The organism is Acinetobacter sp. DL27 (assembly GCF_055810995.1).
Map to the genome: position 1 here is coordinate 1211101 of NZ_CM147947.1, position 115343 is coordinate 1326443.

General features: G+C 41.0%; 101 protein-coding genes (2 of these 101 only partly in view). 43 read left to right on the forward strand and 58 right to left on the reverse strand.

Annotated features, from left to right (window positions below):
* The 4 genes from lptB to AC0KVP_RS05875 form a co-directional block, all read left to right on the forward strand.
* Positions 1-243, forward strand: partial view of an LPS export ABC transporter ATP-binding protein gene (lptB, locus tag AC0KVP_RS05860; protein ID WP_004696348.1) — the 3' end only. Its footprint begins 504 nt before the window's first position; the window shows 243 of its 747 coding nt (coding positions 505-747); its start codon lies beyond the left edge, outside the window; it ends in the stop codon at positions 241-243.
* A gap of 262 nt (positions 244-505) precedes the next feature.
* Positions 506-1102, forward strand: a complete 597-nt coding sequence (locus AC0KVP_RS05865; RefSeq protein ID WP_473339600.1) for an IMPACT family protein — start codon at positions 506-508, stop codon at positions 1100-1102.
* Positions 1095-1706, forward strand: coding sequence for an acyltransferase (locus AC0KVP_RS05870; RefSeq protein WP_125273462.1), 612 nt, complete (start codon positions 1095-1097; stop codon positions 1704-1706). Before AC0KVP_RS05865 ends, AC0KVP_RS05870 begins: the two co-directional genes overlap by 8 nt.
* Positions 1707-1834: 128 nt before the next feature.
* Entirely contained in the window at positions 1835-2677 is an 843-nt protein-coding gene (locus AC0KVP_RS05875) for a universal stress protein (RefSeq protein ID WP_004696353.1), read from the forward strand.
* Positions 2678-2818: 141 nt separating this feature from the next.
* Here AC0KVP_RS05875 and AC0KVP_RS05880 read toward each other — a convergent pair whose 3' ends face one another.
* From AC0KVP_RS05880 to AC0KVP_RS05980, 21 genes are all read right to left on the reverse strand, one after another.
* Positions 2819-3484, reverse strand: coding sequence for an O-methyltransferase (locus AC0KVP_RS05880; protein WP_004982107.1), 666 nt, complete (start codon positions 3482-3484; stop codon positions 2819-2821).
* A 131-nt stretch (positions 3485-3615) separates the two neighbouring features.
* Positions 3616-4335, reverse strand: a complete 720-nt coding sequence (locus AC0KVP_RS05885) for a D-Ala-D-Ala carboxypeptidase family metallohydrolase (RefSeq protein ID WP_004982106.1) — start codon at positions 4333-4335, stop codon at positions 3616-3618.
* Positions 4336-4467: 132 nt separating this feature from the next.
* Positions 4468-4791 (reverse strand): ferredoxin FdxA, encoded by a 324-nt coding sequence (gene fdxA / locus AC0KVP_RS05890; RefSeq protein WP_004696359.1) that lies wholly within the window; start codon positions 4789-4791, stop codon positions 4468-4470.
* Positions 4792-4999: 208 nt separating this feature from the next.
* Entirely contained in the window at positions 5000-7633 is a 2634-nt protein-coding gene (gene mutS, locus AC0KVP_RS05895; protein WP_473339604.1) for a DNA mismatch repair protein MutS, read from the reverse strand.
* Between the two features lie 251 nt (positions 7634-7884).
* Positions 7885-9891: an esterase/lipase family protein gene (locus AC0KVP_RS05900; RefSeq protein ID WP_473339606.1), complete on the reverse strand. Its 2007-nt coding sequence runs from the start codon at positions 9889-9891 to the stop codon at positions 7885-7887.
* A gap of 132 nt (positions 9892-10023) precedes the next feature.
* The gene (locus AC0KVP_RS05905; protein WP_178895846.1) at positions 10024-10926 is read right to left on the reverse strand and encodes an ABUW_2363 family tetratricopeptide repeat lipoprotein; all 903 of its coding nucleotides are present in this window, start codon (positions 10924-10926) and stop codon (positions 10024-10026) included.
* A gap of 123 nt (positions 10927-11049) precedes the next feature.
* Positions 11050-11859 carry a serine O-acetyltransferase gene (gene cysE / locus AC0KVP_RS05910; protein WP_473339608.1) on the reverse strand — a complete coding sequence of 270 codons (810 nt, stop codon included), beginning with the start codon at positions 11857-11859 and terminating at the stop codon, positions 11050-11052.
* Entirely contained in the window at positions 11852-12700 is an 849-nt protein-coding gene (locus AC0KVP_RS05915; protein WP_473339609.1) for an RNA methyltransferase, read from the reverse strand. The genes cysE and AC0KVP_RS05915 overlap by 8 nt, the downstream gene beginning before the upstream one ends.
* A 33-nt stretch (positions 12701-12733) precedes the next feature.
* On the reverse strand, positions 12734-16303 hold the full coding sequence (gene dnaE / locus AC0KVP_RS05920; protein WP_473339612.1) for a DNA polymerase III subunit alpha: 3570 nt from the start codon (positions 16301-16303) through the stop codon (positions 12734-12736).
* A gap of 183 nt (positions 16304-16486) precedes the next feature.
* On the reverse strand, positions 16487-17116 hold the full coding sequence (locus tag AC0KVP_RS05925; RefSeq protein ID WP_473339614.1) for a hypothetical protein: 630 nt from the start codon (positions 17114-17116) through the stop codon (positions 16487-16489).
* A gap of 85 nt (positions 17117-17201) precedes the next feature.
* On the reverse strand, positions 17202-17897 hold the full coding sequence (locus AC0KVP_RS05930; protein ID WP_004696373.1) for a methionine ABC transporter permease: 696 nt from the start codon (positions 17895-17897) through the stop codon (positions 17202-17204).
* Positions 17894-18919 carry a methionine ABC transporter ATP-binding protein gene (locus tag AC0KVP_RS05935; protein WP_473339617.1) on the reverse strand — a complete coding sequence of 342 codons (1026 nt, stop codon included), beginning with the start codon at positions 18917-18919 and terminating at the stop codon, positions 17894-17896. The genes AC0KVP_RS05930 and AC0KVP_RS05935 overlap by 4 nt, the downstream gene beginning before the upstream one ends.
* A gap of 73 nt (positions 18920-18992) precedes the next feature.
* The gene (locus AC0KVP_RS05940) at positions 18993-19865 is read right to left on the reverse strand and encodes a MetQ/NlpA family ABC transporter substrate-binding protein (RefSeq protein WP_087012428.1); all 873 of its coding nucleotides are present in this window, start codon (positions 19863-19865) and stop codon (positions 18993-18995) included.
* Between the two features lie 581 nt (positions 19866-20446).
* Positions 20447-21730 carry a phosphoribosylamine--glycine ligase gene (purD, locus tag AC0KVP_RS05945; protein ID WP_473339619.1) on the reverse strand — a complete coding sequence of 428 codons (1284 nt, stop codon included), beginning with the start codon at positions 21728-21730 and terminating at the stop codon, positions 20447-20449.
* A gap of 128 nt (positions 21731-21858) precedes the next feature.
* Positions 21859-23433, reverse strand: coding sequence for a bifunctional phosphoribosylaminoimidazolecarboxamide formyltransferase/IMP cyclohydrolase (gene purH, locus AC0KVP_RS05950; RefSeq protein WP_183172828.1), 1575 nt, complete (start codon positions 23431-23433; stop codon positions 21859-21861).
* A gap of 90 nt (positions 23434-23523) precedes the next feature.
* Positions 23524-23793, reverse strand: a complete 270-nt coding sequence (gene fis, locus AC0KVP_RS05955) for a DNA-binding transcriptional regulator Fis (RefSeq protein ID WP_001086304.1) — start codon at positions 23791-23793, stop codon at positions 23524-23526.
* 380 nt (positions 23794-24173) lie between these two features.
* Positions 24174-25073 carry a DUF3426 domain-containing protein gene (locus tag AC0KVP_RS05960; protein ID WP_224468835.1) on the reverse strand — a complete coding sequence of 300 codons (900 nt, stop codon included), beginning with the start codon at positions 25071-25073 and terminating at the stop codon, positions 24174-24176.
* 18 nt (positions 25074-25091) lie between these two features.
* Positions 25092-25994, reverse strand: a complete 903-nt coding sequence (gene prmA, locus AC0KVP_RS05965; protein ID WP_004696394.1) for a 50S ribosomal protein L11 methyltransferase — start codon at positions 25992-25994, stop codon at positions 25092-25094.
* A gap of 114 nt (positions 25995-26108) precedes the next feature.
* Positions 26109-26990 carry a bile acid:sodium symporter family protein gene (locus tag AC0KVP_RS05970; protein ID WP_224468858.1) on the reverse strand — a complete coding sequence of 294 codons (882 nt, stop codon included), beginning with the start codon at positions 26988-26990 and terminating at the stop codon, positions 26109-26111.
* Positions 26991-27034: 44 nt separating this feature from the next.
* The gene (locus tag AC0KVP_RS05975) at positions 27035-27922 is read right to left on the reverse strand and encodes a bile acid:sodium symporter family protein (RefSeq protein ID WP_224468860.1); all 888 of its coding nucleotides are present in this window, start codon (positions 27920-27922) and stop codon (positions 27035-27037) included.
* A gap of 138 nt (positions 27923-28060) precedes the next feature.
* The gene (locus AC0KVP_RS05980; protein ID WP_473339621.1) at positions 28061-28411 is read right to left on the reverse strand and encodes a hypothetical protein; all 351 of its coding nucleotides are present in this window, start codon (positions 28409-28411) and stop codon (positions 28061-28063) included.
* Positions 28412-28664: 253 nt separating this feature from the next.
* Between AC0KVP_RS05980 and mnmG the strand changes: the two genes are divergently transcribed.
* The gene (gene mnmG / locus AC0KVP_RS05985) at positions 28665-30545 is read left to right on the forward strand and encodes a tRNA uridine-5-carboxymethylaminomethyl(34) synthesis enzyme MnmG (protein ID WP_125274430.1); all 1881 of its coding nucleotides are present in this window, start codon (positions 28665-28667) and stop codon (positions 30543-30545) included.
* Positions 30546-30605: 60 nt separating this feature from the next.
* Here the strand turns inward: mnmG and AC0KVP_RS05990 are convergent, their stop codons facing one another.
* Positions 30606-32543: an SIR2 family protein gene (locus AC0KVP_RS05990; protein ID WP_473339623.1), complete on the reverse strand. Its 1938-nt coding sequence runs from the start codon at positions 32541-32543 to the stop codon at positions 30606-30608.
* 492 nt (positions 32544-33035) lie between these two features.
* Entirely contained in the window at positions 33036-34037 is a 1002-nt protein-coding gene (locus AC0KVP_RS05995; protein ID WP_234950383.1) for a helix-turn-helix transcriptional regulator, read from the reverse strand.
* Positions 34038-34276: 239 nt separating this feature from the next.
* Here AC0KVP_RS05995 and AC0KVP_RS06000 point away from each other — a divergent pair, with 239 nt between their 5' ends.
* Genes AC0KVP_RS06000 through AC0KVP_RS06020 form a run of 5 tightly spaced genes read left to right on the forward strand, consistent with a single transcriptional unit; the run spans position 34277 to position 38463 of the window.
* Positions 34277-35827: a circularly permuted type 2 ATP-grasp protein gene (locus tag AC0KVP_RS06000; protein ID WP_473339624.1), complete on the forward strand. Its 1551-nt coding sequence runs from the start codon at positions 34277-34279 to the stop codon at positions 35825-35827.
* 25 nt (positions 35828-35852) lie between these two features.
* On the forward strand, positions 35853-36455 hold the full coding sequence (locus AC0KVP_RS06005; RefSeq protein WP_004982053.1) for an alpha-E domain-containing protein: 603 nt from the start codon (positions 35853-35855) through the stop codon (positions 36453-36455).
* Positions 36452-37231, forward strand: coding sequence for a transglutaminase family protein (locus AC0KVP_RS06010; RefSeq protein ID WP_473339626.1), 780 nt, complete (start codon positions 36452-36454; stop codon positions 37229-37231). The genes AC0KVP_RS06005 and AC0KVP_RS06010 overlap by 4 nt, the downstream gene beginning before the upstream one ends.
* Before the next feature lie 24 nt (positions 37232-37255).
* A complete protein-coding gene (locus tag AC0KVP_RS06015; RefSeq protein WP_004696423.1) occupies positions 37256-37990 on the forward strand; it encodes a proteasome-type protease in 735 nt (244 codons plus the stop codon).
* Positions 37991-38037: 47 nt separating this feature from the next.
* Positions 38038-38463, forward strand: a complete 426-nt coding sequence (locus AC0KVP_RS06020; RefSeq protein ID WP_473339629.1) for a BLUF domain-containing protein — start codon at positions 38038-38040, stop codon at positions 38461-38463.
* Positions 38464-38495: 32 nt separating this feature from the next.
* Here the strand turns inward: AC0KVP_RS06020 and alr are convergent, their stop codons facing one another.
* The 14 genes from alr to ppsA all read right to left on the reverse strand — a co-directional run bounded on the left by alr (position 38496) and on the right by ppsA (position 54238).
* Positions 38496-39566: an alanine racemase gene (gene alr, locus AC0KVP_RS06025; protein ID WP_184119022.1), complete on the reverse strand. Its 1071-nt coding sequence runs from the start codon at positions 39564-39566 to the stop codon at positions 38496-38498.
* A 47-nt stretch (positions 39567-39613) separates the two neighbouring features.
* Positions 39614-41059: a replicative DNA helicase gene (dnaB, locus tag AC0KVP_RS06030; RefSeq protein ID WP_473339632.1), complete on the reverse strand. Its 1446-nt coding sequence runs from the start codon at positions 41057-41059 to the stop codon at positions 39614-39616.
* A 272-nt stretch (positions 41060-41331) separates the two neighbouring features.
* A complete protein-coding gene (gene rplI / locus AC0KVP_RS06035) occupies positions 41332-41778 on the reverse strand; it encodes a 50S ribosomal protein L9 (RefSeq protein ID WP_004696433.1) in 447 nt (148 codons plus the stop codon).
* A 9-nt stretch (positions 41779-41787) separates the two neighbouring features.
* A complete protein-coding gene (gene rpsR / locus AC0KVP_RS06040) occupies positions 41788-42015 on the reverse strand; it encodes a 30S ribosomal protein S18 (protein WP_004278792.1) in 228 nt (75 codons plus the stop codon).
* 11 nt (positions 42016-42026) lie between these two features.
* Positions 42027-42413, reverse strand: coding sequence for a 30S ribosomal protein S6 (gene rpsF, locus AC0KVP_RS06045; RefSeq protein WP_004696436.1), 387 nt, complete (start codon positions 42411-42413; stop codon positions 42027-42029).
* A 144-nt stretch (positions 42414-42557) separates the two neighbouring features.
* Positions 42558-43313, reverse strand: a complete 756-nt coding sequence (locus tag AC0KVP_RS06050) for a DUF3142 domain-containing protein (RefSeq protein WP_473339635.1) — start codon at positions 43311-43313, stop codon at positions 42558-42560.
* Positions 43314-43319: 6 nt separating this feature from the next.
* Positions 43320-45434 carry a PA5441 family protein gene (locus AC0KVP_RS06055; RefSeq protein WP_473339636.1) on the reverse strand — a complete coding sequence of 705 codons (2115 nt, stop codon included), beginning with the start codon at positions 45432-45434 and terminating at the stop codon, positions 43320-43322.
* 107 nt (positions 45435-45541) lie between these two features.
* Positions 45542-46420, reverse strand: coding sequence for a heme o synthase (gene cyoE, locus AC0KVP_RS06060; RefSeq protein ID WP_473339638.1), 879 nt, complete (start codon positions 46418-46420; stop codon positions 45542-45544).
* Positions 46421-46430: 10 nt separating this feature from the next.
* Positions 46431-46760: a cytochrome o ubiquinol oxidase subunit IV gene (locus AC0KVP_RS06065; protein WP_026056475.1), complete on the reverse strand. Its 330-nt coding sequence runs from the start codon at positions 46758-46760 to the stop codon at positions 46431-46433.
* Positions 46757-47377, reverse strand: a complete 621-nt coding sequence (gene cyoC, locus AC0KVP_RS06070) for a cytochrome o ubiquinol oxidase subunit III (protein ID WP_004696446.1) — start codon at positions 47375-47377, stop codon at positions 46757-46759. Before cyoC ends, AC0KVP_RS06065 begins: the two co-directional genes overlap by 4 nt.
* 4 nt (positions 47378-47381) lie before the next feature.
* Positions 47382-49370, reverse strand: coding sequence for a cytochrome o ubiquinol oxidase subunit I (gene cyoB, locus AC0KVP_RS06075; RefSeq protein ID WP_473339640.1), 1989 nt, complete (start codon positions 49368-49370; stop codon positions 47382-47384).
* A gap of 3 nt (positions 49371-49373) precedes the next feature.
* Entirely contained in the window at positions 49374-50447 is a 1074-nt protein-coding gene (gene cyoA / locus AC0KVP_RS06080) for a ubiquinol oxidase subunit II (RefSeq protein WP_004696450.1), read from the reverse strand.
* 301 nt (positions 50448-50748) lie between these two features.
* Positions 50749-51516: an RDD family protein gene (locus tag AC0KVP_RS06085; protein ID WP_473339644.1), complete on the reverse strand. Its 768-nt coding sequence runs from the start codon at positions 51514-51516 to the stop codon at positions 50749-50751.
* 343 nt (positions 51517-51859) lie between these two features.
* On the reverse strand, positions 51860-54238 hold the full coding sequence (gene ppsA, locus AC0KVP_RS06090; RefSeq protein ID WP_004982030.1) for a phosphoenolpyruvate synthase: 2379 nt from the start codon (positions 54236-54238) through the stop codon (positions 51860-51862).
* 156 nt (positions 54239-54394) lie between these two features.
* On the opposite strand from ppsA, the gene ppsR reads away from it, so the two are divergent.
* Together ppsR and AC0KVP_RS06100 are read left to right on the forward strand one after the other, a co-directional pair.
* Positions 54395-55231, forward strand: a complete 837-nt coding sequence (ppsR, locus tag AC0KVP_RS06095) for a posphoenolpyruvate synthetase regulatory kinase/phosphorylase PpsR (RefSeq protein ID WP_005400687.1) — start codon at positions 54395-54397, stop codon at positions 55229-55231.
* Positions 55232-55363: 132 nt separating this feature from the next.
* Positions 55364-56038 carry a hypothetical protein gene (locus AC0KVP_RS06100; RefSeq protein WP_473339647.1) on the forward strand — a complete coding sequence of 225 codons (675 nt, stop codon included), beginning with the start codon at positions 55364-55366 and terminating at the stop codon, positions 56036-56038.
* Positions 56039-56073: 35 nt separating this feature from the next.
* Here the strand turns inward: AC0KVP_RS06100 and AC0KVP_RS06105 are convergent, their stop codons facing one another.
* From AC0KVP_RS06105 to AC0KVP_RS06120, 4 genes are all read right to left on the reverse strand, one after another.
* Entirely contained in the window at positions 56074-56637 is a 564-nt protein-coding gene (locus tag AC0KVP_RS06105; protein ID WP_224468882.1) for an NAD(P)/FAD-dependent oxidoreductase, read from the reverse strand.
* 242 nt (positions 56638-56879) lie between these two features.
* Positions 56880-57881: an LLM class flavin-dependent oxidoreductase gene (locus AC0KVP_RS06110; protein ID WP_058869861.1), complete on the reverse strand. Its 1002-nt coding sequence runs from the start codon at positions 57879-57881 to the stop codon at positions 56880-56882.
* A 287-nt stretch (positions 57882-58168) separates the two neighbouring features.
* Entirely contained in the window at positions 58169-58708 is a 540-nt protein-coding gene (locus AC0KVP_RS06115) for a hypothetical protein (RefSeq protein ID WP_224468884.1), read from the reverse strand.
* 223 nt (positions 58709-58931) lie between these two features.
* Positions 58932-59360 (reverse strand): glycine zipper domain-containing protein, encoded by a 429-nt coding sequence (locus AC0KVP_RS06120; RefSeq protein WP_224468886.1) that lies wholly within the window; start codon positions 59358-59360, stop codon positions 58932-58934.
* Between the two features lie 461 nt (positions 59361-59821).
* Here AC0KVP_RS06120 and prfA point away from each other — a divergent pair, with 461 nt between their 5' ends.
* Entirely contained in the window at positions 59822-60910 is a 1089-nt protein-coding gene (gene prfA, locus AC0KVP_RS06125) for a peptide chain release factor 1 (protein WP_004982013.1), read from the forward strand.
* Positions 60910-61728 (forward strand): peptide chain release factor N(5)-glutamine methyltransferase, encoded by an 819-nt coding sequence (gene prmC, locus AC0KVP_RS06130; protein WP_126037063.1) that lies wholly within the window; start codon positions 60910-60912, stop codon positions 61726-61728. Before prfA ends, prmC begins: the two co-directional genes overlap by 1 nt.
* 56 nt (positions 61729-61784) lie before the next feature.
* Here prmC and AC0KVP_RS06135 read toward each other — a convergent pair whose 3' ends face one another.
* From AC0KVP_RS06135 to AC0KVP_RS06160, 6 genes are all read right to left on the reverse strand, one after another.
* A complete protein-coding gene (locus AC0KVP_RS06135) occupies positions 61785-62606 on the reverse strand; it encodes an ABC transporter permease (RefSeq protein ID WP_473339655.1) in 822 nt (273 codons plus the stop codon).
* Positions 62606-63565: an aliphatic sulfonate ABC transporter substrate-binding protein gene (locus AC0KVP_RS06140; protein ID WP_473339657.1), complete on the reverse strand. Its 960-nt coding sequence runs from the start codon at positions 63563-63565 to the stop codon at positions 62606-62608. The genes AC0KVP_RS06135 and AC0KVP_RS06140 overlap by 1 nt, the downstream gene beginning before the upstream one ends.
* Before the next feature lie 289 nt (positions 63566-63854).
* Positions 63855-64208, reverse strand: a complete 354-nt coding sequence (locus AC0KVP_RS06145) for a hypothetical protein (RefSeq protein WP_029575052.1) — start codon at positions 64206-64208, stop codon at positions 63855-63857.
* 478 nt (positions 64209-64686) lie between these two features.
* A complete protein-coding gene (locus AC0KVP_RS06150) occupies positions 64687-65646 on the reverse strand; it encodes a hypothetical protein (RefSeq protein ID WP_473339660.1) in 960 nt (319 codons plus the stop codon).
* 9 nt (positions 65647-65655) lie between these two features.
* Positions 65656-66978 (reverse strand): sphingomyelin phosphodiesterase, encoded by a 1323-nt coding sequence (locus AC0KVP_RS06155; RefSeq protein ID WP_332476939.1) that lies wholly within the window; start codon positions 66976-66978, stop codon positions 65656-65658.
* A 328-nt stretch (positions 66979-67306) separates the two neighbouring features.
* Positions 67307-68332: an AraC family transcriptional regulator gene (locus AC0KVP_RS06160; RefSeq protein WP_473340436.1), complete on the reverse strand. Its 1026-nt coding sequence runs from the start codon at positions 68330-68332 to the stop codon at positions 67307-67309.
* A gap of 143 nt (positions 68333-68475) precedes the next feature.
* Between AC0KVP_RS06160 and AC0KVP_RS06165 the strand changes: the two genes are divergently transcribed.
* From AC0KVP_RS06165 to AC0KVP_RS06200, 8 genes are all read left to right on the forward strand, one after another.
* Positions 68476-69246, forward strand: coding sequence for a 3-hydroxyacyl-CoA dehydrogenase (locus AC0KVP_RS06165; protein WP_184119011.1), 771 nt, complete (start codon positions 68476-68478; stop codon positions 69244-69246).
* 300 nt (positions 69247-69546) lie between these two features.
* Positions 69547-70683, forward strand: a complete 1137-nt coding sequence (locus AC0KVP_RS06170) for an acyl-CoA dehydrogenase family protein (RefSeq protein ID WP_234955880.1) — start codon at positions 69547-69549, stop codon at positions 70681-70683.
* Between the two features lie 261 nt (positions 70684-70944).
* On the forward strand, positions 70945-72591 hold the full coding sequence (locus AC0KVP_RS06175) for an AMP-binding protein (RefSeq protein ID WP_183175568.1): 1647 nt from the start codon (positions 70945-70947) through the stop codon (positions 72589-72591).
* 564 nt (positions 72592-73155) lie between these two features.
* Positions 73156-73926 carry a HesA/MoeB/ThiF family protein gene (locus AC0KVP_RS06180; RefSeq protein WP_058869850.1) on the forward strand — a complete coding sequence of 257 codons (771 nt, stop codon included), beginning with the start codon at positions 73156-73158 and terminating at the stop codon, positions 73924-73926.
* A gap of 57 nt (positions 73927-73983) precedes the next feature.
* Entirely contained in the window at positions 73984-75282 is a 1299-nt protein-coding gene (locus AC0KVP_RS06185) for an ABC1 kinase family protein (RefSeq protein WP_473339665.1), read from the forward strand.
* 144 nt (positions 75283-75426) lie between these two features.
* Positions 75427-75807, forward strand: coding sequence for a dihydroneopterin aldolase (gene folB / locus AC0KVP_RS06190; RefSeq protein WP_010327015.1), 381 nt, complete (start codon positions 75427-75429; stop codon positions 75805-75807).
* Entirely contained in the window at positions 75764-76207 is a 444-nt protein-coding gene (locus AC0KVP_RS06195) for a 2-amino-4-hydroxy-6-hydroxymethyldihydropteridine diphosphokinase (RefSeq protein WP_058951713.1), read from the forward strand. Before folB ends, AC0KVP_RS06195 begins: the two co-directional genes overlap by 44 nt.
* 169 nt (positions 76208-76376) lie before the next feature.
* A complete protein-coding gene (locus AC0KVP_RS06200) occupies positions 76377-76814 on the forward strand; it encodes a hypothetical protein (protein ID WP_348958405.1) in 438 nt (145 codons plus the stop codon).
* A gap of 68 nt (positions 76815-76882) precedes the next feature.
* Here AC0KVP_RS06200 and coq7 read toward each other — a convergent pair whose 3' ends face one another.
* The gene (gene coq7 / locus AC0KVP_RS06205; RefSeq protein WP_473339670.1) at positions 76883-77518 is read right to left on the reverse strand and encodes a 2-polyprenyl-3-methyl-6-methoxy-1,4-benzoquinone monooxygenase; all 636 of its coding nucleotides are present in this window, start codon (positions 77516-77518) and stop codon (positions 76883-76885) included.
* A 4-nt stretch (positions 77519-77522) separates the two neighbouring features.
* Entirely contained in the window at positions 77523-78842 is a 1320-nt protein-coding gene (locus AC0KVP_RS06210; protein ID WP_473339673.1) for an MFS transporter, read from the reverse strand.
* Positions 78843-79018: 176 nt separating this feature from the next.
* Between AC0KVP_RS06210 and AC0KVP_RS06215 the strand changes: the two genes are divergently transcribed.
* The 11 genes from AC0KVP_RS06215 (at position 79019) to gltS (ending at position 96468) form a co-directional block, all read left to right on the forward strand.
* On the forward strand, positions 79019-81772 hold the full coding sequence (locus AC0KVP_RS06215) for a BamA/TamA family outer membrane protein (RefSeq protein WP_473339675.1): 2754 nt from the start codon (positions 79019-79021) through the stop codon (positions 81770-81772).
* Positions 81773-81797: 25 nt separating this feature from the next.
* Positions 81798-86315, forward strand: coding sequence for a translocation/assembly module TamB domain-containing protein (locus tag AC0KVP_RS06220; protein ID WP_473339678.1), 4518 nt, complete (start codon positions 81798-81800; stop codon positions 86313-86315).
* A 209-nt stretch (positions 86316-86524) separates the two neighbouring features.
* Complete coding sequence (locus AC0KVP_RS06225; RefSeq protein WP_010327009.1) at positions 86525-86728, forward strand: hypothetical protein; 204 nt, start codon at positions 86525-86527, stop codon at positions 86726-86728.
* A 144-nt stretch (positions 86729-86872) separates the two neighbouring features.
* Entirely contained in the window at positions 86873-87307 is a 435-nt protein-coding gene (locus tag AC0KVP_RS06230; RefSeq protein ID WP_473339682.1) for an I78 family peptidase inhibitor, read from the forward strand.
* A gap of 108 nt (positions 87308-87415) precedes the next feature.
* Positions 87416-87775, forward strand: coding sequence for a hypothetical protein (locus tag AC0KVP_RS06235; protein WP_473339684.1), 360 nt, complete (start codon positions 87416-87418; stop codon positions 87773-87775).
* Positions 87776-87896: 121 nt separating this feature from the next.
* Entirely contained in the window at positions 87897-88166 is a 270-nt protein-coding gene (locus AC0KVP_RS06240; protein ID WP_004696516.1) for a hypothetical protein, read from the forward strand.
* A gap of 294 nt (positions 88167-88460) precedes the next feature.
* Positions 88461-91100 carry a bifunctional aconitate hydratase 2/2-methylisocitrate dehydratase gene (locus AC0KVP_RS06245; protein WP_473339688.1) on the forward strand — a complete coding sequence of 880 codons (2640 nt, stop codon included), beginning with the start codon at positions 88461-88463 and terminating at the stop codon, positions 91098-91100.
* A gap of 69 nt (positions 91101-91169) precedes the next feature.
* The gene (locus tag AC0KVP_RS06250) at positions 91170-91355 is read left to right on the forward strand and encodes a hypothetical protein (protein ID WP_473339691.1); all 186 of its coding nucleotides are present in this window, start codon (positions 91170-91172) and stop codon (positions 91353-91355) included.
* Positions 91352-92284: an IS5 family transposase gene (locus tag AC0KVP_RS06255; protein WP_473336427.1), complete on the forward strand. Its 933-nt coding sequence runs from the start codon at positions 91352-91354 to the stop codon at positions 92282-92284. Before AC0KVP_RS06250 ends, AC0KVP_RS06255 begins: the two co-directional genes overlap by 4 nt.
* A gap of 543 nt (positions 92285-92827) precedes the next feature.
* Positions 92828-95041, forward strand: coding sequence for a TonB-dependent siderophore receptor (locus AC0KVP_RS06260; RefSeq protein WP_473339693.1), 2214 nt, complete (start codon positions 92828-92830; stop codon positions 95039-95041).
* Between the two features lie 203 nt (positions 95042-95244).
* Positions 95245-96468: a sodium/glutamate symporter gene (gene gltS / locus AC0KVP_RS06265; RefSeq protein ID WP_473339696.1), complete on the forward strand. Its 1224-nt coding sequence runs from the start codon at positions 95245-95247 to the stop codon at positions 96466-96468.
* Positions 96469-96700: 232 nt separating this feature from the next.
* Here the strand turns inward: gltS and AC0KVP_RS06270 are convergent, their stop codons facing one another.
* From AC0KVP_RS06270 to AC0KVP_RS06280, 3 genes are all read right to left on the reverse strand, one after another.
* Positions 96701-97186, reverse strand: coding sequence for an Lrp/AsnC family transcriptional regulator (locus AC0KVP_RS06270; RefSeq protein ID WP_004696532.1), 486 nt, complete (start codon positions 97184-97186; stop codon positions 96701-96703).
* Between the two features lie 216 nt (positions 97187-97402).
* Positions 97403-98767 (reverse strand): amino acid permease, encoded by a 1365-nt coding sequence (locus tag AC0KVP_RS06275; protein WP_004981955.1) that lies wholly within the window; start codon positions 98765-98767, stop codon positions 97403-97405.
* A gap of 216 nt (positions 98768-98983) precedes the next feature.
* A complete protein-coding gene (locus AC0KVP_RS06280) occupies positions 98984-99841 on the reverse strand; it encodes an alpha/beta hydrolase family protein (RefSeq protein WP_473339698.1) in 858 nt (285 codons plus the stop codon).
* A 123-nt stretch (positions 99842-99964) separates the two neighbouring features.
* Between AC0KVP_RS06280 and AC0KVP_RS06285 the strand changes: the two genes are divergently transcribed.
* The gene (locus AC0KVP_RS06285; protein ID WP_473339700.1) at positions 99965-100423 is read left to right on the forward strand and encodes a hypothetical protein; all 459 of its coding nucleotides are present in this window, start codon (positions 99965-99967) and stop codon (positions 100421-100423) included.
* A gap of 67 nt (positions 100424-100490) precedes the next feature.
* On the opposite strand, the gene AC0KVP_RS06290 is transcribed toward AC0KVP_RS06285, so the two are convergent.
* Both AC0KVP_RS06290 and brnQ read right to left on the reverse strand, forming a co-directional pair.
* Positions 100491-100727 carry a hypothetical protein gene (locus tag AC0KVP_RS06290; protein ID WP_004696541.1) on the reverse strand — a complete coding sequence of 79 codons (237 nt, stop codon included), beginning with the start codon at positions 100725-100727 and terminating at the stop codon, positions 100491-100493.
* 492 nt (positions 100728-101219) lie between these two features.
* Positions 101220-102506 (reverse strand): branched-chain amino acid transport system II carrier protein, encoded by a 1287-nt coding sequence (gene brnQ, locus AC0KVP_RS06295; RefSeq protein WP_004981952.1) that lies wholly within the window; start codon positions 102504-102506, stop codon positions 101220-101222.
* Positions 102507-102856: 350 nt separating this feature from the next.
* Between brnQ and map the strand changes: the two genes are divergently transcribed.
* Positions 102857-103651, forward strand: coding sequence for a type I methionyl aminopeptidase (gene map / locus AC0KVP_RS06300; protein ID WP_473339702.1), 795 nt, complete (start codon positions 102857-102859; stop codon positions 103649-103651).
* Positions 103652-103953: 302 nt separating this feature from the next.
* Here map and AC0KVP_RS06305 read toward each other — a convergent pair whose 3' ends face one another.
* Positions 103954-104862, reverse strand: coding sequence for a LysR family transcriptional regulator (locus tag AC0KVP_RS06305; RefSeq protein ID WP_004981950.1), 909 nt, complete (start codon positions 104860-104862; stop codon positions 103954-103956).
* A gap of 102 nt (positions 104863-104964) precedes the next feature.
* The gene (locus tag AC0KVP_RS06310; protein ID WP_078388764.1) at positions 104965-105405 is read right to left on the reverse strand and encodes a phosphohydrolase; all 441 of its coding nucleotides are present in this window, start codon (positions 105403-105405) and stop codon (positions 104965-104967) included.
* A 62-nt stretch (positions 105406-105467) separates the two neighbouring features.
* Between AC0KVP_RS06310 and AC0KVP_RS06315 the strand changes: the two genes are divergently transcribed.
* Positions 105468-105794, forward strand: a complete 327-nt coding sequence (locus AC0KVP_RS06315) for a hypothetical protein (protein ID WP_004696551.1) — start codon at positions 105468-105470, stop codon at positions 105792-105794.
* Between the two features lie 41 nt (positions 105795-105835).
* Here AC0KVP_RS06315 and glnG read toward each other — a convergent pair whose 3' ends face one another.
* Complete coding sequence (gene glnG / locus AC0KVP_RS06320; RefSeq protein WP_004696552.1) at positions 105836-107317, reverse strand: nitrogen regulation protein NR(I); 1482 nt, start codon at positions 107315-107317, stop codon at positions 105836-105838.
* Complete coding sequence (glnL, locus tag AC0KVP_RS06325; protein WP_004696555.1) at positions 107304-108413, reverse strand: nitrogen regulation protein NR(II); 1110 nt, start codon at positions 108411-108413, stop codon at positions 107304-107306. Before glnL ends, glnG begins: the two co-directional genes overlap by 14 nt.
* A gap of 351 nt (positions 108414-108764) precedes the next feature.
* On the opposite strand from glnL, the gene rimO reads away from it, so the two are divergent.
* The 7 genes from rimO to rseP all read left to right on the forward strand — a co-directional run.
* The gene (gene rimO, locus AC0KVP_RS06330; protein ID WP_436905518.1) at positions 108765-110108 is read left to right on the forward strand and encodes a 30S ribosomal protein S12 methylthiotransferase RimO; all 1344 of its coding nucleotides are present in this window, start codon (positions 108765-108767) and stop codon (positions 110106-110108) included.
* Between the two features lie 43 nt (positions 110109-110151).
* Positions 110152-110880, forward strand: a complete 729-nt coding sequence (pyrH, locus tag AC0KVP_RS06335; protein WP_004696558.1) for a UMP kinase — start codon at positions 110152-110154, stop codon at positions 110878-110880.
* Positions 110881-110959: 79 nt separating this feature from the next.
* Positions 110960-111514 (forward strand): ribosome recycling factor, encoded by a 555-nt coding sequence (gene frr / locus AC0KVP_RS06340; RefSeq protein WP_010326990.1) that lies wholly within the window; start codon positions 110960-110962, stop codon positions 111512-111514.
* 8 nt (positions 111515-111522) lie between these two features.
* Positions 111523-112275 (forward strand): polyprenyl diphosphate synthase, encoded by a 753-nt coding sequence (gene uppS / locus AC0KVP_RS06345; protein ID WP_058869827.1) that lies wholly within the window; start codon positions 111523-111525, stop codon positions 112273-112275.
* Positions 112276-112278: 3 nt separating this feature from the next.
* Entirely contained in the window at positions 112279-113103 is an 825-nt protein-coding gene (locus AC0KVP_RS06350; RefSeq protein WP_004981939.1) for a phosphatidate cytidylyltransferase, read from the forward strand.
* The gene (ispC, locus tag AC0KVP_RS06355; RefSeq protein ID WP_332476763.1) at positions 113104-114300 is read left to right on the forward strand and encodes a 1-deoxy-D-xylulose-5-phosphate reductoisomerase; all 1197 of its coding nucleotides are present in this window, start codon (positions 113104-113106) and stop codon (positions 114298-114300) included.
* Positions 114301-114302: 2 nt separating this feature from the next.
* Positions 114303-115343, forward strand: the 5' portion of a protein-coding gene (gene rseP / locus AC0KVP_RS06360) for an RIP metalloprotease RseP (protein WP_473339708.1). It continues 315 nt past the right edge of the window; the window shows 1041 of its 1356 coding nt (coding positions 1-1041); it begins with the start codon at positions 114303-114305; the stop codon falls past the right edge of the window.

Here is a 115343-nt window from a genome sequence, read left to right on the forward strand (position 1 = left end):
GATGAACCTTTTGCTGGGGTTGACCCAATTTCAGTGGGTGACATTAAAGATATTATTCGTACCCTAAAAGACCGTGGTATTGGCGTTCTTATTACGGACCATAACGTTCGTGAGACTTTGGCGATTTGTGAACGTGCTTATATCGTGAGTGAAGGGGCGGTGATTGCTGAAGGTTCTCCAGATGAAATCTTAGCCAATGAAACCGTACGTCAAGTTTACCTTGGTGATGACTTCACTGTGTAAGCATTTTCTGCGTCAATGAAAATAATTGGCGCAGATTTCCCTCTCATATGTTTAATCCATCGCTTTGCATTGAATTAATAATAGGGCATTCCTTTATATTCAAACTGCGCGCTCTACCATCCTTTTGAAATCGCTTCTTTCAGCATGTTCCACAGTATGCATATCTGTTTATTTTGTATGGGCTTAAAGCGAAAAGCTATTTTCATACGATAGCTGATTGAAAGTACGTTATAATTTTTGTGAAATTTTTAAAAATTACGCTATGCCATTTACCATCTCTAGTTTAGTGAGCTATGAAGAAGACATTAAGAAAAGTCGTTTTCAAGCTTTTGCTGTGCCTGTAGAAAATGAACAAGCCGTTAAAAATTTTCTAGAGCAATATAAAGATATCAGTACTACGCATCAGTGCTGGGCATGGAAAATTGGTCATAATGTTCGTTTTAATGATGACGGTGAACCTTCAGGTACTGCAGGTCGTCCTATTTTAGCGACCATTGAAGGAAATGAACTAACCAATGTTTTGGTTTTGGTCAATCGTTGGTATGGTGGCGTCAAGTTAGGCACAGGCGGACTGGTACGTGCTTATGGTGGAACTGCAGGACAGTGTTTACTGTTGGCTGAAAAAATAGAACTCATTGAAAAGAAAAAAGTGCATTTTGCCTGCCAATTTAATGAATGGGCGATTTTCCAGTACGAGCTGAATAGCCAGCAGATTGAGTTTAATGAGCAATATACTGCGGATGGTGTACTTGTAGAGGCATTATTACAAGTGCATCAGATTGAAGCGCTCAGACTTAAAATACAAGACGTAACCCGTGGGCGTGAAGCGTTAAAAATTATGGATGACCATCATGACTGATCCCTTATTAAAATATCGTGAGCAGCATAAGCATCGCTTAAACTATATGCCCTGGTTGTATTGGTCGCTCAAGCCTAAAAACCGTGTGTGGGCTGAAGCATGGCAGCAAGAATACCAAGCTTATTTAATGGAAATGGAAACCGTTGAAATTGGTCAAAACTGTTTTATTTCTCCATTGGCACACATATTTGCAGAGCCTGGTCGCAAAATTGTCATTGGGGACAACACCTTTATTGCTGCTGATTGTACTTTGCATGGGCCTTTAGAGATTGGCAGTGAAGTCGCGATCAACCATCATTGTATTTTGGATGGTGGTCGTGTGGGGATTAAGTTACATGATCAAGTGCGTATTGCAGCCTATTGTCACTTATATGCCTTTGATCATGGCATGGCACTCAGTGATCCGATTTATCAACAACCTGTACGCTCACAAGGGATAGAAATTGGTCGGGATGTTTGGTTGGGTGCACATGTGGGCGTGAAAGATGGAGTGAAAATTGGCGCACATGCTGTGGTGGGGATGAATAGTATGGTAACCAAAGATATCGCCGAGCAATCGATTGTTGCTGGCAATCCCGCACAGTTTATTCGTTTACGTGATTAAGATATCAAAGAATATTGAACATTTATCAATACTTAATTACATAAAAACCTGCCATCAAAAAAAAAGATATGCTAAGTTTAGAACAACAATGAGACCTTATACCAAATGCGGTGTAATGAGAGGCGATAATGAAACGAGTCATTGCATGTATTGATTCTTCCCCTTGTATCAATGCCCTAGCAGAAGCTGCGGCGTGGATTGCAAAACAGACGGGGCGGGAATTGGTCCTTTTACAAGTTTTGGATTATTATCCTGCAAGTTATCACTTAGGTGAAATTAGCGGGGTAATTGGATTTGAAAGCAATGCAATGTTGCTCAAAGAGCTGGCTGAATTAGAGCAAAAACAAAGTGAACTTGCGCTCAGTTATAGCAATAATTTGCTCGATCATATTTCTAAACTCATTCTCGAAACGCATGGCCTACATACGACACATATTCAAGAAAAGGGTGACTTTCTAGAGCAAAGTTTTAACTTATTGCATGAAGATGACATTGTGGTGATTGGCCGTGTGGGTGAGAAATCGGCTGAACGCAATAAACCATTGGGCAGTAATGTTGAAAACTTTATCCGTGGTGCAAACTGTACCGTCATGACGGTAGGTGATAGCTTTAAGCCACCTACGCGCTTTATCTTTGCCTACGAGTATTCACCGACGTGTGTGAAGATGATGAAACGGATTGCGCAAAGTGATCTACTGCGCCTCTTACAATGCCATTTGGTCTATGTCGGTGACCACCCTGAAATTTTAAGAGAGCCTGAACAATATCTGAAAGATGCAAATTTGGATGTGATTACAGAATATCGTTACGGCGACGTGGCTGAAAATATTCTGGAATACCAAAATGAGCATGGCATACAACTGATTGTGCTCGGTGCGTTCAGCCACAGTAAAATTCATCAGTTCTTCTTGGGCAGTATTGCAACTACCATTTTTAGGAATGCCAAAGTTCCCTTACTGGTGGCACGTTAATTTAGAGTGATTTATCTAAATTGGAACTGTTTTATCCATAGTTATCCGCATTAATTGTGGATAACTATATGGACAGTAAATGTAAGTTTATAATTTATATAAGCTTAAATTAATCGATTGTTTTTTAATCTAAGTTTTAGCTTATTTTACAATGGCTAAGGCAAATCCATCATGTCCTTTGCTACCGACCGTTTGAAGTGCTGTGCACGACAAAATTTTTGGATGGTTTTGCATCGCTTTGAACATATCTCGAATCCCTTCAATACTTGGTTTATGATTTTCAGGATTGATAATATCGCCTGCACGAATTACGTTATCGAGGAAAATCAAAGTACCTGAATGAGATAGGTTCAGGCTTAATTCCAAATACTCTGGGTAGCTTTGTTTATCGGCATCAATGAAAATAAAGTCGAAAGGTTCAATATCTGCAGGCAGTGATTTAAGGATATCTGCTGCGCGTCCACATTTGAGTTCAACGGTTTGTTTGAGCTGAGCTTTGTCGATATTTTCTTGGCCCATCGCGGCATGTGTATCACGCCCTTCAATCGTTAAAATATAACCGTCTTCAGGTAAAGCACGCGCTAACCACATGGTGCTATAGGCAGCAAAAGTTCCGAGCTCCAACACACGTTTACATTGATTCATTTGAATCAGCATTTGTAAAAGCATGCCTTGGTTGGGTGCAACAGCTAAGTGATCTGGAAAACCATGCTTCTCAGTATTTTCTAAAGTTTGCAGTAGAATTGGGTCTTCAGGAATTAAATGTGCATCGATATAGTTATCAATCTCTGTCCACATTTGTTGCATAGCATGTTCACCTTGGTTGCGATGAGGAGCATTTTAAACTTTTATTTTCAGAGTGCAATTTTTCCGACCATATTTGTTGAAATCAATGCTCAAAAAAAGAGGTCATATTGACCTCTTTTAATTTTTAAAAACTAGTAACTACACATCGAAGAATTGCGACTGAGGTCTGGGCCCCATGTACGATATCCTTGGGTATCAATGTGAATCTGACCAGAAGCATATAAACCTAAGCCCATGTTCAAGCTCTGACCATGTTGGGTCCAAAATTGGCATAGACGATATTTTGTATTTTCAATATAAGCATAATCTTCGGGTTGTGGGTTTTCAGACCCAATTCGAAAATCGATGGCAGAATTGAATAAGTGGCGCGACGAGTTTGCACCGCCAGCACATTGGTTTAAAGGCAGATCACGATAAACCGAAGTGACTTCAAAATCGGTCAGTACTTTGGCTGCAACTAAATATTTAAATACTTTTAAGGTCGCAATTTGGTTTTTCCAAAGTTCACGGTTCGGGATCATATATTGTGAACGACCACATTTTTGCCAGTCACGTGCTGTTCTGAGCAGTTCAAAGCTTGGGATGATATTTCCCACACCATTGCGTTCAAGAAAAACTTCATACTCACGTACGCGTGCTAGCGTGTCACCGACAGACATCCAAGCATTGTAGGTATAAGGAATAATTTTAGGTGGAGCAGGGCGGTCAAAACTAATTTTCTCTTGCGGGATAAAAATACGTTTTCCATCAGGAGTTGTGATGGTCTGTCCTTTGTGGGATGAAGTCGTACAGCCAATCATCACCAAGGGGATTATGCTAACCGCAAATAATCCCTTTAAAAATTTCTTCATTATAGAAATCAAATATTTAAAAAATACGCCTATTATTTTAATCCAAATTTGTGAGGAAAAATTGGAAATATTGCAATCAAATGTGTGTTTTAGGTATAAAAAAAGATCAGCTTATGCTGATCTTTTTCTGGCTTACTTTTCTAAGTATTGTAACTTATCTGCTTTACCGTTCCATTCTTCACGGTCAGCAGGTTGGTCACCAATCTGGGTAATGTTTGGCCAAGTTTGTGATAATTCAGCATTTAGTTCAATAAATACTTCTTGACCTTCTGGCAGTTCATCTTCAGAGAAAATTGCATTTGCTGGACATTCAGGTTCACAAAGTGCGCAATCGATACATTCGTCTGGATTGATCACTAGAAAGTTTGGACCTTCATAGAAACAGTCTACTGGACAAACTTCTACGCAGTCTTGATATTTACATTTAATACAATTTTCAGTGACAACAAAGGTCATGGCGAAGGCTACCTAAAAATATGGTTCTAATAACTAATGTGTATTTTAGGCAAAAACAGCACCAACTAACAATTGCTTTTATTGATATTTGTTATATGCACGGCTGTTAAATTTGATAAAAACTGAACATTCTGCTGAAAACTGCTTTTGACAATAAAAAAAGACCGTCATTGCGACGGTCTAGATAGGTTACAAAAATAGAAAACTACTATGAATGTAACTGATCTTTCAATGCATAAAGCTGCTGTAAGGCTTCACGTGGGCTTAAGTTATCGACATCAATGCTCTTAAGTAGTTCAAGTGCGGCAGAAGGCTTCTCGATTTCGACCACACGTTCAATGATTTCAAGTTCAGGCGTTTCTATTACAGCAAATAAATCATTTTGAACGACTTTAGGTTTTTGCAGTTGTTGCTTCTCTAAAATTTTCAGACGATTTTGTGCTTCTTTGATCACACTGGCAGGAATACCCGCCAATTTTGCTACTTGTAAGCCGTGACTTTGGCTCGCTGGCCCATGTTGGACTTTATGTAACAAAATGAGGTTGCCGTTGAGTTCTTTTGCGGTGACATGGTAGTTATCAATAGCAGTTTCTTTGGCCAGTTCAGTCAGTTCAAAGTAGTGTGTGGCAAATAAACATAAGCATTTAATACGTTTGGTTAAGTCGAGTACGCAGGCCCATGCCAAAGATAAGCCATCATAGGTACTGGTGCCACGACCAACTTCATCCATCAGAACCAGTGACTGATTGGTTGCATGATGTAGGATTTGCGAGGTCTCAGTCATTTCCACCATAAAGGTCGATTTGCCTGTAGATAGGTCATCCGCAGAACCAATACGGGTAAAGATTCGGTCAATTGGACCTAATACTGCCGATTGGGCAGGTACATATGAGCCACAATAGGCCAATAGGCTAATTAAAGCCGTTTGACGCATAAAGGTTGATTTACCACCCATGTTAGGGCCAGTAATAATGGCCATGCGGTGGTTGAAATCAAGTGTCGTGTCATTCGGTGTAAATGTAGCCTTATTCAAAGCCTCAACCACTGGATGACGTCCCGCAATAATTTTAACCCCAATTTCTGGACTATACTCAGGACGTGACCAATTGCGTAAGCGAGCCTGATGTGCAAAGTTGGCTAAGAGGTCAATCTGCGCAATAGCGCTGCTCATCATTTGTAAATGACCAATATCGGCGCGCAGTTCATCTAAAAGCATTTCGAACAGCATTTTTTCGCGAGCTAATGCACGAGATTCACTCGAAAGTACCTTGTCTTCAAAGGTTTTTAGCTCAGGCGTGATATAACGCTCAGCATTTTTCAAGGTTTGACGTCGAATGTAGTGATCAGGCGCTTGCTCGGCTTGCGCACGGGTCAGTTCAATGTAATACCCGCTGACACGGTTATAGCCAATTTTTAAGGTCGAAATTCCAGTATTTTGACGTTCTTGAATTTCAAGGTCGATCAAGTACTGTCCTGCATGATCGCGGATTTTACGTAGTTCATCCAGTTCATGATCGAAACCTTCCGCTATCACATTTCCATCTCGTAAAAGCACAGGTGGATGTTCAACGATGGCAGACATTAAACGTTGATGTAAGCCATGGAAATCACCCAATTCCTCATTCAATTGGGTAATGAGTGCGGACTGTTTGCTTTGGATCACGGGTTGAATGGCATGACGTAAATAAGGGACTTGCGCACAGGCTTGACGCAGCTGCACTAAGTCACGTGGACGGGCACTGCCTAAAGCCACACGGCTGAGAACACGTTCAATGTCTCCAATTTCTTTTAATACTAAACGGACTGGCGATTCATGGTAGCCATCCACAAGGCTCTTGGTGGCGTCTAAACGTGCATCGAGCAGCTTGGTATCACGTAAAGGCTGCATTAACGTACGGCTAAGTAAACGTCCACCCATGGCTGTTTGACAGTCATTGATGAGTTGGAATAAGGATGTGCCGTGTTCAAACAGAGGCTCAACCAACTCTAAGTTTCTACGTGTCACAGGATCAAGCGCAATGAAATCACTGCTTTGTTCCAGTTTAATAGACCGAATATGCGGCAAGGCAGTCTTTTGCGTTTCTTTGGCATAATGAATCAGCGATGCTGCTGCTGCTTTGGCAAGCGGCAAATGGTCAATACCGAAACCAGCTAAAGTCGATACAGCAAACTGATCACATAAGGTTTTTTGTGCATTGTTTAAATTAAAGTCGACATTTGGACGGCGTGTCACGGGGCAGTCGAGCAGTTTTTTAATGTGTTCAATGATGTTGGGGTCGACAATATTTTCATCGACCAAAATTTCACTTGGCATGAGGCGAGACAGTTCAATGCCGAGTTGCTCAAGTTGGAACTCTTGTTGCTGTACTTTGAATAACCCCGCACTTAAATCTAACAGTGCAATACCAATTTCATTTTGTTGTACGCAAAGCGCGACAAGGTTTGAACTTTGATGTGCCGTCAGTAAGGCATCGTCAGTCAGCGTACCCGGTGTAATAATCCGGACAACGCCACGTTCAACAGGGGCCTTACCTGTAACTTCACCAATTTGCTCGCAAATAACGACGGTTTCGCCTTTTTTCACCAAGCGAGCAAGGTAGCCTTCAGCTGCATGGTAAGGAACACCTGCCATAGGGATGGGTTGACCATTGGCTTTGCCACGATGGGTCAGGGTAATTCCGAGAAGTTTAGCGGCCTTATGTGCATCTTCAAAAAATAGCTCGTAGAAGTCACCCATACGATAGAACATCAAAGAGTGCGGATGTTGCATTTTGACGCCCATGTACTGTTGCATCATGGGTGTGAGGGTGGACAAATCAGTTATGATTCCCGAATTGCTCATGTAGGTGAAATCCTTAAATCTTTGAAAATGCACAATATAAAAATAGACCGAGCGACACCGCTTACCGTATGTATTTATGTGCTATGAACAGCTATTGTATGAATGGCAATATCTTAGCAAAATTGAAAACGACTAAACAATAAATCATCTATAAAGCGAACAGTTGTTAAACAGCCAAGTGATTATTGCTGTAGGCGTTAGGTGTAAAGCAAAAATAAAAAAGCCTAAACATCTGTTTAGGCTTTTTAAGTTTAAGGCTTATACAGACCGAGTTCAGTCAGGTGCAACCGCAGGATACGACGTAACTCAAGAACGGCTTCAGGCGTTTCTTGAATAGAATGTCCACCTTTAATAATCTTCTCCGACAATGCACCATCCAGATGGGCACTCGTATAAGGCACAACATCGTCTGTAATGATATTGAGGTCATCACTTTTGGTCGCATTCCCCATGATGCTGTGGAATTTCATGCCTTTGTATGGAACGACATTTTTAGTTAATCGAGTAAAGTTAGAGTTTTTGCTGAGATCACTTGGCCCATTTTGAATGAGTCCATTATCGACATCTTTAATGAAGGCTTGTAGGTCAGGGTCACTACTTTGTATAACATCGGTCAGTGCCCCCAAAAACGCACCTGGTAGACGAATGACTTTACGTGCCGCAAGGGTAAACCAGCGGTCAGCAAACTCTGTTCCACGATGTGGGGCTGCTAAGAAAATGGCCCGACTAAAGTTTGGAATCGGTTGAATGTCCAGGCGTGATTTAAACAGAGGATCATTTTTAAATTGTTGCACACGTCGATTGGGTAGCAGTTTCATTGCCGCAGGGGTTAAGTCAGCATCGCTCACTAAAAGCCGTGCAATAATGCCGCCCATACTATGTCCCACTAGCACAGCATCCTTTTTGGCAGGCGCTTTGCTGTCGACCAAATTAAAGCTTTGTTGAATGATTGCATAGATTTGGAAACGACTTTCCAAAATTGGCATATTGGTCGAGTAGAACACTTGCCAGACTTGATAGTGTTCACGTAGCACGGGATCGCCCATGACATCATTCGTCAGACGAACCCATGCCTCGGGACTGCTGGCTAGTCCGTGAACGAGCACCACCACTTTTTTATTTGGATTGTACGGCTCAAGCATGTATAGGTGCGGCATGGTGAGGCGTGCATCACGATCAATTAGTGATAAATACGCGGCTTTACCTAAATTGTTTTGTGCTAACCATAAGCCATAAGGCGCAGAAAAGTTTGCAGCAAGAGGGTAACTTTTGCCTGCAATTTTCGCAGATTCAAACTTATAGGGATCATAAGCTGAGATTTCAAACTCAGGGTTGTTTAAGATTTCATCGATATTGGATGCAGAGCGTGGCTGTGCGGTAATAGTCGCTGCTAAATAACGGGCATTGTGAATGTTAGGATTACGACCATTGGTGTACTGATAATGTAGTGGATCGACAATATATTTGGCTTTTTCTGGTGAGGTATCATTGTGCTCGGGTGGGAGGACAATCAGAAACTCTGAACCAAAACCATCGCGACGTGTGATAGAGCGCAGACCTGAAAAGTTCATATTGTAAGTTGACATCAGTTGTTCAACTTGACGGTTTTTTAAAAGTGGGTAGTTATCATAATTTATGCGGTAAATACTTTGTCCCACTTTGATTTGATTACCGACTTCAGATGGCCCATGGCGTAAGCCATAACTATTTACAAGTTTAGCGATAGCCTGGTTATAAAAGTCACGGAGTTGGACTTGACGGTTATCAAAAATACGGTCTTGGGGGCCACGTTTGGTGTTAAACATGTAGGCATAACTGTAGCGAATGCTTTTATCCAGCATACCGAGTTGTTGATCTAAGCAGCTTTGGTAGTTTTGTTTTTGCAGCGCCTGTTTTTCTTCAGACTGGGTCTTGGCTAAAATACTCACTTTACAGGCTGATGATTTTTCTAAGGAAAGTGCTTTAGCGAGATAAAGTTCGCTGGCAGTAGAGAGGAGCTGTTCATCTTGAATTTGTGGAATTTGTTTGAGTTCGCTGACACATTCTTCAGGTTGCTCTGAACAGATTTTTGCTTCTCGACCCGTCATAGACAGCACGTTTAGACTCGCTTCACTGAGCTTATCCCGCGTTAAAATACTCTCACGCTCATTGGTAATCGTGACGTTCAGTGATTGATTTTTCACACTGACCACTTGGCAACCACTCAAAAGCGAAACGAGAGTGGTCATCATCAAGGTGCTACGGATGTATTTAGGCATAAAAAGCGTCGACTACCGTTTATTCTTTTGAATTTTTTAAATCATACGATAATTCTCGGATTTATCAATTCGCCTAAAATAAAAATAGACCGAAAATTCGGTCTATTTTTAGGTACATCAGAAGTGATGGAATTATTTTGCAGTATTTAGAACTTGCCAAACATTCCAACGACCTTGTTTTTCAATTTCATTAATCAAGCGATCCGCAACTTCAGCTTCTTGTGGATATTTCAGCTTGTAGTTTTTCAAGGTTTGCACCGCATTTTTCTTTTGTTCCATAGCGATGTAGTTATTTGCTGTCGCTAAATAGGCTTCTTGAACACCAGCTTTCATTGCTTTATCGAGGTATGGCATCGCTTCGCGTTGACCACCACCTTCAGACAAGGCAAAACCGAACCAGAAGTTTGCTTCAGGGTCTTCTTTATTAATTTTTAAAATACGCTGTGCATAAGCCAAAGACTTAGTGGTATAGACTGAACCAAGGTCTAAATTACGTGCCATAACGCTGGCTTTGAATGCACGAACCAGTACATCAAATGAAGCATTGTCTTTCGACGCTAACGTATCGAGCTGTTGTGTCACTTCTTTTAGTTTTAACTCAAAACCTTTACGTTCTTGGCGTTCTGTAAAGCGTGGTGGGTAGTGACGTGCTTTGCCTTCAACCAACTGTAAGAAGTCATCAATTTCAGTAATATCGACTTCATTGTCGCCCGCCAGTACGGCAAACTTCAACTGACGGTCTTTGCTGTTTACGGTTGGGATAATCAGTTTATTGGTGTCTAAAACTAGTTTTTTAGATGGGTCGTCAGAGCGAGTCACTTCCATTTTAGTTACGGGTTGAGCCGCTGCTTTTTTTAAGTTAATTTCAAATGGAGGTGGCGCATCATAATTAAATGGATTGAGTGCATAAAATGGTGCAGTTAATTCAGGCTCTGTAAAAACGATGGTATCGCTATTGTTCTTCGTTGGGTTTGAGCTACACGCTGTTAAAAACGAGACAGCAAGAACAGCAACCGCTAAGGGTTTAAGCATCATAAGGTTCATCCATTCATTATTTTAAGAAGTGGTATAAAAGGCATGTTCGTCAGTCTAAAAAAACTCTGATGAACATGCAAGGTTTGCTATAGGCAGGTTTTCAAAAACTAACACTTTTCATGTTTAGTCATTGGATGGTAGGCTTTGAGCTTCACATTCGCGGCGTACATCTTCCAAAATTTTCAATTCTTCAGCACTAAAGGGTTGTTCATTTTGTTGTTGCTTTTTAAAAGTTGGATCAAGCAAAGACAAACGTTGGCATAGGGTGTTCATCCTTTTCTCATTCAGCTGAATGCGGTCAAGTAGAACACGCATACCTTCAAGAATTGGATCAGACTGGTCTTGCGTTGCAGCATAAGGTTGGAAACCAATACTTTCTGCATAATCGCGACGACGTGTTTCTGCTTCATCTTTCGGTTTATCTTTAGAAATAAAGCGTGCAGGGTTACCAACTGCGGTCGTGTCGGCTGGAACAGCTTTGGTGACGACTGCATTTGAGCCGACTTTCGCATTTTTACCGACAGTAAAAGGGCCTAAAATTTTAGCACCAGCACCAACCACCACGCCGTCTTCTAAGGTGGGGTGACGTTTGCCTTTATTCCATGTGGTTCCACCTAAAGTGACACCGTGATATAAGGTCACATCGTCGCCAATTTCAGCGGTTTCACCAATCACGACGCCCATGCCATGGTCAATAAAAAAACGACGGCCAATTTTAGCACCCGGGTGAATTTCAATACCTGTTGCAAATCGGCTAAAAAAAGACAATAAACGTGCTGAGCCTTTACATTCTTTTTTCCATAACTCATGCGCCATACGGTGCATGATCAAGGCGTGAATGCCTGGATATGTGGTCAGAACTTCTAAAGTGTTTCGTGCCGCAGGATCGCGCGCGAATACAGCTTGTATATCTTCTTTGAGCTGTTTAAGCATTAGATTGATCCTCTGTTTGATCCGTATTTGACTTTTTCCATGTGCCGTTGTTTAAAGCTTGTACACGACTAAAAATACCACGAAGTAAATGATATTCCATACGATCTAATTGTATACGTCCAAAAAGACGACGCAAGCGTAAAGGCAGTAATCGAGGATTTTTTGGATCTAAAAATTCAATCTCAGCCAACATTTTTTCAATGTGCGGGTAGAACTGTTCCATTTGCTCATGTGTGACCAAAGGCTCATCCCACTGCATAGACTCTGTATTTGTTACAGGCATGGTTGCAGCTTCATTTTTACCGCTTTCCACAGCAGCAAGAGTTGCCATACGCATTTCATAACAAATCACTTGAATGGCTTGAGCCACATTTAGCACGCCATAGTCTGTATTTACAGGAATGGTGACATGATAGTTAGCCATGGCCAGTTCTTCGTTGGTCAGTCCGCGGTCTTCACGACCAAATACAACAGCAACGTCTTGCTGATCATTCACCACTGCTGAAATTGATTTTTCAGCTGCGGGACGTGCGTCTAGCAAAGGCCAAGGAATGGTACGACTACGCGCACTCGTGCCAAACACTAAATGGCAGTCTTTGATGGCATCGGCAAGAGTTTCAACGATTTCAATCTGCTCAATTAAATCAGTTGCTCCCGCAGCCAAAGCATCGATATCGGGATGTGGATAGGTTTTTGGCGCAACCAAAACCAGTTTTGAGAGTCCCATCGTTTTCATGGCGCGCAGTGCGCTACCAATGTTCGCAGGGAGTGTGGTATTGACCATGACAATACGCACATGGGAGAGATGCGCTGAAACAGCGGCATTGTCAAATTGGCTCATGATTTTTCCAATGAATCTTTAAAATTTAAATAGTTAAGAAAACTGACCGACTTCAGCCTGATATAAGTCCATGGCATCATCCATGCTCATATCCGCAGGTGGCGGTGGTACATCTACAGGTTTGGCTTCTTCATAGCTCACTGCTTTGGCAGCTTTGGATTTCACTTGATATTCCACATGAAGATTTTCTTTACCAAAATAGTCACGGAGTTTAGACAGTAGTTCATCCAGTGGTGCCACTTTCCAATTAATCCCTAAGTGCAATTCAGCCGTGGCATACGGGTAGTCCAACAGCAATTGTAGCGGGATGTGATTACACATATCGACATTACAAAAGGGTGCAAGAATATTTTTTAAATCTTGGCTTAGTGTTTTTGTACTATGCGTTGGGTCGAGACGAATTTGAATACAGTTGGCGCGTTTTTGGCGAATTTCATTTAGGGTAAATGCTTTGGTTAAACGTCCCATTGGGCGGTCAAAGCCTTCACGTTCGTAAATTTCACCTTCAATCACCACCACTTTTTCATTTTGAATGATGTCTTTAAAACGCATAAAGCGTTCATGATTCGCAGAGACTTCAATCCGTGAGGTACCATCATCTAAGGTCACCATCATTCGGTTCGGGAAGTTGGCTACATCAACCACAAGACCAGCAAAAACGGTAGTGACACCGCGACGGGTTGGGGTAAGTTCATTAATTTTGTTTGGAATAAACGCTTTCAACTCAGTGCGATAGACATCGATCGGGTGACCTGTTAAATACAACCCTAGGGTGTCTTTTTCACCTTTGAGACGGACTTCATCTGACCATGGCTTAACAGGTTTGGCAGGTTTACGTTGTACTTCTTCAACCTCCCCAAACAAGTCCATGATGCCTGTTTCACGGTTTGATCGAGCTTGATCCGCCGCTTGTACCGCTTCAGGAAGCTGCGCCATTAGACTTGAACGCTCAATGCCGAGGCAGTCTAAAGCACCTGAGCGAATCAATGCTTCTAAAGTCCGTTTATTTATTTTTTTCAGATCAATACGATGGCAGAAATCAAATAAGTCACGATACGGCCCATCTTGAATACGCGAGTCAATGACCGACTGCATCGCTGCTTCGCCGACGCCTTTAATTGCACCGAGTCCATAAACAATCGTTTTGTCGTCCGAAGCATGGAATTGATAGATGGACATATTAACCGAAGGCGGCAATACCTCTATATCATTGTGTCGACAGTCATCAATCAAGAACACCACGTTATCGGTGTTTTGCATTTCTGATGACATCACCGCTGCTAAGAATTCAGCTGGATAATGCGCTTTGAGCCATGCCGTTTGATAGGCCACTAAGGCATATGCTGCGGCATGTGATTTGTTAAAGCCATAACCTGCGAACTTTTCCATATAGTCAAAGATATGGTTGGCAGTAGCCTCATCAATGTCTTTTTTAGCAGCACCTTCCGTGAAAATTTGGCGCTGTTTGACCATTTCTTCGGGCTTTTTCTTACCCATCGCACGACGCAGTAAGTCCGCACCACCCAAGCTATAGCCTGCACAATACTGTGCCGCCTGCATTACCTGTTCTTGGTAAACCATAATGCCATAAGTCGGTTCAAGTACACCTTCAAGTAGGGGATGGAGATATTCAAACTCGCCACCATGCATACGGTGGATAAAGTCTGGAATCAGGTCCATCGGACCCGGACGGTAAAGGGATACGAAGGCGATAATTTCTTCAAATTTGCTTGGACGTGCTTCCTTGAGCATTTTTTTCATGCCCACGGATTCAAACTGGAATACTGCTGTGGTGTTGGCATTGGCAAAGATGAGGTATGCATCTTTGTCATCAAGCGGAATGAAAGCAATATCTAAAGGCACATCTAGCTGAATGCGCTTATTGATATTCTTCACGGCATCTTCAATGACCGTTAAGTTACGCAGACCCAAGAAGTCGAACTTCACTAGACCAGCAGATTCAACATCGTCTTTATCGTATTGCGCAACACGGCCTGTACCATCTGCGTCACATAAGACGGCAGAAAAGTCGGTAATTTTAGTTGGGGAAATGACCACGCCACCTGCGTGTTTACCTGTGTTACGGGTAATGCCTTCGAGCTTTAATGCCATTTCCCAAATTTCAGCCGCATCGTCATTGTCAGGGTTGGATGGGTTGGTGACAATGTCTTTAAGTTGTGGCTCTGCTTCAATCGACTCTTCGAGACTTAAACCTAAAGGTTTGGTCGGAATCATTTTTGAGATTCTGTCTGCCAAACCATAGGATTTACCCAAGACACGTGCCACGTCACGAATGGCACCTTTGGCTGCCATGGTACCGAAAGTGGCAATTTGTGATACTGCATCGCGTCCGTATGTACGCGCTACATAGTCAATCACACGATCACGACCAGCAATACAGAAATCGACGTCGAAATCGGGCATTGAAACACGTTCTGGGTTTAAGAAGCGTTCGAAAAGTAGTCCGTATGGGAGAGGATCTAGGTCCGTAATTTTTAAGCTGTAGGCAACAAGTGAACCTGCACCTGAACCACGGCCTGGACCAACCGGAACGCCATTACCTTTGGACCATTGGATGAAGTCCATGACAATCAAGAAGTAACCTGGGAAACCCATTTTAAGAATGGTCCCGATTTCATACTCTAAACGATCATCATATTCTTTACGTTTTTCAGGCCAGTATTCATCACGCGTTTCAGGTGGATATAAAAAGTCTAAACGCTCTTCTAAACCTTCTTTGGATAAATGTGCAAAGTAGGTGTCGATGGTATGGCCTTCAGGAATAGGGTAGTCAGGCAGGAAATATTTACCTAATTGCAGCGTGACGTTACAACGTTTGGCAATCTGATAAGTATTTTCAATTGCAGATGGAATGTCTGCAAATAATTCCGCCATTTGTTGGCCAGATTTAAAATATTGCTCTGGAGAGTAATTTTTTGGTCGGCGGTTATCCCCTAATACATAACCATCGGCAATACAGACCCGAGCTTCGTGTGCCTCAAAGTCTATTTCTTTCATGAAGTGCACATCGTTGTGTGCAACTACACCAATATTATATTTTTTAGCCAGTTTTAAGGCTTCATAATTGAAGTCATCTTCGCCTGAACGCTCTGTTCGACATAAAGCCAAATAAACACGATTGCCAAATTTTGCAATCCATTCTTCGAGTAAAGGTTCGGCTTTTTGTGGATTCGATGTACAGAGCATTTTGCCGACATCAGATCGCATGCCAAGTAGTGTAATCAGGTCATGGTTTTGTTCTAAAATCCAGTCTTTTGCAACGCAAGGAATATCAAGCTGTTGACCACGGATAAAACCCTCTGAAACCAGTTCAGTCAGATTACGCCAGCCAACATTACTCATCGCCAATAAAGTCGCGCGATGTTCAGCATCGTTCAAGCGAACTTCTGAACCCATAATCGGTTTGATGCCATTATCTAAGCATTTACCATAAAATTTTACAGCAGCGTGTAAGTTAGATAAGTCAGTAATGGCAAGGGCTGGCATACCTTCTGCCTTAGCAGCTTTGACTAAATCAGGTATACGTACAATTGATTCTGTGATTGAAAATTCTGTATGAATACCAAGATGTACAAAGTGCATAAGTGAGTCCCTGCAAAAACCGCTGAATAGTTTAACATGCTCTGTTGCGATTCTGAGTGCGATTCAAATGAATTGGCAAAATTTAATAGCACACAGTGTTTGGACTGTTTATTTTATTGTCAGTAAGTGCGTCATTGCTAAAAAGGGCAGTCAATGATTGCTCTGTGTCATAGAAAATTGTCTTTAACAGGCAACGGCTTGCTGAAGGGCAAAACTGTGCAAATTTCCATTTTTAAAGCCGAAGTTCAGATAAGCCGTGTAGGGTGGAGAAAAATCCTGAGGCTCTTTTAGAAAGGCTTTGACTTCATTGGGTTGGAGCAGCAAAACTTGGGCTTCACCTGATGCATTCAGTCCTTGTGCACTGTATTTAAAGTCTTGTTTAAACTGCTGCAAAGTATAATTCGGTGTGACCTGAATATTTTGCACGCGTATGTTTTCGCTCATAGCTTGAGTGCTTTTCCATTCAAGCCAAACACGGCCTTTGGTTTGACCGAGTTGTTTGAAATTCGCTTTATCTTGATAAAATTTTTCGGCCTGAATCTTAGGATTATCTTCGTTAAAAATCTCAAACTTTAGGGTTTTGGATTGGCCACTTTTAATACTGTATTCATAGTTGCCTGTACATTCAGCATATAGCTTACTGGTTTTTCCATTTGGAGGGGCGAGCAATTGACTGACTTGATGTGCTGTCACAGATGCATTGAGTTCAACCTGATTCACTTTCACACTGGTGACGTAGTTATAGGGATTTGAAGCTGCATGGCTGAGCATCGGCAAAAGACTTAGACTGATCAATAGAGTTGTTATTTTCATAGTTATAGCTTTTAAAAGTTTTGTTTGCCAGATTATATAAAATTGAGACCTGAAAAAAGCTCCCAATATTGAGAGCTTAATTTTGTTAGCGTAGTTTAGACAGCCAATCGCCAACGGATTGTACAATTTGCACCATGATCAACAGCACAATCACTGTGAGTATCACGACACTAGTGTCAAAACGTTGATAACCATAAGATATAGCAAGGTCACCAATACCGCCTGCACCCACGGCCCCGGCCATCGCGGTTGCACCAATTAAGCTAATCGTGGCTGTGGTTAAGTTTAAAATCAGTGAACTGCGTGCTTCAGGTAAAATAAATTTGAAGATGATTTGTAGCGGAGTTGCACCCATGGCTTGTGCAGATTCGATAATCCCTTCATTCACTTCCAGTAATGAAGTTTCCACCAAACGACCAATGTATGGTCCAACATAAATGGTGAGCGGAACAATCGCAGCCCACGTGCCAATCGATGTACCGACGATGAGTTTGGTTAAAGGTAAAACCGCAATCAGCAAAATAATAAAGGGTAGAGAGCGTAGAGCATTCACAATCGGGTTCAGGCTGTGATAAATCGCTTTATTTGGCAAAATACCATCAGGACGTGTGACCAATAAAATGATGGCCTGAATAAAGCCCCAAATACAGCCGAACAGCATTGCAAAAAACACCATATGAAATGTTTCTTGCAAAGCAGTAATAAACTGGTCAATCGATAAAGAGCTTTTCCAAAAAGGCGCTGTGATTTGAGTTAACCACTGGACAATTAAATCTCTCATGCCTGCTCTCCTGATTGTTCAACAGCCACACCATGTTGTTTTAAAAACTCAACTGCTTCAGCGATCAGACTTTCATCGCCCAAGAGCTGAACAAACATTTGCCCAATCACATTGCCATCAATTTCAATCATGTTGGCAAACAGGATATTGAGACTAATATCAAACCGTTTAATTAAGTTTTGAATTACGGTTTCGTGTGCAGAGTTACCAAGGAACTGTAAGCGGTAAATACTATGATGATGCTTATGTTCGAGGTTATTCAGAAGCTTAATAGGTAACTGTTGATGTAAAATCGTTTGAATAAAATTCTGTGTCGTTGCATGTTGTGGGCGACTAAATAAGTCCACCGTTTTCCCAGTTTCAACCACTTTGCCGAGTTCCATCACGGCCACATGTGAGCAGATGCTTTGTATCACATCCATTTCATGCGTCACCATGACGATGGTAATGCCTTGCTCTTGATTGATTTTTTTGAGCAAGTCTAAAACTGACTTGGTGGTTTGTGGGTCTAGGGCAGAAGTCGCTTCGTCACAAAGTAATATTTTAGGATGGTTGGCAAGCGCACGTGCAATACCGACACGCTGTTTTTGACCACCCGAGAGCTCGTCTGGATAAGCCTCTTTTTTGTGTTTGAGATCAATAAACTCAAGTAGCTCATTCAAACGTTTTTCACGTTCAGCTTTGCTATAACCTAAAAGTTTCATGGGCATTTCAATATTGGCTGCAACGGTTTTGGTTTGCAGTAAGTTGAAATGCTGGAAAATCATGCCAATATTTGCACGTTCTTGACGTAATGCTTTTGCATCTAATGCAGTAAAGTCTTTTTGATTGATAATCACTTGGCCTTGAGTTGGGCGTTCAAGTAAATTGATCAAACGAATGAGGGTACTTTTACCTGCACCACTATAGCCAATAACGCCAAAAATACTGCCTTCTGGAATGTCCAAATTGATTTGGTCCAGTGCAGGAATGGTTTGGCCTTTCAGCTGATAGTGCTTTGAAATGTTTTTAAATTGAATCATATCGTCAAAAACTACACAAAAATGAAAAAACAGGCAAAGAGACTTTGCCTGTTTCGTTGATTTGATTATATTACTATTTAGCTTGAGTAAGGTAGCTTACTGGCTTGTTCACATCAATTTTTGTGCCGCCAAAATGTTCTTGAACATATTTGCCGACTGCAGCGACATGGTAAAGCTCACCGACTTTTTTCAGTACAGGGTCATTTTGACGCGCTTCAGCTACAGCAAGAACGTTTACGTTCATTTTTGTGGTTTGATCGATAGGCTCATAGTAAATCGCATCTTTCAATACGTTTAGACCACCTTCCATTGCAAGGGTATTACCCAAAACAATTGCATCAACTTCGTCTTTCACACGTACAGCCGTTGCCATTTGAATAGGCTTGATGACGAACGCTTTGTTGTTTTCAACGATATCTTTAGATGTGCCTTTCACGAAGTCAAAGTCATTTTTTAACTTCACTAGACCCGCAGATTGTAATAATAACAATGCACGTGATTCGTTCGCACCATCATTTGGAATCGCAATCGTTGCACCATTTTTAAATTCAGCCAGTGTTTTTACTTTGCTTGAATAGATGCCCATTGGCTCTAGATATGTGGTTGAAAGTGGAGCAATCTTCGCTGTGTTCGCTTCGTTGTATGCCACAAGGTAAGCATAAGATTGGAATGCGTTGACATCGACTTCATTGTTTGCAACAGCAGTGTTCATTGCAACATAGTCAGTGAAGTTCTTAATGTCTAACTTTAAGCCAGCTGCTTTAGTTTCTGGCAAAGTTGCAATGTGGCGCCAAATATCAGCATCAGAACCAGTCGATGCGATGGTTACTGTTTGCTCAGCTGCTGCAGTATCCGTTTTAGCCGCATCTGTTGCAGGTGCTTCAGGTTTGCTACAACCCGTTAAAACAACAGATAAACCCAGCGCAATTCCTAGAATTTTTTTCATTTTTTCTTCCCGATTAAGCATCCAAAAGAGGCTTAACTTAGCTGAACAATAGAGAGATCAATTGATTTTAAATCAGGTATTCCTGATTTGATGCATATGACTGTAATGTGAGTTTTGCAAGTGTGCAATTCGATATCAGTCGAATATGTACTTTCTCTTTGGAAAAGATTAACGTTTTCAACTCACTAGAAACATCTCTGCTCAATCGTTAAATTTTGCACATCATATCAACAAAGTAATATTCGATATAGAGCATAAAAGTTCAATACTTATCTGATTTAAAGATTAGTAATTTGCATTTTGTTTGTAATTTTATAATGAAAACAATATATTATTTTTAATTAATCTATTTAAAAATAATAATTTGCATAAATTTTGTGCTTTATAAGATTTTATCTAAACTAAATACAAAAAATAGATATAACGAGTATAAAGTGCAAAAAGTATGTCTCAGAGTACAGGATGAATATAGCTATATCTTTAGAACTTGATTTATATTCATACGGATATATTTAAAAAAATTCGCAGCGGTTTGCAATAAAAAAACCCGCATTTAGCGGGTTTTTACGGTATGAATGTTTTTAAGCATTTTCACGCGCAATAGCACGATAACCAATATCTGTACGATATTGCATACCTGTAAATGTAACTTGACCACAAACTTCTAAAGCATTGACTTGCGCTTCAAGTACGGTATCGCCAAGAGCTGTGACACATAAAACACGACCACCCGCAGTCAAGATGTGACCGTCGGCACTCATTGTAGTGCCCGCATGGAAGATTTTTGTGTTCTCAGGAGATTGACCAAGACCAGAGATTACGTCACCTTGACGAACGGTTTCTGGGTAACCTTCTGCTGCTAGGACAATACCAATTGATTTGCGTTCATCCCATTCAGCTTCTACTGGAAGATTACCTGCAATACCAGCTTCAACCAGATCGACCAATGATGATTTTAAACGCATCATAATCGGCTGAGTTTCAGGGTCACCAAAACGACAGTTGAACTCGATCACTTTTGGTTGACCTTTGTCATCAATCATCAAGCCTGCGTATAAGAAACCTGTATAAACGTGACCGTCTTTTTTCATACCTTCAACGGTAGGACGCATCACTTCATTCATGGTTTTTTCAAATACATCTGCAGTCACCACAGGAGCAGGAGAGTAAGCACCCATACCACCCGTGTTTGGACCTTGGTCGCCTTCAAAAATACGCTTATGGTCTTGAGATGTTGCCATTGGTAAGATGTTGTCGCCATCAATCATACAAATGAAAGACGCTTCTTCACCAGCAAGGAATTCTTCGATCACAACACGAGAACCAGCATCACCAAACTTGTTGCCCGCCAGCATGTCATCAATCGCATCAAAAGCCTCTTGATTGGTCATGGCTACAATTACGCCTTTACCCGCAGCAAGACCGTCGGCCTTGATCACGATTGGTGCGCTATTTTTTTCAACAAATGCTTTCGCTGCATCGACTTCAGTAAATACATCGTAGAACGCGGTAGGAATGTTGTGGCGTTTTAAGAAGTGCTTAGCAAAAGCTTTCGAGCCTTCTAGTTGGGCAGCAAATTGAGTTGGCCCCCAAATTTGAAGCTCTGCCGCGCGGCAAGCATCCACTACACCATTTACCAGTGGTGCTTCTGGACCCACAATAATCAAATCTACTGCATTATTTTTTGCAAAGTCGATAATTGCAGCATTGTCTAAAATGTTGAGTGCAACATTTTCACATTTGTTTTCTGTTGCAGTTCCTGCATTACCTGGTGCAACAAAAACTTTTGCAACTTTTTCATCTTGCGCGATTTTCCATGCCAATGCATGTTCACGACCGCCATTACCCAAAACTAAAATGTTCATCGGTTCATACTCCATGAATCGAAATGACATAAAGTCCTCAGCCTAAGAAGGAGAGGACTTTATGTAAGATTTAGAAATCTGTTTTAAACCACATGTATGACTTTGTCATTACGGTCTGCATCTATCACTTAGTGACGGAAGTGACGCATGCCCGTGAAGACCATCGCAATACCTGCTTCGTCTGCAGCAGCAATGGTTTCTTCGTCACGCATAGAACCACCCGGTTGGATAATACATTTAATGCCTGCTTTCGCTGCATTATCAATACCATCGCGGAATGGGAAAAATGCATCAGACGCCATTACAGCACCTTCAACCACTAAACCTGCATGTTCCGCTTTAATCGCAGCAATACGCGCTGAGTTAACACGGCTCATTTGACCTGCGCCTACACCAATGGTTTGACGACCTTTAGCATAAACAATGGCATTTGATTTCACGTATTTTGCAACTTTCCATGCAAAAATTAAGTCATCAATTTCAGCATCCGTTGGGGCGCGTTTCGTCACGACTTTTAAATCATCTTTAGTGATCATACCTAAGTCTTGGTCTTGAACCAATAAACCACCATTGACGCGTTTATAGTCTAATTGTGGCGCACGCTCATCAAGTGCAGGTAATTCACCACAAACCAGAACACGAACATTTTTCTTCGCGCCAGTGACTTCAAGCACACCTTCAGCAATGCTTGGTGCAATAATCACTTCAACAAACTGACGGTCAACAATTGCTTGTGCAGTTGCAACATCTAATTCACGGTTGAATGCAATGATGCCGCCAAAAGCTGATTCAGGATCTGTTGCATAAGCCAAGTCATATGCCGCTTGAATACCATCTAAAGACACCGCAACGCCACATGGGTTTGCGTGTTTAACGATGACACAAGCAGGTTTTGCAAATGATTTCACACATTCAAGTGCGGCATCTGTATCTGCAATGTTGTTATAAGACAGTTCTTTACCTTGAAGTTGTTTCGCTGTTGAAACAGAAGCTTCAGTTGCTGTGCTTTCTACATAGAATGCTGCTGACTGATGCGGGTTTTCACCATAACGCAAGTCTTGAGCTTTATTTAACTGTGTATTGAACGTACGTGCAAACTTGTCTGCTTGACCTTCTTCTTTGCCTACGCGAGCGCCTAGGTAAGAAGCAATCATGCCATCATACTGTGCTGTATGTTCAAATGCTTTAACTGCTAAGTCAAAACGAGTTTCGTAAGACAAAGCACCATTTGTTTTTAGTTCAGCAACAACAGTGTCATAGTCTGTAGCATTGACCACAATACCGACAGAAGCATGGTTTTTCGCAGCAGCACGCACCATGGTTGGGCCACCGATGTCGATATTTTCAATCGCATCTGCAAGTGAGCAATTTGGTTTAGCGACTGTTGCAGCAAATGGATAAAGGTTCACAACCACAAGATCGATCGCATCGATGTTGTGTTCAGCCATCACAGCTTCGTCTAGACCGCGACGAGCTAAGATACCACCATGAATTTTCGGGTGTAGCGTTTTTACACGACCATCCATCATTTCTGGGAAACCAGTATGCTCTGAAACTTCAACTACAGCGATATTGTTGTCTTTTAACAACTTATATGTACCGCCAGTAGATAAAATTTCTACCCCTAGAGCAACAAGGTTTTGAGCGAACTCAACAATGCCAGTTTTATCGGAAACAGAGATTAAAGCGCGTTTAATGGTCATGATCTTCGTCACAGTTATCAAGAATTAAAACAAAAAGCCAAAAATAGCAGGTAAAAAAAATGCCCGCGGAAGCCGCAAGCATTTTATCATTTATTCACTCATTAAACCGTGAGCTTTTAACTTTTTACGTAAAGTTCCACGGTTAAGTCCTAGAATCTCCGCAGCACGTGTTTGGTTACCGCGGGTATATTCTAAAACTACAGATAGAAGAGGTTTCTCCATTTCTGCCAGCACCATGTCGTAGACCTGAGATGGTTGCTCGCCTTGCAGTTGTGCAAAATAGTGGCGAACTGCGCGATCTACGTGAATACGAAGAGCGACATCAGACTGTGCAGTAAAAATAGGAGATTTGCTATTCATGCGAAGTAATCCGAAAAATCTAAATATCACTTGGGTAAAGTGACATATATAAAGTGGTCTAAAATTAAAATGAACTTCGTTTTAGATCCTAAAACGACTAGTTCTAAAACTGTACATTTAGCATGCCACAATATCGCTAAGTTGGTCGAAATATAAGCGTAACAATAGTTAAATATTTGTTACCGACCTTTTTTAAACAAAAAAATCTGCTCAATACGCGATATTTCGATAACGCGCATTTTTGCTGATGTTCTATTTGTATTAAAAGACTGAGGAGATTGCAGCACTAAGCTTTTGTGGCGCGTATCATACCATTGTCTAAGAAAAAGTGAGCAAGAAAACTGCATTTTTTTTCACTTTTTTTACATTTTTTTTAAATTTTAGGGCTGGACTATTTCTAAACTGTAATGATTGAAGCTTTTACGGCTGACTGGCAGGCTAAATTTGAATTTGAACGGACTATTTTTAGGAATTCGTTTGATTCCAACCAGACTATCAATCAAATATTCATTTGCATGTAGTTGATAGGTTGAATCGACTTCACCATCCACTTTTAAAATGACCTTAAGATCTGGTAGAGGAAGACTGGTGTCATGATAATTGATCAGTTCACCTGAAAATTGAGTTTTCTGTGCATCGAGACGTTTTACTTTTAATTTATTAATGCTGATCAGACTGTAACGTTCTTGTAGGCTGCTACAGTTCAGTACAAGACAAATTTTATTATAGGTTGCGCCTAATGCGGGGCTGTTATTCAGGATATGTGGGTTAAACCATAAGTATTGGAAACACAATAAAGCCAATAAGCTGAAGTTAATCACACCCCAAAGCATATAGTACATTGGGCTTTTTTGCGGTTTCGCTGGATTGTTGTCTGCCAAATTCATGGCAGGATAGTTACCAATCGGGTCGGTACTAAAATAGTTTAAATTGTTTAAATAGGTTTTGAGGTCAATGTTGGAGTGCTCAACTTTCAGGTTGAAAATATCAAGTAAATTTGATGTCGACATTGAAAGCGCAGCAGATTGTGATAAATCAAAATGAATGCTGTCTACACGAGGAGAGGAAAATGCTGAATTTGAAGACATGCTCATGTCATTCTGATTCGCCGATTTTTCCTCACCTGTGTCAAAAGTATGACCCGTGGTTAAATGCGAGAGCGCATTAAAGGTCATCGAACACTTTGGGCAACAAACCATACCTTGCGCAACAGTGAGTTGTGCAACACTTACTTTGTAGATGGTTAGGCATTTAGGGCAAGAGGTTTGTTTGTCGCTCATAGTGTATTAAGAGTTCATTTAAAGGGTGTGGCGTTTACCCGAGATTCGGCACCAGTTTTCATCACGTTTCTCGACCTCTAATATATCAAAAAACTCAGAATAAACACTAGAAACATCAGAAACTTGCTCTTCAATTACACCTGCAAGTGCGAACTCTCCCTCAGATTTGACCAAAGTTGCGAATTCCGGCGCTAACATCATAAGCGGGCCTGCCAAAATATTTGCAACAAAGACATCTGCTTTTTGGTCAGCCAGCTCTAAATTAAACTCATCTGGTAAGCCGACATAAAGGTTCTCAGCCACGCCATTGAGTGCCGCATTTTGTTCAGTGGCTAAAATTGCTTGTGGATCAATATCTGTGGCATAGACTTTTTTTGCACCTAGAAGTAGAGCAGCAACACCTAAAATACCTGAACCACAACCATAGTCGATCACGATTTTATCTTTAACATCAGTTTTACCTAACCACTGCAGGCAAAGAAAAGTAGATGCATGGTTCCCCGTACCAAAAGCTAAGCCTGGATCAAGTTTAATGTTAACGGCATCTGGTTCTGGTGCTTCCATCCATTCAGGAACGATCCAGTATTTGTCAGCAATTTGAATTGGTTCGTAGGCATCCATCCATGTGCGTTCCCATTCTTGGTCTTCAAGAAATTCGCTACGCATCGGTGCATCAGGCATTTGAGTGCGAATAAAAGTTTCTAATGCATTCACATCAATTTCTTCGTCGTCTTCTTGCGCATAGATACCGGTCACAATGACTTTATTCCAAAGTGGCGTTTCACCTGGAAGTGGTTCAAGTAAGTCTTGGTTTTCTGCATCATCTAATGTGACACTGACTGCACCCAAAGATTCTAAAAGGGTTTCAGTAAAATCGACTTGCGCTTGATCAACCGTAATATGAATTTGTAACCACTTCACAGGAATAACCTAATATTTATGTATAAATAAATATTGTAGCGGAACGGGGGGCAGTTCGACAGCATTCCTCGAAATAAAAAAGGATGCCGAAGCATCCTTAGACCTACATCAGTTCTAGGCTTGTTCTGTACTGGTTTGAACCGATGGGGTATAACGGTTGAGTAATGTCCCAAATATGGCAGCAAAAATATACATAAAAATAGAATAGACCGCTGCGGGCATGGCAATGGTAGTACTGGCCATCACGGTGAGTGCAATAGTCATGGCAAGGGTACTGTTATGAATGCCAATTTCAAAGGCACAAGCCCGTGCTTGGGCACTGTTGATCCCCAGTAGTCGCGGTATAAAATAACCAATCATTAAACTACAAATACAGAAAATGACTGTGGCTAAACCGACCTGAGTCAGATACTCCAGAATATGGGCGCGTTCTTTGGCTATTGCGCCAACAATGATTAAGACCAAAAATACAACAGAAAAAATACGTAAGGGTTTATTCAGCTTCTTGGTAAAAGAGGGTGCATAGTGGCGAATCAACATACCAATACAGACAGGGATAAGAATAATTGAGAAAACCTGTAAGATTTTACTAAACTGCATACTGACGTGTTGTCCATCCTGCATAAAGTACTGAATGGCAAAGTTGACAATTAGCGGTAAGGTAAACGCTGCAATAACGGAGTTAATGGCTGTTAATGTAATATTGAGCGCAATATCACCTTTAAACAAATAGCTAAATAAATTTGCAGTACTGCCACCAGGAGAAGCTGCTAATAGCATTAAGCCGACGGCAAGCAGTGGCGGTAAGTTGAGTACTTTGCAAATTACAAAGGCAATCCCAACAAGAAGTACCAACTGACAAAATAAAGCAACCAATACTGCTTTGGGATGTTTGCTGACGCGTGCAAAATCCTTCGGGGTTAACTCTAAGCCCAAACCAATCATGATGATGGCAAGAGCTAGGGGTAACATAATAGTGATAATTCCTGAATCCATAGGTGTATATTCTCCTTAAAATTATATAAATCATGACCGTGAAATTATTCAGCTGCGGTCTCTTTCTTCAAAAATAAACTGTCATTTCTTCGCGAGATTAATAGGCCCAATAACGCAGCAAATACAAACATGAAAATAGAATAAATACCGGCAGGAATGGCCATGGCAGTGTTGCCTAAGACTGACAGGGCAACTGTAATGGCAAGTGCGGTGTTGTGAATGGTGATCTCAAAAGAGCAGGTTAAGGCTTGTTTTTCTGGAATATTGGCCAGATGTGGCACAAAAAAACCAATAAACATGCTACAGAAGCAGAATAAGGCTACGGCTGGCCCAATCTCAAACACATATTCAACAAAATTATGTCGCTCTAAGTACAGTGCGAGAAAAAAGATAAAAAGGAGACAGCTCGCAGACAAAATACGCATTGGGCGGTTTAATTTGTCGGCAAGTTTTGGGAAGTAATAACGTAAAAACATGCCCATACTGACAGGAAGTAGGGTAATAAAAAAAACTTTCATCATTTTCATGGCGGGCATGTCAACGGGTTGTGATGTTTGTAGAAAGTACATCAGTGAAAAATTAATAATAAAAGGGAGAGTTAGTGTTGAAATGATGGAGTTCGTGGCTGTAAGAGTAATGTTGAGCGCAACATCACCTTTAAATAAATAGGTCAAGAGGTTTGACGTTGGTCCACCTGGTGAGGCTGCAACGAGCATCAAACCAATCGCGAAAATAGGCGCTAAACTTAAAAACTGGCAAATGAGGAAAGCAATGCCCACCAGTAGAACCAACTGTGAAAATAACGCGATGAAAATGACTTTAGGGTGCAGTGTGAGGCGATAAAAATCGGCTGGGCGTAGGTGTAAACCAAGACCCATCATCATTAATGCCAAAGTCAAAGGCAAAAAAACTGTAAACAATTCCGAATCCATGGAATACCTTTTTTATTCGTTTTTATCTTTTGTGTTTTTTGAGTGTATACAGAATTCAATAATTTACAAGGTAGAAAAAAGGGTAAAAAATGGACTATTTTTTACCCTCAATACAGCATGAACTTTAAATTGTTTAGCTTACATTCTTGGTTTAGGCGCTACAAAACCAAGGGCACATTTGCCTTTGATTTCTTTACCTTCGATATTGATTGATGTCGCTTTTGAGTCGCCTTGGCAAATGCTGGCTAACTCAGCTTCATCACCATGAATATTGGCATTTTTTGAGCTCGGGAAAAATTGAGTTTCACAGGTACCATTCCAAATAATGCCTCGATAGACAAAACTAACCGCTGTTCCTTGTGACTTGCCTTTACAGACTTGTTGATAACGTTGACTATCATAGACCTTTTCAACTTTGTCGTTGGCTGATACAAAAGGCGAAAAAAATAAACCGCAGAGAATGGATGAAAAAAGAATTTTCTTATTCATAATGCTTACCTTTGGTTGTTGTATGATTAACTTATAGGATAAAAAATGATCAAATTAATACAAGGCTTTTCAGGTAACAAAACGCATCCTTTGTTGAGTTTTTGCTACTGCTCTGCAAGTAAAATTACATAAACCTAGCGCTGGCGCAGTAAGCACAGCACCGCATATACAATAAATTCCACGGAATCTGTCAACTTACAATCGAAAATTTGCTATAATCTTTCGTTATCATTTTTTAATCTCCTTTACCACTATGCATTATCCTAAAGTTTACGATGTCATTGTTATCGGCGGCGGTCACGCAGGTACAGAAGCAGCATTGGCTGCGGCACGTATGGGGCGACAGACTTTACTCTTAACTCATAATATTGAGACTTTAGGGCAGATGAGCTGTAATCCAGCAATTGGTGGTATTGGTAAATCGCATTTGGTGCGTGAAATTGATGCCTTGGGCGGTGCAATGGCATTGGCTGCCGATAAAGGTGGTATTCAGTTCCGTATCCTAAACTCACGTAAAGGTGCAGCCGTTCGTGCAACACGTGCACAGGCAGACCGTATTCGCTATAAAGCCGCGATTCGTGACACTTTAGAAAACCAAGCAAATCTCGATATTTTCCAACAAGCCGCAGACGACCTGATTGTTGAGGGTGATACTGTAAAGGGCGTTGTAACTCAAACGGGTATTCGCTTTGATGCGAAAACAGTTGTACTCACCGCAGGGACGTTCTTGGGTGGTGTAATCCACGTTGGTCTTGAAAAATCAAGTGGCGGCCGTGCAGGTGATCCACCTTCAATTTCACTGGCACACCGTTTACGTGAATTGAATTTGCCCGTGGGTCGTTTAAAGACAGGTACGCCACCACGTATTGATGCGCGTTCGGTTGATTTTTCTGTGATGATTCCACAGCCGGGTGATTTCCCATCACCGACTATGTCATTCATGGGTGATGCATCTATGCACCCTGAACAAGTGAATTGTTATATTACCCATACCAATGAAAAAACCCATGACATCATCCGCGGCGGTTTAGACCGTTCACCGATGTACACTGGTGTTATTGAAGGCGTGGGCCCACGTTACTGCCCATCCATTGAAGACAAAATTCACCGCTTTGCCGATAAAGACTCACACCAAGTATTTTTAGAGCCTGAAGGCCTAGATACACATGAGCTTTATCCAAATGGTATTTCAACTTCACTTCCGTTTGATGTACAGTTTGAGCTGGTTCGTTCAATTCGCGGAATGGAAAATGCGCACATTTTACGTCCGGGTTATGCTATCGAGTACGATTATTTCAACCCGCAAGCATTGAAATTTACTTTAGAAACCAAAGCCATCAATAACTTGTACTTTGCCGGTCAAATCAATGGTACGACAGGTTATGAAGAGGCGGGTGCGCAAGGTCTACTAGCAGGCTTAAATGCTGCGCGTCGTGCGTGGGATCAAGAGCAATGGACACCAAAACGTGATGAAGCCTATATGGGCGTATTGGTGGATGACTTGATTACGCTCGGTACGAAAGAACCATACCGTATGTTTACTTCACGTGCCGAATATCGTTTGATGCTACGTGAAGACAATGCGGATCAACGTTTAACCCCAGTAGGCCGTGAAATGGGCTTGGTAGATGACGAGCGTTGGGCTGCTTACTGTGAAAAAATGGAAGCCGTTGAACAAGAAACTGGTCGCTTACAACACCTTTGGGCAGCACCAAACAACCCAATGGGTAAAAAGTTTGTCGAAATGACAGGTGCGGATTTATCGAAAGAGTGTTCTGCGATTGATTTGTTAAAACGTCCGAATATTTCATTTGCTCAAATTGCGGAGCTCACAGGTTCTGAAGTCTCTGCACAAGTGGGCGATCAAATTGAAATCGCGGTGAAATATGCAGGTTATATTAACCGTCAGCATGAAGATGTCGCGCAAATGAAGCGTTTGGAAGAAACTAAAATTCCAGCCGATTTTAATTATGATGTCGTTTCAGGCTTATCTCGTGAAATTACTTTAAAATTGAAAGATGTACGTCCTGAGACATTGGCACAAGCAAATCGTATTCCGGGGGTAACACCTGCAGCAGTGCAATTGATCATGATTACGATTCGTAAAAATGCACAAGCGAAAAAATCTGCTTAAGATTTTGAGTTAATAAAAGCCCGCCAAGTGCGGGTTTTTATTAGTTAGATTAGGTATTAGCTATATTTTTTTATCTAAATTATTTAAGGTAGAAATGGCTTCATTATAGTTGTATCTCAAGTCTTGATCTTCGGGTTTAAGCTTTAATGTCTTTTCAAAATACTGAATTGCTTTTTTTGCTAGATTTATATCATTTTTTAATTCAGCAAGAGCACATAGGCTGATAGCATAATTTTCTAAATTACTTACATGATTTGGTTCAATATTTAATACATTTTCACAAATATCTTTTGCTTTTTCAAAAATGTACTCATCTTCATTGATTTTAGCTACTCCTAAAAGGCAAGTGATATAGTTTGTTAAGACATTCAGATCTTGAGGCTTTAGTTTTTTAGCTTTCTCTAATTGCATTAAAGCATGGTTATATAGGTTTGAGTCTTCATTCAATTGAGCTAAATAAAAAATGGCAATACCATAATCGATAAGAATTTGAACATCATTAGGAATTATCTCTAATGACTTTTTATAAAATTTAAAAGCCTCATTAAATAGACTCTCGTTACCGCTAAGTAAAGCCAATTTTTTATATGCATTTGCATAGTTTTTTAAAAAAATAGGATCACCTTGTAATTCATTTAGTAAATTTTTATAGAACCCTATGGCTTTTAAGATAAGATGCTTATCTTTTTTGAAAGCCCCTATTTGAGTTAGAACGATTGCATATCCTTGAATTAGTTTTAGGTCTGTTATTTTAGGATTTATTTGAAAGCATGTTTCGAAATAGTTTAATGATTTCTCTAAGTAATCCTGTTTACCAGTTAAAGCGCATTGAATTCCGACTTCTGCGTAAGCTTGGTAGAAGTTAATTTGCAAAGTTATCGCTTTGTCAAAATATTTTTGAAATTGATGGTCATCTTTAGTTAAAAAATTTAATGCCTTACCTAAATACGCAGAAGCAACAATTTTTGAAATTGGTTTTAGGGTTAAGTCGAGTGTTTTAGCTTGATTGATAATGTAATCAAATTTACTAGTATGTAATGCCTCTGCTAATTTGATAATTGTAAAATTTGGTTTATTTATATCTACAATAGCTAGAGTTTTCTTCGTGTCCTCTAATATATCAACCTCAGTATCTGATGTTGGTAGTGGGAATTGATTAACTAACTCACAAATTCCTTTTAAATGATTAATTGGGTCTTTAAATAATTCTGTAGGAAAGCATTTTAACTCTATTGCGAGTTCAAGAAGGAATCGGTCAGCATCCTGTTCACCAATAAAATTTCTATGATTAGGGTTCACGTCAATAAATTGCTTCACATTATTGTTTGGCTCTTTTACATAATCAATCCAAAATAAACGATGTTGCCCAATAAAACCTTCATCGACAAGTTTAAAGAATGAATCTGCTCCACCGCTATAGCCAATAAATAATGTGGGTGAGTTATTAATAGTATTTTTAATAAAATTATTTAATTTTTCAGCTTGTTTTTTAGTATCAATATCTGAGTTTGCAAGTTGAAAACCACTCCATTGTCCATGAAGGTGCACAATAGATTGATTGGGAATAGCAGAAAAGTATTCTTCTGAGAGAACTTTCAGATCATAAGTTGGTGGGAAAAAATTATCTAAGCTACATGCACGATTAAGAATATTATCAAAATTGAAAGTTAGAACTTTACCAATATAGCCTTCCTTCAAAAGACTGGCTAAAGCGATATGTGCCCAATTGATTTTTGCTTTTGAAATGTGTTTTTCTATCAGAGTTTTTTGTTCATGTGGGGTAAGCTTCCCCATACATGAACCATAATCTTTTTTCTGAGTATCAGTTAATGCTCTAAGATTGCTTTTGAATTTTTTATTAATTTCGGCTACAAGTTCGTTCGCTAAAGGCATTCCTGCACTTTTGGAACAGCCTGCACCTGTGAAAATAATGACAGGTAAACCTTGTTTTTTATTATCTTTTAAAGTTTTGGCAATATCTTTAACTGAAAAAATCATTTTATAACTTATTAAAAAATATAATTTTTTTATTATATGGAATTTAAATCAAATTAACACTGATTTTTCTCTTAAAAAAACCGCATTATCATAGGTTTTTTATAGCTTAATTTTAGTGAATCAATTTTGAGTATGATTTGATCATAAGGTCTGTTTTTTGTTTTGGCAGATAAACAAAGCAAAATAGTTGTTTAAGATAAAAACAGATAAAAATAGCCAATCATGTTATTTCACAAAAGTATCGCCATCCTTTAAATTGATTTTACGTTCTTAACATGAGGTCAATACCATGACGATGAAATCGATCCGTTTTAACAGTGGAGAGCTTGCATGCCAATGCTAGTTTGTATCAATCACCAAAAACAGCGCACTTATCTTGGTTTAGGGGAGGCATTAAACCAAGATAAGCAATGAAAACGACAAACCCAAGCAATTCAAATATCTAATACCAAAAAGACTGTAAAGCCCCGAATACTTGGGGCTTTTTTTATTTTAGTCGGTGATGGTCTGATTAACTGCATCACGAACTTCTTTGGGTTCAATGTGACTAATTTTATGCCCAAAACTACGTAACCACCACACCAGTTGATTGGTAAAAGGGACGGTCGCATGAACCAAGATTTGCCCATTTCCAAGCGGTTCTAAAACCTGATTGGTACTGAGTTTGGTTTCCTCCAAATACAGCGCATCTATTTCAGTCATGGTCAGGGTAAGTGCAACGGTTTCTGTAGGTTTTGAAAAGTCTACACGGAAACCTAATGCACCCGATTCGATGTATTCATCGATATCAAAATTGACTGGGTGTAAGGCACGAGTGGTTAAAACCGTCGCTGATTTGAAACGGTGCAGTGCAAAGGTTTGAATATCAGTTTTGTCGTGGCGGGTACAAATCAAATAAATAATTGCACCTTTTTGAACCAGTGCCAGCGGATTGAGCGTATAGGTTTTTGCTTCAACCGCTTGGTTTAAGCCTTGATAAACGCATTCCAGCTGTTTGTCTTGGAGTAGTCCTTCATAGATGGCTTGCTGTGCTGTTTTCTCCACAATCGGGGGAATCAGCGGTTGTGTCGCAGGGACAATGCGTACGCGGTTAATCCATTGGCGTACATTGTTTTGAGTAGAGAGGCTACGACGTGCTAAGTCAAACCATGGGTTCATTTCTTCAATTAAGCTGGGAGGAAGAAGATGTTTAAGATGTTCTTCAACCATCATAAACGTCACCGCCTGAGAGCTGGTCATGTGCGGTAAGCTTTGAATTGGAGCGTCAGAACGCCAACGCCAGCCTTGAGGCACAGCCCCATTGTTTTCAATCGGGAAGCGTTGAGAGATTTGGTTTAAATCACGTTGAATGGTTCGCAAAGTAATATCGATGCCTTCACGTTGTAAAATCTCTTGCAGTTCTCGAGTTCCCATCCATTTTCCAGTGGAAAGGCGAGACAAAATTTGCCATTGGCGATAGAGACTATTGGACGTTTCTTTTTCTTGTATAGACATAGTTTAATAAAATATAGGAGTCGAAATTACTTACTTGAATGTGAACACAATAAGAAAACTCATTCGTTTAAGCAAGCTTTGCTTGAAATTTTTCAGTTATATTTTTTGACACAACTTAATGCGAAATAGAATTGAAGCAATGCGTTTTTTATCGATTAATAAACAAAGCATCTTTAGAAATCCATGGCATAGATATTGCTTCGTATGGGTTACATATCGATAACAATTGAGAGGTTTGTATGTTTAAAGAAGATAAAGATACAAATGTAAATACGATGTTGGACGGATATAAGCTTAACTCTCCTGTATTAAATCCGATTCACTCTCATGATCGTCTATCGAGCCAGTCTGTTGGATTGTTTCATCAAATGACCTCGAATTTCTTTAATGAAATGACAGATGACCAAGCGATGTCTGGTGTGGCTTGTGCGCGTATTGAGCACTGGTTGTCACAGCATAGTGTGCAAGAACTCGAAGAATTGAACCAAATTGCCAAACAGCATTTTTTATATGAAGGTATTACGTTTACTGTATATGGTGAATCTGAGGGCATTGAGCGCACCATTCCTTATGATTTAATTCCACGTGTGATCGCTAAACAACAATGGAATAAAATTTCCCTTGGTTCTGCACAACGTGTGCGGGCTTTAAATCTATTTTTACATGATATTTATCATCAACAAGACATTCTCAAAGCGAAGATTATTCCAGAACTGCAAGTGTTGACGCATGAAGCTTATCAACCGCATATGTATGAGCATCGTTTAAAAGGTCAGATATATAGCCAAATTAGTGGGATTGATATTATCCGTGATGGGCAGGGTGAGTTTTATGTACTTGAAGATAATTTAAGAACGCCGTCGGGTGTGTCTTATATGCTTGAAAGTCGTAAGATTAGTGAAAAACTTATGCCTGATTTAATGCAGAAGAACCATATTTTAGGCATAGAACAATACCCACAATTACTTAAGCAAATCTTGGCTGAAAATGCGTATGTCGATCAGCCTTTCATCGTGGTGTTGACACCGGGACGTTTTAATAGTGCCTATTATGAACATGCTTTTTTAGCCCGTGAAATGGATGTGCCTTTGGTGACATCGCGCGATTTGTTTGTGGAGCATGATAAAGTCTATGTCAAAACCATTCGTGGCCGTCAACGAGTAGATGTGATTTACCGCCGTTTGGATGATGCATACCTTGACCCGCTGTGCTTTATGCCGAATAGCACTTTAGGTGTCGCAGGGTTGATGTCGGCTTATTTGAGTCATAACGTGGTCATTGCGAATGCACCAGGCACAGGGGTTGCGGATGATAAATCGATTTATCCTTATGTCGATAAAATGATTCAGTTCTATTTAGGTGAACAACCTATCTTAAAAAATGTTCCGACATATCAATGCCGTGACAAGCAGGATTTGGCTTATGTACTGGAGAACCTTGAGCAGTTAGTGGTCAAAGAGGCGCAAGGTTCGGGTGGATATGGTATGCTGATTGGACCGCAAGCCTGTAAAAGCCAAATTGAGCAATTTAGAGATAAGCTCATGGCGACACCGCATTTATATATTGCCCAGCCCACATTAGAGCTTTCTGTCAGTCCAACCATGACTGAATCGGGTGTTTCTGAGCGTCATATTGACCTTAGACCGTTTGTGCTCAGTTCACCGTATCGTACCGAAATTGTCCCTGGCGGTTTAACACGTGTTGCGATGAAAGAAGGTTCGTTGGTGGTCAACTCATCCCAAGGAGGAGGAATTAAAGACACTTGGGTCGTGGAAAACTTACATTCATAAAATAAACAAATATGAGGGTAGAACTATGATTTTATTAAGCACCAATGCTGAAAATATTTTTTGGTTAGGGCGTTATTTAACACGTACTCAATATTTGTGTGCTCAGTTTCCGTTTACCCAAGATCAGCCTGCAATGGATTATGCGCATGCATTTTGTTTGCCTGCTTTTGATGCGTGTTCACTGAATGAGCTGATTTTAAACCCAAACAATCCTGCTTCATTTAACCAGCAATTTCAAAGCGCCAAGAGTAATGTTCAAGACTTACGCGGGATTTTATCTGCAAAGGCCTATGCAGAACTGAATCAATTTATCAAAAATGCCACTGAAAATACCGCCTACATTTGTGATGTGGTTGGAGAGTGTCAGGATGTACTTGAGTCTGAAGCCAGTGATGTCTTTTTATTCTTTAGTTTGGGGCAAATGATTGAGCAGCTTGACCGTCAAATTCGCCTGAAACAAGATGCACAAAATACTTTAGTTGAAATAGAAAACATCGTCATGTTGTTAAAAGAAATGGGCTGGCTAAATTTGGCACAGGCTTGGCTAGAGCTCAAATCACAACCTGATGCGATGAATTTTTATCATTTTAGTGATTATATTCAACAATTGTTTGAGGTTGATGTATGAAACTTATGATCAATCACCAAACGCATTATCAATACAGTGAATTGGCGCTGAACAGCATTCAATATATCAAAATGACACCCACGAATAATTCGCACCAAAAGGTATGTCACTGGCATGTGAGTGTGCCAGGAGAGCGTGAAGAAAAACGGGATGCGTTTCATAATATTTGGATTACCAGTTCGCAACGTGAAGCCTATCAACAGCTGACCATAATGGCGCAGGGCATTGTTGAAATTAATAGCTTGGCAGAACATGGCATCCAAGATCGACTGAATCCCAATTTATTTTTACAGCCGACGCCCAATACCCAGTGCAATGCCGAAATGAAGGCATTTGCACATCAGTATGTGCCTGAGCTGAATCGGGAAAATTTGATGAAACTGTCAGAAGCCGTTTTAGCGCATATTCCTTATGTATCTGCCGAAACCTCGGTGCTCACTTCGGCAATCGATGCATTCAATGGGCAGCAAGGCGTATGTCAGGACCATAGTCATGTTTTTATTGCCATGTGTAAGCATCTTGGCTTACCGGTACGTTATGTATCGGGGTATTTGCATGTACCTGAAACTTCACACCTCGCCAGTCACGCGTGGGCCGAGGTGTATATTGATGATGCATGGTATTGTTTTGATACCAGTAATCAATTGTTCAAACCACAGTCACATATCTATGTAGCTATTGGGCGTGATTATTGGGATGTGGCTCCCGTTCGTGGCGTACGTGAAAAAGGTGGGGTGGAATCGATGCATTCCATGGTACAAGTTTTAAGTTGTTAAGGTTTAGCTGAAAAAGGATGTTCTATGACCTATTGTTGTGCACTTCGTCTGCAAGATGGTTTGGTTTTTATAAGTGATACGCGTACGAATGCAGGTGTAGACCATATATCCGTGTTTAGGAAACTGTATACATTTGGTGTAGAGGGTGAACGCTTTATTGCGATTCAAACCTCAGGAAATTTAGCAACAACTCAAGCAGTGATTGGACATTTAAAAAATCATCTGGAGTTAAGCCAAGAACCGAATTTATATAGTGTCAATACCATGTTCGAAGCGGCTGAGTTGGTCGGACATACTTTGAAAAAAGTCTTGGCGGATATGGCGCCGGACACGCAGGAACAGAGTAATTACTACTGTAGCTTATTGGTCGGTGGACAAATTAAAGGGGCAGAAATGCAACTTTATAATATCTACCCGCAAGGGAATTTTATTTGTGCGACCAAAGATACGCCGTATTTTCAAATTGGTGAAAGTAAATATGGCAAGCCTATTCTAGATCGTGCATTACGGTATGACATGCCCTTAGACGAAGCGGTGAAGTGTAGTTTGATTTCTTTTGATTCAACCTTGCGTTCCAATGTTTCTGTAGGTTTGCCCTTAGATGCTTTGGTGTACACGAGAGATAGTTTACATATTCCAGTGGGTAAGCGGATTGATGAAGAGGATCCGTATTTTTCAAGCATCAGTAAGCAATGGTCGGATACCTTAAGAAAAGGATTACAAGAATTGGCAAAGCCGACGGATGACTATTTAGTATAAACCTGCTAAATGCTAAAAATAATGAAATCAATAAATTGGGGAAGTCTATGCAGCAAATTTGCTATGCAAGTACTTCAACTTCGGATCAGGTACAGCTTCTTCAAGATGTTCGAGACATTTTAAGCGAAGCGCGTGATTTTAATGCATTGCATAATATTTCAGGTGTTCTTTATTATGCTGATCAGCATTATTTCCAGTGCTTAGAAGGGGATGAAGCTGCTTTAGAATTATTAATGTCGAAATTATTGAAAGACCCTAGACATAAAGATATCAAAGTCTTTGAGGCAAAAACTATTCACGCGGCACATTTTAGAGCTTGGGGCATGAAGTATGTGCAACGTATGAGTAGTGTACATACCAAAATGCGTGAGATGGGTTTTGCAACATTTGAACCGCAGAGCATGAGTCAACAACAAATTGAACAGCTATTGCAAGACCTTTATGATGCCGGGCCTGATGAGAGTCTAGGTTGAAAAAAGCCCAAGTTCTACTTGGGCTTTTATGGCTAGATTTGCTTACGTGTAGGGCGATTGCTTAACCGGCAAAGTAGCTCATAGCCAATGGTTCCATTGGCTTCCGCAACATCGTCAACTAAGCGGCTTTCACCCCAGAGCTCAACTTTTGTACCGAGTCTGGCGTTTAACCCCGTCACATCGATTGCAATCATGTCCATTGCTACTCGGCCCACAACAGCTACTGCCTGACCATCTATAGCAACATAGTTTTGCTTTGGAAATGCACGTGGATAGCCATCACCATAACCAATCGAAACAATGGCCAGTTCAGTTTCTTGGTTTGCGACAAAATGTGAACCATAGCCGACACCTTCACCTGCTTGAATGGTATTTAATGCAATAATTTCTGCAGTGAAAGTCATAACTGGCTTTAAGTCCAAGTCGTGTGCATTTTTATCGGCAAAAGGTGATGCACCGTACAGCATGATGCCAGGACGAACAAAATCAAAATTAAGTCCAGGCCATTTAAAAATAGCAGCTGAGTTACAACATGAGGCTAGGATGGGTGAACACGCTTCTTTGATGTGTAGAAATTGCGCACGTTGCTGTTCATTGAGTGGGTGATCCGCATCGGCATTGGCAAAGTGCATTGCTAGGACACATGTAAAGCCTTCTGCTTTTAAAGTGTTGATGACATCAATGATTTCGGCAACTTTAAAGCCTAAACGGTTCATACCGCTATTGAGTTTTACCCATACTTTAAGCTTTTGTGCGATATACGCGGTTTTATGTGAGATTAACCAATCGACTTGTTGTTGCTGATGAACCACACACTCGATATTTTGCTCAATGACGGTTTGCATTTCATCTGCTGAGAAAACACCTTCAATCAGTGTAATCGGTTGTGTAAAGCCGAGTTCACGAATCTCTAATGCTTCTTCTAAACAGGCGACGCCAAAGGCATCGGTTTCACTTAAGGCTGCTAAACAGTCTTTGACTCCGTGTCCATAAGCATTGGCTTTGACCATGCTGACGATTTTCGCGTTTGGGGCAAGTTGTTTGACACGGTTTAAATTATATTGCAGCGCTTGGCTATCAATATAAACTGTTGCTTGACGCACCCTAATTACTCCTACAGGGTCATGGAAAGGCGACGATGAGGCTTTAATTATTCCTCATCATCGTACTGAGCATAAAACTCAGGGGATAAGTTACTAAAGCGGGTATATTGGCCTTCAAAAGCAAGTCGAACGGTACCAATAGGGCCGTTACGTTGTTTACCAATAATAATTTCGGCAGTGCCCGCTTCTTTGGACTCTTTGTTATAGACTTCGTCACGGTAAATAAACATGATTAAGTCGGCGTCCTGCTCGATCGCACCGGATTCACGTAAGTCTGACATCACGGGACGTTTGTTTGGGCGGTTCTCGAGGGAACGGTTAAGCTGCGATAGTGCAATCACAGGGCACATCATTTCTTTGGCAAGAGCTTTTAGGCTTCGTGAAATTTCTGAAATCTCACCGACACGGTTATCACCCATACCTGGTACTTTCATCAGCTGTAAGTAATCGACCATGATGCAGCCGAGTTTACCATCGTGCTGTTTGGCAATACGACGTGCGCGAGCACGAACTTCTGTAGGTGGAAGAGCAGAGGAGTCATCGATATAGAGCTTTTTCTCTTGCAGTTGCAAAATGGTGCCCGTAACTTTTGACCATTCATCGCCATCGAGTTTACCTGAACGTAAATGGCCCTGATGGACTTTCCCGTAAGATGAAATTAAACGCATGGCGATGGAGTCGGCTGGCATCTCCATGGAGTAAACCAAGGCAGGTAAGTCATTATTAAACAGCACGCTTTCCACTAAATTCATGGCAAAAGTGGTTTTACCCATCGATGGACGCGCTGCAACAATAATCAAATCACCTGCTTGCATGCCCGAGGTTTTATTGTCGAGTTCAAGAAAGCCTGTAGTTAAGCCTGTAATGCTGCCTTCCATTTGCGACAGCTCATTAAGCTTATCAAATACATCAGCTACAACTGTATTGATGGCTTTAGGCCCTTGAGCTTTGGCATTGTTATTGTGTTGTTCTGCCAAAGAGAAAATATTAGTTTCGGCCAAATCTAAAATTTCACTGACGTTACGACCTTTGGTGTCATAGGCATTTTGTAAAATTTCAGAACTAACCTTGATCATGCTGCGCAAAGTCGAAAATTCTTTGATCTTGATGGCATAAGTTTCCATGTTATAGAAACTAGACGGGGAGTCTGCCATCAATTGCATCAGGTACTCTTCACCACCAACCGCATCGAGTAGGTTTTGTGTGGTGAGCCAGTCATGAACTAAAACCGCATCATAGGGTGAGCTGTCTTTGGAGAGTTGCGCAATCGCGCGGAAAATATATTTATGGCGCGTCGCATAAAAGTCATTTTCAGTTAGGACATCGCCAACTTGTTCAAAGGATTCAGCAACCGTCATTAAAGCGGCAAGTACGGCTTGTTCCAATGCTAAGTTATGCGGAGGTGTACGGAATTCTTTCAGTTGCCCCGACTCATTCGGTTTATTGTCTTGTTTCGATGAGCTCTTTTGAGCAGTGGCATTCGCCTGTGACATATAACGCCCTGATTTTTAATACAGTAAGAGGGATAACTTAAGATAAATTTCACTGTAAATTTGGAAAAAATTACAGTCATTTAACTCTATGCACTTTATCAAAAAATGCAGCTGCTGTGTGCTGAATTCAAGGCTTATGGATAAAACCCATAATATTCAAATTTGGCATTTTATGGAGCAGACTGATGAGGTTTTAAGCTGAGCGATGAAACTACTTTTTCATAGAGATAAAAAAAGAGCATGCAAAAGCATGCTCTTTTTTTTGCAGGAAATTACTCAGATACGATAGTAACGAGAACTTCAGCAACAACATCATGGTGCAATTGGATTGCGATGTTGAATTCGCCAGTGTGACGAAGTGCACCGTTCGGTAAACGAACTTCTGCACGGTCAACTTCAAGACCAGCATTTGTTAACGCGTCAGCGATATCACGAGTACCGATAGAACCGAATAGTTTACCTTCGTCACCAGCTTTCGCAGTGATTACGATGTTAACTTCGTCTAATTGGCTAGCACGTGCTTGAGCAGCAGCTAAAACATCAGCTTCAGCTTTCTCAAGTTCAGCGCGACGAGCTTCAAAAGCAGCAGTGTTAGCTTCAGTAGCAGCTACTGCTTGACCTTGAGGGATAAGGTAGTTGCGGCCGTAACCAGCTTTAACTGAAACTTTATCGCCTAATTTACCAAGGTTTTTAATGCGTTGTAATAAGATAATATCCACAGCTCAACCTCACTTATGATTGTCAGTGTAAGGGATCAAAGACAAGTAGCGAGCTTGTTTAATAGCAAGCGCTAATTGACGTTGGTAACGAGCTTTAGTACCTGTAATACGGCTAGGAACAATCTTGCCGTTTTCAGTGATGTACTGTTTTAAAGTGTCGATATCTTTGTAGTCGATGTACGTAACGTTCTCAGCTGTAAAGCGGCAGAACTTGCGACGACGGTAAAAACGTGCCATTGATGTTCTCCTTATGCTTCAGCAGAGTCTTGAGCTTGTTGTGCTTCTTCACGTTGAGCTTTACGCGCACGTTTTTCTTCAGCACTCTTAGCCAATAGTGACTCTTCAGTGATAGCGTTCTCACGACGGATGATAAGGCTACGAATAATTGCATCGTTGTAACGGAACAATTCTTCTAACTCATCAAGAGTAGTTTGACCACACTCAACATTCATAAGAATGTAGTGAGCTTTGTGGATCTTGTTGATTGGGTAAGCCAATTGACGACGGCCCCAGTCTTCAAGACGGTGAATTTGACCTTCAGCTTCTTTGATGTGAGTTAGGTAGCGTTCTACCATACCAACGACTTGATCGCTTTGATCAGGGTGTACTAAAAGTACGATTTCGTAATGACGCATTGTCAGCTCCTTACGGTTTAAACAGCCCCTAACAAAAAAGTTGTTAGAAGCAAGGAGTCACAACCAAGGTTGTGTCGCATTAGATGCGAAGGGGGAATTTTAGAGACTTTGCGCGCCAAATTCAAGAACTTCTCTTAAAAAGCCCTAATTATTTTGAGGTTTTGAGCGCAAAAGGAAGACGACATAGCCTTTAAAGTTTGTATCATTTTCAAGCTTTGATGGTCTATGCCACTGACCATGTTGAACAATGCCAATTTTGTAAGGCAGTTTCAGTGCTGAAACTTTTTTTAAATAAGCTGCATAGTTGGGGAGGGTGGTTGAACCTTGATAAGTTTGAATGACCAACTCGTCGATGGTCTTATTCAGGAGGTTTAAAGTCTCTTGGTTTGTCACATTGGTCCAGTCCATTAAACCCGTGATACTGAGTTGATAGTGCTGCGGTAATTGTTTTCTTAATTGACTTAAGAATAGGGCATATTGGTGAATATGTCTGGTTTTGGCATCGAAATCAATTTGTATGCCTTGAATATGATTCCCTGCATTTTCCCATTGCTGAATACGTTTTAGAATGTGTATAAGTTCTTGGCCCTGCCAGTCTAGATGATAATTACGAAAAACCAGCCACACCTTTTGCTGAGGAATTTTTAAGACACTTACGCCTTGCGGTATGAGCTTAGAGTGATGTGTTTGGGAATCTAAACGGATCTCACCTTGTAAAACATAAATTTCTTTAGCCGCATTTAGGTAAGGGGCAGATGAAATATTGCCCCAAATCCAAAACGCATCATAGTCTTTGGCATTTACCCGACTAGATGTTGAAGCTGACTGACTCGGCTGACAGGCCATGATGCTCAGCATACAGATCAACGTCATAACAACGGAAAAAATCTGCTTCAACATATAGTCTTACCAGTAATACTTTAAAGATTGTGCCCAAGAAGTACTTGGGTAGTCACGTTTAATGTGGTCGAACCATTGTTTACGGGTAGATTTTTCAACTTCTGCATCCTGACAGTCATTCATCCCGCTTGGTGAATAACACATGATTGAACGATAAAGCGCATAAGCTTTTAAATCGGGTACAGAACTGGATTTGATGATGTCTTTATACACTTGACCACGGGCAAAAATTGCACCTTGAAAGCTGGAAGTTTCTTTTTCTAAAGCGGTGACATAGCTTATGTTGTAGCCTTGAGTCGAGCGTGCATATTCGCCCAAACAAAGTCGGAGCTTTAAATCTTGAGGTGAATTTTCAAGTTTTTGAGTCAGACTGAATAAGTCAGGGCATTGAATTTGTGGCGTGATTTTTGTTCCTACCCAAATGAAATCACTGAAAGGCGGTTGGTTTTTATAATTTTTATATGTTTCTGAGTCATATTTATACTTCGCGGCATCTTGTGGTAGCAGTACAAAGGCTTGATTAAACAGTTTAAAGTTCTGATGTACCAATGACTTTTGCAAAGTTTTATATAAGGCTAAATTTTTTTGATCTGTATTTGATGCTTTGCTCTGTACAATTTGCATTAAGCTTTTTTCATTGGCTTCATTTTCAATAAAGCTTTTTTGCAATGCAGCTTGTTTGATTTTAGCATTTGAACCGATGAATACGTTTGCACTTTGCTGCTGAGCATAATGTGGATACAACATTAGCTCAAATAAGCCACGCTGTTCAATGGATTTTGATTGACTAAGCTGACCTTCCCAATACTGCTGTGCATTTTGAGTTTGTCCGAGTTTCTCTAAAATACGACCTTTTAACAATATTTGACTGAGTTGAAGGTAACTCTTGATTGCATTAGAGGAATGTTCTGGCAAATATTTTAAAGCTTCAGCTGGTTTGTTCTGCACAAAGAATAAGTGATTGGCTTGTAGGTATTGGAACAGTTCTGGCTGACTCTTAAATAGTGTTTTTTGGTTGTTGAGTTCAGACCAGCTTAAGACTTTATCTTCTGCTGATGTTGCCTGACGCATTTGCATTAAATCTGAAATGGTCAGAAAGAAGGGATCTTTTAGATTTTTTGCATTGAATGAGCGGCTTTGAAAAACATGGCGATCCATTTCAAAGGCTAGATTATCGAGCTCTAAATTATAGTATTTAGAATCAGGATGATTGATTTGCCATGCCAGTTCGTTGGTCAGGAGTTCGATATTTCCACTCAGCCAATAACAACGACGTAGTAAACCACGTGCGCTTGCCGCATATTTTCCCTCAGGGAAGCGTTTGAAGTAGGTAGTGATATGCTCATAGGTGTTTTTGAGTAAAGTCTGATCTACTTTATCGATTTTTAAGTCACCATATTCACCGACACCCGACTGATAGCTGTCATTGAGGCTGCTACGAATCAGCATATATTGCGATGTTTCTTTGATCCAAAGCTGATCAACCGTAGTTAATACTGAGTAAATTTTAGTAGCTGTGGAAAAGTTACTATTATAAAAGGCAATGGTTGCATTTAAATAAGACGCATACTGACGTGCTTGTATAGACCAGTTCGGATTGACTTGGATGAGGGCAAGATCACGGTCACAGGCTGAGATATTTTGTCTTTCTTGAATCAGTAAATCTTTTTCCGCTTTGCTAAGATTTTTGTCGGTTTTTACCTGCTGGGTAAATTGATCCGCACCATTGTCTAGACTACTGCAATGTTCTTGGTAGGGTGTTTTTTCATTGCTTGGTTTTAATCGGGCATTCGGTCGTTTATTGGTTGCGCTTCCAAACAATGTTTTAGCCGCAAATGGTACGTTGCTATATTCAGTTTCCCAAAGCGGATTATTTGGCTGATTAAAATTCAATTTGGCCAAACCCATGTCGCTCAGAAGTAAGAGCATATTGGTTTGATTGTCATTGGCGGGCGTGAGCGCAGGCAAATTGTCACAGGCTGTATAGGCATTGGTTTGAATGTTGGTCGATGGATAGCAAGAAACATCAAAACCAGAAAAACTGTGTGTGCTATAAGCAAGAGTGATAGGGAATAGACTAATAAAAATAGATTTTTTAAAAAATTGTGATGGCATTTTCATTGCAGAGTATGAGTTATTGTTGTGTCTGCTATGGTAACAATTTAAAGACTAGACTTAAATATTGAATAAGTTGAAATAAAAAAAAGATAGAGAGAACTCTATCTTTTTTAAAACAGCGGCAAATGTGGAGCAGGTGAGACATAGCTAAAACTAAAACTAAAACTTAATGCAGTAATTAAAATCACTGAATATAAGAAATAGCGTTTTGCCCAAACCTGATCATTTTCAGCTTTAAAACCAATGATTGATAAATATACCCAATAAGCACAGAGTGCGTTAAAGGTGATAAGAAAAAACATATTGGTATAGCCAAAACAATACAAGCCATTTAACACTGCAGCAAACAGCAAGACATAAATCAAGCTTTCAACTTTCGTGCGGAAAATTGAACGTGCTACAGGTAAAATTGGAATGCCTGCATTTTTATAGTCGTCAAAGCGGTATACCGCAATTCCCCATGAATGAGGCATTTGCCAAAGTGCATATGCTAAGAAAAGCAACAATGCGGCAACATCAAATTCATTGGTCACAGCTGTATAGCCGATCACTGGTGGACTAGCACCAGAAATACTTCCAATCACGGTTTGGTGAATGGATGTGCGTTTGCTCCATAGACTATAAAAAATCACATAAACCACAAAGCCAAGTACAGCAAAGCCAAAGGCATAAGCATTAACAAAGAACCAGAGTAGGGCGAAACCTAATATTCCAAGCGCAGCAGAAAATGCCAAAGCTACGGAAGGACTGATGGTTTTTTTAACTAATGCACGGTTCATCGTCCGTTCCATCTTTTGATCAATATCTTGATCAATGACGTTATTGACGACACAGCCAGAAGCAACAACTAGTGTTGTACCAAGTAGAGTGATGAGAAGGGGGAGGAAATCTACAGACCCCTGAGCGGCTAAAAAGAAGCCGCCCAGAGTGGTAACGAAGTTACCAAAGAGAATTCCTGGTTTAGTCAGGAATAAATACTTTTTCAACATGACGATCAGTTTAGATCATCATGTTGTAGTGTAAGTAGTTCATAATCCATACAGAGCCGACTAGAAGTACAGCAATACAAAGTACTGTATAGATAAATGCAATCACGTTCCAACGTTGCTCTGAAGATGAGTTCATGTGCAAGAAGTAAACTAATTGAACTAGAACCTGAGCAACCGCTGTAATTGCGATAACCGCCATAACAATACCGCGACCAAAACCACCAGCCATTACCATACCGAATGGAATTACGGTCAGGATAACTGAAAGGATAAAGCCGATCGTGTATTGCTTGGTGTTACCGTGTGAAGCACCAGCTGAGTTATGATCGTGACTCATTATAGAACTCCCATCAAGTAAACTACGCTGAATACACAGATCCAAACGATGTCAAGGAAGTGCCAGAACAAGCTTAGGCAAGCAAGACGACGAGTGTTTGGAAGAGTCAAACCATTTTTCTTGATCTGAATCATCAAAATGATCATCCATACCAAACCTGAAGTTACGTGAATACCGTGCGTACCTACTAAAGTAAAGAACGACGATAAAAACGCACTTACGCTTGGACCGTGGCCAGCATGAACTAAGTGATTAAACTCATATAGTTCCATGCCGATGAATGAAGCACCGAATAACCAAGTGATCGCTAACCAAGTTAAAACTTGGTTGACGTTCTTTTTGTATGCAGCAAGAACCGCAAAACCAAAAGTTACAGAAGAGATCAAGAGGGCGAAAGTTTCAGTTAAAACGAAACCTAAAGACTCACCGAATAATTCTTTTGCACTTGGTGTACCCATAGGCACATGGCTACTTAAAACAGCGAATGCAATGAAGAGTGTACCGAATAGAATCAAGTCACTCATCAAATAAGTCCAAAAACCAAAGACGGTGATATCAGTATCATCGTGGTGGTGATGCTCATCGTGTCCGTGGTTTTCGTGATGAAGTACGTCAGCCATTGTCTTAGTCCTTCTTCAAATGTTTTTCAAGAATCGCGTAACGTTCATTTTCAATACGCTCAACTTCAGCAGCAGGAACATAGTAGTCCACTTTCTTCGTGAACGAAGACGCGATGAAGCTGATAATAGCAGCGATGAACGTCACAACAACTAACCACCAGATATGCCAGATTAAACCAAAGCCCATAACAGTAATGAACATGGCAATCACAACACCAGCAGCACGATTCGTTGGCATATGAATGTCTTCGTATGAAGTAGGTTTCGCATATGCTACGCCATTCTCTTTGTCATTCCAGAACGTATCAATACCATTGATTGTTGGAAGGTGAGCAAAGTTGTAGAACGGAGCAGGAGACGAAGTCGCCCATTCAAGTGTACGACCATCCCATGGATCGCCTGTAAGGTCGAGGTTGTCGTTGCGTTGTAAGTAACCAACAACAATCTGCATAACGAAACATGCAATACCAATCGCGACTAACACAGAACCGAAGAATGCAATAGCAATGTACGGATCCCATTCAGGGTTGTCATATGTATTCAAACGACGAGTCATACCCATGAAACCAAGGATATAAAGTGGCATGAATGCAAAGTAGAAACCGAAGAACCAGAACCAGAACGCAGCTTTACCCCATGCTTCATTGAGCTTCCAACCAAACATTTTCGGCCAGTAGAAAATGATGCCGGCAAACATACCAAACACCACACCACCGATAATTACGTTATGGAAGTGAGCAATCAAGAACAATGAGTTGTGTACAAGGAAGTCCGCAGGTGGAACCGCCATTAATACACCAGTTAAACCGCCAATACCGAATGTTACAAGGAAGCCAAGCGTCCATAACATAGGAGTAGTGAAGGTGATACGACCCTTATACATTGTGAATAACCAAGAGAAGATTTTCACACCAGTAGGAATCGCAATAACCATGGTCATGATACCGAAGAACGCATTCACGTTCGCACCAGCACCCATGGTGAAGAAGTGGTGAAGCCATACTACGAACGCAAGTACTGTGATCGCAATTGTTGCATACACCATTGATTTGTAACCGAACAACGTTTTACGAGAGAACGTTGATACAACTTCAGAGTAAATACCAAATGCTGGTAATACTAAGATGTAAACTTCTGGGTGACCCCATGTCCAAATCAAGTTTACATACAACATTGGGCTACCACCCATGTCATTTGTAAAGAAGTGGAAACCGAAGTAACGGTCAAGCGTTAACATTGCAATTGTTGCTGTTAACACTGGGAATGACGCAATGATCAATACCGCTGTACACAAAGATGTCCAAGTAAAGATCGGCATGTCCATAAGTGACATACCCGGTGCGCGCATTTTAATGATGGTAACGAAGAAGTTAACACCCGTTAATAGCGTACCTAAACCTGAAATCTGAAGTGCCCAGATATAGTAGTCCACACCCACGCCTGGAGAGTATTCGATACCTGAAAGAGGAGGATAAGCCATCCAACCTGTTGCAGCGAATTCACCAATTGCAAGAGAAGCCATCATTAAGCCTGCAGCACCAGCAAATAACCAGAAGCTTAGAGAGTTTAATAATGGGAAGGCAACGTCACGTGCACCAATTTGAAGTGGTACAGAGATGTTCATTAAGCCAACAACTAGACCCATTGCTACGAAGAAGATCATGATTACACCGTGTGCGGTGAAGATCTGATCGTAGTGTTCTGGGTGTAAATAACCTTCACCGCCACCTTTTGCAAGGAACAGTTGAAGACGCATCATAATCGCATCGGCGAAACCACGCAAAAGCATGATGATCGATACGAAAAGATACATGATACCAATTTTTTTATGGTCGACTGATGTGAACCATTCGTTCCACAAGTAGCCCCATTTTTTAAAGTAGGTAATACCAGCAACAACTGCGATACCACCTAAGATCATCATTGCAACTGTGACCAGTACAATTGGATCGTGCGGAATAACGTCCGGACCTAACTTACCTAAGAAGCTCATGTCTTATTCCCCTACAACTGATGAAGCAGGTTCAACAGCGGCATGTGCTTCAGATGAAGCAGCCCCGTGAGCACCCGCAGTCGCTGAGTGATCAGCACCGTGATAGTTGCTCATATATTTGCTGATGACTGACTTAAACAAGCCTTCCTCTACAGAAGAGTAGTAAGTCACAGGGTGTGGCTTAGTTGGATAAGGCTTCATTGCCTCAGCAGCAGCCTTCTCTTCAGGAGTTTTTGCTTTTGAAATCAAAACTTCAATTTGGTGTTTACCACGGTTACCGTCACGTAAAGACTCAAATTCAGCTTGATCTAAAATTGTTTTTTGTACAGCTTTAGGATTAATGCTTGTACCGTTACCTGCTTTAACTGCAGCAACCCATTCAGCGAATTGAGCGTCAGTTACAGAGTGAGCACGGAAGCGCATTTGCGAGAAGCCGTAGCCTGAATAGTTTGAAGAGAAACCGCGGTAGCCTTCAGCTGGGCTAGTTCCATCTGCTAACAAATTCAAGTGCGTTTGCATGCCTGCCATTGCATAAATTTGACCACCTAACGCAGGGATGAAGAACGAGTTCATCGTGAAGTTAGAGGTAATTTTAAGTGCAACTGGAGTTTTTTCAGGGAAACGAATTTCGTTAACCGTCGCAATGTTAAGATCAGGGTAAATGAAGATCCATTTAAACTGTTCTGCAATGACTTGAATATTTACAGGTGCTTTATCAGATTCGAGCGGGCGGTAAGGGTCATACTTGTGTGAACCCCACCAAGTTAACCAAGCCAGAATACCAATAATAATGACAGGAATACCCCAAACTACAATTTCAATTGCAGTAGAGTGTGCCCATGTAGGTTTATAGTCTGCATCTTTATTCGACGCGCGATATTTCCAACCAAACCATAATGCCATTACGACTGATGGAATAACCACCAATAGCATTAAATAGATCGCAGTCATCATTAAGTCAGATTGACCTTGTGCAACTGGACCTTTTGAGTTTAGAAGTACCATATCACCACCACACCCAGTTAAGAGCGCGGCGATCGCAGATAAAGACAATACAGCTAAAATCGTTTGTCTCATTTTACAACCTCGGTGAAGAGTCCCATTCCCTAATAAAATTGGGATAGCGATTAAAGTGTCGCATGATTGAAAAGTTTCTTTTTAAGTCTAAAAACACTTCTCAATCATAAGACACCGCTACGTTGTAGGGCATTATGCCTCATATCGACAAACTAAGCTATACGTAAAGATGCTTTAAATGACTGTTATAAAAACCGATTTTTTCACTCGGAATTTTATAATTTATTTATGGATTTATTTTGAATATCAATAAACTGCGGAAAACTGAGGTGAGCCAAACCTCAGCTTAAATATGGTCAAATTACTGCTTAATGACCTTGGTTTTTGCCAGCTTATCGTGCAAAGTTTGACGCTTTGCAGTTAAACCAAAGACGTGATCGGCGATGGTAATAAACGGCATGAACAGCATATTGAGCACAATAAAGACAACGCTGCGTAATGTGAATACACGCAAAAGGCTGACTTTTTCGTTGGTTTCAACGTCTACAATTTTAATTTTGGTGATTTTTTTACCAATGCTTTGGCCACTTTTGGCTAAGAAAAAGGCCTGTATGCCGAGCATAATCAGCAGGTAAATTCCCATGGTGGTCCATGCTTCAGTTGGAATCAAACTGAACAGTTGTGCTTGCAGTTCACTGGCCTGAGTTGCTGTGGTGGCAGCTTGCATTTTTTGCTGAATTTCAGTGAGTTCACCAAATTTATCTGCTTGTAAAAAGAACGAGGGAATCGCAGCGGCAGGGAGCCAAAGAAGTAAATCAATGACTTTGGCTAAGACACGTGTGCCTATTGATGCCAGTTCAGGTTGAGCAACTTTCGCCGCTGTACGGTTTGGTTGTGAAAATTGATTTGGCGTATGCATTGGCTCAGGAATAGGGGGCTGAGGTTGATAACCTACAGGTTCATACGCCAGTTTTCCTTGGGTGAGTTCACCTAAAGCTTTCCATTCAGTCATACCCTGATGCCAAACTAAATCCGTCAATAAAACTTGTTGGCTTGCGAGCATCTGATTCAACTGCTCTAAGGTATATGGACCGGCTTGTTGATTATTTCGTGCCAAGTAAATCTGCATATAAACTTAATCTCAAAATATAAATTGGGATATTTAAATAATAAATGTATTTGTTTTAAGATTAAAAACAAATAAAAAAATCTATGATAAAACATGCGGATAGTCTAGAGAATTTCAAGCTGAAATTAACCAAAACTACACAAAATGCAGGACAGTGTAGCAAGGATTATGCTGCTTCTTCTAGCTTTATCGCAATGCGATCTCTTCTCAATCAAGATGTTGCTGCATGAGTATCAAACTTAGTCTAAATTTTTGCATCAATACGCTTGTTTTAATGCGGATACGTTGAAAGAGTGGATATAAAAAAAGACCCACAAAAGGGTCTTTTTTTTAGGATCAAAAGTTAAGCTTTTTGAACTTTTTCTTCTGCAAGGAAGAACCAAGTGTCTAATACTGAGTCAGGGTTAAGTGATACAGATTCGATACCTTGTTCCATAAGCCATTGCGCAAGATCTGGGTGATCTGATGGGCCTTGACCACAGATGCCCACATATTTACCTGCTTTACGGCATGCATGAATTGCCATAGAAAGAAGTGCTTTTACGGCTGGATCACGTTCATCAAATAGGTGAGACACAATACCAGAGTCGCGGTCTAGACCAAGTGTTAACTGGGTTAAGTCGTTTGAGCCGATAGAGAAGCCATCGAAGTGTTCAAGGAACTGTTCAGCCAATAATGCGTTCGTTGGTAACTCGCACATCATGATCACTTTCAGACCATTTTCACCACGTTTCAGACCGTTTAACGCCAATAATTCAATTACGCGTTTCGCTTCGTGTACAGTACGTACGAAAGGAATCATGATTTGAATGTTGGTTAAGCCCATTTCGTCACGTGCTTTTTTCAACGCGCGGCATTCTAATTCGAAGCAGTCACGGAAGTTGTCAGACACATAACGACTTGCACCACGGAAGCCCAACATTGGGTTTTCTTCTTCAGGTTCGTATAATTTACCACCGATCAAGTTTGCATATTCATTTGACTTAAAGTCAGACATACGAACGATCACAGGTTTGTCTGCAAATGCTGCAGCAAGGGTAGAAATACCTTCAACCAGTTTTTCAACATAGAATTCGATTGGCGATGCATAACCTGCTGTACGCGCCATGACCGCAGCACGAGTTTCACGTGGCAAGCTGTCAATGTTCAACAATGCTTTAGGGTGAACACCGATCATACGGTTAATGATGAACTCAAGACGTGCAAGGCCAATCCCTTCATTTGGAATTTGTGCAAAGTCAAATGCGCGGTCAGGGTTACCGACGTTCATCATTACTTTGAACGGAAGCTCTGGCATAGATTCGATTGAATTGGTTTGAATCTCAAAATCTAAAGAACCTTCGTAGATGAAACCTGTATCACCTTCTGCACATGAAACAGTTACTTCTTGGCCGTCTACTAGAACTTCAGTTGCATTACCACAACCGACGATTGCTGGAACACCCAATTCACGCGCAATAATCGCTGCGTGACAAGTACGACCACCACGGTTAGTGACAATTGCAGCGGCACGCTTCATTACTGGTTCCCAGTCTGGGTCAGTCATGTCAGATACAAGCACGTCACCGTCTTGTACTTTGTCCATTTCTTTAATAGACGTAACAATACGTACTTTACCAGAACCGATACGTTGACCGATTGAACGACCTTCACAAATCACAGTGCCTTTTTGTTTCAAAAGGTAGCGTTCCATGGTACCGACGTTTTCACGACTTTTCACAGTTTCAGGACGGGCTTGAACGATATAAATTTGACCGTCATCGCCATCTTTTGCCCACTCGATGTCCATTGGAGAACCATAATGGTTTTCAATGATCAGCGCTTGTTTTGCAAGTTCTTGTAGTTCGTGGTCGTTTAATGCGAATTGTTGACGCTCTTGTTTTTCAACATCAACCACAACAACTGATTTACCTGCCGATGCTTCTTCGCCATAAATCATTTTTTGGTGTTTAGAACCAAGATTACGACGGAGTACAGCGTGCTTGCCTGCATTTAAAAGGGGTTTAGAGAGGTAGAATTCGTCAGGGTTTACTGCACCTTGAACAACCATTTCACCCAAACCATAAGATGCAGTGATGAAGACTACGTCACGGAAACCTGATTCAGTGTCGAGTGTAAACATTACACCTGCTGCACCAGTTTCAGAGCGAACCATACGCTGAATACCAGCAGATAAAGCCACAACATCATGCGCAAAGTTTTGGTGTACGCGGTAAGAGATTGCACGGTCGTTATACAGTGATGCAAATACTTCTTTGATCGCGATCAATACGTTGTCGATACCGCGAATGTTTAAGAAGGTTTCTTGTTGGCCTGCAAAAGAAGCATCTGGTAAATCTTCTGCTGTCGCAGAAGAACGAACGGCAACCGCGATGTCTGGGTTGCCGTTTGAAAGCTCTGCAAATGCTTTACGTACTTCTTGTTCGAGTTCTGCCGTAAGTGGAGTATCTACAATCCATTGGCGAATTTTCGCGCCTGTTTCAGCAAGAGCATTTACATCATCAACATTGAGGACTTTTAACTCTGCATTGATTTTAGCGTTTAGGCCACTTTGCTCGAGAAATTCACGATATGCTTGAGCTGTAGTAGCAAAGCCACCTGGTACAGATACACCTGCATTTGATAGGTGGCTGATCATTTCACCTAAAGATGAGTTTTTCCCACCTACAAGTTCAACGTCGTGTTTCCCTAATTTTTCTAGACCAATTACGCGCGCTTCCAAAGTTGTTACTCCACTTTTGCAGTATTTAATCACTATCTTGGCATCAGATTATAACAAATCTACTTAGCTTTTTGATTTTACTAAGCGACAGTCATGTAAGATCGGTTTACTATAAAGATTATATAGCACTAAGACAAATTTTTGAGGAGAATTTTAATGTCAGGAAGTAAACAATTTAAGCGGAGTGTTTTTTTTGTATCTGATGGTACTGCAATTACCGCTGAAACCCTTGGGCACTCGCTATTGGCGCAGTTTCCAAATGTTGACTTTGACATTCATATTATTCCTTATATTAGCTCTGAAGAAGCTGCTACAAATGTGGTTGCTGAGATCAATTTAAGGGCGCAACAAGACGGACAAAAGCCACTGGTTTTTGACACTTTAGTCGACCCGTACGTGCGTGACATTATTAATACTGCAAATGCTATAAATCTTGATGTATTTGAAGGGCTTATTAGTAAATTGTCTGAAGAGTTAGGGACACCCCCTACAACTTTAGTCGGACAGACCCATGCGGTGACCGATTCGGAGTCTTATAAAGCACGTATTGATGCGGTGCATTTTGCTTTAGATAACGATGACGGTGCACGTACACGCCACTATGACAAGGCTGACCTGATTCTGATTGGGGTATCCCGTTCAGGTAAAACACCGACGTCAATTTATTTGTCATTACAGTTTGGTATTCGTGTTGCAAACTATCCTTTGACCGAAGAAGACTTAGATGACAACCGTTTACCTGCGGTACTTCGCGCGCATAAACAGAAGCTTTTTGGTTTGATGATTGATGCTGAACGTCTTGTTGCTATTCGCTCTGAACGTAAAGCCAATAGTCGTTATGCAAGCTTCAGCCAGTGCCAAATGGAGCTTCGCGCAATTGAAGGGATTTATATTTCTGAAGGGATTAAATACTTAAATGTCTCGGAAATGTCGATTGAAGAAATTTCAACCCGTGTACTCCAAATGACGGGTTTAAAACGTCGCATTGGTTGATATTGTCATTACATTATAAAGCGTCATATTGATGATGCTTTATAATGTCGATCAATATAAAAATACAGATTAGATCAAATGAAAATAATATCAAAATGCCTATTGGGTTTATGTTGTTTTGCTCATTTTAATATGGCTTTATATGCGCAAAATATATCAATTCAACACGCTGAGCAGGCTATTGATCAAAAATATGCAGCGCTAGATTTTTATGCGGTGAATCGGCAGATCGAAAATGATGTGATTGATTTAATCCGTGAAAATGCAGAAAGTTATGCTTATTCTTTCCCCAAATTGACTGAAAATCTTAGACTAAAGATTAATGCCTCGCCGGACCAATTGCTTAAATTCTATACCTTTGATGTAGGCGGTGGCGGTACTATGGGTGAATTTTCATCCTATGTGCAGATGAAATCGAGTACGTCCACTAAACTTCAGCCTTTAGAAACAGGCTATATTTTAAAGATTGACCAAGTGAAATTGGGTGCACAGCCGATTTATCTGATTCAAAGTTATTACAAAGGCGATAGTTGTCACGGTCTCTATCAAATTCAAGCCTTTAAAATGCATGCCCAAGCTTTGACAGCAACACCAATTTTCCAGACCAAAAACCAGCAACTAAGTTCGATTGAAGTAGATTATGACTGTCATTATGACGAAGAGCAGCGCGGTTCATATATTCGTGTTTCAAAAGACTTAAACAAGATTGATATCACTTTATTAGATCAAAACAGCCAACCGACTGGAAAATACTTACGTTATCAGCGCTCAAATACAGGCTATCGGTATACAGGTGTGACGAAATAAACAACGGGTAAGTGGGTAAAACTTACCCTATACGGTTAATGGCTATAGGTGGTAATGATCACATCGACTGGATATTCGGCGCTATCTAAACTTTGAATATCATATTCTCGGATTTTGACGATTGGCCAAGTGATTAGCTTACAGTTGTCGCGCTGTAGGGCATGATAATAATGATCGGACTTAAAAAATTTAAGTTTATCTGCAGCGGAATTAGGTTTAAGTTGGTGTCTAAGCCATGGGTCTTGAACTTGGGTTTCTAAAAAGCGTAAAGCCAGTAGGCATTTGATCCGTGTATTAAATAGGCGTCGGTTCTTAATAACCAGTGGATGTTGGATTAAGCGCTGAATTCCGCGTTCCGTTTTCGGCAAGATGAATTGCGGTGCGTTTTGAAAAACATAGACTGATTGAGCGACCTGACAAATTGACTCGAGTGCAGTTACTGTATGTTGGTTGGTACCAATAATCGCGACACGTTGCTCAGAAAAAGTATGTTGTTTAATTTCTGAAGCAGCAATCAGTTGCCCTTTAAAATGCTGAAAATATTCGGGATGGTTTTGAAATAAACCAGATACGTTGTCTGTTGAATGCAAATTGACCATGCTCGATCCTTAATTGTTTTTTATCGTCTTTCCTTAATTTATTATTTTTAGTGCTTTTGCTCTAAAAAGGCAAAGTGATAAATTGTCTGAGCAGTCACGCTAACTTTAGTCTAGACATAGCAGCAGTTTTTGCAGAGTTTTGAGGATCTTTTAGATATCGGCTGAGATTTTTATTATTCATTTATGCACGTCGCCTTATGGGTATGTATTAATACGCATAAGGCGATTCACTTCATTTGTACTTAGCTATTTTTGATCTGCATGAGACGTTCAAAGTTTTCTAAACGTTTGTCCGTGTCATAGATGTCACAGGTGAAAATGAACTCATCGACATCATATTCTAAAAGAAGTTGTTTCAAACCTTCTTTCACTGTGCCATTGGAGCCGATTTGCGCCATGGCATAAAAACTGTCTACTGACATTTTTTCCGCAGGTGACCATAGACCGTCCATGCTGGCAATTGGTGCTTTTAACTTTAAACTTTGACCGCGCATGAGACCTAAAACCCGTTGGTAGGCACTGGTCGCTAGATATTCAGCTTCAGCATCGGTTTCAGCAACGACCGTCGGGACGCCCATAGACACATAAGGTTTGGATAAGTATTCAGATGGTTCAAAGTTTTCACGATAGAGTTGAATCGCTTGTTTCAGCATACGCGGTGCAAAGTGTGATGCAAAAGAGTAGGGAAGACCGAGTCTTGCAGCCAGTTGTGCACTAAATAAGCTTGAACCGAGTAGCCATACAGGAACATGTGTCCCTTGCCCCGGAGTTGCAATGATGCGTTGATTTGGCTCAGCGTCTTTAAAGTAATGTAAAATTTCTAAAACATCTTGTGGGAACTGATCTTCAGTTTCTTGACGGCCACGGCGAAGTGCGCGCATGGTCACTTGATCTGTACCCGGTGCTCGACCTAAACCTAATTCAATCCGGTTTGGATAGAGTGTCGCAAGCGTACCGAATTGCTCTGCCACGATCAGTGGGGCATGGTTTGGGAGCATGATACCGCCAGAGCCCACTTTTAAAGTTGAGGTATTCGCGAGTAAATAGCCGAGTAGCACCGCAGTTGCAGAGCTGGCAATACCATCCATATTATGATGTTCTGCAAGCCAAAGTCGGCTATAGCCTAAACGCTCAGCTTGTTGGGCCAGTTTTAAGCTATGCTGTAGAGTGAGTTGTACAGTTTGATCTTCGCGGACAGGAGCTAATTCTAGAATAGAAAATTGAGTCTCGGACAACGTGCGCATTCTACTTCTCAGTTTTGTTTTATATATCGAAATAATACGATATAACTGTTATTTTGTATATCGATTTTATTCGATATTCTGGTTGTTTTATATAAGATATTGATTTAAAAATAAAACTAAATATCTATTCAACATCGTTGATCCGCACCAGCCACACATGCGTTTAAAGCAAAAAGAAGTAAGCTACTGCATCGCAGAGACGATACAGTGTCTTTTTTGAGTGTAGTTGTCAGATAAATAAAAAGCACCCGAAGGTGCTCTTTTATTTGAAAATGTTTTATGGGTGCTTAACGTTTCCCGTTTTTGTACCAGCCCAAGTGACGGCCATTGTCACCATGGTAGTTGCGATCATTATACTTATAATTGTTGTTACGGTAGCCGCGGCTGTCATAACGACGATCATAACGGTCATCGTAACGGTCATCGTAACGGCGGTCATATTCATCATCGTAACGACGGTCTTCAGAGACTTTTTTACCTAGAACTGCACCACCCGCTGAACCTAGACCTGCACCAATATACCCACCATTGGTACCGCCCATGTTTTTACCTACGGTATAACCACCAGCACCACCGAGTGCTCCACCAATGATTGCACCATTACGGTCACGTTTGTTGGCTGAAGCGGCTGCACCTGCACCACCACCAATGGCAGAACCAATCATAGCGCCTGTTTGTCCACCCATTTGATTACCAATCGCGGCACCGACAACACCACCTAATGCAGACGTTAGTGCAGTATTGGTTGTATTACCTGCATATGTCGTGGTCATCGTTAATGCTGAAGCTGCAATTACGGTACTCATTAAAATTGATTTAATTTTCATTTTTAAACTCCTAAGAGCATGTCTATTTTGTCTTGATTTCACTTTAGCGAAACATGTTGGAAGAATAATGAAGACAAACTTTATCGAAACCGTTGCTTTGGTAAGTGCTGTGTAACGACTCTTCGTATTTTCTACCAGTTCGGCTGCTGTGTGTTGCGTCTAAATCTGTGCCATAAAAAAGCACCCGAAGGTGCTTTCAATGACATCTTTACGATACGGTCAATTAGTGGTGTTTGCGGTGTTTCTTTTTCCATTTTTTACTTTGGTAAGAATCATATTGTTTGTCTTTTGAGATTTTGTTGCCGAGTGCTGCACCGCCCGCTGCACCTAATGCAGAACCAACGTAACCACCATTGGTGCCGCCCATGCTTTTACCTACGGTATAGCCCGCACCACCACCGATGGCACCGCCAATAGCAGATTCAGTACGGTGACGTTTGTCACTTGCAACTGCTGCACCACCCGCGCCACCTAATGCTGCGCCAATAGTTGCACCAGTTGTGCCGCCCATGTTTTTACCAATTGCTGTCCCTGCAACACTACCTAAAGCACTTGCTGCCGCAACGCGAGTTGTGCTGTCTGCATATGCAGTTGCAGTAAACATAGATGCCGTTGCTAATGTTGCTGACATTAAAAGTGTATTTAGTTTCATGTGTTTCTCCATGTCCAACATTGGTTGAACTGTCGTACTTTTTTCGATGTGGCTAATGTAACAAAAAGATTCCAGTTAATTGTGGAGAGTTAAAACTAAATTGAAACCCATTGGTTTCTTGTTTGTATCAGTTTTATTACAAATGTGAATAAGCAGAATGAAATTTATCCAAAATCATGCAAATGTGGATAAACCTAGGAGTGATGCAGTTCACACTCTGAATTTTGAGCTGAAATGACCTATTTAAAAGCTGTATATGAAATAAGCTTTTTTGCATTTTTTGAGTGTTAGTAAGTGCATAAACACGCTTTAAAAGTGTATCAATCCACTGAGGCGTATAAAGTAAACGTCGCTCAGGATTGAATAAAGATGTTCTTTGCGTGATAGAGCCGTTAAACTAAGCGCAAATTTTTTGGTGCTGTGAAACTGTATTGCAGCCTTTATATTGAGATATTTTCCTAATGAAAGAATCGTTACGTTTACGATTAGATCAACTTTCTGACCGTCACGAAGAATTAACAGCATTACTTGCAGATGTAGAAGTCATTTCGGATAACAAACGCTTTCGTCAGTTGTCACGTGAACATAGTGATTTAAGCGAAATCACAGAAGTTTGGACCAAGTATAAACAAGCTGAAGCTGATATTGAAACGGCTGAAGCAATGCTGTCAGATCCTGATTTTAAGGAAATGGCTGTTGAAGAAATTAAAGAAAATAAAGCCATTATTGCGTCTTTAGAAGCTGATTTAAATATCTTAATGATTCCGAAAGATCCAAATGATGCGAACTCTGCATATTTGGAAATTCGAGCGGGAACAGGCGGTGATGAAGCTGCTATTTTCTCGGGTGACTTATACCGTATGTATACTAAGTATGCTGAATCACAAGGCTGGCGTATTGAAGTGTTGTCTGAAAATGAAGGCGAACACGGTGGTTATAAAGAAATTATTTGTTTGGTGAATGGTGAGGGCGTTTACGGCCGCTTGAAGTTTGAAAGTGGCGCGCACCGTGTACAACGTGTACCTGCAACGGAGTCTCAGGGGCGTGTACATACTTCGGCGTGTACCGTTGCGATTTTGCCTGAAATTGATGTCGATACAACGGTTGAGATTAATGCATCAGACTTACGTATTGATACCTACCGTGCCTCAGGTGCGGGTGGTCAGCACATCAACAAAACCGATTCGGCTGTGCGTATTACCCACATTCCAACAGGAACGGTGGTGGAATGTCAGGAAGAGCGTTCGCAGCATAAAAACAAAGCCAAAGCGATGGCTTTACTTGCTTCACGTTTGGAAAATGCAAAACGTGCAGCAGCTGATGCTGCAACTTCTGAAATGCGCCGTGACTTGGTCGGCTCAGGTGATCGTTCAGAACGTATCCGTACCTATAACTACCCGCAAGGTCGTATGACCGATCACCGTATTAACTTAACTTTATACAAGTTAGACGCGGTTATGGAAGGCGATTTAACTGAACTATTAGATAGCTTACATCGTGAATATCAAGCAGATCAGCTTGCGATGCTTGCACAGCAGAATGGTGGATAATGAATATTGCCCAAGCTTTGGCTTTACGTGGTGAAGCCGAGAGTTACGAACGTCAAGAGAACGCATGGTTGCTGGAACACATAACCAAAATTGATTCTTTTGATTTGGTTATGAAAAAAGACCAAGTCTTGACCGATGAACAAGAGCAAGCCTATGTTGCTGCCTTGGCACGCATTGAAGCAGGTGAACCTTTGGCTTATGTGACAGGTTCTCAGCCGTTTTGGACGCTAGATCTGATTGTCACGCCTGACACCTTAGTGCCACGTCCAGATACCGAAGTACTGGTTGAAACTGTACTACGTTTAGACTTACCTGAAGATGCCCGCATTGTCGATTTAGGCACGGGGACGGGGGCGGTTGCGCTTTCATTGGCCAGTGAGCGAGACACGTGGGACATCACGGCTACAGATATTTATGAGCCGACTTTAGCCGTTGCCCAGCAAAATGCAGAAAAGCATGACTTAAATGATGTGACTTTTGTGTGTGGCAGTTGGTTTGCACCGCTAAATCGAAAGTTTTTTGATGTGATTGTCTCGAACCCGCCGTACATCGATGCTGATGATGCCCACATGCAAGACTTAGCAACTGAGCCTGAACGTGCTCTAGTTGCGGCAGATCATGGTTTGGCTGATTTGAAAGTTATTATCCAGCAAGGTAAAAAGCATTTAACTCTTGATGGCTGGGTGGTACTTGAGCATGGTTATGATCAAGGTGACGCTGTACAGAAAATCTTTAAAGAAGCGGGCTATAAACAAGTCCGTACGGTGAAAGATTATGGTGGAAATGACCGCGTCACTTTAGGGCAGTGGACACAATAATTTTTTTGTTCTCTTCAAAATAAAAGCGCATTCGATGCGCTTTTATTTTTTCTACCTTATGTTCCAAATACGTCACGCCAACGCAGTAGCCAAGTCTCGATGGCTTTCATGATGCTATCACTGAGTTTTCCGAGCACGGCTAAAAGAATAATCGCTAAGATCACAATATCAGGACGTGAAGTTTCTCGGCCATCACTCAGTAAGTAGCCTATGCCTTGTGTCGCTGCAATGAGTTCTGCGGCAATCATAAACATCCATGCCAAACTTAAACTGTTGCGCAGTCCCGTTAAGATCCCTGGAGATGCTGCAGGCAAAATAATCTGTTGTACTTGCTGCCAGTATTTCAGTCGATAGACTCGTGCGACTTCGATGAGCTTGCGATCAACCCCTTTAATCGCTGCGACCGTGTTGGTATAGGTCGGAAAAAATGCGCCAATTGCAATTAGGGTAATTTTCGATGCTTCATCAATTCCCAACCACAGTAAAAGTAGAGGAATCCACGCTAAGCTCGGGATGGATTTGATCGCTGAAAAACTGGGTTCTAAAAACGCTTCAACCTGTTTATTGAGTCCCACTAAAATCGCAAACATTAAAGCCAGAGCACTCCCAATAAAAAATCCTAAAAACACCCGCCATGTACTGGTCCAGACATGCATCCATAAATCTGCCTGCCATAAACCTAGAAAGGTTTGCCATAGACTACTGGGAGCAGGCAATAAATAAGGTTCAATAAAACCAGCACGGACTAGATATTCACAAGCAATCAGTAAGAGCGCTGGAAGGGTGATCGCTTTGAGAACACTCTTCAATTTCAACTGAAATGAGGAACTCTTTTTCACTTCAATAGGGGTGAAAGAGCTCGCGACTGACTTAGCCATTATTTGCTTACAGCCTTTTGTGCATATTGTGGTTTAAACAACTGAGTCACGACTTGATTAACATTAGTTCCTTTGCGAACTAAGTCTTCTTCATTCAAAATGCCGCCAGACTTTTGTAATGCGGCAATCTGTTTGGCTGATGGAATGTTTTGATCAAAGTTGGTACGGCTTAATTGTAATTTTGCGACATTCAACGGCAGTTTGGACTCGCGTGCCAGTAACTCCGCCAGTTTCTCTGGGTTAGCTTTGGCCCATTTACGTGCTTGCTCATAAGCTTTAATCACTGCTTCAATGGCTTCGGGACTTTGCTGAGTAAAAGACTCTTTGACACTGAGTACGCTATAACTGTTAAACCCAATATTTCGATACAGCAGTTTTGCGCCAGACTGCACTTGTGCCGATGCCATCAGTGGATCTAAGCCTGCCCAAGCATCGACTTGACCACGTTCTAAAGCTGTTTTGCCATCTGGATGTTGTAAATGGACCAGTTGTACATCACGTTTATTTAGACCCACTGTATCCAGCGCTTGTAAGGTAAATAGAAATGGATCTGTGCCTTTGGTTGCGGCAATTTTTTTTCCTTTTAAGTCTTTTAGGCTTTTAATTTGGGAGTTTTTAGCAACCACCAAAGCGGTCCATTCAGGTTGGCTTTGGATATAAACGGTATTGATTGGACTGCCGTTGGCACGACTAAGTACGGCTGCAAGCCCTGCGGTTGAAGCAAAATCGACACTACCACTATTTAAATATTCCAGTGAACGGTTACTGCCTTGGCTAAACACCCATTTAATTTCAGTTTTAGGTAAGGCTTTTTCTAACAGTTTTTGTTCTTTCACTACGAGGCTGGTTGGTGCGTAGTAGGCATAATCAAGTTTGAGCGTGTTTGGAATAGCGGCATTGGCATAAGAACCGATCAGACCTAAAATCAGTGAAGTGCTCAGTAGTTTAAAGTTTTTCATGTTGCATCATTTAAATAAGTTCATTTGTGGGTTCTTTTAACCTTATGTATGCGAAAAATAAAAAAAGAAAAATGGATAACAAAATATTAAATTGAAATAAGCAGATAATCTTAATTTAAGCATCTGAATTTTAATAACTTTATTGAGATTTATGTAGTTTTTGAAGTATAGAATAACTTTAAAAAAGCATAGAATAATTTCTTCTTATATGAAGATTGCATAACTAAATCATTCATTTTGAATGTAAAAAAGCGACTGTAATAGTCGCTTTTTTAAGGGGGTTGCAAGCTTACATAGGATAGTCTTGTAAGCTGTCAAACACTTCAACTTGCTCTAAAGCATCAGTTTCAAGTGCAAGACAAAGTGTCACAATTTTCTTTAGATCAGCTAAATATTGTTCATCTTTAAACGATGCACCTAACTGCAGGGCTTGAATACGGTCAGCGCTAATATCCAACGCTTGAGCAGCTTCAATCGCATTAACTTCATTAAAAAATGCAGTAACAGCATGATTTAATTCAAGGTCTGATGCATTGAGAATACCTTGATCCAATTGCTCTTCAAATTGTGGGGTAGGAGACTGCAAAGCTTGAGTAAAGTTTTGCACCAGACGTTGATCGAGAACATCAATCATTTTAAGCATGTCATAACCTTTAAAAGAAATAAGGTGATTAAACAGGGGGAGTACAGCCAGAAAATAAGCATTAAAGAATGCTTTAAAATTGGTTGAAAAATAATCCATTTTGGAACTTTTTGCAAATAGATTCCGATAAATGAAAGATTGATTTGTTAAGTAAATGAAAAGATTAAATTTATTAAATTGAGAGCATGTTTACATTTTACACTACTGTTGCAATGGACTCGGATTGATCAAAAAGAAGTATTCAATGCGGACTATCGATGGACTTCAATTGAAAAGTTATTAGAATTATTTTTAAAATATTGAAAAGTAATAACTTGTTAATATCTTTGTTGCAATGATCTTTATTTTACGCATCACTGATGCGAACTCAAAACATTGTGGAATTGCTATTTATAAGGACATGCTAAAGCAACATGAGGTATATCACCTTGCTTTAGCTGTCTTTGTTTGATGTGAAGAATGATGAACGTTTAAGCCACTAGTTAAAGTGCTTTTGCCTCAGTTGTTCTAGACGGAGTTGATATTGCTGCTGCCATGCACTTTCAGCTAAGTTTTGTTTTTGCTGGTCCATTTCTTGGTTGAGAGCAGCAAGTTCAGATTGATAACTGGCGATCTGTTGTTGCTGACGAGCAACTTGTTGTTCGCGTTCAGCCAACTGCGCTGCTTCTTTGCCTGAAAAGTAGCTGTTACGAATTTGTTGGGTAATTTCTTGTTGCTGCATTGGGTCGGTGACGCCAATTAAAGCCAATTTAAGGGCTTTATCATAACTACCACTTTGACCATCAATATTTTTGCTCGGGTTTTTATATTGTTGCTGTAATTGCGCGAGTTCACTCAGCCGTTGTTGTAAGGTCATTTGCGGTGCGCGGCTCAAGAGCTCACCATAAGCAAACTGATAGCTGGCAAATTCTTTTTCTTCAGCAAAGCCGAGTTGTGTTTCTTGCTTACCTAAAGTCTGTTCACGTAAGTTCCAAATCTCCTGATAACGCTGTTGTGGTGTCATTTGTGTGGACATGGTTTTAGCTTGCATTTCTTTTTCGTACAGTGGTAGGCGTTCTATCAATTGTTTTAAAGTCTGGGCAAACTGCTGATCTGGATATTCGTCCAATACCTGTTTTAATAAGGCCTGACAGTTGGTATCGGGGCAGTTTTGTTGTAACTGGTTTAATAATTGTGTGATATTGCCCGGATTTTTTTGAAAGAGTTGAATGATTTTTTGGATGGATTCTTGTTGCTGTTGTTGCTGCATTTTTGACTCGTCATTGTTTGCAGCAGCAAGCTTCTCTTGCAAACTGCTGGGTTGAGCAGTCTCCGTAAGGGACGGTGAGGACGCCTGAGTTTGACCCGATGTGGCATATGATGAGCCAAGGCCCAACCATATCACCACACCGATCACCAATACACTCAGCACCAAAGCGATAAGCCCAAAGCGCTTCATTGTTCTTCCTTATGGGTTGTATTGGAATTGACCCATTACTGGGAAGTGGTCAGATAAGTCCCAAGTCATAAATACGGGGTCGGCAGCCGAGCGAAGAATGCGGACATCATTACGTGCTTGCATAGGCTGACGGTGGTTATTGGATGACACCACGTAGTCTAAATACTCTACGGTAGAGCCGCCAGTGAGTCCTGCACCTGCGAGTTTATTCACTCGTGGATCGAAGGTCGATTCGGTATATCCGGTGCTGACTGGGACCGTACCATTCAAGTTGATTTGCATTTGCGCATAATCTTGCGGCCACAGGAGTTTGTTGACATTAAAGTCACCGCCCATAAGTACTGCATCAAATGACGGGATATTTTGCTTATCGACCAAAGCGCGGATTTGCTTAAATTGTTGCTGGCGCATATCACGTGCCGCGTCGGTATCAAACGATGCGGTATGCGTGGAGGTCACATGATAGGCTTTGCCATTCTTGAGGATTTCAGCATAAATCACGCCTTTATCTGCAAAACAGTCAATGCCTGTACAGCTTGGGTAAATAAAATGATCCGTTTTTACAATTGGATGGCGACTTGCAACCAATATGCCGCTGTCATAGATATTGAAACCTGAACCGATTGGAATATAAGTTTGGTACGGATATTCCTGCGCTAATTTGGCCAACATGGCGGTACGACCAGAAGCAAAGGTTTCTTGGAATAAGATTGCATCGTAGCCTTTTAGGTTTTGCGGCAGTTGCTCTAAACGCGAATCAATTTTACTTGCCACTAAAGGAAGAGCATAAATATTGTAGGTTAAAACTTTAAACTCATCGGCACTGCTGACAACGGGTTCTGGCACGGTATTTTGATGGATAGTGTAGTGGAAGTCGTCATAACCACCAGTGTATTCAGCTTTAAAAGCAGTCTGCGCCGCTTTTCCTGCATAATTGGTGTTGAAGCGCTGAATGTTACGGTCGTTGAACCATGGTGCAGAGAAATCACTGCCAGATGCAGAGTGTTTAATATCACTGCCAGACCAAGTGCCAGTCATGGATTGCTTCAGGGTGACACTTGAACCACCGCCTGTAATCACGGTATCAAAATTATAGGTTTGACCTGACTTTACCCCAGTATAACGGTTATAACGCAGTACACGTTTGGTTTCATAAGGTGCAATTTGGGTGGCTTCTTGAGCCCATTGACTCCCCTGAGTTAAGGTGCGTGTGCCGTGATGATTAACATTGACGGATACCGTTTCAGGGGTGGTATTGGTCACATAAATGTATGAGTCGGCTATCGCTTGCTGACTGCATAGCAATAATGATAACCATCCGATATTTTTCATTAAGTTTTTATTTAATTGGGTGCTCATGTGTTCCCTCCATGATGTTTTTATTCAATATTGTGTAAAACAATATGACGAGATCACTATGGCAGGTAATTTTTTTAAGTCAGTGACAAAGTGCGACAGCACCCTGATTTTCCGATGAATGAGCATCAAAAATTCAATTTAATTTATAAGCTCTGTTGACATTTCATTTGGCAAATCAAAACCAACGTTAGAACAATTGAATGATAAGGTTTGACTTGAACGAGAAAATTTTATGGGTTGGTTATTTGTTATGTAGAAAGAGCAAGAGTGTCTTGTAGTTGCCTATATCAATCGACTGAAGTTAAGCGTCCTTATTTTGACGATAAGCGCCGGGGCTGACGCCTGTCCATTTTTTAAAAGCACGATGGAAAGCACTCGGATCATGAAAATTGAGTTCAGTGCTAATGTCTTGTAATGATACTTGGCTGTTACTGAGTAGCTCAATCGCCATATCACGGCGTATATCATTTTTGAGCTGTTGATAACTGAAACCTTCACTTTTCAGTCGACGCTGAATAGTTGCCTCAGACATATTGAAATGATGGGCAATTTCAGACAGTTCCAGCCACTGGATCGGGGGGTCTTGCATTAAATAGCGACGAATTTGGACACTGGTTGAATGTGGGTTTTTATAACGGGTCAGTAAAATATGTGGGGTTTGCTGAATAAATTGATACCACGATTTGCTGTCCTGTTTTATGGGCATTTTTAAATAATTTGCATCGAACTGAATATAGTTTTCAGCCATTTGATACTGGATATTTTCACAAAAACGAACTTTGTAGTCGATGTCATCTGTAGGTGCATCACATTTGAGTTGAATTTGATTCAAAATCACCCGTTGACCCACTAGCCAACACATTAGGGCATGAATCAGCATGATGTAAGTTGCGTAACTAAACATACGCTTGGGCTGTTGTCGTTCATAAATCACAATATAGGCATAATGCTCTTGCACCATGAGTTGACTGCTAAAGTCGTCTAGTACCAGATTCATAAACTGCAAAATATGCTGAATGGCTTGGTCGAGCTGGGTGGTGTGTAATAGTGATTTAGATAAAAACTGAAAACTGCCACGGCGCATAGCATGGCGATCCATCCCAAAGAACTCATCATTCATGACATTGGCCAGTTCAGTCCAGAGCTGTGCATATTGATTGACTGAGACTCGTGCTTTTGCCGCACTTAATAGTTCGCTATTGATGCCTGCATTTTTCAAAATATCAGCAACTGTATATCCCTGCTTTTCAGCTTCAAACAATGCTTCGTGTACCAAAGCAATCGAAATGGAATCTTTCTGGGCGTTTGCATGTTCCGATGCAGTCATAGTGGCTTCCATATTTTTATTGTGCATTTTGAGCATTGTCCAAAACCATCATGGAAGATGCAATATTTGGAAATTGTACTCAAGTGCTTCTGTGTTTACATTTCTTCTTAAGTCGTAGCATTCAATCATACAAGGAAAAATAAATGAAGATTCAAGGGAAGGTTTTTGTCGTCACGGGTGGAGCATCGGGTTTAGGTGCAGCAACAGCACGTCATTTGATTGAACAAGGTGCGAAAGTCATTTTGGTAGATATGAACCAAGCTTTAGGTGAAGAGCTACAGCGTGAGTTGGGTGAAAATGCTCAGTTTAAAAGCCTCGATGTTACTGATGAGCACGCTGTGCAAAGTTTCTTCCAAGAAGTCGAGGCTGAATATGGGCAATTGAATGGTTTGGTGAACTGTGCGGGTGTAGCGCCTTCAGCCAAAGTGTTGGGTCGTGATGGTATTCATGAGCTGGCGTTATTCCAAAAAGTATTAAACATCAATGTCTCAGGTACTTTTAATATGCTGCGTTTTGCGGCGCAGTTAATCGCGAAATATGAACTTCAAGCTGGTGAAGAAGAACGCGGAGTGATTGTGAATACAGCTTCGGTTGCAGCCTATGACGGCCAAATTGGCCAGACCGCTTATGCAGCCTCTAAGGGCGCTGTTGTCTCGATGACTTTACCGCTGGCACGTGAACTAGCACGTGAGAAAATTCGAGTGATGACTATTGCTCCGGGCATTATGGAAACGCCAATGTTGAAGGCGATGCCGCAAAATGTACAAGATGCGTTGGGTGAAATGGTGCCATTTCCGAAGCGGTTGGCAAAACCTCAAGAGTTTGCTCAGCTTGTAGGGCATATTTTTGAAAATAGTTATTTGAATGGTGAAGTGATTCGTTTAGATGGCGCGATTCGTATGCAGCCTAAATAATTTCTTAGGGTGTATCCATTACGGAGTCTTACCTTAAATAAATTCTTTTGTATTAGCTCATTCAGTTACTTTTGTTTTGGCAAAAGTAACCAAAGCCATTGTCATTTGCAAAACTCGTTGAATTACATTTTCTGATCAATAGCTCGCAGAAACATGACGTAGAAATGTAGACCTCTCTCGGACAGTTGCAAATGACTTTTTCGCGTATCAAATGCTAGAAATGGACGCTAAAAATAGATATTCAGACCTGAATTAACTTTAAAAATTAAATTAAGGCACTGACAGAGAAAAGGACATCTAATGCTTTTAAATGAAGAACAAAAAATGGTTCAGGATATGTTGCGTAGTTATTCGCAGGAAAAACTGAAGCCAACCGCGGCTGTACGTGACAAAACTGCACAGTTTCCTGCGCAAGAACTTAAAGAGCTTGGTGAGTTAGGTGCTTTGGGTATGACTGTTTCACCTGAGTGGGGTGGTGCAGGCTTAGATTATATTTCACTGGTGGTGGCACTTGAGGAAATTGCAGCAGGTGATGGTGCGATTTCGACCATTGTCAGTGTGCAAAACTCACTGCCGTGTGGCATTACCCAGCGTTATGGAACTGATGAGCAAAAGCAGAAATATTTAAGCAAGCTTGCCACAGGTGAGTGGTTAGGGTGCTTTTGTCTCACTGAACCACAAGCAGGCTCAGATGCTGGAGCGTTGGAATGCAAGGCCGTTCGTGAGGGCGATGAATGGGTGCTGAATGGAACTAAACAATTCATTACCACAGGTAAGCATGCTCAAGTCGCTTTGGTTTTCGCAGTCACAGACAAAGCTGCGGGGAAGAAAGGCATTTCTTGCTTTTTAGTCCCAACCGATACCGAAGGCTATATTGTCTCTCGTATAGAAGAAAAGATGGGGCAGCACTGTTCGGATACGGCAACCATTGTTTTGGAGAACTGCCGCATTCCTGCTGATCATTTGCTAGGTGCTGAAGGCGAAGGTTATAAAATTGCGCTTTCAAATTTGGAGTCGGGACGCATTGGTATTGCTGCGCAATCAGTGGGCATGGCTCGCGCCGCTTTAGATGCTGCGGTTGAATATGCCAATGACCGTAAAGCCTTTGGTGTTGAAATTGTACAACATCAGGCAGTTGCTTTTCGTTTAGCCGATATGGCGACGCAAATTGAAGCTGCACGTCAGTTAATTTTCCATGCAGCCACTTTGAAGGATGCAGGATTGCCGTGTTTAAAAGAAGCCTCTATGGCCAAACTGTTTGCCTCAACCATGGCGGAGCGTGTTTGTTCTGATGCGATTCAAATTCATGGTGGCTATGGCTATGTTTCAGATTTTCCTGTTGAACGAATTTATCGGGACGTCCGTGTGAGCCAGATTTATGAAGGAGCGTCTGATATCCAGCGTCTTGTCATTGCACGTGAAGTCACCAAGGTTTAAGTCGACTTAGTTTTAGACCTTGGTCGATGTTCAAAGCCTGCATTTTCATTGAGGGATTTGGAAATTGTAGGCGCATTTAAAACATGGTTATCTAGGTACAGCGCGGTTAAGTACAGTCATTAAATAGAGCAACTGAACCGCTCTAAGTTTTCAAATAATATGGGACTGACAATGAGGTCAGTTCAATGCTTAAAACGATAAAGAATATGGACGGCCAAAGTGGATTTGGTCTTAAAAAATGGATAATGCGAGGTTGTCGTGATGAAGACATTAGAACAAGCCCATCAAGAATTTAACTATGATCAACTGGTTCAAGAACAACTGGTAGGCCAACCCAATGCAGTGAATGCTTATATTGAGTGCTGTCAGCGCTATGTCGGGCTGCAAAAAACAGCACTCATTTGGGAAGGAAAAAATGGCGAGTCAGAGCAATGGAGTTTTGAACAGCTCGATGTTGCCTCAGCTCAGTTGGCAAATTATTTTAAAAGTAGTGGGATTCAAGTGGGTGACTGTATCGCAGGGCTGTTACCGCGTACGCCTGAGCTGTTGATTACGATTTTAGCCACATGGCGGATCGGTGCGATTTATCAGCCTTTGTTTACTGCTTTTGAGTCGAAGGCGATTGAACATCGAGTGTTAACTGCAAACACCAAATTGATTGTAACCAATGCAGAGCAACGTCCAAAGCTAAATCATGTTGAAGTCAAACATATCCTGACTGTGAATGCAGGAACAAACTTAACTAGCAATGAAGCTGATTTTTGGCAGGAAGCAGAACAACATTCAGATCAATGTGAAGCTGTTTTACGTAGCTTTGATGATGATTTCCTGATGATGTTTACCTCAGGCACCACCGGTTTGGCGAAATCCGTGCCTGTTCCTTTAAAAGCAGTTTTGGCTTTTAAGGGCTATATGCAACATGCAGTCGATTTAAGAGAAGACGATTCATTTTGGAATTTAGCTGATCCGGGTTGGGCTTATGGGTTGTACTATGGCATTACAGGACCGCTCAGCTTGGGGCATAGCATCATTATGGATGAGCGCGCATTTAGCGTCGATCATGCGGTTGAAGTCATTAAAAAGTATCGCATCAGTAATTTAACAGGTTCGCCTACAGCTTTTCGGATGTTCTTTGGTTTTAAAGAAAAGTTTGATCCTTCCATTAAAACCCACCTACGTGCTGTTAGTAGTGCGGGTGAGCCTTTGACCCCAGAAGTGATTCATTGGTTCAATAATGATCTGAATGTCAACATTTATGACCAATATGGACAAACTGAGTTGGGCATGGTGATTGCCAACCATCATGCACTGGAGCATGAGAAAAAAGTCGGCTCGGCAGGCTTTGCTAACCCCGGACACCGCTTTGCTGTACTTGATGCGAACCATCAAGAAGTGAAGTACGGCGAAATTGGAACGTTGGCGATAGACTTTAGCCAGTCACCACTGACATGGTTTAAGGGCTATGGTGGCAATAATCGTAAGTCCTTTGTGGGGCAGTATTATTTAACAGGTGATACGGTCAAGCTGAATGAAATTGGAGGTATCGACTTTATAGGTCGTGCTGACGATGTCATTACAACGTCAGGCTATCGAGTCGGGCCTTTTGATGTCGAAAGTACCTTACTTGAGTGTGCGGAAGTACTCGAGTCAGCTGTGATTGGTAAGCCTGATCCAGAGCGCACTGAAGTGGTGAAAGCTTTTGTGGTACTAAAGCCACAGTACCAAGCCTCTAAAGAGTTGGATAGCAAACTCCAAGCCTATGTGCGTTCACGTTTATCTAAACATGCGTATCCGAAAGAAATTGAGTTTGTTGAAAGCTTGCCAAAAACGTCGAGTGGAAAAATTCAACGTAATTTGCTGAAACAGCAAGAAGTGGCAAAGATGCAAACTTTACAAGCTGCCATTTAATTTACAAATAAAAGGGTCTTAGGGGTAACTTTAATTCGACGTAATTGTTGATCTAACTGATTGAAAAAAAATTATCTTGGTGGAGTCTTATCAAATTTTCACCCAATTTCATCATTAGCCTGCGGCTCGCCCTACTTTTGTTTCGGCAAAAGTAGGCAAAACCATGGTCATCTGCAAAACCTGTTCTTTTTTGGAATTCGTTAAAATATATCAAAGAAACATTATCTTACTTACACCATGCAGGTTGCAGATGACATTTTTTGAGTATCATTTTTTGTTGAAATCTAGTTAAAGTTAAAGCCAGTCAGTTCTAATAGACTGGCTTTTTCTTTTAACCATTTATAGTGGCATGTGACTTGTGGAACACCGCTTGAAATATAGTTAGAGGTATAAATAGTCTAAGAAAATTTAACTGGGCAACTAGTATGATTTAATCTCCATTACTTAAAAATGAAAAAGTTGAGCTATCTAAAGCACATAGCATTTATTGAATTTGTGCATAGCTAACCTTGGTTTCATGGGTATAATTCGCCATCAACATTTTCTTTAGAAAAAGGCTGAATCATGGACGAGTTAGATGAAAGTCTAGAACTCAGTAATGCTGAAATGCATCTCTATAGTCGTCAAATTTTATTGGACGGATGGGATATAGAGGCACAAGAAAAACTCAAGTTGGCCAACATACTCATCGTAGGCTGTGGTGGTATTGGTTGTATGACTGCGGAGTTATTGGCACGTGCTGGTGTAGGGCAAATCACTCTGATTGATGCTGATACGATAGAAGTGAGTAATCTCCAAAGACAGATTGCCTATGTAGAAAATAATGTCGGTTTTTATAAAGCGGAGGTTTTGGCCCAGCGTTTAAAGCAGATCAATCCCTACATCAAAGTCCATGCGCATGCTGTAAAACTTGATACAGCCAATGCAGCTAGTTTAATTGCAGGCCAAGACTTAGTCCTTGATGGTTGTGATAATTTTACGACACGGTATTTGGTCAATCAGCAGTGTAAAGCAGCCAATGTTCCACTCATCAGTGCATCGGCCATTGGTTTTCAAGGGCAACTGTTTATGGTGGAAGGTGAGTCCGCTTGCTATGAATGTCTGTTCCCTAAAGAAGAACATGCGAATGAAAGCCTACGCTGTGCAGATTCGGGCGTTTTAGCTACCACCCCGAATGTAATGGCCAGTCTTCAAGCGCATCATGCACTTTTATATTTGGGTTTAAATGTGACTGCACTCAAACAACGCTTGTTACTTTGGGATGGCTTAAGTATGAAACAACGTTTGCTTGCTTTCGAAAAAGATACAGATTGTCCAGTTTGTCAGGCAAGATAAGCCTGCAATTTTTTCATTCTTTGATACACTCAATACAATTTATTTTTGACCGATATTATGAAAAACAATATCTTTTTAGATGGACTGCGTTCTGTTGCCCGTGTTGGGGAAACTGCAGTCATTGCAGCACGTGCTGGTATTAAGTACGCAACTGAAAAACCAAGTAATGCCAAATTGATGCGTGAAACCTTTGAGTCTCTGGGTTCAACCTATATCAAGTTGGGGCAATTTATTGCGAGTACACCTTCACTTTTTCCACGTGAATATGTTGAAGAGTTTCAAGGCTGTTTAGACCAAACCCCATCATTACCATTTAGTTATGTACAAGGGGTTTTAGCTTCTGAGTTTGAAGGTCGAAATCTGTCTGAGATTTTTGCATCGATTGATGAAACGCCGTTAGCTTCAGCGTCTATTGCCCAAGTTCATGCCGCGAAGCTGGTGACGGGTGAAAATGTGGTGATTAAAGTACAAAAGCCAGGTGTAGAAACTATTCTCTATACCGACTTAAATGTTCTGCACTGGGCTACCAAGGTTTTAGAAAAAGCAGTGCCTAAAGTCAAATTTGCATCTCTTGCAGACATTGTGGAAGAAATCAAAACCCGCATGGTTCGAGAAGTCGATTTTATTGAAGAAGCCAGTAATCTGGATGACTTTGTGAACTATCTCAATATCACGCAAAACCATAAAGCCATGGCACCGAAGGTTTATCACCAATATTCGACTCGTCGTGTGCTCACCATGCAGCGTCTTTACGGCGTACCACTGACTGATTTTGAAGTGGTTAAAAAGCGCTGTAAAGATCCTTCACAAGTCCTGATTACTGCCATGAACACGTGGTTTGGTAGTTTGATGATGTGTAATAGCTTCCATGCTGACTTACATGCTGGAAACCTAATGCTGCTTGATGATGGTCGTGTGGGTTTTATTGATTTCGGCATTGTGGGACAGTTGAAACCTGAAGTATGGACAGCTTGTATCGCCTTTATGGATGCCTTACAAAAAACGGATTATGCACTCATGGCGGAAAACATGCTGAAAATGGGCATGACCGCAGTGCAGATTGATACTCAGGTGTTAGCCGCAGATCTTGAGCGTTTATTTAGTGGTGTGTTGTTGGCAGATCCGCAAGAATTACTGAGTTCAAACCCAGCAGATTTGAATGATATCATGATGGATATGGTTGCAGTGGGCGAGCGTCACGGTATTCGCTTCCCGCGTGATTTTGCCTTGTTATTTAAACAGATGCTGTATTTTGATCGTTTCATGCGCATCCTTGCGCCGTATACCGACATCTATGCTGACCAGCGTTTGCAAATGGTGCAAACTATGGACCCAAATGTGTTATTAAAAAACTAAGTTCTTTTGAAGCACATTCACCAAAAAATCCCTTTCAGTCCTTCTTTTAAAAGAGGGACTGAAAAACGCTTTCCTGTTTAAGGGACGAGAAACATGGTTTCGCAAGGCAGGGATTAAAAGTCAAAATCTGTTAAAGGTAATAATGTGGACGCAATTATCATTGAAGGCTTAAAAGTTGAAACAGTGGTTGGCTGCTTTAACTGGGAACGTCAGATTATTCAGCCTTTAATGTTGGATATGATTATTCAAACAGATTTGGAGCAAGCATCAAACTCAGATGACTTAGACCATACCTTAAATTATGCTGAAATTTGTGAAATTGCAGCAAAGGTCATTCAAGACGCCAAACCTGAGCTGATTGAACATGCGGCAAAATTAGTCATCAACGCACTTTTTTCTACCTTTCATGCGATTGAATCGATTAATATTACCATCCGTAAGCCTGCCATTATCGCGCAAGCAAATTCTGTAGGAATTCGTCTTGAACGCCACCGAAACGATTTTCGCCCTAGCTCTGGCGAGTAATAATAATCCAAAGCAACACTTTTTATATGCCTCTGATGAACTTACTAAAATTGGGCAACTGCAATTTTCGAATATTTATTTAATTCCATGCCGTGATGGGGTTGGGGCAGATTATTGGAATGCAGCCTGTTTGCTGAAATCATCTTTGTCTGTTGCGGATATTTCGGTATTGCTGAAAAATATGGAAGCAGCATCTGGGCGTGTCCGTCCATCACATCAAATTTCATTGGATGTTGATTTGATTGCATGGGGGATAGACTTAGAACATATGCAGTTCAATCCCAAAAAATTGCCTTTGGCGCTAGACGTTAAAATTCCAATGTTCGATGTGTGGAAGGATGCTGCATTTCAGCATCCGAAGCATGCATTTCCAACGGTGAGCTGCTTGGAAGCCAAGTAACATATCGAAGTGTGATTGGCACTTGAACTGGCTTAACATACTTATAAAACACAATTCATAGCGAACTTTTTTCATGAAAATACAAATTTTGAGTGCTCTTTCTTTGGCAGTGCTTCTAGTGGGCTGTCATTCAAGTCCATCTAAGATGACTGCGACAACTACAACTGCTATGGATACAACGAGTGTACATCAAACTACTGAAAAACAAGGGCTAAAACTAGCTGTGCAAGCCTATACGCAAGATCAATCGGATTATCAAACTAGCCTATATGATTTAAACCAAGACGGAATCGATGACGCCGTGGTGCTATTAAGTGGGATGGAGTGGTGTGGTTCTGGTGGCTGTACGTTGCTGGTCTTTCAAGGTCTTGCAAATGGAAGTTTTCAACCGCATAGCAAAATGACCGTGTCATCTACACCGATTTATGCCTTAAGTACCCAAACGCAGGGGTGGCGTGACTTGTCGGTTTATACCCGTGGTTTAGGGCAAGTCGTGCTGAAATACAATGGGAAAAGCTATCCATCAAATCCATCACTAGCGTCAAAATATACGGCGAATTTAAAGCAAGCGGGTAATACCTTATTGCTGCCGATATCAGCGGAATAAGCAAATTAGAGTCAATAAAAAAGCAGTGGCATAACCACTGCTTTTTTATAAGAGTAAGGCATATTTGCTTAAATAAAATAACTGGTCTTGGTCATGAGTTTTGAAATAGCCGTCATGGTGATTTTGACAGGAATCGGTAAATCGACACCGCCAGCATTCAGTGCTGTATCACGATGGTGTAATTCATCTTCATTCATTTGCACAAGAATATTGCGTGAACGGTCATCTTGAGCAGGGAGTTGGCTGATGTGATGCTGTAAGTGTATACTGACTTGGCGTTCAGTTTCAGCAACAAAACCTAAGCTATATTTATCGCCTGCAATGCCTGCGATTGCACCCATACCAAAGGATAAACCGTACCAAATAGGATTAAGCAGACTGGTATGGCTGTCTAGCTCTTTTAAGCGGTCTTCACACCATGCAAGATGGTCTTGTTCTTCAATTGCAGCTTGTTCCATTTCATGGCGTACATTCGGTAGTTTTGCCGTTAAAGCTTGCCCATGATAAAGCGCTTGTGCACACACTTCACCACTATGGTTGACCCGCATTAGACCTGCAACATGACGTGCTTCACTCACTGCGAGTTGGGTTTCTACCGCCTTGCCTGGGTTTTCACGTTGAGCAGACGTCGTGCCTGGAACTAAGCTACGCAGGGCTTGATCAAAAGAATTGATAAATTTATCGATGCCAGTGTAATGACGCATAACTTTAGTCCTCTAACTCAGGTTGTACAGTTTTTAGCATGGGTTTGAGTCGATATAACAACCACAGCGTAAAGCCCGCACTTAATACAGCAGTAATGCTGAAAAGTATTTTAATATCAATCTTCAAAACACTTAAAATGATAATCGAAAATATAGCAGAAGACACCATAAACACCGCATTTAATATGTTGTTTGCGGCAACAACACGTGCACGGTGCGACCGTGGAGAATAAGCTTGCATCATGGCATACAAGGGCACAATATAAAAACCGCCACTAATGCCAAGCAAAGTCACTGCGAGCATGACATGATAGTAAACCATGCCGTGGTTGAACATATCGCTAACATTGAGCATAGCCCCTGTGCGTTCTGGGGCATAAGCTAGACTCAAGGCCAAATAAAAGGCAAATAGGGTCAGTCCAATAGCACCGACAGGCACCATTTTAATATTCACTTCAGAGCCACCAATTCTACGACACAGCAGTGAGCCGACCCCAATCCCGACAGAAAAGAACGTGAGTAAAAGACTGACGACATTTTCTGATGCATGTAGGTTTTGTTGAGTCAACTGTGGAATTTGGGTGAGATAGGTTGCACCGTAAAACCAATACCATGAATTTCCCAGTAAAATCGTAAAGATGAGGGGGAGGCTTTTGGCATATTTGAGTGTTTGAAAACTGGTTCTAAAGAAATTCCAGTCAATTTTTAAGTCGGGTGAGCTGACTTTTTGTTTTAAAATAAATCGACTGGAGAGATAACCCAAAATGGCAATGATAACGACAGTCAGGCTGATCCAAATAAGATTGCCTTGAGAAACCGAAATGACTGCGCCACCCAAAATCATCCCGATTAAAATAGCAATGGAGGTGCCCGACTGAAATAGCGCATTGCCAGACATGAGTTCATTTGGCTTGAGAATCTCAGGTAAAATGGCGTATTTAATGGGGCCAAAGAAGGTGGAGTGTGTGCCCATCATAAATAGAGCCAAGAGCAGTAGCCATAAATTGCCCAACAAGAAACCCGCGGAACCGATGAGCATAATCACAATTTCTAGAACTTTGATGCCACGAATAAGTTGTGAGCGCTCAAACTTATCGGCAATTTGTCCTGCGGTTGCAGAAAAAATGAAGTAAGGCAAAATAAATAACAGTGCGGCTAAATTATTTAAGGTACTGACATCTGCAGCTTGTTGATTAATCCATCCATAAGTAATGACTAAAAGCAAAGCTTGTTTATAGACATTGTCGTTTAAAGCACCAAAAAATTGGGTAATAAACATGGGAAGAAAACGACGGGTACTTAATAGATGTTCATTGTTTTTCATGCTTTTTGCGCTGTATTAAGTTTTATTAAGAAATGTGACTAATTGCTCAAACGTTCAATAAAATCATGTAAGATATTTAAAACCTGAAATTGGGTAAAATAATCAATAGATTTCAGTTCTTTTGTGACAATTCATTAGAGCAAATCCATAACGATTAAATAAATTTAGAGTTTTCTATGCTTGCCAAAACACAATTTAAAAAGTCGACTCTTTCATTGAGTATGAATTCTTTCATACCGTGGCATCATAACAATAAATATTTGTGTCTGAGTATCTTTTTAACGCTTTTGTCACAAGCGGCTTTGGCTGAAACCCCCGTTGCGATTGAACCAAGTAACGTACAAGTCGAGCCACAAAATTCTACAGAATTCACTGAAGACATTAAAAAAGAAGCGATTCGTCAAGGTATGGGTAGCGCGGACGAATTAAAAAAAGTTGAAAATTCTGTAGTTCAGCCCACGGTTCCAGACAGTATGCAAATGTTGCAACAGCAACAGACGGCTTTAAAAAATTTACCTGAATTTGCACCGATTGAGTTTGACGATCTTGAAGACTTGCCAACTGTACAAGTTGATCAAGGCATGGCCAATGATATTTATCAAGTGGCTGAGCAAGCGAAAGCAGAAGCTCAAGCTTACCGAAGTGGTCAAACGACAGAGTTGGTGGTGAGTGATGCCACTCAACAGGAAATGGCAGAAATTAATCAAGCTCCGGTCAATGTTGATCAACTGATGCAAAGCATTCAAGCAGACAGTAAAATTTCTGTAGAAGCCAACACGCAAGGAAATACCTTAGATTTTGGCATAAGTGCTGAAGAGCAAATTGCCAAAGAACCCAATTTCTTTAAGCGCATACTTTATAAAATTCGACCACCAAGAGCATTGGATACTGCAAAAGTGCCGCGGATCAGTGCGGATGTTGAAATCATCAATGCGAAATATGAAGGCGAAATATCCAATAAAGCGTATCAGGCCGCTTTGGTTAATTTAAAAGAAAATATTGAAGGTAAAGTTTCAAGCTTTACACAAGAGTCTTTTGAAGATTTTCCTTCGGCATTGCCGCAGCTACGCTCAATTTCAAACCAAGCCGCACAAGCCGTCGGGTTTTATAATGCGGAATTTAAGTTTGAAAAAACCAGCAATAACCGTGTGCGCATTCAAGTGGTGCCGAATATACCTGTGCGGATTGAAGAGCAAAATATCGAGTTTAGTGGTGCAGGTCAGTACTTACCGCAGTTCCAAGTGATTAAAGTCTTACCTGAGCAAGACGTCGGGGATGTATTGCATCACGGTTTGTACGAGTCGACCAAAGCACGAATTAATGAAGCGGCCAGCAATAACGGTTTCTTTGACAGTTACTGGCGCTTACATGATGTGAAAGTGGAACAGCCGCAAAATACGGCAGACATTAATTTACGTTATGAAACAGGTGAACGCTATAAACTCGGCGGTGTTGAGTTTGTGATGAGTGACCCAAACAAACCACTGCCTATTGATTTAGATGTTTTACAAAGCTTGGTGACTTGGGAGCCTGGGGCGGATTATACCTTTTGGCGTGTTAATAGTTTGGCTAATAATTTGACCAACTCACGTTACTTTAACTATAGCTTGGTAGATGCCGTTCGACCGGACCCTGTAGAAAGGGTTCGTGAGTTACCCCCTGATTTACAGCAATTGGTCGATGAACAGCAGCTTTCTAGTCAAGATGCCTTGATCCAAGAGAGGAAAGAAGTTGTTTCAAGTCGTGAAGTAACACAGTCTGTGGTCAGTGAAGCACAGTTCGCCGGTGTTAATGATGCTGAGCAGAACAAAGCACAAGCAGCGCTTCGCACCGCACAAGAAACCAAAGAAAGTGAAGAAGAACGTTTAAAACTGGAAGCTCGAGAAACAAAAATAATTCCTGTTAAAGTTACTTTAAACGCGGACCAGTTAAACAGTGTAGAAGTCGGTGCCGGTTATGGTAGTGACTCTGGTGCACGTTTACGTGCGCAATACCGTCGTGCCATTGTAAACCGACGTGGTCACTCTTTTGACGCCAACTTTGAGCTTTCAGAAATTCGTCAGTCTATCGACGGTCGTTATAATATTCCCTATAAACATCCACTGAATGATTATATCAGTCTCGTGGGTGGTTATGAGCGTGAAGTGCGTGATGATGTTGGACAGGGCGTAAACTTGCTCACAGAATCAGCAGTTGCAGGGGCTGACCGTGTCATTAAAAACCCAATGGGGAATTGGCAACATACTTATGGGGTGCGTTACCGTTTAGACCGCTTAACGCAAAAAGGCACAGCGAGTGCAACAGATATCCCTGATGCATTTATTGCCAATGATGACCCAGAGCAAGAGTCACTTTTATTGGGTTATGAAATTTCTAGAATTGACAGTGATAAACGGGTCAACCCAAGCAAAGGAATTAAACAAACCTATAAAATTCAATTGGGAAGCGAAAGCCTACTTTCAGATGCCGATATGGCCATCGTAAATGCGGGTTGGCGCTTTATCTATTCATTGGGTGAAAATGACAACCACCAATTTGTCGGACGTGGTGATCTCGGTTATATCTTTACTGAAGACTTTAATAAAGTCCCTTATAACTTACGTTATTTCACGGGTGGAGACCAAGGTATTCGCGGTTTTGACTACAAGAGTTTGTCACCTGTGGTCGATGGTTTTAAAGTGGGTGGTCAGGCCTTAGCTGTTGGCTCCATGGAATACAATTACCAGTTTAAAGAAGGCTGGCGTGCGGCAGTATTCAGCGACTTTGGTAATGCTTATGATACAGATTTTAGCAATGACACAGAATACAGTGTCGGTCTTGGTGTGCGCTGGGCATCACCGATAGGTCCGATCCGGATTGATGTAGCTTCAGGTATTTCTGATGATAGTCATCCGATACGTGTGCATTTCTTTATTGGCTCATTATTATAAAATTTAACACTTTTTTGGGAAGACTATGGCTGAAGTAGAACAGCAGCAAGAACCAACACCACCTACGCCGCTTGCCAAACAGCGACGTATTCTTAGAAGTGTCCTTTTGACGCTGTTGTTGACGCTCATCTTGTTGGTGATATCGCTTGCGGTCATGTTTTCTACCGATAAAGGCAGTAAGTTTTTACTCGACCAAGTTTTGCAACGTCAGCAGATTATCCAATATGAGTATGAAGGCGGTAATCTGTGGAAAGGCATTATCCTTAAAAATGTGGTGGTTACCTTAAAGCCTGTCGATGTCAAAATTGACCGTGCTGACGTGAGTTTGGGTTGGCGCGCCATTTTAGATAAAGAGATACATCTACGTGAAGCCGATGTTCGTAATTTGCGTATCATTACCAAAGGTGAACCGAGTGATGAACCCTTTAAGTTCAGCGAAATTAAATTACCCTTTGTTTTACGTTTAGATACAGCAGATGTTGATCATTTAAATATTCGTACCGCATCCGATGCCCAAGTAGATTTTTATGATGTGCATTTAAATAATGCCCTCTGGTCGGGGACGGAACTTGAGTTTGAAGACTCTCGTATGGACATCGGCTATTTAGCAGTTCGTAATGCAACTGGGAAAATGAAATTCTCAGGGAAATATCCACTTGAAGCGACCGCCATTGCAAACTTACCAGCACTGCGTGATAGTTTAAATGTGCATGATATTGCGGTACACGCAACGGGGACACTGGATACCATCCAAGCGGGTTTTGCGACACGGACGCCTGACCTGTTGACGGGTTGGGCCATTTTGCACCCTGTACGTAAGCATGTACCGATGCAAGGTCAGCTTAAATTTAATCATTACAACTTACCGCTCCTGACCGATTACAAACTCTATGCTGAAAAAGGCGTTGCTAAATTTTCAGGTGATATCGAACGTTTAAATATCGACTTAAATACAGATCTGAGTGGTAAAGATATTCCAAAAGGTCAATATACAGCTTTGATGCATACAGACTTGGTTCATCAACTTGACATTGATAACCTAAATGCTCAGTTGATGAAAGGTTCGGTCAATCTGGGTGGTGTGGTAAGTTGGAAGGATCATGTCACTTGGGACATACAAGGTCGTTTAGATAAAATCAATTCTAAAGATGATGTACTGCCACAAGTAGTTTCTGACTTTCTACCACCAAGTTTGGATGCAAAAATTGCATCCAAAGGTACGCTTGAAAAGGGTTTACACTTAACCGCAGATCTAGACTTTGATCGTTATGAAACATGGAATCTCGCACTAGACCAAAACCCAGAGAAAAATAACAAAGTCCAGCCAATGTTGATGGATGTCTCTTGGAAAAATATTGATCGTGCCGTGCCTTATATCGGCTGGTTAAGTAGTGCTTCAGGGGATGTAAAACTGGCGTTGGTTGAAGGTCAGCAAGATATTCATGTTGCTACTGTTGTGAGTCAACACGAAAAAGCGACGTTACCTGCGGGTAATTACCTCGCGCAGTTAAATTTTAAAAATAATAATTTAAATGTGCCGAGTTTTAGTTATGTAGCAGGTAAGGGAAGCTTAAGTGGCAATGCGGTGGTTGAGCTGCCAGATGAGAAACGTCAACTGAAGTGGAAAGCCGCTTTAAACGCGAAAGATTTTAATCCGCAAATGGTTGCAGAAGCTTCACCGGTTAATCTATTGAACGGAAAGCTACAAGCAAGTGGCTATGCCAAACCGAATCAGCAAATCATTCAGCTACAGGGCATTGATCTGACTGGAAAAATGGTGGGCAATAATGAAACGGTTCACTTAACGGGTCAGTCAACCGCAGCACTCCTGTTTAATGATGAAAAAGCTGGTGGTGCTTTCAAAGGCTATGCAGTGAACTATGATGGCGCTTTAAAAGCCAGCCAGTTTGAAGCCAGTCAGGGCACGTTAAACCTAAAACTTTCAGGAACGCCTGAGTTTATTAAAGTAACTGAGTTGAAACACAATGGTGTGGCAGGTCAAATTAATGCCAGTGGTTTAGTACATTTTATTCACGGTATCACTTGGGATGTGAATGCAGCACTCATTCGTTTTAAACCACAATATTTTGTATCTAGTGTTAAAGGCGAATTGTCTGGTGTAGTGAAAACTAAAGGTACATGGTCGGATGCTTTAAAACGCATTAACATTGAGAGCTTAAACCTCGCAGGCATGCTCAATAATAAACCACTGCGTGGTACAGGTAATTTAGCTTTGGTGCTCAACTCCAGTGAAAAGGGCTTTTTACCGCAACAGTTTGAAGCGAATAATCTACTGTTGGCTTATGCCAAAAACCAAGTGCAAGCGACGGGTAATGCGCAAAATTTAAGACTGAATATTAATGCGCCTGCATTGTATGAAATTTATGCGGGCCTACGTGGCCGTGCCTACGGCTATTTAAATATTCAATCTCAACCACGTTTAAGGGCTACGGCAAACTTAGCTGTGGATAATTTTGGCTTTAAAGATCTGATTGATATGCGTAAATTACGCATTGTCGGGCAATTACCGACATCGGAAACAACGCCGTCATTATTGACTGCAAAAATGGAAAGTTTAAGAAGTGGTAATCGTGAAATTCAACAAGGTGAAATTTCACTGGCAGGTATTCGCAAAGCCCATTTATTAAAAGTTTCTGCACAAAACGAAAAGTCGAAATTTTATGTGCAATTGGCAGGTGGTTTTAATGCGCAAAATGATTGGTTAGGTCAGATCCAAAAAGGTGATTTTGACTCTTTACGTGCACGTTTGGTACAGCGCCAAAGTGCAGCCGTGGTCTATAACAGTGCCAAAGCAGATTTGCTGATTGGTGCGCATTGTTGGATGAGTCAACAAAGTCAGTTGTGTTTTGATCAACCGATTCGTGTCAGTAAAACGCGTGGCAATATTTCATTCTTGACTCAAAACCTTGACCTAAACGACTTTGCTGCCTTTATGCCTGAAGGGTTAGCAATTACAGGTAAGTTAAATGGTCATGCTAAAGCGGTTTGGGCACAAGGATCTAAACCAAAAATTGATGCGCGCTTAGTCACCCGTGATGGTGTGATTGGTCTAGCTGCCGATGACCCACAAGATATGGGTTCAACCTTAAAATACGAACAAGTGGCTTTGGTTGCCAAAAGCATCGCAGAAGGATTACAAATCCGTTTGGATGTCAAAACACCTGAAATTGGTATGGGCTATGCCAATGTGGTTATTGATCCGTATCGGGACAGCATGCCTATGCGCGGTGAAATTGCATTTGATCAGGTACAACTCAAAGTCTTTAAACCGTTCATTGCTGATGTACGTTCGATGGGCGGAACAATTTCGTATGCAGGTAAGATTAATGGAACGCTAAAAGCACCACTACTTACTGGGGATGTCCGTCTGAAAGATGGTTCGATTAGTATGATTTCACTGCCAGTCAATTTGACCAATATTCAGCTGTATTCGGCTATACGCCAAGACCAAGCCACCATCAATGGTGCTTTTAACAGTGGTCGTGGGGTGGGCACACTTACAGGGACGGTAGATTGGAAAAATGATCCACGCATTCAGCTTCAATTGAATGGAGAAAATTTACTGATTCGCCAAGCGCCATTAATTACCGCGCTAGTAACACCAAAAATCACACTGGATGTTTTACCGTTGAGTAAGAAATTAAGCTTAAACGGTGAAATTCAAGTTCCTCGTGCGCTTATTTCGATGCCTGAAGCGTCTGTACCTGTGGTGAATGTATCCTCTGATGTACGCGTGGTCAGAGAAGGTCAAAACCAATTGGCGATTTTAAATAGCGCAAAACCTTGGGATATTCGTGCTGACCTGATGGTCGGACTAGGTAATCAAGTTGTCTTCCAAGGGTTTAATAGTCGTATTCCATTGTTAGGTCGTTTATATCTGTCGCAGCGCGGTGCTGAAACCGCAATGCGTGCCAATGGTGCAATTGGGGTGAGTCAGAAAGTTAAAATTGAAGCTTATGGACAGAGTTTGGATTTAAACCGTGCCATTGCGCGTTTTAACGGTGTGTTGAGCAACCCAACTCTGGATGTCGATGCAAATAAAAATGTACAAGGCAGCACGGTGGGTTTTCGCGTAACGGGTACAGCAACATCACCCAATATTCAGGTCTATAACGATGCAGGGCTGTCTGAGCAAGAAGCTTTGAACGCGTTAATTACAGGCCGCATTAACGAAGGTACAAGTGGTTTAAGTCAAACTGAAGGCTTTAAGTCAGATGTCAACAACACCATTGCTGCCGCAGGGATTAGTTTGGGTTTAGGTGGTACACGCGCCTTTACGAACCAAATTGGACGTACTTTTGGCTTAAGTGGTTTAGCATTAGATGCGCAAGGTACAGGGGATGACACACAAGTCAGTCTGACGGGTTATATTACACCTGACTTATATATCCGTTATGGCGTGGGTGTCTTTACACCAGTCAATAAACTGACTCTGCGTTATCAAATGAACAAACGTATGTACTTAGAGGCGAGTCAGTCATTAGAGCGCGCAATCGACGTCTTCTATAACTGGAAATTCTAAAGCTCCTCTTCAGCTAAATAAAGCCTACAATCGCGTAGGCTTTATTTTTAGGTGTTAAAAAAAGCTTAATCCGCCATTTGATAAAACTCTTTATTCCATAGATGAAGAAAACCTATGAATAACAGACACTAGATACTTAAAATCAATTAAACCATAATGAAAGTAGGTGTATAGTAAATGGACTTGCTAAATTTAGAGTGATGATCCCTATGCCGATCAATTTTGTAATACGCTTTGCAGCGATTTTATTTTCAGTTTTAATTTTAGTAGCGCTTGCTATTCAGTTTTTCTTTGATCCGCACTATACCGTGGTCTTTTGGATCTTTGCTATGCCGTTCATTTTAGGTACTCCAATTCTAGCATCTGTAGTTTTAGCGAAAAACGAAGAGCTTGATATTCACTCAGTCAATTAAAAATGACCTGAAAAAAAGATTATCAGCATAAAAAAGTCCGTCAAATGATGGGCTTTTTTATGCAATCTTAAATTTTGCAAAACTCGCACAGTTTTTTTTAAACATATTTGCTATGTTGATCTTTTATTTAAAGAAATATTTTTTATGAAAAAAATCGTAATGCTTGGATTAATGGTTGCTGCTATTTCGGGTTGTAGTACTGCGCAAAAGAATGAAACTGAAAAGCCAACTTTAGGTATGGCTAATCCTGCCAGTACGTATTGTGTTGAACAGGGTGGTAAATTAGAGATTCGAAAAGAGGCTAATGGTGAAGTAGGCTATTGCCATTTACCGAATGGTCAAGTCATTGAAGAATGGGCGCTTTTCCGTGCTAGTCAAAGTAAATGTGTTGCTGAGCAAGCGACAGCCTTGATTGGTCAGTCAAATTTAACTGAAGTGCAGATTAAGCAAAAAACCAGTGCGAAGATGGTACGTTTAGTACAACCGGGGCAGCCTGTGACTATGGATTATCGTGAAAACCGTGTGACAGTAACAGTCGATCCGAAAACCAATAAAGTAGTTCAAGCAAGCTGCGGTTAATTTTCCCAAGTATAAAAGCCCAAATTTGGGCTTTTATACTATTTAAAGTGGTTAATGGTTCTTCATTTGAAAAAGTTTGATTATGATAGGGCGAATAGGAGAGTTGTAATGAAAAAGTTATTCGCTTTGGCTGCTGTGATTGCACTGGTGGGTTGTGCTGAAAAAAAACCGTTAACACCAGAAGAGCAATGGCATGGCTATTGTAAAAGTATTGGTAATGCAGCACGTTCAATTATGTTAGACCGTCAAAATGCCATTGAAAAAGATAAAGCGATTGAGCATGCCAATAAAGTTGAAGACGAAATGACCAAGGCATTTGCGTTAGAAATTATTGAAGATGTTTATGCTTTACCTGAGGCTGAAATTAAGTCCGATATTGAAGGTGCGCGTGAAAAATTTCGTGTGAAATATACTGAAAAATGTATTGCAACACCGCATACTGAAATGCCAGATTACAAACCGTTCTAAGGAACGGTTTTTTATTTTTTGCATGGAACTTTTTGTGACAAAACTCTAAATCATATATATAGCAAAGCATATAAAAATAAAGAATAATAAACATAGAATAAAAAATGAGAGGAGCAGAAAAATGGAAGTTGTTGGCTATTTAAATCACGCAGATTTACTCTTGGAAGATGAAAATGGTGTGGCTGTAATTGGCGGCGGCCATTATGTCCTCAGTTTAGGTGACCATGTATACTTCAAACACGCACTTGACCATGAACCTACACGTATTTCAGTACAAATTTCTTTTGCAAGCTCTGCTCATCAAAATTTGCATGAGGATGAAATTCAAATGAAATTTGAAGGCTGTCGTGAAAGTTTCAAACAATATATTCAAGCGACAACAGTACACTAAGGTTGAATATTTATATTGCGTAAAAAGAGGCAACATAGGTTGCCTTTTTTGTTTTTAAATGGCAGTTCAAAGTTAATGTGAAACAATTCCAAACGATCTGACTATATTGCTGTTTTTATGTGCAATAGATATGAACATCATTTAGTTAGAAAATAATGGGCATCACGAAGAAACACTTGTAGCGCATTAACTTTTAACTGGAATTTTAGTAAAATTAAGCAGTCCATATTATTTACGTAGCTTTATTTAAAGCAGGAATACGTAAATAATTTTTTAAAAAAGAGGAATAACACCGTGCTAGAAGCTTACCGCCAACACGTTGCAGAACGTGCCGCACTCGGAGTCCCACCGAAGCCACTTGACGATGCTCAAACAGCTGCATTAGTTGAATTATTAAAAAACCCACCAGCTGGCGAAGAAGCATTTTTAGTTGATTTACTAGAAAACCGTGTTCCAGCGGGTGTTGACCAAGCTGCATATGTTAAAGCTGCATTCTTAGCTGCTTTGGCTAAAGGCGAAGCGACTTCTCCATTAGTTTCTAAAGAACGTGCGGTTTACTTACTAGGCACTATGCTTGGTGGTTATAACGTTGCTCCTTTAGTTGCTCTTCTTGACGATGCTGCACTTGCTGAATTAGCGGCTGAAGCACTTAAGAAAACGCTTCTTGTATTTGATGCGTTCCATGACGTTGCAGATAAAGCAAAAGCGGGTAACGTGAATGCACAAGCGGTTATGCAATCTTGGGCTGACGCTGAATGGTTCACGACTCGTAAAGACGTTCCGACTGAAATCAAACTTACCGTTTTCAAAGTCACTGGCGAAACCAACACTGACGACTTGTCACCTGCACAAGATGCTTGGAGCCGTCCAGACATTCCATTGCACGCAAATGCAATGTTGAAAAACGTACGTGACGGTATCAACCCAGAAGTTCCTGGTGAAGTTGGTCCACTCAACCAAATCAAAGATTTGATCGCAAAAGGCAACCAAGTTGCTTACGTTGGTGACGTTGTTGGTACAGGTTCAAGCCGTAAATCAGCAACTAACTCTGTACTTTGGTTCTTCGGTGACGACATTGCACACATCCCGAACAAAAAAGACGGTGGTTACTGTTTAGGTTCTAAAATCGCTCCGATTTTCTTCAACACAATGGAAGATGCTGGCGCGTTGCCAATCGAGATTGATGTTGCAAACATGAACATGGGCGACGAAATCGTTCTTAACATTGATCATGCTGCTGCAAAAGTAACTGCAACTAAAGACGGCGCAGTAATTGCTGAAGCTGAACTTAAAACTCCAGTACTTCTAGATGAAGTACGTGCGGGTGGTCGTATCAACTTAATCGTTGGTCGTGGTTTGACGACTAAAGCGCGTGAAGCTTTAGGTCTTGCTCCATCGACTTTATTCCGTACTCCAGTTCAACCAGCTGCTACTGGCAAAGGTTTCACTCAAGCACAGAAAATGGTTGGTCGCGCATGTGGTCTTCCTGAAGGTCAAGGCGTACTTCCAGGTACTTACTGTGAACCTAAGATGACGACTGTTGGTTCGCAAGATACCACTGGTCCAATGACTCGTGACGAATTGAAAGACTTGGCTTGCCTAGGTTTCTCTGCTGACCTTGTTATGCAATCTTTCTGTCACACCGCTGCGTATCCAAAACCAGTTGACGTTCAAATGCAACACTCGCTTCCTGATTTCATCATGAACCGTGGCGGTGTATCTTTACGTCCAGGTGACGGTATTATTCACTCTTGGTTAAACCGTATGCTTCTTCCAGATACCGTTGGTACTGGTGGTGACTCGCATACTCGTTTCCCAATTGGTATTTCATTCCCAGCGGGTTCTGGTCTTGTAGCATTCGCTGCTGCGACTGGTGTTATGCCACTGGATATGCCTGAGTCTGTACTTGTTAAGTTCAAAGGTAAAATGCAACCTGGTATCACACTACGTGACCTTGTACATGCAATTCCTTACGTTGCGATTCAGCAAGGTGACTTAACTGTAGAGAAGAAAGGTAAGAAAAACATCTTCTCTGGTCGTATCCTTGAGATCGACTTAACAGAAATGGAAACTGACCTCACTGTTGAGCAAGCATTCGAACTTTCTGATGCATCTGCTGAACGTTCTGCTGCGGGTTGTTCTATCACGCTTTCTGAAGAGAAAGTTGCTGAATACCTGAAATCAAACATCACAATGTTGAAGTGGATGATTTCTGAAGGTTATGGCGATGCGCGTACTATGGCTCGTCGTGTTGAGAACATGGAAAAATGGTTAGCGAACCCATCACTTCTTAAAGCTGATGCTGATGCTGAATACACGAAAGTGTATGAAATTGACCTTTCTACAATCACTGAACCAGTGCTTTGCTGCCCGAATGACCCAGATGATGCGAAATTGCTTTCTGACGTTCAAGGCGTGAAAATTGACGAAGTATTCGTTGGTTCATGTATGACGAACATCGGTCACTTCCGCGCAACTGGTAAGTTGTTAGAGAAAGTTCCTGGTGGCGTACTTTCAACTCGTTTGTGGATTGCTCCACCGACGCGTATGGACGAACGTCAATTGATGGAAGAAGGTTTCTACAATACTTATGGTAAAGCTGGCGCGCGTACTGAAATGCCAGGTTGTTCATTATGTATGGGTAACCAAGCGCGTGTAGCTCCGAACACAACATGTGTATCGACTTCTACACGTAACTTCCCGAACCGTTTAGGTCAAGGTGCGAACGTTTACTTAGCGTCTGCTGAACTTGCTTCTGTTGCTGCTGTATTGGGTAAACTACCAACTCCAGAAGAATACCAACAGTATGCAGCTCAAATTGATAGCATGTCTGCTGACATCTACCAATACTTAAGCTTCGACAAAATGGGCGACTATACTGACGCTGCTGCGAATGTTGATACGAAGAAAATTGCTGCTGCTCAATTGACTTAATTGATAATTAAGTTTTAATGAGTTAAAAATAAGGGCTGATTTATCAGCCCTTATTTTTTGGAGAATAATTTGAATTTAGGTGTTTTTGTAGAAGATGTATTAGAAACTCTAATCTTAGATCAGGATGGATTAAGAAAAATATTAAAAAATGATAAATTAAAATTTATTTTACAGTTGCAAAATTTACAGCCACAAAAGGCTTTGTTGCACAAACCTACCGATAAAGTCTTATTCGGCAATATAATTCGCAAATGAATAAGCCCACACCTAAAATCTATCGTACAACCAATTGGTCTTCTTATAACAGTGCATTAATAAATCGAGGAAATCTCTCAATTTGGTTCGATCCCAAGACTCAATGGTACGCTCAACCCAAAGGTAAACATGGTCGAAATCAAACTTATTCAGATACAGCCATCCAATGCTGTCTGATGATCAAATCCCTATTTCGATTGTCTTTACGCATGGTCACTGGCTTTGTGCAAAGTCTCATTCATCTTTGTAGATTAGATTGGACAGCACCAGACTATTCCACCATCTGCAGAAGACAAAAGCATATTGATATTGCAATTAACTATCAAAAAAGCAGTAATGGTCTCCAGCTACTCGTCGATTCTACTGGCTTAAAGTTTCTAGGCGAAGGTGAATGGAAGCGTAAGAAACACCAACCTGAATATCGTCGCCAATGGCGTAAACTTCATATTGGTATAGATGCTGAAACCCTTCAAATACGCGCTATTCAACTCACTACAAATAATGTGAGTGATTCACAAGTGCTTGGTGATTTACTCGATCAGATTCCACAAGATGATCAGATTGACTCTGTTTATACCGATGGAGCTTATGACACCAAGCAATGCCGTCAGGTCATTGCAGATCGGCAAGCGCATGCGGTGATTCCGCCAAGAAAAAATGCGAAACCTTGGAAAGATACAAAGATCAGCTCGCTAGAGCGAAATGAATTACTTCGAACAGTTAAACGTTTAGGCAGGACACTATGGAAAAAATGGTCAGGCTATCATCGGCGAAGTTTGGTCGAAACTAAGATGCATTGCATCAAATTATTGGGGGATAAACTCAGTTCGAGAAACTTTCAAAGCCAAGTCAATGAGATGCATGCACGTGTAGCAGTATTAAATAAATTCACAGAGTTAGGCCGACCTCACACCCAAGTTGCCACTTAAATTTGAGTAGATATGGGAAATCTTAATTTTTAAATCTTTGTGCAACAAAGCCGATCAAGACTACTATGTGTGTGAAACGACAACAGACCAACAAGCCAAAAACTGGGTCTATGACATCGAGTAAGTCATCGACAAGACCATGAGCTAAAAATAGACCAAAATACACTTGGTCTATTTTTTTTGTTGTCATATTTATAATTATAAAAAATTAGAGCATTATAAATATCGGTTGTTTGTTTTTCACTCAGTTTTTTTCTGTAAAAAGGAACGTATATCTACAATACAAATATCTTAAATCTAAATTAAAGATGTATTCGCTAATGATAATTAGTATTACTTGCATTATTTTTTGTTTATAATTTTTCGAAATGGATTGATATGTAATGACTCAAACCACTGAGATGTTCGAAAAGGATTTTACGAATCTTAGTACTTGTGATGCTACAAAGGTGCTTGTTTTACTTAAGCATAGTAGGCACATGCGCACTTTAAAATTATCAATTCATTGTCTTATTTTTTCTCATTAGCTGTGAATGTCCCGATATGTTTAAACGTCCTCTGTCTACGCAAAAGCCACTCTATTTGGCGATGCAAATCATTTTCCTGTCTTCAACTGCCATGCTGTCGACGACTCATGCAAACACCGTGGAAGAGGGGGAGGCGAATGCAACGTCTCAGCCAAATGCACAGTTGGCGACTATTACCCTTACAGCCCAAGATAAAACAGCAGTTACCGAAAATACAGGCAGCTATACGACGAGTAGCACAAATACCGTAACCAAGTTAAATTTATCACTGCGTGAAACGCCACAAACAGTCAAAGTCTATACCCGTGAATATTTAGATGACCGAAACATTGAGTCCTTCCAAGATTTGATGAGTAATGTTACAGGTGTATCTACTCCGCGTACGGACGAACGTCAACGACCTTATGCACGTGGTTTTGATGTAGATTATTTCCTTATCGATGGAAAGCCAACAACTGCAAACTTAGTGGCAGCTGACCTAGATTTAAGCATTTATGATCGTGTTGAAGTCGTAAAAGGTGCTAATGGTTTAATGACTGGAGCTGGAAGCCCAGCAATGGGTATTAATTTAATCCGTAAGCATGCAAATTCAAGGGAATTTGCTGAATCAGTAAGTGCATCGGCAGGTTCATGGAATAGTTATTCAAGCTCGGCAGATCTATCTGCACCTTTAAATAGTGATGGTTCACTTCGTGGACGTGTCTTCGTAAAACATTCTGATGAAGATTCATTTATGGATTTTTATGAGAAAGAGCGAAATATTGTTTATGGCGCAATTGATTATGATATTAGCGATAAAACATTATTATCTTTCGCAGCATCTTATCAAGAGTTGAATCGCGATGGTGTGCGTTGGGGAGGCTTACCCGCATTTTATACTGATGGCACCAGAACCAATTTTGATCGATCACTAACAGTTAGTTCTGACTGGACGTATTGGGACGCAAAAACAACAATGCTTTTTGCTGACTTAAAGCATACTTTATTTAATGATGTAAGCTTAAACGTTTCATATTTATACAGACAAGAAGATTCATCTTCAAACTTATTGTACACAACAGGAAAGGTAGATAAAGCAACGAATACGCTAGCAATTATACCTAACGTTTCAGTTTATGCAGATGATCAGCGTACTGATGAAAATAACGTCGATGTTTATATCGCAGCACCTTTTACACTTGCCGGCCGTGAGCAAGAGATTGTTATTGGAGGGGCATGGAATAAATCTGAACTAAAGAAAAATAATTTTGGTGGTTCTTATTATACGGGGGGGAATGTATTAAATGTAGATGCATTAAACTTTAACGATATGAATACCCAAATTGTTGTACCTATAGAAAAAAATCAAAAAGGTGTACTCAATAACACGGTTCAAACAGCAGGTTACATTTCAGGTAAATTCCATATTTTAGATCCCTTAAAAGCAGTTGCAGGTGTTCGTGTTTCAAATTGGGAATACGAAGCAGCAGATGGTAAAGGGAATAGAGAGTTTAAAAATGAGATTACACCTTACTTTGGCCTTATTTATGACGTTGCGCGAGATTATTCAGCATACGTGAGCTATACCAGTATTTTTAAACCACAAAACAGAAAAGATGTAAGTGGCAATTACCTTGATCCTATTGACGGTAAAAGCTATGAAATGGGTTTAAAAGGTGAATATTTGGATGGAAAGCTAAATGCCGCCTTATCTATCTTCCGGATTGAACAAGATAATGTTGCAGAGCAATTATATGATTCAAATGGAAAAGAAGTAAAAGTTAAAGATAGCAACGGGGCTGATACACCAGAAAATGCTTATTTTGCGGCTGAAGGTGTAACAAGTAAAGGGGTTGAACTCAACATTGATGGTGAGCTTAATGAGAATTGGGGGCTTAGCTTTGGTGTTGCCAATTTTGATGCTAAGGATGCTAAAGGTGTTGATTATAACTCTACCAGTTCTCGGACTACGGCAGACTTATTTGTTAAATATAAAAATGAAGCATGGTATGCCGGTGCTGGTCTAAATTATTTTAGTAAAATTTATAAAGGTACTGGTGCGACGCGTGTGGACAGAGGTGATTTGTATCTTGCAAATGCAATGCTGGGTTATAAGTTTGATCCAAATTTTAGTACACAACTCAATGTAAATAATTTATTTGATAAAAAATATTATGATGGAATAGGATCAGATTCAATGATTTGGGGCGAACCAAGAAATGCAACATTAAGCTTTCATTATAAATTTTAATTTTAAAGTTACGCTGCTGTAAAAATAAAAAGACCCAATTGGGTCTTTTTGTTTTTTAAGATTATGTATTTTTAAAATACTGAGCTCAGTTTTAAAACATTATGTAATCTAAAGCATAGAAATTGTACATTGAGAAACTTTAGCCTGTTCATCACTGACTTATCTGTTTTAGAATTAATGCAATAAGCATCATTGGATACCTCATGAACTATCAATTCGATGCATTTATGACCATTGTCGCAGCAGTTGCTGTGCTATTGGTTGGTTATGTATTTGTGAATAAAGTCAGTATTTTAAAAAAATATAACATTCCAGAACCTGTTGCGGGTGGGTTGGTTGCAGCTGTTATCACTTATATCTTATTTAAAAGTTCAAACATAACTGTCAACTTTGATACCAATATTCAGCAAATTTTTATGCTGATGTTCTTCACCTCTGTGGGGTTAAGTGCAAGCTTAGTTAAGCTCAAAGAAGGTGGGAAGTCGCTGCTTATATTTTTAGTCTGCGTTATTGTATTTGTCCTGCTGCAAAATGTGGTCGGTATTAGCCTTGCCAAAGTTTTAGGTCTGGACCCGCTGATTGGTTTAATTACCGGTTCGGTCACACTCACAGGTGGTCATGGGACAGCAGGTGCATGGGGCACGATATTTGAACAAGAACATGGTGTGCAGGGCGCGATTGTACTGGGTATGGCAAGTGCAACATTTGGTTTGGTCATTGGGGGAATGATGGGCGGGCCTGTAGCTAAATTTTTGATACGTCGCTACCAGTTAGCTGAAGAAATTCCAGCTGCAACAGGGCGTAATGAAGCGCCACCCTCAGCACAAACGGCTCCATTTGAATTTCCTGAAAAAACGCGTCTGATTACGGCAGATGATGCGGTCAAAACCATGGGGATGTTTGCAATTTGCATCAGCTTTGCATACTTCATGACAGCGGCGGCTAAAGGGCAGTGGTTTGAGCTACCAAGTTTTGTTTGGGCGCTAATGTGTGGTGTGGTTTTACGTAATATTTTAGAGCATGGTTTGAAAGTTCAGGTCTTTGACCGCTGCATCGATGTATTTGGCAATGCTTCACTGGCACTGTTTTTAGCCATGGCGTTGATGTCCTTACAGCTTTGGTTGTTGGCAGATTTGGCTGGCCCTCTAGTGATTATCCTGATTGTTCAAACACTGTTCTTAGCACTTTATTTGTACTTTGTGACTTTTCGTGTGATGGGTAAGAACTATGATGCTGCGGTACTTTGTGCAGGCCAATGTGGTGTCAACTTAGGTGCGACACCGACAGCAATTGCCAATATTCAAGCGGTAACCAATACCTATGGACCATCCCATAAAGCCTTTTTGATCATTCCGCTGACGGGCGCATTCTTTGTCGATATTGTGAATGCTTTTGTGATTCAGCTCTCAATTGGTATTTTGGGTTAATATTTTTAGAGATGATATCGTTAATAAAAAAGCACTTTAGGGTGCTTTTTTATTGGTTACGGTTGTGCATTGGAATGATTTTCACTATCTAAAATATCAGTATTTTAAAACTTATAGACATTAAAAAGCCCCATGGTTAGGGGCTAGTCGTATGCACATCTAAGGCACATACTGTAAGAGGCTCATCTCATACTGCGTGTATTAAACCACATTTACACAATATTTGCAGTAATCACTCAATCATAATGAGGTCTGATTTATTTTCGAGCTTCAAAGGGCGTAAGGCAAAAATTGAGCGTGTATGACGTACACCTTTCATTGAGTATAAGTTTTTACGCAAAAAGCGTTCATAGTGTTCTGCATTTTTCACGGCAACTTTGAGTAAATAGTCGTAATCGCCAGTCACTAAATGGGCTTCAACCACTTCAGGCATGTAAGCCAGTGCTTCACTAAATTGTTCTAAGATTTCATCATCATGGCGTTCAAGCGTAATTTCAATAAAAAACAGCTCATTAATCCCAATCGCTTTTGAATTAATCTTTGCTGTATATCCTTCAATGATATTGAGATTTTCTAGGCGTTTTACACGTGTCCAGCAAGGAGAAGAGGACAGCCCAACTTTCTCAGCCAACTGGGTAACGGTCAGACGGCCATCTTGGCGAAGTTCAGACAAAATACGGCGGTCAATTTTATCTAAAACGTAGTGAGCGTCATTCATAACGTATTCCTGCGTATAATTTTCTTTATAAACTATTTTATGTGAAAATGTTTCTCAATAAATACTCAAAATAAGCAAATAAAAGAGAAACACTCTGCATCGGTCATGACTACAATAAAGTGATTCAATCAAAGTCATTTGGGAAATTGGCTTTGATTTGCAACCAGCGCCCTTAAAGGGAAGGGTGCCTTTTAACGGCGCTGTTTGCTGACTTATTTATTGTATTTTTTGCGTTTTTGATCTTTGTTTAAACCAATACGTTAGGGTTAAGCAGCCAATCCAAAGTGGAATCAGCATCACTGCAATTCGCATATCAGGTGTGAGCCACATCACCACTAAAATACCAAGCATAAATACAATACAGATATAGTTGCTGATAGGGTAAATCAAAGTTGGAAACAAGGTTGATTTTTGCAATGCCAGCATACGTTGCTTGAATTTTAAATGGGTCAACGCCAACATCATCCAGTTAATCACAATGGCAGAAACCACAAGGCTCATTAGCAGCTTAAAGGCTTTTTCTGGGAAGATATAATTCAATACGACACACAGTAAGGTCACCAACGCAGAGCATAAAATGGCTGCATAAGGAATGCCGCGTTGGTTAATTTTCTTTAAAAATTGTGGGGCATTGCCTTGTTCTGCCAGACCTAGCAGCATACGACTCGTGCCGTAGCTGGTGCCGTTATACACCGATATAGCTGCGGTTAAGACCACAAAATTCAGCACAGTTGCAACGCCTTGACTACCTAAGGAGTCAAATATCAAAACAAAAGGACTACCGCCTTCTGCGATTTGATTCCATGGAAACAATGAGAGCAGAACAATGATCGTAAGCACATAAAACAGCAATACACGGTAGACAATTTGATTGACTGCTTTAGGAATAGTTGTGGTCGGATTTTTAGTTTCCGCAGCTGCTATACCAACGAGTTCAATCCCGCCAAAGGAAAACATAATGATGGCCATCGCCATGATTAAGCCGGAAATCCCATTGGGAAAGAAACCGCCTAGAGCCCAGAGGTTGGAAATAGAGGCATGTGCACCACCGTGACCACTTGCCAGTAACCAAGCGCCATATCCAATCATGCCAATGATTGCGAGAATTTTAATCATGGAGAATAAAAATTCTGTTTCACCAAAGACTTTGACATGCAGCAGGTTGATGGCATTGATCAGTACAAAGAAACCAAGCGCTGAGATCCATGTGGGAATTTCAGGCCACCAATACTGGACATAGAGGCCGATGGCACTGAGTTCCGCCATACAGACCAAGACATTGAGTACCCAATAATTCCAGCCCGACATAAAGCCGGCAAAAGGGCTCCAAAACTTATAGGCAAAATAACTAAAAGAGCCACTCACGGGTTCTTCAACCACCATTTCACCCAACTGGCGCATCATGAAAAATGCAATTAAGCCCGCCAGTGCGTAGCCTAAAATAACGGAAGGGCCAGCCAGTTTAATGGTTTGCGAAATACCTAAAAATAGGCCTGTACCAATAGAGCCGCCTAAAGCAATCAGCTGAATATGGCGGTTGCTCAGCCCATGCTTAAGCTGGGGTTGCTGTTGTGCAGACATGATTCATCCATCTCTAGCACATGCGATAGACATCACATGAACTATGACTTAATAAAAATTCGTGGTGGAAATATAATATTTATTTATCGATTAATGAAATTAAATTTATCAATAGCGTTGGTTTTTATCTGAAAGCTGCAATTTTGCGGTGAAAATAAAGCCAGTCAAGCAAGTGCTGCTTGAACTGGCGATAGGCTTGGCTTGATATGTGCCGCCTTAAGATGAAAGCTGTGCTGCAATTTCAGGCCATAAGTTTTGATGGGAACGCTTAAACATTGCCATATGACCAATGGCTTTGTGGCCATATGCCTGTGGTTTGAGTTCAATTTGATCTGTTTGTGCATTTGGGTAAAGGCTGAGTAAGCCTTTAACATTCACTTGCGTGGCAATTTCATCATCCGAGGCCCAAATGGCTGTGATTGGACAGCGAATATCACGGTGGAAGTCATCTTTTACTGTTTTGCCGAAGGCATTGATTACATAACCCGGTTTGCTGCAAAACTGTGCCCAATCACGCGCCACATCTTTGGGTAGGTTTTCGCCCATGCCAATGGCATTGGTCGGTCCATAGCCTAAGGTATAACGTGCAATAGGAAAGATCATTTTAAACATCACAGGAGCCAAGAGTTTGGTACGACCTTTCAAATCTTTTACGTGTCCGGTTGAGCCTGCAACAGCAACGACTTTTGCGACTTTTTCATAGTTTGGGTTAATACCTAATAGTTGCCCGCCTGCACTATGACCGAGCAAGATCACTTGTGTTGCTTGGGTCTTATTCAATAGCACCTCCATCGCTGCTGGGATATCTAATTGCCCCCATTGCACGATACTGGCTTTCGACTTTTTCAGTGGTTCATGCAGAGACTCACCAATACCGCGAAAGTCAAAAACCAAAACGGCATAGCCTTGTTCTGCAAGCCATGATGCAAAATGGTGGTAAAACTGCTGGGTAATACCTGTGGCAGGGCAGATTAAAACAGGTAGGGCTTGTTGTGTACTTTGGGCTGCATAAAAGCGTCCACTGAGTGAATAATGGTCAGAGCAGGTAATAGCTAAAGTTTCGTAATTTTGCATAATCGGTTAAGTATTGAAGTTTTTTCTACTCTACCTAAGTTCCAAAAAGAAACTGGTCTAATCTATGACTTTGAAGTCAAGTAGATCTGTATAGAATAGAGTGAAAATAAAAAAGGAAACCACATGCAGTTTGTTGAATTAGATATGTCGGTAAAATTTGCACTTTTGTTTAGTGGGATTTTTCTTTTTGTTGGAATGCTGACAGGGGTATGGAAATATGCGCAAATTCGCCATTCACCACAGTTTCGCGCGCACTATTATGTTGATATCGCACACCGCAGCAGTTTGCTATATGCACCTGCAAGTTTAATTATTGCGGTAATGGCCGCAATTTCAGTCTGGACAGAGCCTGTGAATATGCTGTTTGTGGGAATTAATTTATTCTTTTTTAGCTTTTCGATACTGAGCTATATTGTGCATGGGCTATTACAAGACACCAATAACCAATTTCGTAGTCCACATGTTTTAGGCAAATGGACTTTACCCAAATCAATCATGCTGATGGCAATGATGGCATTGGTTGTGGGGGAGATTGTGGCGACGTTAGGCTTGTTGTGGGGAATGTTTTTAGGTGTGTTTTAAGTTGTTCTTATAGTTTTTTAATTTTTATACTTTTACAAAGGTGGATGACTAATCATCCACCTGTTTGCTAGTCAATTGACTGTGTGGCCTTTCGGAATTTTTGATCGACGACTGCCCATAAATAAAAGGCAAATGATACGACGATAGCGTAAGCAAAATATTCAGCTTTAAGGTTACCTTGAATTAAGCCATGCATGATCATAATGACCATTAGGGCAATGGTGGTACTTAAATACGTCACCATATTCTTGTTTGCCTTCAGAGCGTTAATGAAGACTTGCTTGTTGAAATGTAATGATAACATCTCCATCCCTCCTTGAGTTTTTGACTAAAAACCAATGTGTTTAGTCGGATTAGTTCTTAATGTTGTACTGCTAAAACTTGCGTTGATCAAGAGCAAAAACAACTATTTTTCAGAGAAATTATGCTATACCAATCAGAAAATATGTATGTAGCATTTTTTTAGTGAATAAATAGTATTTCGTTACCGTATAAGATGACAAATAAATGATGTATGTAAGCTTATACATAGATTGTATAAAGCAATATTGATGCCATGAATGGCTTGCTAGGACAGGCTTTAAAGAGTTTTTATTTTCTAATATTAAATTTATAAGAGATATGAAGGTGTTGATATACGACTTTAGCGGTGTATATGAAATGTGTCAGTATGTACAAAAACTGATGTAGAAAGAAATGAAACAATATGTGTCCATTTGGATAAAATGTGACAAATATTGATCATGCTTAAAATCAGGTTTGGGTAAAACCAGACTTTAACAACATCAGCTTTTGCTTACTTTTTCACTTTGTCGATTACAACAGCAATTACAAAAACCACCAATGATGGGATAAGCCATGCAAGGTTTTGTTCTGCAAGAGGTAAGTGAGTCAGCGCATAAGGCAGTTCAAAGTTTGCAACTTTTAAACCATCTAGAAGACCAAAGACCAAAGACACTGCTGTAACAGGTGCAATCACTCGGCGAGGATGATTAAAGAATTTCCAGCCAAAGCTCAGCATAATCACCACAATTGCAGGTGGATAAATTGCACTTAAAACAGGCACAGAAAAGGCGATGAGTTTGGTTAAACCTAAGTTTGAAATAATGAAAGAGAAACCAATCAGAATGAAGACCCAAACTTTATAGCCAATTTTAGTGATTGAACTGAAATATTCAGCACACGCACAGGTCAGGCCAATCGCAGTGACCATACACGCAATAAAAATCATAGCAGAAAGGAAGATAGAACCTAAGTCACCAAATGCATGTTGAACATATGCATGCAGGATCACTGCACCATTGCTCGCATTTGCTGCGACTTCATGGCTTCCAAGGCCAAGTTTAAATAAGCTAAGGTAAACGACAGTTAAACCAATACCAGAAATGATACTCGCAATAACCGCATAACGTGTAATCAGTTTAGGGTTGCTGACACCGCGTGAACGAATGGCTTGAATAATTACAATACCAAAAACCAAAGCACCTAAGGTGTCCATGGTTAAATAACCATTTACAAAACCTTCAGAAACAGGGCTGTCGACATAATTATTGATGGCTGGCGGAACAAAACCCGTTGGAATCATCATCGCCGCAATGCCAAGGATGGCCAAAGATAAAATCTTCAGTGGCGAGAGTACATAACCAACCGTGTCTAAAATCTTGTTTGGATACAGTGAAATAAGGGTGACTACACTAAAGTAGATTGCACTGTAGATCAGTAAGCTGCTGCTTGATGTTCCAAGATAAGATGAAAAACCAATTTCATAAGAAACGGTTGCAGTACGTGGTGTCGCAAAGAGTGGCCCGACAGTTAAGTAACACGTAATGGTTAAAATGAGGCTGGCTATTTTACCCAAAGGTGAACTTAAAATTTGAATCGAACCTTCGACACGTGACAGCGCAATAATAGTGATTACAGGTAAGCCGACAGCAGTGATTAAGAAACCAAAAGCTGCTAACCATACATGCTCACCCGCTTGTTGAGCCACAATCGGTGGAAAGATAATGTTGCCCGCACCAATGAAGAGTGCGAAAGTCATAAAACCCAAAGCAACAATATCCCGAGTACGCAGACTTGTCATAAAAGGGAGATCGAGTTGAACAAAGGGGACGATTTTAGTGCATATGTGTTTTTTTGGCTAATTTATTTCATGGGTAGTATTAAATTTTTTTATAAGATGAAAAGTGAATATATCAACTTGTAAAAAATAGGTTGATATATGTGATTGATTATCCATTTTAAAATAGAAAAATTATAAATATTAAAAGCTTGAGTTACTGTTTTTTCTAAATTAAAAGTCGTAGTGCAAATGCTTTAAAATCACACAAACTTTTTAAAGATTGGCTGTTGAAGGCTAGCCTAAGATTTAAGTTTGAACAAAAATATTGAGAAAAGGTCTATACTTGCGACTTCATAATTGAGGATATTTCAATGCGTGGCTTAAATGTGAGCATAAAAACTGAACAAGATTTAGAAAAACTTCGTATATCTGGTCGTTTGGCTGCCGAAGTTTTAGCGATGATTGGTGAACGTGTAAAGCCAGGAGTCACAACTGAATATCTAGATGATATTTGTCATGACTTCATTGTAAATACCTTAAAAGTGACGCCTGCCAATATTGGTTATCATGGCTATACCAAAACCACCTGTATTTCTCCAAATGAAGTGGTCTGTCACGGTATTCCATCGCCGAATGTTGTACTCAAAGATGGCGATATTATTAATATTGATGTGGCGATTATTAAAGATGGCTACTTTGGTGATACCAGTCGTATGTATTACGTGGGTACAGTGAAACCAGAAGCCAAAAAGCTAGTCGATACCACTTATGAGGCGATGGTTGCAGGTATTCATGCTGTAAAGCAAGGTGCAACGCTTGGTGATATTGGTTATGCCATTCAAACAGTTGCGCACCGTGAAGGCTATAGTGTGGTACGTGAATATTGTGGTCATGGTATCGGCAAGGTTTATCACGAACAGCCAAGCGTATTGCACTACGGGCAACCAGGTAAGGGAATGCAGCTTAAAGCGGGCATGGTGTTTACGATTGAGCCGATGATTAATATGGGTAAAGCGCATGTCAAAGAGCTCAAGGATGGTTGGACAGTCGTGACTGCCGATAAATCTTTAACTGCGCAGTGGGAGCATATGGTACTCGTGACTGAAACAGGTTTTGAGTTATTATCACCTTGGCCTGAAGGCACGGGCACTTATCCAGAAATTTAAGTTGATGTTTTGTCGGTGATTAAATTTTAGACTTTGGTCTAGCTTTGTGGCCTAAAAGCTAAATTAAGTCTTAAAAGCAATAACTGATATTTCTGAAACCCTTTATCTATCGGGTTTTTGATATTATCTGATTAAAACTTATACATGTAAGCTATTGGTCTAGACTTCATTTTGTCACTAAAATTGTTTCCAAGATACTCGCTGTGGTTTCTTATTTTGAAAGTTTATGAGCTTATCCACCTCGGTTAAGCTCTTTTTTTTGTCTAATGGATTGGCTCAATGTGATTGAGCATGTGCTGGGTTTATAGTGATTTATTTGAGCTGAGGTGTTCGATTAAATAGTCAATAAACACACGGACAGCAGGCAGTAAACCACGGCGTGAAGGATACACCGCATGAAAAATACCGTGTGGTGCTTTCCAGTCGGGCAGTACACGAACCAGTTCACCACTTTTCACCATATCTTGTACGATGCTGTCTGGAAGTAAGGCAATGCCGCAGTTTTTACGGACCAGTTGAGCCAACATGCTCAAATCAGAGCCCATCACGACAGGATTGACGCGTATTTTCTTTTGTTGCTGCGCATCATTATGTACGATGATATGTTGATCTAAATGCTCATCAACCATACTCAGTATATGATGTTGGCTTAAATCTTCAGGTTGTTTTAGTTCGCCAAATTCATTCAAGTAGGCTTGGCTGGCAAATAAATGCTGCTCGATATTTTCAAATTTACGAATCACCAAACTTGGATCATCGTCTAGGTTGGAGCGAACCCGTAGCGCGATGTCAAAACCTTCGTTAATAATATCCACACGGCGATTGGTCACCATCATTTGCACTTTAATTTCGGGATAGGTTTTTAAGAAGCTTGGTAAAATGCGTGCAATTTCGTTTTGTGCAATCGATACAGGCAGGCTGAGTTTAATGACACCACGCGGTTGTAAACTGAGATGATCGACCAAATCGTGTGCGGCTTGTGCAGCATTCATCATCACTTGCGCATGACGGTAAATATTCATACCAATATCAGTCACTGCGAAATGGCGAGAGCTGCGTTGAATTAGGCGTACACCCAAGCGCTCTTCGAGATTATACACGCGTCGACTGAGCTTGGATTTGGGAATATCTGTTGCGCGTTCGGCTGCGCTAAAACCACCATGTTCAACCACTTGAGCAAAACAATAAAAATCATCTAAATCGCTTAACATTCACGATGTCCATTTGTGCAACGATAGGCTTAATTAAAAAGTGATCGTTGCAGTTTGTCAATTTTGAAATTGTAGAGATTTAATTGAAAATACTCAGCTATTTTAAGGGTTTCGCTGAGTTTTCGCTTGTTTGAGTATTTCAAGCACCACTTTATATTCTTCAAGTCGTGCAAAGTCGTGTGCTGTTGGATTGTTTATGCGCGTAAGGTTCATATTATCGAGTACATCGACATATTTTACTTGGGTTGCAAGAGGGTTTAATACAGTGCGCTTAGCCGCTTCCAAACGTGATTCACCTGTTTGTTTGGTCAGTGCTTGTATGGATTGAATGATCTCGGCACTAAAGCCAAGCGCTTTTAAGTCTTCAGCAGTCGTTGCGGTGTCTTCCAAAATGTCATGCAACACCGCAATGATTTGTAGGGTGGGATTGGAAAATTGCAACATTAGGCGAAGTGGATGCAAGATGTAAGGTTGTCCGCCCTTATCGAGTTGCCCCGCATGTTGGGTTGCAGCCAGTGCAATGGCTTTTTCTAAAGTCGACATGATTATTCTAGGTACTTTATCCTATGCTAAACTTCGCAGCATCTTTGTTTAAAAACTAAATTATGACTTATCAATTGATCCCACTAGACTGTGAAGCGACAGATCCCGTAGCGTGTCCACACTGCCAACAACAGGTAATTGATTGGTCTCAGGAACAATACGTTCAGCCTTGTGAGCATACCTTATTTATTGCGATGGACATTGGTTTTGAATATATCACAGATGAATTTGAAGCGACCATGCAGCGCAGTGTTGATGATCTCCATGCACATGATGATCAAGTGATTATGTTTGAAGAGTTAACTCAAGCCAGTTACCCAAAATTTATCATGTTAAAAGCACCACTTGGTGTTGAAGGCTATTCACGCTATTTAGGCTTTACGGCTTAATAAATAAAAGCGCCATTGCGGCGCTTTTATTTGAATCTGTCTTAGTTTTCTAAAGCTTCTTCTTCACTTTCATCATCTGCGGTATCCATACCTAGCTCTTTAAGTTTACGCGTAAGGGTGTTACGCCCCCAACCGAGTAACTCAGCCGCATGCCGTTTACGGCCACGGGTTTGTTGCAGCGCAGCAATGATCAATGTACGTTCGAACATTGGGGTTGCGATATCGAGGATTTTCATCTCGCCATTTTTCAGCTTTTGCACAGCCCATTGACCCAACAACTCATCCCAATGGTGGACTGCAATCCGATCTAAGTTTTGCGCGGCTTGCGCATCTTCACCTGAGCGGGTAATTGGAATTTGCTTCAGCTCTGATGGTAAGTCTTCAGGATAAACTTCACGTCCTGTAATCATGACCGTTAACCAGCGGCAAGTGTTCTCGAGCTGACGTACGTTTCCTTGCCAAGGCAGCTGTTGCATATATTCTTGCGTTTCAGGACGAAGGATTTTAGGGCTTACACCTAATTCTTTGCCTGCACGTGCCAAGAAGTGTTGCGCTAACATTGGGATGTCTTCGCTACGATGCGCCAGTTTTGGAATGTGAATGCGAATCACGTTCAGACGGTGATATAAGTCTTCACGGAAACGACCATCATGTACCAATTTTTCTAAGTCTTGGTGCGTTGCCGCGACAATACGTACATCTACTTTTACTGGGATATGCCCACCAACACGGTAAAACTCGCCATCAGCCAAGACACGCAGTAAACGCGTTTGTGTTTCAAAAGGCATATCGCCAATTTCATCTAAAAACAGCGTTCCACCATTGGCCTGTTCAAAGCGACCTTGGCGCTGGGTATTGGCGCCAGTAAATGCACCTTTCTCATGACCAAAAAGCTCTGTTTCAATTAGGTCTTTGGGAATCGCGGCCATGTTGAGTGCAATAAAAGGTTTGCTGCTCCGTGGTGAGTGGCGGTGTAGCGCATGCGCAACTAACTCTTTACCTGTACCAGATTCACCATTAATTAACACTGTAATGTGTGATTGAGACAAACGACCAATCGCGCGGAAGACTTCCTGCATAGCAGGAGACTCGCCAATGATTTCGGTCGATTGAATCGGTGGTACCGTTTTTGCCGATTCTTGCTGCTGCATTTTGGTGATGTGCAAAATCGCACGATTCACTAAAGCTAAGGCTTCATCAATATCAAAAGGCTTGGGTAAATACTCAAATGCGCCTGTTTGATAACTTGAAACAGCAGACTCTAGGTCAGAGTGAGCCGTCATAATAATGACAGGTAGATCAGGATAGTTGGCTTTAACTTTCGCTAAAAAAGTTAAGCCATCTATGCCGGGCATACGAATATCGGTCAAGATCACATCGGGTGCATCTAAACTGAGTTGGTCTAAAGCAGATTGAGCTTCTTCAAAACTTGTGACGTCAAAACCTTCTTCTTTGAACGTTTTTTCCAGCACCCAGCGCATGGCGCGATCGTCATCAATTACCCATATTTTATTTCGCGACATGGTTTAACTCCCAAGGTATATATAAGCTAAAAGTTGTTTTTCCGGGAACAGATTGGCATTCAATCATTCCGTTATGTTGATGCATAATATTTTGCGCAATACTTAAACCCAGTCCTGTGCCTTTAGCACGACCCGTGACCAGTGGGTAAAACACGGATTCTAAAATTTCTTCTGGAACGCCCGGACCATTGTCTTCGATATCAATCCGTACCACAGAGCGTTGCAGTACACCATTGATGGTCACTAAACGTTGAATACGGGTGCGTAACATTAGTTCAGGTTGGTGGTCGACAAAGAACTCTTTATTTTCAGTCATGGCTTGCACTGCATTGACGCTAATGTTCAGCATAACTTGTATCAGTTGATCACGATCGGCCATCACTTCAGGTAATGACAAATCATAATCACGGGTGATCTTAATTTTCTTTTTGGTTTGGTTGGTAATGAGTGAGCGAACACGCTCTAAAGGCTCATGTACATTGACCAACTCATAACTTGGGAGCTGACGTGAACCAAGCATGGTGTCTGCTAAATTACGTAAGCGATCGACTTCACTAATAATAATGTCGGTGAACTCGCTATATTGAGGATCATTGAGGCTACGTGCTAAAAGTTGTGTAGCACCGCGAATTCCGCCTAGCGGATTTTTAATTTCATGTGCAACACCGCGAATCAGTTGGCGTGCAACCTGATGTTGTTGTAAGAAGTTTTCTTCCTTGGAAATTTTGAGCATCCGATCAATCGGATTGATCTCAATTAAAAGCAAAGGATGATAGGGCTTATTTGAATTCAACTGTGACACGGTATAGTCAACATGAATATCTTTAAAGTTGACCTTAATGATGGCTTCACGGCGGGTGTAGTGTTGTCCCGAGTTTAAAGTATTGAGAAGAGCTTCTTCTGTATTGAACTCATCATTGGGTGCATGGAGTAAATTAAGCGCAGGTTGACCAGAGGCACGTAAAAGACTGATATCAAATAATGCTTCGCAAGAGGAATTTAAGTAAAAAATATTTAATTTACTGTCGACCAATAAAATCGCAGTGGTCAAATTGTCCACTAAAAGGCGATAGTCGATAGAAATAGGGTGATCCATTAGCGAATGTATCCTGTATTAAAATAGCGCAATGGCATCTTGATAAAGCATTAACCGTTCCAAATAGCGGACTGAATTGATGCAAATAAAGCAAAATGCACGCCAACTTTGATTTTGTATAGTGAAATGAGCACACTTTTTTTGCGGAATGCGCTGTAAATGAACGATTAGCTAAAGATATAGCGGATTCTAAAAATCAAGTAAACCGAAAGTGAATTAAAATGGTGCGTTATGTTAATTCTACTACAGTGTTGGTTTTATTTTGGTGCATTAAACAAAGAGTGTGGAATCGATCTGTTTTTATAAACAGAAAAGACATACAATACGCGCATTCTAGTGGAGCGCAGATTCATGAAATCCCCCAAAGTCGGTTTTGTTTCTTTAGGTTGTCCTAAGGCATTGGTTGATTCCGAACGAATTTTAACTCAGTTGAAGACTGAAGGTTATGATGTAGCATCAGATTATGATGGTGCGGATTTAGTTGTTGTAAATACCTGTGGTTTTATTGAATCTGCAGTGCAAGAGTCTTTAGATGCCATTGGCGAAGCCATGAGTGCGAACGGTCGTGTAATCGTTACGGGCTGCCTAGGTAAAGACGAAGACAAAATTCGCCAAATGCACCCAAATGTCTTAAAAGTGACAGGGGCGGCTGCATATCAAGAAGTGATGGAAGCTGTGCACCAATACGTGCCTGAGCCACCAAAACACAACCCATTTATTGACCTTGTTCCAGAACAAGGGATTCGTTTAACGCCGAAGCATTATGCGTACTTAAAAATCTCAGAAGGATGCAACCATCGTTGTACCTTCTGCATTATTCCAAGTATGCGTGGTGACTTAGTGTCTCGCCCAGTCGGTTCTGTTTTAGAAGAAGCGGCTGCGCTTAAACGTGCCGGTGTAAAAGAAGTACTCGTTATCTCCCAAGATACTTCTGCTTACGGCCTCGATACCAAATACAAATTAGACTTTTGGAATGGTCAACCTGTTAAGACGAAGTTCTATGACATGTGTGAGGCCTTAGGTCAACTCGGTATTTGGGTGCGTTTGCACTATGTATATCCATATCCACATGTGGATGCAGTGATTGACTTGATGGCACAAGGCAAAATTTTGCCTTATTTGGATATTCCATTCCAACATGCAAGTCCAAAAGTTTTAAAACTAATGAAACGGCCAGCGCATAGTGAAAATACACTTGAGCGTTTAAAGCTATGGCGTGAAAAATGTCCTGACTTGGTGATTCGCTCAACCTTCGTTGTGGGTTTCCCTGGCGAAACTGAAGAAGATTTTGAAATCTTGCTTGAGTGGTTGAAAGAAGCACAACTTGATCGCGTAGGCTGCTTTACGTATTCGCCTGTTGAAGGTGCGACAGCAAACGACTTGCCAGATCACGTGCCTGAAGAGATTAAGCAACAGCGTTATGAACGTTTTATGGAAGTGCAACAGGCGATTTCTGCTGCAAAACTTCGAAAGCGTGTTGGTCAGAAAATGACGGTGCTGGTCGATGAGCTGGATGAAGAATTCCCAGTTGCGATTGCACGTTCATACGCAGATGCTCCTGAAATTGATGGCAATGTCTTTGTGGAAGATATTGATAAAAGCCAGATTAAATCAGGCGATTTGTTAGAAGTCGAAATTACCGATGCAGATGAATATGATCTGTATGCACAGTTGATTTCGATTAAATCGAATTAAGACACAAATAAAATTTTAAAATTTAGATATTGGAGTTATTGCGATGTTGGATTCTAAAAAACCACGTTTTGAACGCATCTTACTGAAACTTTCTGGCGAAGCATTGGCTGGAAATAAAGATATGGGTATTGATGCTCAAGTACTTGATCAAATGTCTTTGGCAATTGCGCACTTAGTGGGTTTGGGTGTACAAGTCGGGATTGTTGTGGGTGGTGGTAACTTATATCGCGGTAGTCAATTGCAAAAAGATGGTTTGGTTGGTCGCGTAACGGGTGACCAAATGGGTATGCTTGCAACCGTGATGAATGGCTTGGCATTACGTGATGCTTTGGTACGTCGCAATATCAAAACGCGTTTGATGTCTGCATTGCCAATTGGTGCTGTGGTTGAATCATACTCAAGCCGTGATGCGATTCGTCACCTAACACAAGGTGAAGTTTGTGTGTTTGTCGCAGGTACAGGTAATCCATTCTTTACCACAGATACAGCAGCATGCTTACGTGGTATCGAGATTGAAGCCAACTTGATCCTAAAAGCAACGAAAGTTGATGGTGTCTACAACAAAGACCCAAGCAAATATGATGATGCCGTTAAATATGACACCTTAACTTTTGACCAAGTGTTAGATGAGAAATTAGGTGTGATGGATTTAACCGCGATTTGCTTGTGTCGTGACCATAATGTGCCGCTTCAAGTCTTTGACATGAATAAAGCAGGTTCATTGCTTTCAGTGGTTATGGGCGAAAAAGAGGGTACTCACGTAACGAACTAATGTACGTGACCTCGAAAGCTCTTTATACTACACGCTATTTTAGAATTTATATCTTTTCGAATTAAGTAAGGAAGATCACATGATTAACGATCTTAAAAAAGACGCAGAAGACCGTATGAACAAGTCACTTGACTCGTTAGAACACGGTTTTGCCAAGGTTCGTACAGGACGTGCGCATCCATCTATCTTAAACGGGGTGATGGTTCCTTACTATGGCTCAGATGTGCCATTAAACCAAGTGGCAAACGTGGGTGTTGAAGACTCGCGTACATTGTTGGTTCAGCCATTTGAGCGTACGATGGTTGCGGCAATTGATAAAGCGATTCGTGAGTCAGATTTGGGCTTAAACCCAATTACGGCTGATGCGATTCGTGTTCCAATGGCTGCATTGACGGAAGAAACACGTCGTGACATGCAAAAAGTTGCGCGTAACGAAGCTGAAAATGCAAAAGTTGCAGTACGTAATATTCGCCGTGATGTACTGGGCGACATCAAAGCATTGTTGAAAGAAAAAGAAATTTCTGAAGATGATGAACGTCGTGCATCTGACGATATTCAAAAAATCACAGATAAGTTTGTTGCTGAAATCGACAAACGTCTTGCGAATAAAGAAGCTGAGTTGTTGAAGGTCTAACTTGTATAATGACCGATTCAGAAGATAAGCTTACTCTTCCAAAACATGTTGCCATCATCATGGATGGCAACAATCGTTTTGCCAAAAAAAATGCAATGCAAAAGGGTGATGGGCACCGTGAAGGAAAAAATGTCCTTGACCCGATTGTTGAGCATTGTCGAAAAAAAAATATTCAAGCATTAACCGTTTTTGCTTTTTCGAGTGAAAATTGGAAGCGCCCTCAAGCTGAAGTTGATTTGCTCATGAAACTGTTGGAAGACACGATTCATGAACAGTTGCCTCGTATGCATCAATATCAAATGTCCTTACGTTTTATTGGTGATCGTTCTAAATTATCTCCGCAATTGCGTGACTTAATGTTGCATGCCGAACAAGACACTGCTAATTTCGACAAGATGACTTTGACCATCGCAATTAGTTACGGTGGGATGTGGGATATGGCTCATGCGGCTAAGCAGATTGCACTTGCTGTTCAATCTCAAGCGTTAGATCCTGAGCAAATTGATGAACATGTTTTTGGCCAATACGTAAGTTTGAGTGATTTACCCGCTGTAGATCTATTGATTCGTACAGGGGGGGATTTTCGTTTATCGAACTTTATGTTGTGGCAAGCAGCTTATGCAGAGCTTTACTTCACTCCGACTCTTTGGCCAGAGTTCAGTGTAGAAGAGTTTGATGACGCCTTGGCTGTATTTGGTGGGCGTGAACGTCGTTTCGGGAAAACGACGGAACAAATTCTACAAGATAAAATTGAGAACTAATAAATGTTAGAGCGGATTATAACCGCATTGGTTTTGGTGGCCGTTGTACTGAGTTGTATGTTTGCAACCCAGTCACACTATCCAATGTTTGTGCTGATGATTATTGCGGCAGGGGTTGCAGGCTATGAGTGGTTTAAACTCATGCCCCGTACAACAAAAAATGTTAATAAACCTCTAGCATGGGGTTTTGGTTTACTAAGTGCTGGCCTTGCTACACTTGCCTTATACTTTAACGATATTGCACTTCTACTTTGGGCTGCCTCTATCCTATGTTGGTTGCTCAGCCTGTATTGGGTTAAATCCTATCCGAATTATGATGCTTGGTATAATTCAACCCTTAAGGTGGTTGGTATTGTTCTGATATCTTCAGCTGTGACCGCTATTTTTGCACTCTGGAAGATGTCCCCATGGTGGCTGATGTACCTGTTTTTATTGGTTTGGGGGGCTGATAGCGGGGCATATTTTGTTGGGCGTAAACTGGGTAAGCGTAAACTTGCACCTGAAGTGAGTCCAAATAAATCGTTGGAAGGTCTCTATGGTGGTGTGATTACGGCCATGATCATCGTGGTCGCTGTTGAAATCTTGTATTTAGACTTAACGTACGCACAGCATTTATTATTTCTTATTTTATCGGTAGTGACTGTATTTAGCTCGGTACTCGGTGATTTGTTTGAGTCTATGATTAAACGTCGTGCTGGAATTAAAGACTCAGGTCGTATTTTGCCGGGGCATGGTGGGGTGCTGGATCGTATTGACTCGCTACTGGCTGCTGCACCTATCTTTGCTGCGGGTGTATATGTGTTAAAACTTATTGGCGTAGATTTGTAAATGTCTCAATCTGTTTGTATTTTGGGTGTGACGGGTTCAATTGGGCAGAGCACCTTAAAAATATTGCAACAACATGCTCAACGCTATTCTGTGTTTGCTGTTACGGCACATAGTCGGATGCAAGAACTTGTTGATATTTGTCAGCAATTTCAACCTAAAATTGCAGTTGTACCTCAAGCTAAAGTAGATGAACTGCGCCAGCTTCTAGTCGCAGCCAATTTGCAAAACATTGAAGTTTTGGCGGATGAGGCAGGCCTCATCGCAGTTGCTGAGCATCCGGAAGTAGATGTGGTAATGGCGGCGATTGTTGGCGCGGCTGGTTTAATGCCGACGCTAGCAGCGGTAAAAGCAGGAAAGCGTGTTCTTTTGGCAAATAAAGAAGCGCTAGTGATGTCGGGTGACATCATGATGCAGGCTGCTCATGATAATCAGGCTCTTTTACTTCCTGTGGACTCTGAGCATAATGCAATCTTTCAATGCTTGCCGCAGACCTATTTACAAGCTGAGCGTCACGGACAGCCGAAACTCGGAGTCTCTGGTATTCTTCTGACCGCATCCGGCGGGCCATTTCTAAAACATAGTTTTGATGAATTACAAAATGTAACGCCTGCGCAGGCGTGTAAACATCCTAATTGGTCAATGGGACAGAAAATCTCGGTTGATTCAGCAACCCTCATGAACAAAGGATTGGAGCTAATTGAAGCTTGTCATCTTTTTTCAATCGAAGAACATTTTGTTACAGTAGTTGTGCATCCGCAGAGTATTATTCATTCCATGGTGCAATATGTGGATGGTTCAACTTTGGCACAAATGGGAAATCCTGATATGTGTACGCCGATTGCACATGCGTTGGCATGGCCTGAGCGTATTCAAACCCATGTTCCAGCTTTAGATTTATTTAAAAATCATCAGTTGGATTTTCAAGCGCCTGATACGCATCGATTCCCCGCATTAAGCTTGGCACGTCAAGCGATGAAAACTGGGGGTACAGCCCCTGCGATTTTAAATGCAGCCAATGAAATTGCTGTTGCTGCATTTTTAAATCAACAGGTGGGGTTTATGGATATTCCTGCTATTGTTGAACACACTTTGAATACCATCCCACATCAAGCAGCAACACAACTTGATGTTATTTTAGAAGCCGATCAAAACGCACGTCATGTTGCTCAGCAATATGTGGTGAATATAGGAATTTAAGCATGAGCGCCTTGTTTATGATTGTTGCGGCAATTTTGCTTTTAGGCCCACTTATTGCAATACATGAGTTTGGGCACTATTTTGTTGCGCGTAAATTGGGCGTAAAAGTTTTAGTTTATTCCATTGGTTTTGGACCAACGGTTTTAAAGTGGACCTCTAAAAAGTCAGGTATTCAATATCAGCTTTCGGCATTGCCCTTGGGTGGTTATGTCAAAATGCTGGATGAGCGTGAAGGTGATGTTGCTGAAGAGGATGCGCCCAAAGCATTTAATCGTCAGTCACCTTGGAAGCGTATCGCAATTGTTGCAGCTGGCCCATTGATTAACTTGGCATTCGCCATTTTACTGTTTTGGATTTTATTTTTACCTGCACAAGAGCAATTGAATACACGTGTGGGTAAAGTGCTACCTAATACACCTGCCGCACAAGTTCAAATGCAAGTGGGCGATAAAATTACCGCTGTTGATGGCTTAACTACACCCACTTGGGAAAAATTGAATTTTGCCTTGGTTGACCGTGTAGGTGAGACAGGATCAATCCAAATTCAGGCCGAACGTGCGGGACAACTTAAGACATTTAGTTTGCCTATTCAAAACTTCTTGAAAGATCAAACACAGTCTCCGCTTGATGTTCTGGGTTTTACGCCTTATCGACCAAAAATTCCTGCGGTTGTGACTAAGTTGAGCGAAGATGGTGCAGCCATTCGTCAGGGTATGCAACAAGGTGACAAAATTGTCGCGATTGATGGCATCAAGATGAATGATTGGTTTGATGTGGTACAAGTGGTTCAAGCCTCGCCTGAGAAATTGTTAAAAATTGATGTGCTTCGCCAAAATCAATTGGTACAACTTGAGGTGATGCCGCAAGGTAAACGTGACAATATGGGCAAGGTTTCTGGTGTCTTAGGTGTACAAAGTGACCCTGGGAAAATCAGTATTCCTACAGAATATAAACAAACGATACAATATAATCCTGCCGAAGCCTTCATGATGGCGGTGGATAAAACCAGTCAACTTTCGAGTATGATTTTGAACTCGATTGTG

Bases quoted from the DNA above. Each gene is read 5' to 3' on its own strand.
- AC0KVP_RS06200 (WP_348958405.1), top strand. From the start codon at position 76,377: ATGGATACAACGAGTGTACATCAAACTACTGAAAAACAAGGGCTAAAA.
- AC0KVP_RS06235 (WP_473339684.1), top strand. From the start codon at position 87,416: ATGAAAAAGTTATTCGCTTTGGCTGCTGTGATTGCACTGGTGGGTTGT.
- AC0KVP_RS05960 (WP_224468835.1), bottom strand. From the start codon at position 25,073: ATGAGCGACAAACAAACCTCTTGCCCTAAATGCCTAACCATCTACAAA.
- purD (WP_473339619.1), bottom strand. From the start codon at position 21,730: ATGAACATTTTAGTTTTGGGTAATGGCGGTCGTGAACATGCATTGGCA.
- AC0KVP_RS05880 (WP_004982107.1), bottom strand. From the start codon at position 3,484: ATGCAACAAATGTGGACAGAGATTGATAACTATATCGATGCACATTTA.
- prfA (WP_004982013.1), top strand. From the start codon at position 59,822: ATGAAAGAATCGTTACGTTTACGATTAGATCAACTTTCTGACCGTCAC.
- mnmG (WP_125274430.1), top strand. From the start codon at position 28,665: ATGCATTATCCTAAAGTTTACGATGTCATTGTTATCGGCGGCGGTCAC.
- AC0KVP_RS06140 (WP_473339657.1), bottom strand. From the start codon at position 63,565: ATGAAAAACTTTAAACTACTGAGCACTTCACTGATTTTAGGTCTGATC.
- AC0KVP_RS05885 (WP_004982106.1), bottom strand. From the start codon at position 4,335: ATGAAGAAATTTTTAAAGGGATTATTTGCGGTTAGCATAATCCCCTTG.
- AC0KVP_RS06290 (WP_004696541.1), bottom strand. From the start codon at position 100,727: ATGTTATCATTACATTTCAACAAGCAAGTCTTCATTAACGCTCTGAAG.
- AC0KVP_RS06160 (WP_473340436.1), bottom strand. From the start codon at position 68,332: ATGACTGCATCGGAACATGCAAACGCCCAGAAAGATTCCATTTCGATT.
- frr (WP_010326990.1), top strand. From the start codon at position 110,960: ATGATTAACGATCTTAAAAAAGACGCAGAAGACCGTATGAACAAGTCA.
- AC0KVP_RS05970 (WP_224468858.1), bottom strand. From the start codon at position 26,990: ATGGATTCAGGAATTATCACTATTATGTTACCCCTAGCTCTTGCCATC.
- AC0KVP_RS06305 (WP_004981950.1), bottom strand. From the start codon at position 104,862: ATGTTAAGCGATTTAGATGATTTTTATTGTTTTGCTCAAGTGGTTGAA.
- AC0KVP_RS05865 (WP_473339600.1), top strand. From the start codon at position 506: ATGCCATTTACCATCTCTAGTTTAGTGAGCTATGAAGAAGACATTAAG.
- AC0KVP_RS06155 (WP_332476939.1), bottom strand. From the start codon at position 66,978: ATGAAAAATATCGGATGGTTATCATTATTGCTATGCAGTCAGCAAGCG.
- dnaE (WP_473339612.1), bottom strand. From the start codon at position 16,303: ATGCACTTTGTACATCTTGGTATTCATACAGAATTTTCAATCACAGAA.
- AC0KVP_RS05980 (WP_473339621.1), bottom strand. From the start codon at position 28,411: ATGAATAAGAAAATTCTTTTTTCATCCATTCTCTGCGGTTTATTTTTT.
- AC0KVP_RS06055 (WP_473339636.1), bottom strand. From the start codon at position 45,434: ATGAAAATGCCATCACAATTTTTTAAAAAATCTATTTTTATTAGTCTA.
- AC0KVP_RS05995 (WP_234950383.1), bottom strand. From the start codon at position 34,037: ATGTCTATACAAGAAAAAGAAACGTCCAATAGTCTCTATCGCCAATGG.
- AC0KVP_RS06240 (WP_004696516.1), top strand. From the start codon at position 87,897: ATGGAAGTTGTTGGCTATTTAAATCACGCAGATTTACTCTTGGAAGAT.
- mutS (WP_473339604.1), bottom strand. From the start codon at position 7,633: ATGAGCAATTCGGGAATCATAACTGATTTGTCCACCCTCACACCCATG.
- AC0KVP_RS06015 (WP_004696423.1), top strand. From the start codon at position 37,256: ATGACCTATTGTTGTGCACTTCGTCTGCAAGATGGTTTGGTTTTTATA.
- AC0KVP_RS06050 (WP_473339635.1), bottom strand. From the start codon at position 43,313: ATGTTGAAGCAGATTTTTTCCGTTGTTATGACGTTGATCTGTATGCTG.
- AC0KVP_RS06110 (WP_058869861.1), bottom strand. From the start codon at position 57,881: ATGCGCACGTTGTCCGAGACTCAATTTTCTATTCTAGAATTAGCTCCT.
- AC0KVP_RS05930 (WP_004696373.1), bottom strand. From the start codon at position 17,897: ATGAGAGATTTAATTGTCCAGTGGTTAACTCAAATCACAGCGCCTTTT.
- AC0KVP_RS06170 (WP_234955880.1), top strand. From the start codon at position 69,547: ATGCTTTTAAATGAAGAACAAAAAATGGTTCAGGATATGTTGCGTAGT.
- uppS (WP_058869827.1), top strand. From the start codon at position 111,523: ATGACCGATTCAGAAGATAAGCTTACTCTTCCAAAACATGTTGCCATC.
- AC0KVP_RS06280 (WP_473339698.1), bottom strand. From the start codon at position 99,841: ATGCAAAATTACGAAACTTTAGCTATTACCTGCTCTGACCATTATTCA.
- AC0KVP_RS05925 (WP_473339614.1), bottom strand. From the start codon at position 17,116: ATGAAAATAACAACTCTATTGATCAGTCTAAGTCTTTTGCCGATGCTC.
- cyoC (WP_004696446.1), bottom strand. From the start codon at position 47,377: ATGGCTGACGTACTTCATCACGAAAACCACGGACACGATGAGCATCAC.
- rimO (WP_436905518.1), top strand. From the start codon at position 108,765: ATGAAATCCCCCAAAGTCGGTTTTGTTTCTTTAGGTTGTCCTAAGGCA.
- purH (WP_183172828.1), bottom strand. From the start codon at position 23,433: ATGACCATTAAACGCGCTTTAATCTCTGTTTCCGATAAAACTGGCATT.
- AC0KVP_RS06165 (WP_184119011.1), top strand. From the start codon at position 68,476: ATGAAGATTCAAGGGAAGGTTTTTGTCGTCACGGGTGGAGCATCGGGT.
- coq7 (WP_473339670.1), bottom strand. From the start codon at position 77,518: ATGCGTCATTACACTGGCATCGATAAATTTATCAATTCTTTTGATCAA.
- glnG (WP_004696552.1), bottom strand. From the start codon at position 107,317: ATGTCGCGAAATAAAATATGGGTAATTGATGACGATCGCGCCATGCGC.
- dnaB (WP_473339632.1), bottom strand. From the start codon at position 41,059: ATGTCACAGGCGAATGCCACTGCTCAAAAGAGCTCATCGAAACAAGAC.
- rpsF (WP_004696436.1), bottom strand. From the start codon at position 42,413: ATGCGTCATTACGAAATCGTACTTTTAGTACACCCTGATCAAAGCGAT.
- AC0KVP_RS06210 (WP_473339673.1), bottom strand. From the start codon at position 78,842: ATGAAAAACAATGAACATCTATTAAGTACCCGTCGTTTTCTTCCCATG.
- brnQ (WP_004981952.1), bottom strand. From the start codon at position 102,506: ATGACAAGTCTGCGTACTCGGGATATTGTTGCTTTGGGTTTTATGACT.
- ppsR (WP_005400687.1), top strand. From the start codon at position 54,395: ATGTCAGGAAGTAAACAATTTAAGCGGAGTGTTTTTTTTGTATCTGAT.
- cyoA (WP_004696450.1), bottom strand. From the start codon at position 50,447: ATGAGACAAACGATTTTAGCTGTATTGTCTTTATCTGCGATCGCCGCG.
- AC0KVP_RS06225 (WP_010327009.1), top strand. From the start codon at position 86,525: ATGCCGATCAATTTTGTAATACGCTTTGCAGCGATTTTATTTTCAGTT.
- AC0KVP_RS05905 (WP_178895846.1), bottom strand. From the start codon at position 10,926: ATGATGCTTAAACCCTTAGCGGTTGCTGTTCTTGCTGTCTCGTTTTTA.
- AC0KVP_RS06310 (WP_078388764.1), bottom strand. From the start codon at position 105,405: ATGTCGACTTTAGAAAAAGCCATTGCACTGGCTGCAACCCAACATGCG.
- gltS (WP_473339696.1), top strand. From the start codon at position 95,245: ATGAACTATCAATTCGATGCATTTATGACCATTGTCGCAGCAGTTGCT.
- AC0KVP_RS06185 (WP_473339665.1), top strand. From the start codon at position 73,984: ATGAAAAACAATATCTTTTTAGATGGACTGCGTTCTGTTGCCCGTGTT.
- AC0KVP_RS06145 (WP_029575052.1), bottom strand. From the start codon at position 64,208: ATGCTTAAAATGATTGATGTTCTCGATCAACGTCTGGTGCAAAACTTT.
- AC0KVP_RS05935 (WP_473339617.1), bottom strand. From the start codon at position 18,919: ATGATTCAATTTAAAAACATTTCAAAGCACTATCAGCTGAAAGGCCAA.
- AC0KVP_RS06085 (WP_473339644.1), bottom strand. From the start codon at position 51,516: ATGCAGATTTACTTGGCACGAAATAATCAACAAGCCGGTCCATATACC.
- AC0KVP_RS06000 (WP_473339624.1), top strand. From the start codon at position 34,277: ATGTTTAAAGAAGATAAAGATACAAATGTAAATACGATGTTGGACGGA.
- rpsR (WP_004278792.1), bottom strand. From the start codon at position 42,015: ATGGCACGTTTTTACCGTCGTCGCAAGTTCTGCCGCTTTACAGCTGAG.
- AC0KVP_RS05990 (WP_473339623.1), bottom strand. From the start codon at position 32,543: ATGATTTTTTCAGTTAAAGATATTGCCAAAACTTTAAAAGATAATAAA.
- AC0KVP_RS06150 (WP_473339660.1), bottom strand. From the start codon at position 65,646: ATGAAGCGCTTTGGGCTTATCGCTTTGGTGCTGAGTGTATTGGTGATC.
- cyoB (WP_473339640.1), bottom strand. From the start codon at position 49,370: ATGAGCTTCTTAGGTAAGTTAGGTCCGGACGTTATTCCGCACGATCCA.
- AC0KVP_RS05940 (WP_087012428.1), bottom strand. From the start codon at position 19,865: ATGAAAAAAATTCTAGGAATTGCGCTGGGTTTATCTGTTGTTTTAACG.
- AC0KVP_RS06135 (WP_473339655.1), bottom strand. From the start codon at position 62,606: ATGGCTAAGTCAGTCGCGAGCTCTTTCACCCCTATTGAAGTGAAAAAG.
- fis (WP_001086304.1), bottom strand. From the start codon at position 23,793: ATGAATAGCAAATCTCCTATTTTTACTGCACAGTCTGATGTCGCTCTT.
- AC0KVP_RS06275 (WP_004981955.1), bottom strand. From the start codon at position 98,767: ATGTCTGCACAACAGCAACCCCAGCTTAAGCATGGGCTGAGCAACCGC.
- AC0KVP_RS06005 (WP_004982053.1), top strand. From the start codon at position 35,853: ATGATTTTATTAAGCACCAATGCTGAAAATATTTTTTGGTTAGGGCGT.
- AC0KVP_RS05870 (WP_125273462.1), top strand. From the start codon at position 1,095: ATGACTGATCCCTTATTAAAATATCGTGAGCAGCATAAGCATCGCTTA.
- pyrH (WP_004696558.1), top strand. From the start codon at position 110,152: ATGTTGGATTCTAAAAAACCACGTTTTGAACGCATCTTACTGAAACTT.
- AC0KVP_RS06100 (WP_473339647.1), top strand. From the start codon at position 55,364: ATGGCTTTATATGCGCAAAATATATCAATTCAACACGCTGAGCAGGCT.
- AC0KVP_RS06105 (WP_224468882.1), bottom strand. From the start codon at position 56,637: ATGGTCAATTTGCATTCAACAGACAACGTATCTGGTTTATTTCAAAAC.
- AC0KVP_RS06230 (WP_473339682.1), top strand. From the start codon at position 86,873: ATGAAAAAAATCGTAATGCTTGGATTAATGGTTGCTGCTATTTCGGGT.
- cyoE (WP_473339638.1), bottom strand. From the start codon at position 46,420: ATGTTGAAAAAGTATTTATTCCTGACTAAACCAGGAATTCTCTTTGGT.
- map (WP_473339702.1), top strand. From the start codon at position 102,857: ATGCGTGGCTTAAATGTGAGCATAAAAACTGAACAAGATTTAGAAAAA.
- AC0KVP_RS06260 (WP_473339693.1), top strand. From the start codon at position 92,828: ATGTTTAAACGTCCTCTGTCTACGCAAAAGCCACTCTATTTGGCGATG.
- cysE (WP_473339608.1), bottom strand. From the start codon at position 11,859: ATGCTTAAACAGCTCAAAGAAGATATACAAGCTGTATTCGCGCGCGAT.
- AC0KVP_RS06010 (WP_473339626.1), top strand. From the start codon at position 36,452: ATGAAACTTATGATCAATCACCAAACGCATTATCAATACAGTGAATTG.
- fdxA (WP_004696359.1), bottom strand. From the start codon at position 4,791: ATGACCTTTGTTGTCACTGAAAATTGTATTAAATGTAAATATCAAGAC.
- AC0KVP_RS06215 (WP_473339675.1), top strand. From the start codon at position 79,019: ATGCTTGCCAAAACACAATTTAAAAAGTCGACTCTTTCATTGAGTATG.
- AC0KVP_RS06180 (WP_058869850.1), top strand. From the start codon at position 73,156: ATGGACGAGTTAGATGAAAGTCTAGAACTCAGTAATGCTGAAATGCAT.
- AC0KVP_RS05915 (WP_473339609.1), bottom strand. From the start codon at position 12,700: ATGAGCCAATTTGACAATGCCGCTGTTTCAGCGCATCTCTCCCATGTG.
- AC0KVP_RS06120 (WP_224468886.1), bottom strand. From the start codon at position 59,360: ATGAAACTAAATACACTTTTAATGTCAGCAACATTAGCAACGGCATCT.
- ispC (WP_332476763.1), top strand. From the start codon at position 113,104: ATGTCTCAATCTGTTTGTATTTTGGGTGTGACGGGTTCAATTGGGCAG.
- AC0KVP_RS05900 (WP_473339606.1), bottom strand. From the start codon at position 9,891: ATGCCTAAATACATCCGTAGCACCTTGATGATGACCACTCTCGTTTCG.
- AC0KVP_RS05875 (WP_004696353.1), top strand. From the start codon at position 1,835: ATGAAACGAGTCATTGCATGTATTGATTCTTCCCCTTGTATCAATGCC.
- AC0KVP_RS06270 (WP_004696532.1), bottom strand. From the start codon at position 97,186: ATGAATGACGCTCACTACGTTTTAGATAAAATTGACCGCCGTATTTTG.
- AC0KVP_RS06350 (WP_004981939.1), top strand. From the start codon at position 112,279: ATGTTAGAGCGGATTATAACCGCATTGGTTTTGGTGGCCGTTGTACTG.
- AC0KVP_RS06220 (WP_473339678.1), top strand. From the start codon at position 81,798: ATGGCTGAAGTAGAACAGCAGCAAGAACCAACACCACCTACGCCGCTT.
- prmC (WP_126037063.1), top strand. From the start codon at position 60,910: ATGAATATTGCCCAAGCTTTGGCTTTACGTGGTGAAGCCGAGAGTTAC.
- AC0KVP_RS06115 (WP_224468884.1), bottom strand. From the start codon at position 58,708: ATGAAAATTAAATCAATTTTAATGAGTACCGTAATTGCAGCTTCAGCA.
- AC0KVP_RS06175 (WP_183175568.1), top strand. From the start codon at position 70,945: ATGAAGACATTAGAACAAGCCCATCAAGAATTTAACTATGATCAACTG.
- AC0KVP_RS06020 (WP_473339629.1), top strand. From the start codon at position 38,038: ATGCAGCAAATTTGCTATGCAAGTACTTCAACTTCGGATCAGGTACAG.
- AC0KVP_RS06285 (WP_473339700.1), top strand. From the start codon at position 99,965: ATGCAGTTTGTTGAATTAGATATGTCGGTAAAATTTGCACTTTTGTTT.
- AC0KVP_RS06315 (WP_004696551.1), top strand. From the start codon at position 105,468: ATGACTTATCAATTGATCCCACTAGACTGTGAAGCGACAGATCCCGTA.
- AC0KVP_RS05975 (WP_224468860.1), bottom strand. From the start codon at position 27,922: ATGGATTCGGAATTGTTTACAGTTTTTTTGCCTTTGACTTTGGCATTA.
- glnL (WP_004696555.1), bottom strand. From the start codon at position 108,413: ATGGATCACCCTATTTCTATCGACTATCGCCTTTTAGTGGACAATTTG.
- AC0KVP_RS06255 (WP_473336427.1), top strand. From the start codon at position 91,352: ATGAATAAGCCCACACCTAAAATCTATCGTACAACCAATTGGTCTTCT.